Below are 115,343 nucleotides of genomic sequence, written 5' to 3' on the forward strand. Positions count from 1 at the left end.
CGGCGTTTTGATTCATCTCTCCGCTAAAAAACTGATAGCTGTTACCGCCATTGTTTTTAGCGAAATACATGGCTGTGTCGGCGTTTTTCAGCATTTCTTGGGGAGAAGTGCCGTCGTCAGGGAAGAATGCGATTCCAATACTGGCACCCAATACAAACTCTTGCTTATTAATGATAAAGGGGCGAGATAATGTGTCTAATAGGTTCTGTGCGTAATGCGTTACCGTGTGGATATCGGCATTGTCTTCCATTAACACACTAAATTCATCACCACCTAAACGATAGCAGGTCGCACTCTTACCCGTAATTCTTTGTAGGCGTTTTGCTATTTGTTTAATTAATATATCGCCCGTTTGGTGACCTAAAGAGTCGTTTATTTTCTTAAAGTTATCCATATCCAAGCAGAGTAGGGTATGTTGTGCCCCTTTCCGCACCAAGTTCTGGTGGCTAGCTTGGAAGAACGAACGATTCGGAAGCTCTGTGAGCGGGTCAGTATTAGCTAATTTCAATAATTCTTTTTCAGTACTTTTTCTTGACGTGATATCACTGAATACGCCTACAAAATGGCTTATTTTTCCGTCATCGTCATGGACGGCGTCTATGTTTAATTCCATTTCATAGCGCTCACCGTTCACTCGCACACTTTCTACTTCCCCTGACCAGTTACCTTTCGCTTTTAGCGTTTTCTTAATTTCTTCGGTAAACGCGTCTGGATATAGATGAAAATGCATATAGCTTGCTAAAGCTTGATCACGGGTTTCGCCGGTGTAACCGCAATATGCATTGTTTACACTTATGAATTTAAATTGGGTATTCGTTATGAATACACCTTCAGAGATGTTCTCAATTGAACGCTTAAATAGATTTAGCTGCTCTTCAGCTTCTTTTAAGTGATGAATATTCTTAAGCGTACCAGTCATTCGTACTGGCTGATCGTTATGGTCTCTTTCAACCACTTTTCCACGGTCAAGTATCCAAATCCACTGATTCTTAAATGTCTTGGCACGGTATGCGAGTTCGTAGAAGTCACTATTACCTTCAAGATGCTCTCTTAGAGCAGTTTTAACACGGCTTACGTCGTTGGGGTGTATATTTGCATCGTAAGCGCCTGTAGTGCGTATATCATCTTGAGGAAAGTCAAGGGTACCCCACGTATTTGCACGATAAACTTGGCCTCTGTATACGTCCCAGTCCCACAACTCATCACCTGAACTCCAGAGAGTCAGTTTAAGGCGTTCTTCCGACTCTTTGATAGCAAGCTGATTGGCTTTTCTTATCTGATATTGACGAACAATAAATGAAAAAGTTGCAAGTGCGATAATACAATAGAACACTAATGCTACTGTGTGCAACCAAGGAGGATTGTCGATATTTATTTTAAGGTGTCTACTGGACGACCAATTTTTACCTGGCTCTTTCGCTTGTACCTCAAATTCGTAATTTCCAAAAGACACATTATTAAATTTCGCGGTATTATCAGCGCCTAGATATACCCAATTATTTTCGTAACCCATTAAACGATATCTATAAGAAACAAGTTTTGGATACACAGGGTTTACTAACCCGAAAGATATGCTAAATCTTGACTCATCATATGAAAGTTTCTTTGCATTCGCATAGGTAATGTTTTCGCTCAGATATGAAAGATTGTTTGTATTTAAAGGATCATTATTACTTGCATCGCCAAAAACGCTAAATTCAGACAAAACAGGAATATTGGTTGAAACAATTGATAACTCAGAATTTGAATAAGACTTTGTAACCCTATTGAAGCCCTTTATTCCGCCAAAGTAGATAGAACCATCTGATGACGCTAAGATTGCACTCTCACCTAAAGAGTTATATTCCAGCTCAGAGTTAAGAATTGTGGATTCTTCTTTAAGAGAGGGGAGATGTATTTGATGTATGCCAGTTGTGTCAGAATACCAAATACTATTTTGTATACCTATAGTGGAAGTTATGTATCCATTTTTATCGTTTCTAGGTTGTTTTTTTTCAACCGACAGAGTCTTTTTATTTACTCTTATCACTCCGTCAGATCTTGATGTGAGCCAAAACGCATCTGGAGTTTGATAAACACCATAAACTATCGAGTTTATGCCACTTGCAGCGTCCAAACGCTTCACGATCGCCTCATTTTGCAAAGAGTATATCACTAGTGATTTATCATCTCTTAGCCACAACCGGCCCTTATCATCAGTGTAGACAGGCAACATCCGTTCGTTTATTTCTTCACCGTCTAACTTGGTGACAATATTTTTTCCATCTGGATGATTTAGAATTGAAAAGTCGATAGCGTAAGTACCGTCATTTTCTAGCCATATCCAGACAAACTGTTTATCCATATGAATATGGTCGACGAACTTACCATCGAAAAAGGTTTTAACTAATTCAAGGTTTCCGTTTATTAATCGATATATTTTAAGTCCGTCGGAAGTAGCAAGCCAGAAATAGTCATTGGTATCGATTTTGAGGTCCCAATAGCTAAGATTTTGTACTTGTTCACTGGGCGGTAGATAAAACTTTACTTCGCCTGACTCCTCATTATATTTACCGAGCCCCCGCTGTTGAGAAACGAGGAAAATATCCTCTTTTGAGTTTTCTCCAAAACCCCAGATAGTGGAATAATTGTCTTGGTGTTTTCTTTCAGAATTATAGACAGGTTGAAAGTGAACGTCCGCATACTCTGGATGATATCTAAATGCACCTTGTCTAAAAGTTCCCGACCATACAACCCCTGCTTTGTCTTGCAGTACTTTTATAACAATTGCAGAAGGGAGACCTGTAGCTTCATAAGTATCTGAATTAAGATGAAGAACTTTTAATTTTTTAGAGTCGCTAATGTCTGTGTCGACTATGTCTTTGAGGATAAAGAGGCCTGACACAGTACCTAACCAGAGATTCTTGTTAACAACCTCCAAGGACAATGTGTTTACCTTCTTATTTTGTTCCAGAATGCTTCCGTCAATATGTAGAAGCGTTCGGCCTGACGCTGAAAGTACCTTAACTCCGTCATCTGTCGCTAGCCAATAGTTTCCATTAATTACTTTAATATCATGAATGGCATTCGAGTCTAAAACAATGCCCCAAGGATTAACTTTCTTGAGGTCAAATACTTCTTCCGTGTCTAAGTCTAAGATCTTCCCACCGTATTCATTGGAGCCAACCCAAATCCGATTTGTTTCTGCGAAAATAACTTTTATTACGCTCTCATTCTCAAATAATTGAGCTACAACAGTAATTACGTCATCTTGTTTCGAATATTTATAAAGGAACTTTCGGTCAGCAAAAAGAATATTTCCTTCTCTATCTTCGCTGATGGAGGTAATGTGATCAGTTTTTATAACAGAATTGAACCTACCGTAAACTTTGAAGTTGTCAGTTTTAGGCTGGTACTTAGCCAAACCGGAATGTGTACCTACCCATAGAATTCCTTCTGAGTCTAGGAAAAGTGTTTGTATAAATCCTGCAGGTATTGAGTTTGGGTCTATGTCCGAAGGATGATACTTTTTAATAACATCATAACCAGAGTATCGGTTGAGGCCGTTTGACGTTGCAAGCCAAATGAACCCCATGTCGTCTTCCACAATGTCTAATACTGCGGTATCCGATAGACCATGCTGCTTATTTAGCTCTGTAAAATGAAGATCAGAAACCTCTATCGCCTTTGCAGAAGAAAAAAGAATTCCTGACAAAGCCAACAAAAGAAGAGAAATTGAATAAATTAGGGTTGAGCGCACCTACACACCTTTGGCATACGCCATTTATTATTTTTTTATTTCACTGGCGGCATCCCTAACAGCCAGAATAATAAATATGCCGAATTAACTAAGCCTCTACAAGGACTTTTTAGTAATAACAAGAATGATGGTTTACTTATTAACCAACCTTGTCTGCGAATACCACTGGGTATCGGCAGATTGATTAAAATCTTAACGACCGTGGCACGTGCCTACATGCAGCGTTAGTAGTAAGGAATTTCTTTTTTGAATTCAGAAATACTGTTAATCGTTCGTTTTTCTTGCGTGGGAATACTCTCAAATTTTCCACGAGAGAACAGCACCAATTCCCCGCAGCGCTCTCGTTTAGCGAGTTGATGCGCGAAGTCTTGAATCTCTTCGAAACTCAAGCCTTTGATCCTTTCAGCAAGCTTTGCATTTCTATTAAACTCTAAATCTTGCGTACCCAAACTTACCCATAAACGCTGTGACTTCATCGAAAGAGTAAGGTCTCTCTCTTCTAACTGCTTAATAAGGTTTTGTTGGATAGTCGGCCAATAAAAACGATAGAACTCTATTTCATTGAGTTGCTGGAATAAAAAGGCGGTCATTGCATCTAGCAACTGCTTTGGACTGCATTGCGGGCTTTGTATATAGAATGCCATTCCGGGGTGTTGATTATGTGGCACATAGCCTGTACCGACTATGTATCCCAATTGCTGTTCTGTTCTTAACGAATTGAAGAACGGTGCTGCCAGCATCTGTTCAAGAACCATACATAATGCGGTGTCGGTGAGGCTAGGAGAAGGTGCTTGTAAATAAAGTACGACCGCTGAGTCATCGTGATTACACAACACTTCATGATAAAGAGTTCCGCCTACAGGCAGCTTAGATACGGCACGAGAAAGGGGAGCTCCCCCTGCATTTTTGCAATGGCTATGAAGCGACGTCGAAAATGCCTTTGCTTCTTCGCTTGCCCAGTTGCCATGCATAAATGCCTCTACAAAATAATGCTCAAAGGCTGCACTGCGACAGCCTAGCATCTCGTTATAAGAGATGTTTTCTATCACGTCTAACAATTCAACTGGCGCTTGCGTGTTGCGTTGAATAAGAACACTTAAACGAGAGAATAAACGGTTAGTCGGCTTATTTAACAGTGAATTATGAAGGCTTTGAATTTGAAGTGCTTTGTGATGTTCAAAGGCTCTTTCGTCGGGAATAAAACCGAGAACGGCGTCAAGAAGTTGACTTGCTAATAATGTCTGCTGATTCGTAAAACCACGGGTGTGTAGGGTAAATCCAGCTTGATGCCCATAAATCCGATAGTGAAGTCCTGCTATTTCAGCTCGGTAGTATTTAGCTTGGAGATGATCGTTAAGTGCGCCGAGCCAAATTCGCTTGGCCGCAACAGAGGTCAAAGAGTCTGAAAACTGAGCTGCGTCGAAAGAGATATAAATATCGCCTTTAGGGCTATGGAATTGTTGGTCTTGAGCGAACCAAAATCGATAGCCACCATTATCTACCAACCTATTTGGAACATTAAACCCCGTTTCAGGGAGGATAAGCGTGTATTCGCTCGCCAAATAAGGGTTGGGTGGGGGAAGACACAATTCTGGAATTTTCTTTGCGCTTTCAAGTGAATGTATTAGCGCATCGTCGATGCCTTCAACGCTATATTCAGCCTCATAAAATGCGCAAACCTGAGTGGTTTTAACATCTTTTGATATAACCTTTAAACGAAGGTTCTTGGGCGTGAAAAAAGATAGTGCATGCTCAATTATGCTTCTGTCATAACTACCAATAGTAGAGCGAAGTCTATTTAATTCGTCAGGTTCGAATATAAATTGATGCTGTGCATACTCAGTTATGATCCCAAGCGGCTTCACATTTTCTTCGTACTCTAAAGCCAGCGCGTTTAGCTGCGACTTTTCGTGAAAGCGCCACTCTTCAGTCGATGCTTCTCTAATTAATTCGATGTAGCTAAATAGTGCCTCTAACACCTGCGCTTTGTGTTTAAGGCCTTCCTGGGTAAGCTGAAAGCTCACGTTAAAATCTTTAAATTTATCGCCTTCTATGCCAGAGCCCGCTATCAGGTTTAACGCCCAATCTTTTTCTTTTAAATAGGCAAGTAGGCTTCCTTCACCTTCGTCACCAATCAAATGGCTGATGTAGTTCAGCGGTTTGGTTTTGTAGTCGTTCTGTAAAGCGGGGAGGGCAAATGTCACTATCATACGTCTAGCAGATTGCAGCGGATGAATGTTGATTTGAATGCCAAGTTCATTTTCTGTGTAAAGCGAAGGCCAGTCGTCAGAGGCTAACTGTCCACTTGGCAATGTCCCAAAACACTGATTCACTAACGCCTCGAGTTGACGTATTGGCATAGGACTGGCTATGCACAAGCGCATATTAAGCGCACAGTAATACGATTGGTGCAGTGCCTTCAGGCGACGTTTAAGCTCTGTACATTTGTGTTGAGAAAAGGTATCGCAATTGCCTACAGAAAATTTTGCAAAAGGATGCTCTGGATTACATGTCTCTTTATGAATTTGATAAAGGCGGCGAAGGTCGTCTTTTTTCTTAAACTCAAATTCAGCATGAATGTTCTTTATTTCGTTGGTTAGCGCGTCTTCTTCAAATAAGGGTTGCCTAAGCATATCTGCAAATGCAGGCAATGTTTGCGCAATAGCGTCACCGCTGCAATTGAAATGGTAATTTGTGTACTCGGTACCTGTCCACGCATTGATTGTGCCGCCGTGTTGCTCAATGAATCCATTTATGGCATTGGGTTTGGGCAAATGACGGCTACCCATAAAAAGCATGTGTTCAAGAAGATGGGCTAACCCTTGGCAATCGTTTGGGTCATAAAAGTGTCCGGCTCTTACCGCCATTGAAACAAAAGATTCACTCGCTTCTGGCGTGTGACATAACATGGCATGCAACCCATTAGGTAAAGTAACGTGATGTGCGTTTTCTAAATTTATGGTGTTGTTCACATTGTCTCGTTTTTGGTCAAGAGCACCTTACTGCTGGAGCGTCTATAAAGAGAAACTTCACAAAACGTTAAATAATGTACGAAAATTCTCACTATTCGCGGTTTAGCGCTAGGCGTAGTATCAGCTCTCTGATATCGTTAGCATACTTTCATTAATACTATGCGCAATGTTATGTCAGGTCAAAGTAGCAACGACGACATTTATCTTTTCATTATGCGTCACGGTGAAGCAGAAGCGCCCAGACTCGATGATAAAAGCAGGCAACTTACACCATTAGGTAGAGAGCAAGCCAAAACAGCAGCTTTATGGTTAAAAGACCAGTATTGCCAGAAAGGCATTGTGGACTTAGCGCTTGTGAGCCCTTATCGTCGAGCCAAACAGACCCATGATATGGTATCGCTTGATATCATTGCGAACAAAGTTGAAAATAATGAAGATATTGTTCCGGAAGGCTCGCCAAGACTGGTGAGTGATTATATTGATGGACTTCTTCACGCCGCGGTCAATTCCAAAAAACCAATCAAAAAACTTCTTGTTGTTAGTCACATGCCGCTAGTTAGCTATCTCGTTGATGAACTGTGCCAGTCTTACACCACAAGTTTGTTTTCTACGGCCTCAATTGCTGTTATCAAGTATTCTTTAAAAGAGCACAAAGGCACGCTGGTAACGCATTATCAAGGGCTGTAAACGCCTTGCTCCTTCTTAGCGATTAATTTCGGAAATTGAACAATTAATCGTTAAGTATATTCCCACATGGTCGATAGACTCTTTGAGAGTGTCAAAGTTTATTCTATTGAAGGGTTGGGAAATGGACAGCAAATCTATTCCTGAGCTCCTTAAACGTTCATTGCAATCGCATATGGCGGAGGCTGATTTACGTGAAGATAAGGAGACGCAGGATATTATTGCCAAATTATCTGAATTGTCAGATAAGGTCGCTGCTGCGAAAGCTAGAGCGCTGGCAAATAGAGCACAGCGTCTAGCTGACGAATCAAAAGGTTAGCTGATAAGGCCGAAAGGCAGGTTAACTACCAAAACGTTTAGTGGTCGTTATTCGACTCTTTAGGTGCAACATAGTATTCCGGCATGATTCTGACGGTTTTTATCATGCTTTCTGAAATGTCTACAATTTCTAACGGATAACCCGCCAAACGCACGCTTACTTTGTTCTCAGGAATATCTTCAAGATACTCAAGTAATAAACCATTAAGGGTTTTAGGGCCTTCCGTAGGCAGGTTCCAATCCATTTCTCTGTTCAATTCTCGGACGTTGGCACTACCATCAACCAATACTGAACCATCCTGTTGTACATGTGCTTCCTTACTGTGGTCTGGAACCATACTGGTGGTAAAGTCACCGATAATCTCTTCAAGAATATCTTCAAGAGTGACTAGACCCATAATGTCGCCATACTCATCAACAACCAGAGCAATGCGCTCTTTTTCCGCTTGAAACTTATACATCAGCGTGTGCAGCGGGGTAGATTCAGGCGTGTAGTAAATCTCACGAACTGCGCGAAGCAAGCTTGATTTAGTAAACTGGTCTTTTGATAGTAGGCGCAGGGCGTCACGCACATGCACAAAGCCGACCGCATCGTCGACACTGTCTCGGTATAATAAAACACGGGTATGTTGAGCATGGGTTAAGGCTTTTTGAATTTTCTTCCAATCGTCGTTAATGTCGATAGCAAAAATTTCAGCACGTGGCACCATGATATCTTCGGCCGTTACGCTTTCTAAGTCCAAAATACTCACCAACATATCTTGGTGTCGCTTAGGGATCATGGCACCAGCTTCAAAAACCACGGTTCTTAACTCTTCTCTACTTAACGAGTCGTCACTTCCACTTGCAGGACTAATTCTTAGCAAAGCGAGAATGCCGTTTGTGATACCGTTAATTGCTGCCACAAAAGGGTACAGCAAGGTAAGCAGTGGAAGCAGAATAATGGAGCTCGGAAATGCCACTTTTTCTGGATACAGCGCAGCCAGTGTTTTCGGCGTTACTTCTGCAAAAATAAGTAGAACCAGCGTTAAGCCAAAGGTAGCAGCAAACAGCCCCCAATAGTCACCGAATAAACGAATACAAAGTATGGTTGCAAGCGAGGATGCTGCAATATTAACTAAGTTGTTTCCGATGAGAATAAGGCCGATAAGGCGATCAGGTCGTTCTAGAAGTTTAGCAACACGTATAGCTGAGCGGTTGCCTTCTCCTTGCAAATGCTTGAGTCGATAACGATTAATCGACATCATGCCAGTTTCTGAACTAGAGAAATACGCAGATAGTAATATGAGTACGCCGAGCGCGATAAACAGCGTACTCGTTGATATGTCGTCCAATTAATGGGTTCCTGTCTTAACTTAGGCTTCAAATGTATTGATTTGAGGTGCGAGTTTCAAGGGAAAATTGCTGATATGCCCCTAATTAACTAGATAACACCAAAAAGTGACAAGCGCCGCCGAGCCGCCTAAAAAGCCAGCCCTGCAGCGATCTCAGCAATAAATACAGGGAGTTTTAAAGAAGAAATTCGCGAACTAATTTGCTACCAAAATAGGCAAGGGACAGTAGCGTCACACCCAAGACTGTCATCACAATAACTTGTCGCCCGCGCCAACCTCGAAGTTTCTGGCCTATTAAAAGAATGAGAAAAACAACGAGAGCGGCCGCTGATAGCACCGTTTTATGCGCGTAAGTTTTGTTAAACATATCTTCTAAGAAAACAAACCCGCTAATTAGTGAGACGGTTAGTAAACAAGTTCCCGCAAGCAACAGCTTGAACAAAATGTTTTCTACAAGCATTAAAGGCGGTAGTGATGAATGTAGTAGCGCAGCACCTTTTTGCTTTAACCGGTAGGTAATGTAGGACATTTGCAGTGCGTATAAGAATGCAATGACCAAAGTGCAGTAAGCAAACAATGACAAACTAATATGGATAACTAAGCCCGGCTGCAGCTCTATGTGCATGATGTACGACACGGGAATAAACTGTGAGGCGAGTACCGTAAGACTTGCAAAGCCGAAAACAACAGGAAGTAAAATAAGATTAGGAATGGCGCGGGCAAATATAAGCATGGATACTGTGATTATCCACGACACTAATGAAAGTACGTTGGTTACACTCATGTCTTGCCCAGGCGCGACAATAATAACGTTGGTGAGAAAAGCGATATGTGCAATTGCCCCAACACTAGCGATGGATAGCCCTAATCGCTTATTCGGGCCGTCTTGGTGTACGAATTTGCCAATAAGTACTGCCGCAGCTAATGCGTAGAGTAAAGCAGCAGAAATGGCGAAAAGGGTGTTCATGATGCGTCCTGTAATAGGTAGGTGACGTCTTCACCGACTGAGTCGGTATTGATACTGCAACTTGCAAGTAAATTCAACCATCTCCTTGATTTTGTTTGTTTCACACCCACTTTTAGTGTGGGTATAGGATCATGGAAGGACAATTTTTACTCCATATCAACTTCGAAATTCGTACATCAAATTTCGACAACCCTTGACGCAAAAGTTTAAAAATTTAACCGCAATTGTGGGTACGTTACCGTTCGCTTTTACGTTACAATGCGGGCATTACGTCTGAAATAAAAAGAAGTTTCATACTATGTTTGAGAATTTATCAGAACGCTTAGGCCAGACATTACGAAATGTCAGTGGTAAAGGGCGTCTTACTGAAGACAATATTAAAGAAACGCTACGCGAAGTGCGTATGGCGCTACTTGAAGCCGACGTTGCGCTACCCGTAGTAAAAGCGTTTGTTGCACAGGTAAAAGAACGTGCAGTTGGTACCGAAGTAACCAAAAGCCTCAAGCCTGGCCAAGTATTTATTAAAATCGTTCAGTCTGAACTAGAGTCGGTGATGGGGGAGGCGAACGAAAAGCTTAACCTCGCAACTCAACCTCCGGCTGTTGTGCTTATGGCGGGCTTACAAGGTGCGGGTAAAACTACGTCTGTAGGTAAACTTGCGAAATACCTAACTGAGCGCGAGAAAAAGAAAGTGATGGTAGTGAGTGCCGACGTTTATCGTCCGGCCGCTATCAAGCAGCTTGAAACCCTTGCTGGTGAAGTGAATGTAGCTTTTCACCCGTCAACGATTTTACAAAAGCCCATTGATATCGTTAACGATGCCATTGTTGAAGCGAAGAAGAATTTCTTCGATGTACTACTAGTGGATACAGCAGGTCGTTTGCATGTCGACAACGACATGATGGACGAAATTAAAGAGCTTCACGCTGCTGTTAAGCCAATTGAAACTCTGTTCGTGGTTGATGCCATGACCGGTCAGGATGCTGCGAATACGGCAAAGGCGTTTAACGACGCGCTACCGCTAACCGGTGTAATACTGACCAAAGCAGATGGTGATGCACGAGGTGGTGCTGCACTGTCGGTTCGTCACATCACGGGTAAACCTATCAAGTTTATCGGTATGGGCGAAAAGGTTGATGCACTTGAGCCTTTCCACCCTGAGCGTATTGCGTCTCGTATCTTGGGCATGGGCGACGTACTTAGCCTTATCGAAGAGGTTGAGCGTAAAGTCGATAAGTCGAAAGCGGAAAAGCTGGCCAAGAAGGTACAGAAAGGAAAAGGCTTCGACCTGCAAGACTTTAAAGATCAGCTTGAGCAAATGAAGAACATGGGCGGCATGATGGGAATGCTTGATAAGCTTCCTGGCATGGGCGGTATGTCTGACAAAATTAAAGATCAGGCAAACGACAAGCAGTTCAACCAAATGGAAGCCATCATTAATTCAATGACCCCGGCTGAACGTGCACGTCCAGATATGATTAAAGGGTCGCGTAAGCGCCGTATTGCGGCAGGCTCAGGTACGCAAATTCAAGACGTAAACCGTTTGCTTAAACAGTTTACGCAAATGCAGAAAATGATGAAAAAGATGTCTGGCGGCGGCATGAAGAAGATGATGCGCCAGATGAAAGGCATGATGCCTCCGGGTGGCGGTTTTGGAGGCTCTGGTGGTCCAGGCGGCCCGGGTGGATTCGGCGGTCCTGGCGGGTTTGGCGGAGGCGGTGGCTTCCCACCACGTTAAAAGACTATCGCATTACTTAACAATGCTTAAAAACCTCAATCGCAGCAATGCATTGAGGTTTTTTTATTTTTTTTGCATCCAGTTTCACTCATCAATCGTTTGGCTTGTTGAACAGGACGTGAGCAGTACTTATCGCATCGCGCGTTTAAGTGACGTCTCTTCACGAATCAACAAGTACGGAGATGAAGATGGAATTCAATAAAACATCACAGCAAAAATTAAAACTGTCACTGTTGGCGACGGCAATGGTTCTCGCGCTAAGTGCCTGCGACGGTGACGACGGAACAGATGGTGTCGATGGGACTGATGGCGCGCCTGGCCAAGATGGTGCACCCGGTCAAGATGGAACCCCAGGCTTCGCGTCTGCGACATTCTTGGTCGCAAATAATGGCGATGACAACCGCAATACGGTTACTTCTATTGACCAAAACGCAAATGTTTTGTCTACGGTAACCACTGGAGCGAATGAGGGGATTGTATTCACGCAAAGCGGAAGCTTGGTACAAGCTGGCGACAGTGATTTACCGTTATTAAGAACGCTTTGTAATTTTGAAGCTCAAGCCGACTACATGATGAGTACAGGGCATGAGATAACGGGCGCAACTACGGGCCTTGTTAATCCGAAAGGTATTGCCTTTGCTGAAAATGCAGGTTTAGTTATGGTGGCTGACTTTAACGGTCAAAAGGTTAGCGTATTCGGTGGCCAAGCAGCAGGCAATGTTGCACCAATTGCAGAAATAATGACCTCAGCAAAACCATGGGATGTGGCCTATGACGAACAAAGCGATAGATTGTTTGTTGCACTGACCGATGGGACACTCGCGGTTTACGATAGTGTCGCTGGTTCTGATTTTGCGCCCACAGTTATGCGTTCAGTGGTGCCTTCAGATGCAGACGGAAATCAAATATCGATTAATCTGCACGGTATCGCTTACGAGCCTATGTCTAATCGTATGGTATTGTCAGACGTTGGCGATGCTGCAATTGCTGATGATGGTCAAATTTTTGTTTTAGAAAATGTCTCTACGGCTGACGGGGCTGTTGTACCAAGTAGAGTGATTGGCGGCGCATCGACCCAGCTTGGTAATCCAGTAGACATTGTTTTAACCGGTTCTGATCTTCGCGTGGCGGAAAAATCCAATGACGCCATTTTGGTGTTCTCAAACATATTCAACGGTGCTAGTGGCGACGTTGCACCAACACTATCAACGCCTTCAGTAAAACCAGAGTCGTTGGCCGAGTTAACTCAGCTGAACGAGATGAAAGACGCATCGGACGATGGCATAACTACCATGCCTATTATGGGCCTTTCGGTATCAAGTAACCCTGCAAGCGAAGGTGCAACCACGGGGCAAGTAGCGCAATACAGCGCTGTACTTTCCAGTGAGCTAAGCACTTTTGACGCTGGTATGAGCATTGAGAGTGCCGCTTTCACGGCTAGCGGTGATGGCGTCATTACCTTCGATGATGTTGAAACCTCAACGGGTGGTTTACTCGTGATTAATCGCCTCAAAACCATGAGAGACGGTATGATGTATAGCGATAGTTTCGACCACATGATTGCGGGTAGCGATACAGGCTTGATTGCACCTAAAGGGTTAGATATTGCCTCAGAAGCAGGTGTGGTATTTGTGGCAGATGTTAACGAAGCTACTCCTGCCGTTCGCGTATTCTCGCCTTGTGCGTCAGGCAATGTTGCGCCTCTATTAACACTTGAAGCGGCCAACGGGGCGCGCCCTTGGGATGTAGATTACGACCCATCAACTGATAGCGCGTATCTGGCGTTAACTAACGGTTCGGTTGCCGTGTTTGAAGAAGTGATGCGCAAAATGGAAAGCGGTGAAACCGTAATTACGGGTGAAGACAGGCTGATTGTCCCTGCAAGTGGTGGGACAGCATTTGCCGCGCCAACCAACATCCATGGCATAGACTATGATAGCCAAAGCGATAGTTTGGTCATTTCTGATGTAGGCAGCGCAGCGGATGCTACTGACGGTAAATTGTACGTGATTTCTGGCGCAGGCAGTGCTGATGGCATAACGGATGTATCCGTCAATATTGCAGGACCGAACTCAATGTTGGGTAATCCGGTAGACTTGATGCTCAGCAATGGTCATGTATATGTTGCTGAAAAATCAAATGGCATGATCCTGCGCTTTGACAATATTCTAAATGCAGCCTCGGGTGATATTACGCCCAGCTTTAGCATGATGTATCCCGCACCAGAGTCGGTAAATGTATTGTCAGTGAAGTAAAACAACTGATGAACAGCCTTGTAAAAACCGTTCATTTCATCGCTGTTCTATGAAAGCTCAATGCTTTCGCTAAAGCAGCACGTACCTAATCAGTACGTGCCGCTTTATATTTATTTGGCGTTATTGGGATATTCAAAAGCTTTGCCAACTAACTTTTAAACAATAGCATGCTTTATAACCAACAAATCACCGCGCATCTGTGCAAATTCGTGAATTCATAATACACTGACGGGCTACATCGTGCGCATGTGCTCGCTTTCTTTCAGGTATGCAACTTTTACCCTATCAAAGCAGGTACAGTTTTGTGCTGTGTGAGCGTTCACGCGGCAGAGTTATTGATACAGGAACACTATGGCAGGCTTAAAACGTATTATTCTTATCGACACGCATTTACCAGGCGTGGTCGAGCTAAAGCTTGATGGACACACCAATATTTGTGGTACCAATGCGTCGGGTAAAACCACGCTTCAACGACTTATTCCCGTTTTTTACGGCGAGTACCCAAGTCGCGTGGTACCGGCAACCCGTGACAGCTTTGAACGCTGGTATTTGCCTCGTTTATCTAGCTTTATTATTTATGAATACACGCGTGCTGAAGGTGACCTGTGCCAAGCAGTGTTAAGCTCAAACGGAACCGGCGTCAATTATCGTTTAATCGGCAAGCCATTTGAAATCAGTGATTATTTGATAGAGCAAAAGAACGGCAAACACGCTAGTGTAAGCAGCGCCGAGCTTGCACGCGCCATGAAGCGTAACAACATATTGGTTACGAGCTTACTTAATACGAAAGACTTCCGTGCAATCATTCAAAACGACCACGGGGTGCTTAACCAGAGTAACAATGCCCGTGAGCTATTAGGCTACGCCAAAATCTTTAGCCTTTGCGAACCGTCGAAACACATGCGCCACATTGAGAAGTTGGCTAAAGCGGTTCACTCTAAAGAAGGCAAGATGGAAACTATCAAGGCCATGATTGCCGCCATTTTAGAAGAGGATGGTGTTACGCCACCTACTTCAGGCTTAAGCCGCCACCGCGTCGATGACTGGATTAAAGAATGTCACTTAATTAAACAGTTCGATAAAATTCGCCCTGAATTTTCTAAACTCGAACAAGCTGACATGGCGCTAACCACAACAGAGCAAGTGCTTGCTAACCTTAAGCATAGTTTCGAGCTTGATAAGACCTACTTGGCTGCGCGCGTTGAAACAACAAAGAATGAACTGGATGAGAATAGCTTCCAGCGCAAACAAACTGACAGCGAGTGGGGTGATACCCGTGATCACCTAAACCAGGTAATTTCATCTGCTCGTGCTGATGTTGAGAAGTTCACCAGTGAACTTGATACGGTAGAGCGTGAATTCGATAAATGGCAAGACGAAAATATTGAGCAGCTTAAAGAAGACGTCGCAAATTTGTCGCAGTGGCAAAATGAAAAGGCCATGGCCGATAGTCGCTATGTACTGCTTACTGAAAAACACCAAGATATTGAGTCGGCCTACAACAAGCGCTTGGCTGAGCTAGGTGAAAAGCTGTCAATTACTCTAGAAGAAATGTCAGCCGCACGCCAAGAAGCCGCAGAGAATAAAGCTGAGCAGCAGCAGAGCGAGCGTGAAGCATTAAGTCGCATTCAGAGCGACTACAATAGCCAGCTAAGCGCGCTTCAGAACGATTACCAAAATAGTTTGAATGAGCTAAAAGTTGCTGAAGCTGAACTAAAAGCTTCACTAAGTAACGCAGGCTACAACGAGTTTGAACAATCTCAGCTAGATATTCTTGATGCGGCCATCAAAGAAGCATCTATCAATGAAGATGCAGCGCGTGGTGAGCTGCGACAAGCGCAGCAGGCGCACAGTAAATCAGTTGAGTTTCGCAAAGAATGTTCAAATGCCTTAGATAAAGCACGCAACGCCTTTCAACAAGAAGAAAAAGCGGTTAACAAGATTAATGCGCTTCTTTATCCTGGCGAAGGCTCGCTACTTGAGTTCTTGCGCGCCAATGTCGATGACTGGGAGTTATCCTTAGGTAAAGTTGTGCGCCCTGAGCTACTAGAGCGCACTGATTTAGCGCCTGCTATGGCAAAGGACGCACAAGGCGCCAGCCATACCTTTATGGGCGTTAAGTTAGCGCTTACTGAACTTGATACCCCAGACTATGCCTTTACCGAGCAAGCGCTTAAGCAGCAACTGCAAGAAGCTGAAATTCGTCAAGCCGCTGCCCTTGCTGCGCAAAACGAATGCGAACAGCGCTTAGCGAAAGCGAACGAAGATGTGCGCAACGCCGAGCTTGTGGTTACCCAAAAAGACAACGCCGTTAAAAGTGCCGAAGCCAGCCGTAAACGTGCACAGCAAGACCGCGATACGGTACTTAGCGAATATCAGCAGGCGCTTTCTGCACGTAAGCAAAAAGCCAAAACTAAGCTTGAAGCGAATCAGCAGTCGCAAAAGCAAGCGAAGGCGCAGTTTGAGCTTAGTCGTGACGAAATCAAAGATCAGCAGCGCGAAGCGGAAACCGAACACAAATTCCATTGGCAGCAGCTTATTGCTGACAGTGAAGCACGTATATCTCAGCTTGATAGCGACATGCGTAAGGCGAAAGACAATGCTGCCCAAGACCGCAAAAATATGCAGGATTGGCTAGAAAGCGAATTGAGCAATCGCGGTGTGGATGTTGATGAAATAGGTCAGCTTAAAAAGCAAATCAATAAGCTTAAAGAAGACATTACGCGCACTGAAACCCACCGTCATAAAGTAGCTGACTACGAGCGTTGGTACACTAACGTGTTTACCAAGCAAAAAGTGGTATGGCAGGAAGGCTTGTCTAAGTCGCGTAAGTTATTGGGCGAATCTGAGCGTAATTTAGCCAGCAAACAAGCAACCTATAAAGCTAACCGCGAACAGCTTCAAGAGCAGCACGGGCAGCTCGAAACTACGCTTAAAACTGCCAGTGAGCACTTGGAACAGGTTAAAACCTTAAGTAAATCTCTTGCCAAGCTTACGCTTCAGGCAGGTGATGAAACGGCTGAAATTAAGCACGACGATGTAAGTATTGGTCAGCGTATTTCAGAAGTGCAAAGCCAGCTTCAAGAGCGCGAAAACTTACTAAGCGATATTCGCGCCTATGTAGAAAGATTCGATCAGCTTATTGCCGCGCAAGCGGGCACAGGGCTATCTGATACGTGGGAGCGCGCCCGTGAAGAGTGTGCAACGCTGAACGCCCACGGCGTGAAGAGCTTTGATCATCGCCGTATGGTGTCGCATTTGGCACAGCTTCTAAACGTGATTGTTCCGCAGAAGCTACAGGGCTTGCGTGAGCAAGGGCGTATCTTTGGTGCCGATCTTTCGCAATACTACTTTGTACTTGCCGATATCGACAAACGCATTGTGTCGCAAAGCCGCCGTATTACCCAAGAGGTCGACGGCGACCTTTCTCTTGATGGTGTATCAGACTCGGCTGTTAAAATTCGCTCACGTATTAGTGAACTTGAATTCTGGCCCGAACTTGAGCAATTCAGAAAGCTCTATGAGCACTGGATGGAAGAGGGGGCTAACGAGTTACCCGAGGAAGAGTACGGTCAAAGTATGCGCCGGGTTCTTGATATTCTTGGCCGTGCAGCGCTTACGGGCGGCATTAGCAAGCTACTTGATATCGAGCTACACCTTCGTGAGGGTAAAAGTGACCTTGTCATTCGTACTGATCGCCAGCTTAACGAGTCATCAAGCCACGGTATGGCCTACCTTATTCTGTGTAAATTCTTACTCGCTTTCACCCGTCTGCTGCGCGGCGATGCCGACGCCACAGTGCATTGGCCGATCGATGAACTAGGTACACTTCACCAAAACAACGTGAAGAAAATCTTTGAAGCGTGTCAAAACAATAACATTAGTGTAGTCGGCGCATTCCCTAACCCAGAGTCAGAAGTATTGACGTTGTTTGAAAACCGCTACTTGATAGATAAGGTAACCCGCCAACTGCAGGTGGTTCAGCCAAAAGCAAGCTCTATAGGGGCGCGCATTAAACAGAAAAAAGAAGCAGAAAAGAACAGTGAAGTAGCAGGTGAGGAGACATCAGCATGATGACAGAACAAGGCCGTGTACTGAGTGCACTTTTACAAGGCGCGTTTATATGTCAGGTGACCGATGAAGAGGCATGGCGTTATCTTAAATCAAGAGACAACGCTGCGCAGTTAGAACCTCATTTAGCGTTATTAAATCGTACATTATCGACCACCGCTGAGGGTGACGTATTCTTTGCCAGCTTCCTCACCATTGGTGAGAACGAGCGCAAAGTGCTTACACAGCAGTTCCAAGATACAGCATCTAACCTAGTGCCTCTGGTAGAGTGGTTATTGCTAGTTCAGCAAGCTAATGAATCTGATATGCCCATTACCATGGGTAGCGCTATTCGATTAAACGAGCTGCAAACTACCATTGAAGATACGCCCGCCTATGCTGAGCAGTTAGAGAAAATATCGCGCTATCGCATGTTTGGTTCTACCAGTGTGAATTTGGATGGTCAGCTAAAGCAGGTGTTTAAACGCTTAACTGAAATGGGTTATCTGATTAAGCCAAACCCAGATAAACAGATTTATTTGGGCACTGGCAAAATTGAACACCTTTACGAAATGCTACGTTTCATTGATGAAACTGAAGCGCTGAGTTTATCTGAGCAGGCGGAGGCCGCTATTTCGCAAGGTAGCTTGATATGAGCCAGGTGTTAATTCAGGCAGGGACTAAACTATTAAACGCATTGGGTCGTCACAGCGACCTTATCATGCAGGCGTACATTAATGGTTCGGTAAAAGAGCGCGATCACAGCCCTAAGGTGTTGGAACAGCTTGTTCAACTAGGCGTATTATGGCGTCCGGAAGCGCAAAGCGAACTGCGTTTGAAAAGCGCTGTGAGAACCCTTTTAGAGGGGAGCTTACAAGACGAACGCAACCGAACTATCAACGCTAATATTGGTGCGTCGCTGGCAAGCCTTAAAACCCTAACCGAGCACTATAAAGAAGCCCTTCATTACAACAAGTACAATGAAGCGGCAGCCCACATGGGCGATTTGACCGAGCATGTCTATCAACTTTCAGAATCATTGAGTAATAGCGTACGTGTCATGTTTGGCCGTATTAACAATGAGTTTGGCTACGTGTCTTCGGTTGAAGCTAAAATTCGCGAAAATGAATTAGCGCAAGGACAGGTAACCGACTTACTTGCTCAGCTTGAGTGTTTCCGTTTTGATGAGTTAAGTGAACTGGCAGGATCTAACCGCGAACTTCGTCACTTGCTGGTGGTGTCGCTACAGCAGCGCTTTGCCAAGGCCGCACAGGAGTTGTCAGTAGTACAAGCACGCTTATTAGACTTGTTGGGTCGGTTCAGAGAGTTCCAAGGTCGAACACGCTTGCTTAAAGGCTTCTTGCTACACATGGAGCAGCAGCCTGATTTTGCGCCAGGCAACTACGCTAACCTGACTAACGTACCTGTGTTGTTTAACCAATCGGACGCGATTATTGCTAACGCTGCTCCAGACGTGAACAACGTTGAGCATGAAGCCGATTACCAAAATATAGTGGCGTCGTTAACCCACGTACACAAACGTCAGACTAAGCACGAAGACACGAAACCAGTCGACATTGATGTGACTGAGCAATCGACCTTGTCACTTGAAAAAGATCCATTGCAGCAAGCGGTAGAAGCGTATTTCTGTGAAGTCATCGATTCTGGCCAGCCTAAAACGGCGCTGGATTACTTTGAAGAACAGGCTTTAGACTTTGACCCTGAAGTGTGGATTTATCAGGTGATTGGGGGGTATCAAGCCCTAAACGATGAAGATAAGCAGTTTTTTGCATTAGAATCCCATGGTAATAACGATAAAGTCTATACGGGCAATTTCTACATAAACGATATCACCTTGGGCTTGCGTTAACGTCATTTCTTAATTTTACCCATCGCCTGTAAAAGTAAGTCTGGCCCACGTTTAATAAGGGTGTGCCAGGCTTTCATACAACGTCAACGGTTCAAATTTAAACGTAAGTTAACAATATTGATTAACTTCGTTCTTTTCTTTTTCACGCCAATTTTTGCGATGTGTGACACTTGGAACCTGTCAAAAAACACCTATAATGCAATAGGTGTTTACACTTATTTAACATTGTGAACTAAAAGCTTCATCGCGGCGTAACACTATCGTCAATTCAGCGGTCTACATTATTAGCCCTGTTAAACCTTTGAACCAAGTTAAAGGTTTATAGGTCCTATCGTAGTTCAACAACGACGCGTTATTGATGCTTTGGGTGTTAAATAGCTCGGTGTAGACACAAAAAAATTATCGCTACTGCTAGGACGCAGAGCATGTTGTGGTACTGCCGCGTACAGTACGAAGAGGAAGAGTGTTATGCAATTATCAGAAGAACAAAGTTTTAACCAAGCCCTTATCAAGCTTTCAGTATTACTTTATCAAGTCGACGGAATGGTCACACTGTCGGAACAAGACTACCTGAATGCAATGGTTGAGTCTTTAGACTGGCAAAGCCCAATCTGTCGCGAAGCATTTCTAAACGACACGATATACCAAACGCGAAAGGCCATTGACACCGGCGATGCCATGACGTTTTTACGCAGTTTGAAGCACGACCTATCGTTTGATGCCGAGAAAACGTTAGAGGTTGCAATGGCGATCACGGGCGTTGATGGCGAGCGAAGCGAGGAAGAAACCGAACTTCTATCATTACTTACCCATAAATTACTCGCCAAAGCTTTAGTTTCGGGTAAAGATACACTGCAATAATCGCTTTTTATTGCCACAGACCTAAACGTTAACAATGCCAAATTTTATCGTTAAAGCAGCACACGCATGTGCTGCTTCTCTCGCGCTGTTCTTATTGAGCGGCTGCCATTCGTCGCACAGTTCTCAGTTCAGCGCCAGTGCACAGGCCTTCCCGGTTGGTGTGCAGCCTTTCGATAATTACCTAAATGAAGTTGAACGTTACTTGCTTGAACATAGGGCATTTATTTCTGACGACAAAGCACAAGAAATGTCCATGAATATGCCATTTGAATGCGGCACACAATACCGCAATATTGGCGTCTTGTTAGTTCATGGATTGGGCGATTCACCTTACTTTTTTCGTGATGTTGCCAACGCCATGTGCAGTGAGGGCATTCACGTTAGAACCATCTTGTTGCCGGGACACGGCTCAAAACCCGGAGACATGCTAAATGTTAGCTATCAGCAATGGCAGACAGAAACTAATCATCACATACGACTATTTTCCGAAGAAGTAGACAACCTCTACATTGGTGGCTTTTCGACGGGCGCTAACTTGACCACAATAGCAAGTTTTTCGATGGCTGAAGAGCTTGATATAAAAGGGCTAATGCATTTTTCACCAGCCTTTAAATCACGCTTCTTTGTGTCCCGTTTAGCGCCTTATATTGACTCATTATTTCCCTGGCCTAATGTTGAAGAAGAAGATAACCCAAGCCGCTATAACTCCACTGCAATGCCAGGGTTCGCTGCCTATCAAGAAAGCGTAAATGTGCTTCAAGATTTATTCTCTAAATCGGAAAAAGAAAAGCGTGCGTTGAATTTACCTGTGCTTATGGTGGTGGCAGAAAAAGACAGTGTGGTTGACACAAAAAAAGTAGCTGAACAGTTTAGAGATAATTTTACTCATCCACACAAGTGTTTATTGTGGCAGGGTGAGGACGAACCCGATGTACCTGAAAATACACTCATCATGCAAACCATGAAAGTCCCGGAGCAGCGTATTAGCGCAGCCTCTCATATGAGTACACTTTTTTCAGATAAGAACCCGCTATATGGTACTGCGAGTGACTTTCGCATATGTGATAACGGTCAAGGTAGTGACGCTGAAGCGCGCTGCAAAGCCGGCGAAGAAGTGTGGTATGGGCCGTGGGGATTTGAGCCCGATAACGCTGATGAAGAGTTAGCAACTAATAAGAAAGACAAGGTGTATGCAAGGCTAACCTACAACCCTTACTTTGATAGGATGGTCGATCAACTACTCGCCTTTACAGGTAAAGCCAAAGTCAAAGCGTTCTGTAAAACCTACTAGGGCAGTAGGTTCTTAATCCATTTGAAAGCTCTAGCATCAGCCGTTTTTTAATAAAAAACGCCCAAGCCTTAACGCGGGTAGTAACACTTGTTGTTACAACACACGTAGCTTGGGCGTCTCTCTTAATTCTCAAAGCAAACCTAGCGCACAGTCGCCGTTTAGGTGCCGCTTAAATAGGCATAGCGCCTACTTAAGCGGGTAAATCCTAGGAATGCTGTGCGTTGGCTTCTTCCATTTCCTTCTCAAGCTTAGCGCTTTCGTCTGCACGTGGCTTGGTAAATCGGGCAAGTGCAAGATACAAAACCGGTGTCAGGTAAAGAGTAAATACTACGGCAATACCCAATCCACCAAATACGACCCAGCCAATAGCATTACGAGCTTCTGCGCCAGCGCCTGTGGACAGAATGAGCGGCAGGCCACCTAGGATTGTTGAAACCAGCGTCATCATAATAGGGCGTAATCGCACTCTACCAGCCTCAACGATAGCATCGTAAATATCATAACCCTTATCGCGAAGCTGGTCGGCAAATTCAATCAAAAGAATCGCGTTTTTGGCGAGAAGACCTATCAACATTACCAAGCCAATTTGCGAGTAAATATTAATGCTGGTGCCGGTTAAAAACAGGGCATAGACCGCGGCTGCAATACCAAAAGGAACGGTAAGCATAACCACAACCGCACTGTTCACACTTTCAAATTGTGCAGCCAATACAAGCAGTACAATGACAAAAGCCAACACATAGGTAAGCGCTACTTGCTTAGACGTTTCCTCATAAGTTTGTGCTTCGCCAAGAAACACAAGTCCGATACCGTTCGGTAATGATTCTGCTGCTAGATTGCGAATATTTTCCACTACATTACTAAGCGCTACGTCTTCGGGCAATTCCATTTCCAGCTTAATTGCGCGGCGCTGTGCCTGACGCTCTAATTCAGCGGCAACACCTTCTTCACTGATGAAAGCTACGCTAGAAAGAGGCACCAAGTTTCCGTCGGTACTTTTCACATATAAGCTAGTAAGCTCAGATGGATCTAATGTACTGCGATTATTAGTTTGCAGCATGATAGGGATAGATTGGTCGCCCACATTCAAATCTGCGATATCATCGCCGTTCACAGCGGCGCGCAGGGTACTTGCTATATCGGTAAGCGGCACGCCCAGTTCTTCAGCACGGCGTCTGTCAATATTTACTCTCATCTGAGGTTGGGTAGGGTCGTAGCTGATTCTCGGTCTACCTAGTTCAGGTAGTGCATCTTCAATCTGACGAGAGAATGCTTGTGAAGCTTCGAAAATGTTTTCATAAGTGTCGCCAGTTAAAGCTATTTCAAGCCCGCCGCTTTGACCGCGAAGGTTCAAACTATTGCCGCCAAAGGCACTACCTGGCGCACCAGGAATTTGCTGAAGCTTAGGGCGTATTTCATTTACTACTTCTTGCAGAGATTTGTCTCGGTCATCCCAATGCTTCAAAGGCGCTGTGATAAAGACGATGTTGGGATCCCACGAACCGACTACCGTGTAAATGGAATCTATGGTGCCGTTATCCACATAGGGAAGCAGCAGTTCTTCCATCTTTTCAGCTTGTCTGTCCATAAAGTTTAGGCCAGCACCGTCTGGACCTCGTGCAAAAATACGAATTGTGCCTCTGTCTTCGCTTGGCAGTAATTCATTATCGATATTTTGCGATAAAATATAAGCGCCACCGCCTGCTGCTAAGCTTAACACACCAACTACCCAGCCATATTTGAGCGCTTTTAATAATGACGCCTGATACAGGCGCAAACAAGCGTTGCCAAAACGGCCAAAGGTCCTGCTAAACAAACCGCTTTCTTTCGCTTCTTTCACCTTAAGTCGGGCGGTAAGTGCAGGAACCAAGGAAAGGGCGACGAAAGATGAGATTATAACAGCGCCAGCTAATACGCCTCCAAACTCCCTGAATAAAAGCCCTGCAGTAGAAGGAAGGAATGCGATGGGAATAAATACTGAGGCGAGTACAGCGGTTGTTGCTACCACTGCGAAGAATACTTCTCGTGTGCCCACCACGGCAGCCGCACGGGCACCTAGACCCATACTTCTACGACGCTGTATATTTTCAGAAACCACAATAGCGTCGTCTACTATCATACCCGTGGCCAATACAAGAGCGAGGAGGGTAAGAATATTAATGGAAAAGCCCATGCCCCAAATAATAGCCAGTGCACCCGCTAGCGAAACGGGTATCGAAAGGGCCGGGACGATGGTGGCGCGCCACGAACCGATAAATACTAACAATGTAACAACAACCAGCGCTACGGTAAGGCTGAGAGAAACGACCACTTCTTTAACCGAGTCGCGGATAAACTCTGCATCATCGGATGTTACTACGATATGCATATCAGTAAAACGCTTGTCGAGGTCTGCGACCATGGCCAGCACTTCATCTGAAATCTCAATAGTATTAGAGCTTGCTTGACGTATTACGCCAACGCCTATGACTGGCGTTCCATCCAAACGAACTACGCTGGTGGTGTCGGCAGGGCCGAAGTACACACTGGCAACATCATTAATTCGAATGTCACCGCTTACAACAATGTTACCCACATCTTCTGCCGATACCGAAGTTGCATCAGCTCGCACGATTAACGCTTGTTCGGCAGATTGAATACTGCCAGCGGGTACATCAAAAGGCGCAAGCGATAATGCATTAGCAATGTCACTCATCGATAGGCCAAAACTGGTTAATCGTAGAGGATCCACAGAAACGCGCAGCACACGCTCTCTTTCTCCATCTAACATAACGTCGGCAACGCCAGGAATGCTTAAAAACAACGGTGCTACATCGGTGTCAACGCGTTCGGTGAGCGTCTCCATGTCCAAGGTATCACTTGAAATAGCAAGGCTTACAACTGCCTGAGCGTCGCTGTCGGCCCGAATGATCGATACTTGTTCGACATCTTCCGGAAGCTGTCGTTGAATTCGACTGACCGATTCACGTACTTCGTTAGCCGCGTCTTCCAAGTTAACGCCGGGGCGAAACTCAACCCGAACACGGGCAGAGTTTTCTTCACTTTGCGCATAGATGTCTTTGACGCCACTTACACGCGCAACCGCACCTTCAAGGCGACCAGTTACTTCGGCATCTACCGTTTCAGGAGATGCGCCGGGGAATTCCGCTGTAACGGTTACCTGAGGTGTATCTACATCGGGCAGCTCGCGCACTTCAAGACCGCTCAATGCAGCAAACCCAGCGATAGCAATAAGTAGGTTTAGTACAACAATAAAAACCGGGCGTCGAATAGATAGCGATGGTAAGTCGCTAACTGACGAAGATAGGTTTGGATCACTCACCTTGAGGCCCTCCGGCCAGTTCGGTAGTAATCTCTTGTCCGGTACGTAAGCGTTGTACACCTTCAGAAATTAGTGTGTCACCTTCTTCAATATCGCCCGAAACAAGGATAGTTCCTCTAAGACGCTGATGAACACTCACGTCAACACGTTTAGCCTTACCGTCTTCGGCAAGCCATATGTAAGCGCCAGTAGCTCCCCACAAAAGTGCGGCTTCTGGAATGGCAGCAAAGCGATCGCCTTCAATGCTTAAATTAACCCGAAAGCTCATGCCAGGGCGAAATTGATCAGAAGAGTTGTCGAGTAATGCTCTAGCGCGAAGCGTTCTATCTGCCTCATTGATACGAGAATCAACCTGAGCTATCTCGGCTCTTACTAGTTTCTCTCTGTCACTCCATGGCTCAAGCGTTACGTTTGGCGCATTCAGTAAAACGGGCAATGCTGCTTCAGGCGCTCTGAAGTTAATAAAGAGTTTGCTTCTATTATCCAGTGTAGTGATAACCGTCTGCTCGTTAATGCGATCGCCTACTTCAACGTCAGTTATGCCCACAACACCGTCAAAAGGCGCAACGATGTGTCTGTCTTGTAAATCGGCTTGAGCTTCTTCCAATGCAACTTCTGCAAGGTCACGTTGAGTGCGTGCTAAGTCCAATTCACTGACCGGCACAGCGCCTTGCTTATAGCTTGATGCTAATCGTTCTACGGTGCGCTGAGCGTCTTCCAAAGTGAGTTTGGCGCGTTTTAATGCCGTTTGCTGACGTCTATCATCAAGACGAACAAGCACCTTTCCTTTTTCTACTGTTTGCCCAGGGACAAAGTTAATTTCTGTTACTTCATCAGCGACGGCAGGATACAACACAATTGAACGAACGGCTTCAGCACTACCTACTGCTTCCACTTTTCGCGTTTCGTTCATAAATTCAATGGGCTTGGTTACTACAAGCTTTGCTTGCCTGTCTCCCATAAACTGCGCATTTGCAGTTGGCACCATCATTAAAAAAAGAGCGCAAAGAACTGTCCATGTCTTCATTGCACCATAGAATGAATTTTTCATTTTAAACCCGTAGCGTTATTGGAACCTGTGCAGAAAAAGCTGCTGGCCCTTTATTTTTGTATTACCAAAACGTATGTTTTGTAGTCGATTGGTCGACCTCGTTGTTTGTACCGTATAGCACCACAGGCGGTTCAGCTAAGCAATTGCAGTTCGGCGTATTCCCTGTACAGGGTATCGCTTTTCATTAACGATGCATGGTCGCCGCTTCCTACGACCTGACCTTTATCCATAACTAATATGCGATCGGCGTGCTGCACCGTCGCAAGTCGGTGAGCAATCACAATGCTGGTTTTACCTACCATTAATCTATCTATCGCTTGTTGAACCATACGCTCACTCATCGCATCAAGCGCACTTGTTGCTTCATCGAGGAGTAAAATTGGGCGGTCGGCCAAAATAGCGCGAGCAATAGCAATACGTTGTTTTTGACCGCCAGAAAGTTTTACGCCTCGTTCGCCTAACTGTGTGTTATAGCGCTCATCTAGGTTATCGATAAATTCGTGGGCAAATGCCTGCTTCGACGCGTTTATCACTGCGTCGTCACTTGCATGTGGGCTGCCGTAGCGAATGTTTTCCAACACGGTATCAGCAAATACCACGGGCTCTTGGGTAACTATGGCAATATGTTGGCGCAGAACATCTACAGGCATTTTGTTGATTGGTGCTCCATTGAACAGTATTTGTCCTGCACTTGGGTCGTAGAAGCGCATTAATAATTGAAACAGCGTTGTTTTTCCTGCTCCACTTGCCCCCACTAAAGCAAGGCGTTCTCCCGCTTGAATGTTAATGTTCAAATTATTAAACAAAGGTTTGCTGTTAGGGTAAGCAAAGCTGACATTTTCCAGTTCTATTTTTGGTGCTGCTTTGGAAATTACCGGTTTAGCGCTTGCTCCTTTTAATGCTGAGTACGTTGAAGAAGCAGAGGCTTCAGCTGTGTCACCATTCAAAGATCGAATAGAAGGCTCAGTGGTAAATAGCTCGTACAAACGCTCACTTGCACCAACACCTCGCTGTACTTCACCAATGACTTCGCTGATTGTAGCCACACTGCCGCCAGCCATTACGGCATAGAAAAGGAAAGCGGAGAGTTCACCTACGGTCATAGTGCCGTCTAATACTTGTCTTGCCCCCACCCAAGCAATAAAGATGATGGCCGTCATACTGATACACATGATGCAGCCAATAAGTAGTGAGCGATAGTGAATACGCTTTTTAGCTACGTCCATGGCAAGCTCTACCTTTTTAGAGAAATGCATTCGTTCGGCATTTTCAGCGGTATAGGCCTGTACGGTCATAATTTCATGGAGACTTTCATCAATGCGAGCACCCAAGTCTGCCACTTTGTCTTGGCTTTCTTTGGCATAACGGCGCACTTGAGGCGCCAGTACTTTGATAGGAACCAGCACAGCGGGTACTGCAACAATTACACAGAAGGTAAGAAGGGGACTAGAAAACGTCATAAGTGCCAGTGCACCAACGAAAGTCACGACCGAGCGAAGGGTCATCGACAAACTCATTCCCACTACAGTCTGGATAATTGTAGTGTCGCTGGTAAATCGAGAAATGACCTCGCCAGTTCTAAGTTCCGCAAAAAATGAAGGGGGAAGAGACAGCAAGTGCGCATATACCTGGTTTCTGATATCAGCACTAACGCGCTCGCCAAGCCAAGTCATTAAGTAAAAGCGCGCATATGTTGCTAAACAGGCCACGATAGTAATGGCTAGCACTAATACTGTGGCTTTGTTTAACGTATCCGCTGCGTTTTCTATGAAGCCGCTGTCGATAGCGTACTTAATGCCTTGCCCAAGTAAAAGCCATGCAACTGCGGCCGTGAAAAGTGCTATAACTGCACCTACAACGCGCGCTTTGTAGCGAAGTAAATGTGAGCCAATCCACTGTAAGACTTGTTTGGTTGATACACTAGCGAGTGGTGTTGTCAAAATTACCTCTTCATGCGCATAACTAATTCATAGCGTTGATTTCGCTACGCTTATTAAAATTCATTATTTGGATTATACGGCAAAGCATGTACATTGGACGTAGGCAATGCGATTACAGCGGCAGTATTTACGCTGGGATGAAAGTTAACGTCGCAGAAGCAAAGCAAAATAGTTAAAACGGGAAAATAACGATGAGTGAAATACGTACTTTGTATTATGTTCATGATCCAATGTGCAGTTGGTGTTGGGCATTCGTTCCTACTTGGGAGCAAATACAGCGTGAGTTACCCAACGACATTGAGGTTGTCTACTTGCTTGGCGGGCTCGCACCGGATAGTGATTTACCTATGCCGGAACAAATGAAACTTACTATTGCAGGCTATTGGCAAACTATTCAAGATCGTGTGCCTGGAACACAATTCAACTATGATTTTTGGACAAAGTGTCAGCCTCGTCGTTCGACCTATCCTTCGTGTCGAGCAGTTCTTGCAGCAAAAGCGCAGGCTAGAGATAGCGATGAAGCAAAAGCATTAGAGAAGGCAATGATCAAAGCAATTCAAGAAGGGTATTACCTGAATGCAAGAAACCCTTCGGATTTTGATACCTTGATAGCATTTGCTAAAGAAATAGGGCTTGATGCCGAGCAATTCGAATTGGATCTCAATAGTGAAAGCACAGAAAAGAAGTTAAATAATGAAATCACTATGTCACGCAGCATCGGCGCCCAAGGCTTTCCCAGTTTAATACTCAAATCAAACAAATTTGCCGGGGTAGAAGAGACAAAATCACAAGAGCTTAAAAAGCCACAATGGCAAAACGTTCCCTACGACTATAACGACGCAAGTGTAACCCTGCTTCGTCTTTAAATTTCACGAGATTACCTTTCCCCAATACGAAGACAACAAAAACGCTGCCGTTAATTGTTTGTTTGTTGAGCCTTGCTAGTTGTGGTGCTCCTTTCGACGATGATTAAAGTGCTGCTATCGACAATGATTAAAGTAATGTCACCGAGCACGCGCTAATTATAAGTTAAGCAAGACTTTTACTTGCATTGAGTGGCGATATCCGTATAATTCGGCGGCCTTCTAATTGGCGTCTAATTTTTAGTCGTAGTTTGAAGGCTTAAGTTAACGGTAACGCTACAACGAGTTTGAGGCATTTATGGTTACTATTCGTTTACAGCGTGGTGGCGCGAAAAAGCGTCCATTTTATCAACTAGTGGTGGCTGATAGCCGTCGTGCAAGAAACGGTCGTTTCATTGAAAACATCGGTTTCTTCAACCCAACTGCACAAGGTCAAGCGGAACGTCTTCGCGTAGATCTAGAGCGTGTTGAATACTGGGTTGGCGTAGGCGCGAGCTTATCAGATCGCGTTTCTAGCTTGGTAAAAGAAGCGAAAAAATCTGCAGCGTAAGCTGTTATTAACTGGTGGTATAGATGAGTCTAGCGTCTGACAAAGTGATTGTTGGCAAAATTGGCGCACCGTACGGTGTTAAAGGTTGGGTCAAAATCAACAGCTATACAGAAACGCCAGAAGGTATTTTTGAGTACGCGCCATGGTTTCTTGGCGATGAAAAGGAATACCAAATTGACCAGTGGCGACCGCACGGTAAAAGCCTCGTTGCAAAAATTGTGGGCGTTGATAGTCGAGATGATGCCGAGCGCATCAAAAACTTGGATATCAACATAAATGCTTCACAGCTGCCTGATTTAGGCGACGAAGGGGTTTATTGGCGTGAGCTCACCGGCATGAAAGTAGTAACAACGCAAGGTTACGACTTGGGTGTGGTGAAAGAAGTGTTTAATACAGGTGCTAACGACGTGATTCACGTTAAAGCGAATGTAGGCGATGCTTTTGGTCAAAAAGAAAGACTATTACCTTTTGTGTTCGACGAAGTCGTACAAGAGGTGGATAAGGAAGCGAAGGTCATTAAAGTTGACTGGGACCCGGGGTTTTAAGTGACACCGGAAAAGTGGTTCGGCGTTGTTAGCCTGTTTCCAGATATGTTTGCCCCTTTTACCCAACAGGGTGTTATAGGTCGAGCAGTTAAGTCTGGAACGTTATCGGTTGACACCTTCAACCCCCGTGACTTTACACATGATCGCCATCGTACAGTAGACGATCGCCCCTACGGAGGCGGACCCGGTATGCTGATGATGGTAAAACCGCTAACCGACGCAATACAAGCTGCCAAGAAAGTTGGTGGCGAAAAAAGTAAGGTGATCTACTTATCACCACAAGGGAAACCCCTTGACCAAGCAGGCGTACAGCGCCTTGCTAACATTGACCGCACAATTTTAATTTGCGGCCGATATGAAGGCATCGACGAGCGAGTAATCGAAAGCCATGTAGATGAAGAAGTCTCTATTGGTGATTACGTGCTAAGCGGCGGTGAACTGCCTGCAATGGTCCTTATGGACGCGGTTGCTCGATTAGTTCCTGGCGTGTTGGGGCATAAAGCCTCAGCAGTTGAAGATTCTTTCACTGACGGTCTTTTGGATTGTCCGCACTATACGCGGCCCGAAATACTTGATGGTCAAAAGGTACCTGATGTGTTGTTAAGTGGGGACCATGAAAAAATTAGGCAGTGGCGATTGATGCAATCATTAGGTAGAACCTGGCAGCGTCGCCCTGAATTGTTAAATCACCTAGCTCTGACTGAGGAGCAGCAGCGTTTGCTTGAATTATTCCAAGCGCAACTGCAGCAAGATGACAGTTAACTAGGACGAGAGGATATGATGAGCAAAGTCAGTCAAGATATCATCAAAAAAATCGAAGAAGCACAGCTAAAGACTGATGTTCCTGCGTTTGGTCCAGGTGACACAGTAGTTGTTAAAGTTCGCGTTACCGAAGGTGACAAAGAGCGTCTTCAGGCTTATGAAGGTGTTGTTATCGCTAAACGTAACCGTGGTCTGCACTCGTCTTTTACCGTGCGTAAAATTTCTAGCGGCGAAGGCGTTGAGCGTGTGTTCCAAACACACAGCCCGGCAGTTTCTTCAATTGAAGTGAAACGTCGCGGTGCGGTTCGTCGTGCTAAGCTTTACTATCTACGTGAGCGTTCAGGTAAATCTGCACGTATCAAAGAGAAGCTTAACTAAGATTACTAATCCTTGCGTTATTGTTAACTTCGAAAAAGCCCGCTTTAAGCGGGCTTTTTTGTGCCTGAAATTCGATCCATTCAATCTGTTTTTTAATACAAACATTAAGGTTTCTTAATAGAGAGAAGGATGAGTACAGAATACTTTATCGTGTTAGGCGTTGTTGGCGTCGCATTTTTTGCTGTATCGGGAGCATTGCTGGGGCATGACAAAAGTATCAATGGGTTTGGCATCGTCGTTGTCGGCGTGATGACAGCCCTTGGCGGAGGTACTTTAAGAGACCTCCTATTAGGAAAACCTATTTTCTGGGTAGAAACCTCAGAGTATCTACTAGCAACCTACTCAGCTATATTCGCGACAGTCTTATTCATTCGCTATATGCCTTCTCCTTCCAATTTTTACTTTATACTTATCGACACCATAGGGCTTGCTATTTTTAATGTCATAGGCATCGAGAAAGCACTCATTAGTGGAACCGGAATGATTGTCGCCCTAACGATGGGTATGACAACCGGTATCTTCGGGGGCTTGATGCGCGATGTGGTTTGCAGAGAAGTACCTTACGTTATGCGTGGAGATGTTTACGCGAGTGCATGTTTTGCAGGTGGTCTCACTTACGCCGCCTTGTTTGCCCTAGACATCCCTTACATTTGGTGCATTTTAGGTTCTATCTCTGTAACAGTTTTAATGAGAATTGCATCGTTGCACTGGGGGGTTAAAGTCGATCTTTTTAGGAAGAGAACACCAAGGCCTAACTAACAGTGTAGAGCCCAACATCGATATGCCCATGAAAAGACTTATTAGCAAATATCGGTGAAGCGTCTTAAGTGACGCTTCACCAGAGCGCCTATTATTGTTATGCTATGAGTGAAAGCGATTCTATTAACGGTTTGTTCTCGTTATCGATAGTGTGGATGATATGTTTGTGTAGACGCTTTTTGTGTTCGCCAAAAATGCCACGCTTTTTATCAAAGGTCTTAGCGTAGTTCAGCGCACCTTCCATCAAGCTTTCTTGTGTATCGTACGCCTTTTCTACCACGTGATCTTGCTCTAATTCTTTACCAGATACACGCCTCCCGGAAAGCTTCATTTCATTAAACCTGTAATACGGCATCGCTTTTTTAACAAACTCAATCATACCGGGCAGAAAGGGGATTGATAAATCTACTTCAGGGAAACAGAAGAAGCCTTTGTCTGCGCGCATAAATCTGAAGTCACAAGCGCACGCCAAAATTGCTCCGTTTCCGAAGGCGTGTCCGTTGATTGCAGCAATAACGGGAAGAGGGAAAAGAAGCAGCGCTTTAAACACGTCATCCATACCGTACATAAATTGCTTTATTTCCTCAGTGCGAGCTGCTTTCATCGCTGGCATTAGCCAGTCTGTGTCTATACCTAGACTAAAGCATTTCTCATCATTTGATGTGATCACTAGTGCTTTACTGCTTTCATTACTTTTAATGGTATTTAACGCTGAAAGCATCTCCTTTGCGAAGAGAGGATTGTGGCGGTTTTCTCCATTTTGCATGGTTAGAATGGCGACGTCGCCAGTGTAGGTTAGGGCTAAATTTTGCATTGTGTTCTCATTATTATTCCGTTGTCGCAATGATACAAAATCCTGACAATAAATGAGAAATTTAGCTTATTTATGTTGGTCAATTACGCCATTAAATTCGTGGATCATTTGAAAACGTAAGGGCGGGATGTCACTACAAAGCGTTTGACTAATGAGGTAATTCGGAACAAGCCTCACTGTCGATTAAAAATTGTGCTATCCCTATGCACTATTGCCATTCAGTCATGCTCATTCGCTTCGAATCTACCCTAGATTAAAGTATTATTCGTTATTACTTGCGCTATTACGCTTGAGTTGCTAAAAAGTCAATGACGTTAAAGAAATATAGAAAAAGCTGGTTGTACAATAAAGTTTACATGCAGATTGCACACTCTTTTGGCGTTTAATTTTCCGTTTTTTATTTGTAGTTAAGAGAGTAAGAGAGCTCCCATGATCAAGGACACCGTAAATAATGTTCACGTAAGTACCGAAGATGTACTTATAACCCCTGAAGCGCTTAGTGCTGAATTGCCTGTGTCAGACAAAGCGTTAGCGGCTATCTCTGAGTCTAGAAAGATTGTTTCAGATATCATTCATCGTCGCGACCATAGATTGCTTGTAGTGTGTGGACCATGTTCTATACACGACGTTGAAGCCGCGAAAGAGTACGCACTTAAGCTTAAAGAGCTTCATGAATCATGCAAAGACACACTATTTATCGTTATGCGTGTGTACTTCGAAAAGCCGCGTACCACAACAGGTTGGAAAGGTTTAATTAACGACCCGCATATCGACGGTACATTTGATATTGAAACAGGTCTTCGTAAGGCAAGAGAGTTGTTAATTTGGCTTGCAGAATTAGAGCTGCCTGTTGCAACAGAAGCACTGGATCCAATTAGTCCACAATATCTTGCTGAGCTATTTAGCTGGGCTGCTATCGGTGCGCGTACCTCTGAATCGCAAACCCACCGTGAAATGGCCAGCGGCCTGTCTATGCCTGTAGGATTCAAAAATGGTACAGATGGAAGCCTAGATATTGCCATAAACGCCCTTAAATCGGCGGCATCGGGTCACCGCTTTATGGGAATCAATAAGCAAGGCCAGGTAAGTATTATCGGGACCAGCGGTAATCCAGATGGCCACATTATTTTGCGCGGTGGAAAGCAGCCTAACTACGACTCGGTTTGCGTATCAGAGTGCGAGATTGAGCTGCAGGATGCTGGTTTAACAGCGGGCTTAGTAGTAGATTGCAGCCATGCAAACTCTTCAAAAGATTATCGCCGCCAGCCATTGGTTGCACAGAACGTGGTCAATCAAATTCTAGAAGGCAATCAGTCTATCATTGGCGTTATGTTGGAAAGTCACTTGAAACCGGGTAATCAAAAAGCTGAAGGTAAAAAGCCAGAAGAACTTGAGTATGGTGTTTCAATCACAGACGGATGTATTGATTGGGAAACAACAGAGAACTTAATATCTCAAACCAGAGATAAGTTAATAACTGTGTTACCCTTACGCCAAAATAAGCGCACGGTGGCATAAATCCAAGCAACGCCTAAAGTGGCAAGAAAAATTTGCCAATAAGCCCCGTGCCATTTGATTCAAGGATAAGACAGAATGGCCGATTTATCGCAGCACTTAAAAAAGTTAGATACGCTGCGTGAAGGTATCGACGAGCTGGATACCCAGCTTGTCGAATTACTCGCAAAACGCAATCAAATTACAACCCAGGTCGGTCAAATTAAGGCTGAAGCTGGTATGCCCGTTTATGTACCAGAGCGTGAAAAAGCGTTGATCGCATCCCGCCGTGCTCAGGCAGAAGCACTTGGGGTGTCGCCCGATCTCACCGAAGACTTATTACGTCGAGTAATGCGAGAGTCTTATCACACGCAAAACAACAAATATCGCTGTGTGAAACCTGATGTCGACAACGTTGTTGTAATTGGTGGAGCAGGGGCACTTGGCCGTGTGTTTGTGAGCTTGTTCGAACGAAGTAATTACAACGTTTCAGTTGTTGAAAAAGACGACTGGGAAAGTGGTAGAGCAACATCGTTATTAAGCTGTGCTTCACTGGTTGTTGTTGCAGTGCCTATTAATCTAACCGAAGCCGTGATTAGCAAGCTTACTATGCTGCCAGAGGATTGCGTGCTTGCAGATATAACCAGTATTAAAGCTAAGCCACTTGAGGCGATGCTTGCCGCACACAATGGTCCGGTTGTTGGACTGCACCCCATGTTTGGTCCTGACGCGCCTGGCATGATTAAACAGGTAGTGGTAGTGTGCGACGGACGTGGCAGTGAGAAATACAGTTGGCTCATTGAGCAAATGCGAATTTGGGGTGCTACCATTCACGACTCCAGCGCACAAGAACATGACCAAGCCATGGCTTATATTCAGGTAATGCGTCACTTCAACACGTTTGTGTACGGGCAACACTTAAAAGGTGAAGATCCTAATCTGGAATCACTCACCATGTTTAGCTCACCTATTTATCGTTTAGAACTCGCAATGGTAGGCAGGTTATTCGCTCAGTCACCACAACTTTATGCCGATATTATTTTCAATAACCCTGATAACTTTGCACTTCTACGTCGCTTTTACGAACGTTTTGGGATTGCATTGTCATTACTTGAGAATGGCGACAAAAAAGGCTTTGTAGAACAGTTCATGAAGGTCGGCGCGTGGTTCGGAGATTATGCGAAGAAGTGTTTAGTCGACAGCAAACAGATGTTGTTAAAAGCGGATGATGGTCAGCTTTTAAGAGACAAGTAGTTTTGACCGACTGTTTATAGCGATAGCTAATTTAAGGTAGCCAACGTGACTCGCTCTCTTCGTTTGCCAATTACCAATACTTTCGCTGATGGCGGCTATTGTGTGAGAGCACATATAGGCGCGCATCAGCAGACCGTTCATCTTATTTTAGATACGGGAAGCTCAACCTTAGTGCTAGGCGACATTCATTATCATGTTGAACGTGATGGTGATGTGAGGTTCACCTACTACTCTCAATCAATTAAATATGCTGCAGGAAGTTGGCATGGCCCTGTTGTTAAGACCACGGTGCGCCTGGGCATTTTCGGTCACAGCATTTCGTTGCCGCAAACTTATGTAGCAATAGCGAAAGAATCGCAAGAGACAAAAGAATCTTGTTTTAAAAAAGCTGACGGAATTATGGGGTTAGCTTATCAACCGCTAAATCACGCCTATCGTTGCACTGACAAAATTACGTGTGAAATGAGCGAGCAAGCGATTTTTGAAAAAGCGTTGGCCGATCCTAACGAGTCAGCAATTATTAACCTAAAGACAGCTGATTACGTTGCGACCACACTCCCTAGCTACTTTTCTGAGCTAGAGCAGCGTCAAATTAACGCCGATAAATTCGCTTTTTGGCTACATCGCTCAAGCGTCTATAACGTAGATGGAAATTGTCTTCGCGCTGCGCTTGCACATAGAAAAAATCATGGCCTTTTTGTAATAGGTGAGCCTATTTTTCATCGAGACTTATATGCTCCTCCTATTATGTCTGTGAAGGTACTCCGCGATAAGTATTATAACGTCACGTTAAAAGCCGTAAAATGTGGAGAAAACGAAGGCATTAAAGCGCCGGCTTTGGATAAATCGGACGAAGCACGCTGGTGTTCAAATGCGATAGTAGATTCAGGAGCAACGGTGATTGGTTTGCCAGAATCTTTGTATAACGAAGTGATCGAGCAGATTTTTTGCTGTGTTGATAACGTGAAAACATTGCTTGAGCCCTTCGCTGCTTTCTCTTTAGAGGAGCAAGGAATAGACTTGGAAAAGCTAGATTTGGCACAATGGCCTGAACTAACGTTTGTTCTTGAAGGCGATGAGGGTGAAGATGTTTTACTCTCGCTACCACCTGAAGCCTACTGGCAGGAGCACGCCCCCACATTTAACCAAGCGTCCTTTAAAATATTCCCACTAAAACACTGGCCGAATCAAAGCATCCTCGGTCTTCCGCTGATCTCTCAATACTATACAATTTTTGACAGAGGACAGGGCACTAATGGTGTTGTATCGTTTGCACGAAAAGTGACATTGAGTGATACGGTTGACGCGCTTAAACATGTTTTTGATAAAAACAGCTAAAACCTAATAATAATAAAGGAACAGTTACATGCAACAAGGCAGCCTAGTATGTGTAGGAACCGGGATGATGGTTGGAGCGCATTTATCGCCTATTTGTCAAAGTCATATTGAGCAAGCCGACGTCGTTTTCGTATGTGTAGCTGAGCACTACATGGAGGCATGGATCACCTCTTTGAACAAAAACACAGTAAACCTACAAACTTTCTATGGTGAAGGCAAAGATCGCCACGATACCTATGCTCAAATGACTAGCGCAATGCTAGAGCGTGTGGAGAAAGGCGAAAAAGTAGTTGGCGCTTTTTATGGACACCCTGGGGTTTTTGCAAAGGTGCCACATGACGCTATCGCAATCGCTAAAAGTCGAGGGTTTGATGCTTACATGTTGCCGGGGATCTCAGCTGAATCGTGCCTATACGCCGATTTGGCCATAGACCCAGGCGCTCTAGGTTGCCAACACTACGAGGCAAACCAGTTTCTAGTATATAAACGAGAAGTAGATACGGCTGCGTATTTAGTTTTATGGCAGGTTGGGGTTGCAGGAGATTTCTCAAGTGCCGTTTTTACCTCCAGCTCTCTTCAACGAAAAAAGCTTACTGATAAACTGTTATCTATTTACCAAGCGAATGACAGCGCTATTTTATATGAAGCTGCAACCTTGCCCATCGATGAGTTCAGAGCTACGACGATTGCTATTGGTGAACTGCATAATCACGAAATTAACCAGCACTCTACACTTGTCATACCACCAGTTAGTAAACCAGTGATAGATGATGTCGATTACTCCAAAGGTACTAACTAGTGCAGTTCGCTACGCCTCGTTTTACCAGCGCTTTACTTTGCCAGCAGTGGAAAGAGGAAACAGCAAGCTTGTACCAAAATAGAAAAGTTATGCGATTAATCGGTGAGCCCCTTTCTGAGAAGGAAAGTGAAGTAGTCGCTAGTACTTTCATTGAAGCAAACAAAAGGCCTTGGCCAGCACAGAAGGTCTGGTCTATAACGTGTAATCAAACGCAGGCATTTTGTGGAATTCAGATGCTTTGTAAAAGCGTTTTACAAGACACTGCAGAGATTGGAATTATATTAGCGCCTTCAATGAACGGAAAAGGCGCGGCACGAGAAGCGATGGGCGCGCTAGTCGAATTTGGCTTGGAATATCTCAATTTACACCAAATTATTGCCCAATTTGAAAAGCGTCACCTCGCTACAAAGCGTTTAGTCACCCAATTGAACTTCAAACAGGCAGATGACAACTGTTTTCAGCCAAGTAAAACCAACTTGGTCACATATACCTTTAGTCGCTAAAATATTTGGTTACTTCATACCTAATAAACCAGTAAGTATTTCTGTTTTCAAAGGTAATTGATGCAAATAGTAACTGGTATAATATGTCTAAAATGCTATATATTTGATTAACAACTCATCAAATAGTTGCTAACCTATTAAACATTAATAACTATAAAGTAGAACAAACTAATGAAAGCGCTAAAAGAACTTCTCGCTATTGCACAAGATGCATCTAAGCAACGTGACACTGATGTAATTGCACAATTTAAAGCTGACCACGCAGACGAACTTTCTCAAGAGAAAGAAAAAATGTGGTGTTTGTTGATTCCTGAAGACGAAGGGCAAGACGTACCTGGTGAATCGCCAGACACTGATGAAAAGAATGAAGTTTCTCTTCATTAATTAGCTTGATATAAAGTGTTTAGATTAATTATAGGGGCCTTAATTAGCCCCTTTTTCATATTTTCACTTGCCGCCAACGAAGTGGATTTGAAGCTCTCAGAAGCAGACGCATTGCGAAGTCAGGATGTGACTGCATTTCGAGAGTCTCTATCGACTCTTTCTGAAAAATCCAGAACCTTCTCGCCTGCTCAGGTTCAATATTTTAATTATCTCACCGCATATGATATGTCTTACTCAGGGAAGTTAATTGAAGCTGTTCCGCTGTATGAAAGTGTATATCAAAGTGCGTCTGACAAGTCGCTGAAATTGCGCGCTAAGCGCTCAATTCTAAACAATTATGCATTGGTAAGAGATTTCCCTAATGCACTACAACAAATTCCAGATATTGTACCTCTGCTTGCATTTGCAGAGGATAAAGACAAGCATCCAGCTATTTTAACCATCGCGCTTTTTTACAACCAATTAGAAGAGTTTGAGCAAAGTCTGCAGTATAGCGAACGCGTATTAAGTCAGCAGCTCTCGTTGCGGGATGCGTGCTTAGCCCATAACTTGCGTAGTGAATCGTTGCATAATTTAGGACGTCTTGAACGCGATATGTTGATAAAAACAATTGAGGTTTGCGAAGAGAGTAAGGAGTCAATAGCACTTAATCTTGCAAAACTATGGCTTGCTCAATTAATGTTGAGAGAAGGGGGAAACGAATCGGCAGCGCTTGACTCTTTACTTGCTATTCAGGCAGAAGTTGAGAGTACCAACTACCCAAGGCTAATCTCTGAATTTCATACGACTCTTGCAGAGTCTTATACTGCTAACAAACTCTTTCACAACGCCTCAGAAAGTGCGTTAAAAGGTGCAGAGCTTGCGAAAGGAATGGGGTATTCAAAACCCATTAAAACAGCCTACTATATTTTGTATCAGTCTGCGAAGTCGCAAGGCGACAGTACGCGAGCGCTGGACGCATACATTCAATATGCTGAAGCAGATAAAGCTTATCTTGATGAATACAACGTTAAGCAAATGGCGATTCATCAGGCTAAGTTCGATAACCTCGAGAAGAATATCGAAATTCAGCTACTGGACAAAGAGAATAGCCTACTGAAAGCACAAGCAGCCCTTTCCCGAGAAGAAAAGCAAAATCACAGGCTGTTGATAACATTGCTTGCTTCCACCACGATACTTGTCCTTATGTGGGCAATAATAAATCGTAAGTTACATGCAGCACTTAGGGAAAAGGCGCAAACTGACTCGTTAACAAATGTGGCGAACCGTCACTATTTTACTGAGTTGGCATCGAAAGCGCTTGATCGAATGTCAGAGCAGCAGGACGTATTATCTTTTGTAATTTTCGACCTTGATCACTTTAAGTCAGTTAACGATAGCTACGGTCATCCAACAGGCGATTGGGTATTAAAGGCAGTAGTTAACGCGGTGAGGAAACACTGCAGAAAAGAAGATGTTTTCGGGCGCTTAGGTGGTGAGGAGTTCGGCCTACTATTACCAGGGTGTAATGAGAAAAAAGCAAAAGAAATAGCGGAAAGTATGCGCAATAGTATCCGTCAGATTGATACAGCTGAAAGCGGTTTTACCTTCGATATTTCAGCAAGCTTTGGTATCTCCAGCACTGCGTCATCAAAGTACCAATTCGAGGCGCTGTATGCCAATGCCGATGAAGCTTTGTATGGCAGTAAAAAGCATGGCCGCAACCGAGTTTCTGTCTTCCAGGTTAATGGTGAAAGTGACGTTGGTAATGTTGGGCAAGCCTTTCAGCCTGCCTAAATATTACAACGAAAGAAAGTAAACAATGGCGAGTGTGCTGGCTTAATCAGCCAGCGCACTCGCCGCGGCCACTTTGGTCGGGCTAATTTCTTCGCTTGGATAGCAGCCCAATACTTTGATGTAGCGGGTAATACCACGCAATGCATCAAGAGCATTTTGTACAGGGCCATCTTCTACGTTGCCTTCTACATCAATGTAGAACATCTCTTCCCATGGATTACCTGGAATAGGACGCGATTCAAGCTTCGTCATATTGATGCTGTTCTCTCGTAGCACCAACAAGGCCTCTACAAGTGCACCTGGCTTTTGGATGGTAGACATAACAAGTGTTGTTTTAGCAGGAACTTGAAGTGGAACCACTACTGGGTTGCGCGCAACAACGATAAAACGGCTATGGTTTTCTTTTTGGTTTGCTAAGTTACTCTTTATAGCCATTAGGCCGTACAAGTTACCACCCGCTTCGCTGCCTATTGCGGCTACGTCATCGCGTTTAAGCTCACTAACTGTCAACATGGCAGACGAGGTGCTGTCCATGGTTTTCACTTCTACGTTCCCTAGTTCTGCTAAGAAATGGCTACACTGAGTGAACACTTGAGGGTGAGCGTAAAGCGTTTTGATTTTATCGATACTGGTGTTGGTTCCCACTAACAATGTATGGCGGATAGGGTGGGTGAGTTCACCAATAATACTAAGTTGGGTATGCTGTAGTTGGTCATACACTTCATTGATACTGCCAGACGTCGTGTTCTCAATAGGCAATACCGCGTAATCGGCTTCTGTACTTTCAACTCTGTGAATAATTTCAGCAAAGCTCTGACAGCCAATTTCCAGCAATTCGCCTGGGCGACGAGAAAAGTACTTTTGCGTTGCTAGATAAGAGTAAGAGCCCTTGTCGCCCAAGAATGCCACTCGGTTTAAGGGCAATGTACTGCCAGGGTTAGCGCGTTCAGCAAGCATAGCCTGCTGGTTTAAAACAGAGTCTTCAATAATAACGTGGAAAATTTGTGTCACATAATGAGGGTCTAAGCCGATGTTTTGGCCTTCTTTTATTAGGCGCACCAATAGCTGTTCTTCTCGCTTTTGATCTCTCACAGGAATGTGATGCTTTATTTTCGTCTCAGCCACTTCGTTGGTTAGCTTTCTGCGTTCTGAGAGTAAAGTAAGTAATTCACTGTCTAAAGCGGTAATCCGCTCTCTAACAGTATCTAATGCATTGTCTGACATATCATTCCCGTGCGTATCGTATAAGAAAATTCTGCTAAAAAAAAACCTCCCAGTTGGGAGGTTTTCATGCATGTAGCCGCGCCTCCCTAGTTAAAGGATATAAACGCAAAAAAGAAAAGTGCTACGTGCATAGTATTCTGTTTCATAGGTTTGAATGTATGTTGAACGCCTATGTGTGTCAACACATTTTTACAAATTGAATAGTTGTTTTTAATGTGGAGGACTTGAAAAAATAATTAAAATGCGCTGTTGGCTTTATAAAAAGCCAAACGGTTAGGGCATGAAGCGTTGGCAGGTGCCGTAAATATACACCTGCCGGTGGGTAATTTGAGAACGCCGTTTAATATTTTTGCGCTTAGTTACCTAATAGTGCTGAAAGCATTTGTCTTACTTCGTTGGGCTCAAAAGGCTTATCGCATAGCGCGTTCACACCTGTTTGCTGAATATTAGCCATATGTGCACTGTCAGCCGACTCTGACGTTACCATGATAATCGGTATATGTGTGGTTTCTGGATTAAAGCGGATAAATTCCGATAGTTCCCTGCCATCCATTTCGGGCATATTGTAGTCGGTAACCACGAGGTCAAAAGGTTCATCTTTTATATAAGTTAGCGCCATTGCGCCATTCTCAGCTTCTTTTATGCGTTGAAGCCCCATGCCTTCTAATACGCGTCGAATATGATTACGCGCTAATTTACTGTCATCAACAAGTAGTACGCGAACATCATGTACGTCAAATAGTTCTAATTCTAGTTCATCGTGATTGATTAAATCTAAGCTTGCGTTTAACGCACGAGACAAATGAAGGGGTTCAAATGGTTTAGGAAGAATTGCCGCAACACCCGCCTGCTTAAACTCTTCTAGTTTGCTCAAACGATTTTCACTGGAAACCAACATGAAGGGGATTGTTTTAAATGCGTCGTCTTCTTTAATGAATTTAAGTAGTTCTAGTGCGGTTCCATCTTCGTAGTACATCGCGCTTACGATTAGGTCAGCACCGTGCGCTTTTACCGCTGAACGAGCTTCGGAAAGGGTACTGACGGGGTCAATTTCCTTTACGTGTTCTTTTAACAACAAAGTGGTGATGATCTTTCTTTGTGTGTCAGAAGGCTCAACTAAAATAATGTGTAGATCAGAAATTGACAGCTTTTCCATTTCAGACTCTTTTTGTTATATGTTTATGAAAAAGTGAGAGCTCGCTAGCTGGCTAGCGTTACATTAGCCCCCAGCAAGCTTAACTTTATACCCTTTATCGGTAAGTAGTGTGCGGAGCTTTTCCCTGTCATCAGTTTGTACTTCAATGACACCGTCTTTCACTGCGCCGCCGCAACCACATTTTTTCTTTAGCTCAGAGCCTAGCTTTTTCAGCTCATCAGACGCGAGGTCTAATCCCTTAATCAGAGACACCCCTTTTCCTTTGCGACCTTTAGTTTCCCTGTGAATACGAACAACGCCGTCAGAAGACACCGAACGCGCTTGCTCTTTTGGCTCAGGCTTTATTTTGCCGCTTTCAGTACTATAGACCAAAAGGGCGTCTTGCCAGTCTTGCATACATACCTCAATAAATTGCGTCTTTCCATCTAAATGGCGATAAAAAAAGCATTACCATACGAAAGTTTAAGATGACTTTCATGGCGATGTGTAAAAGTTCAACTAGTATAAGAATAGCAAAGTTAAAAGCATGTGATGAAGCATTTCTGCTTACATTTTTAAGGAGCGAATATGGAAATAACGTCGAGCTATCAAAATCAAGGGAAAGTACTAGTGGTAGATGTAGGCACTAAGTTTGACTTTAGTAAGGTAGAAGACTTCAGAAACGCCTATGGCGAACTGGGCGCCGATGTCTCTCACATCACCGTAGATTTATCGCGTACTGAATACATGGATAGCTCTGCCTTAGGTATGTTGTTAAACATGCAAAAGGCACTCGCTGAAAGAGAATTAACCTACAGTATTGAAAATGCCCGTCCTCAGGTTGCTAAAATCCTGAAAATATCTCGATTCGATAAAAAGTTCGACATTAAGTAAGAAAAGCAAGTCGCTAAATTAACATTTTATCGAAGAGACATACGTGAAGATCCTCATTGTTGACGACGAGGCTATCAACCGTACATTGCTTACTAACATGCTTTATAACGCAGGCTATAAAGAGTGTATCGAAGCGGTGGATGGTGTTGAAGCTATCAAAAAATTTACGCACGAAAAACCCGACTTGGTTTTGTTGGATGTTGTGATGCCTGGGCTCAGTGGTTTTGACGTTGCACCCAAAATACGCAAGCTTGCGAAAGGGCCGTATCTACCTATTCTTTTTATCACCGCTTTAGAAGATAAAGAAAGCTTAGTGAGGTGTCTGGAGGTTGGCGGGAACGACTTTGCCACAAAGCCCTTCGACCGACACATTCTAATTGCCAAAATTCGAGCCCACTTAAAAATACGTGCTTTGAGTGAACACATAGAACAGCAAAATAAAGCACTTCGATTATTCAATCAAAGAGTGGCGAGAGAGCACGCCATTGTGGAACATATTTTTAGCCACGCTATTGTCAATCGACCCGAGGTAATGGCGCATTTCGACTGCTTCCTAAAGCCAGCTGAAACCTTTAATGGCGACCTCTTTCTATGCGAATCAAGCCCTAGTGGTGGTATTTATTTTGTGGTGGGAGATTTTACAGGTCATGGTTTGGCGTCAGCAATTGTTGCGTTGCCTGTAACCCGAGCCTTTCAGGAACTCAGCCAGCAAGGGGTATCTATTTCTGAGATTATTTCAGAATTAAATCGAATTTTAATTAAGTTTCTACCAAGTGACATGTTTATGGCCGCAGTGGTGGGCGAAATTAACGCGGGGGGCAATAGAATCAACTTATGGCAGGGTGGAATGCCGGCTGTCATTGTTCCTGCGAAAACTGATTTAGCATTGCGCTGCATTCCCTCACGTCACATGGCATTAGGGATCCTAGACGAGCATGAACTCAACACCGATTGCGATACCATTCAACTAGGATGCAATGAACAGCTTGTAATTTGTAGCGACGGGCTAATTGAGAGTACTAATCAAGAGGGAGAAATGCTTCTTGAGGAGGGCTTGGTAAGAATAGTAAAAGAGCAAATGCAGACGCATGGGAAAATAGAATCCAATTCACTTTTTCTTAAGGCGAAAGAGCATTGCGCAGCCTCTTCATTTCACGATGATGTCACGCTAGTCGTGTTTACCTCTCAACCCATTAAAACGCCCGTATCACCAAAGATGGATTTTGGATTGCCATCGGTGCATGAAGTTGCGCTTAACGCACAACATTTGAAACAGCCTGACATTCTTCAACGCGTGCTACAGCTTGCGGGGCAATGTGAGGGCATTCAAGCGGTGCGTTCGATAATTTATACCGTGTTGTCGGAACTGTTTAATAATGCGTTAGAGCATGGGATCTTGAAACTCGACTCAAAACTCAAAGCTGATAGTACAGGGTTCCATCAATATTACGAAAACCGCGAGGCTTCACTAAAAGCGCTTAGTCACGGGCGAATTAATATTAGGATAGAGTCTTTACCCCTTAAAGGTAAGGTGCTGATAGCGGTTGAAGATAGTGGTGAAGGCTTTGAGTGGAATAAGGCAAGTACGGTAGGCCGGCGTCATTCCGTTCATGACGAAAGCTTTGGGCGTGGGCTCCCTTTGCTTCACGCGCTGTGCGAACGAGTGTGGTTCGAAAATGGCGGGAGTAAAGTGATTTGCTTACTTGATACTAAAATTTAGGCGCCTTTAGAAAATATCTTTACGAGCAAAATGTTCATATTCATGTTTCTCTGAAGGCTTTTAAACTCTCACTTTACAGCCCTAGTCGCTGAGTACAGTTTACATAGACTTGCTTGCTTAGTCATCGCTGTAAATCTGTCCATCTAATCCAGCAATTAATCGAATTTAGCTTTTACCGAGTAAAAGTTTTATCGATACTCAAATTTCATTAACCGCGGGCGTTTCTGCGGTGACACAAGAAGTAGGGCCCCATGCTGAAATCATTTCTTAAACTTTTCGAAGACACGCATAAGCGCACAGAGCCAACGTATACCGTTGAATTGGCGACTGCTGCATTACTTAGTGAAATTGTTAACGCTGATAATGAAGTAACGGATAGCGAGAGAAGTGAATACGAGAAACAGCTCAGAAAGCATGTAAACATAGATGAGGAAGCGATGTCGTTGCTGCTTGAAAGAGGGCAAGAGACGGCTGACGATTCAATTGACTTAGTGCGTTTTACTCAAGTACTAAATAAACACTGCAGCGCTGATGAGAAAAGAGATGTGATAAAGAGCCTCTGGGCTATTGCATACGCGGATGAATCTTTAGCGCCTCTTGAAGAGAGTACTATTCGTCAAATAGCTGATTTATTGTACGTTCCCCATAGCCAGTACATTAAAACTAAACTTGAAGTAGTTGAAAGAACATAGCGTTCATCATCACTCAGTTAGTCTTTTTTGTATTAGCTAAAAAAATGGATTCAAATTTAGCGACCTGTACCTTACTATTGTGAACAAATAATAATAAAAGCTTAGCGGTGACAGTGCTGTTTCAGAGCCTATGGCATCACTTGCTTACAACAGCTTGCAGTACTGAAGTAAGGGTAGTTGAGTGTTTAGAACGTTGAAAATCCCAATTGGGCTTGTCATTGCATTGACGATGTCGGTGCTGGCGCTCTCTGTGGTAATTGTTAATAAATTAGAACACAACGCGTCTGTGGTGGATGTGGTTAAAGGCAATACCGCGACGTTAAGTAACGCTTTGTCGCTGCAGTTATCGGTTGTCATGGAGCGAAGTCCCGGTGATAACGCATTATTTTCCTCTCTTTTTCAACCGATAAAAGAACACGATAATCTTATTTCCGCCACGCTATATGACAACGACTATCAAGTCATTTCCACCATTCAACCTGATTCCTTAAGCCAGCTTTCCAATCAATCTGTTCCTCTTGATCCTGCAGAAATTCCATTTGGTGTTACGCAATACGACAATGTTATCACTGCCCATCAAATTGTAGGTAGTAGCCTATACCCACTTGGACATGTTGTTCTTTATGTGGACATTGAAGACACCATAGCGGCAAGTTCAGCCCGCCAGCTCATTAAGCAAGTGCCTATCGTTATCGCGGTTTGGCTGCTTTGCACTGGCACTTGTGTCTTTATTTTATACCGTTTGATTTCTCCTATTGGGTCGCTGAGGCAGTTTACTCAAGAAGTATTTGAGTCAAAAGACTATGCGCTGCGCAGTTCACTTAATACATCTAATGAAATTGGACAGTTATCGAATAACATTAATAGTTTATTGGATACCATTGAAGTTGAGTTACTTATCAACTTTGAGCAAAAGCAAACATTGGTTGATCAACAAGAAACCATGTCTCGTCTGGCAAACTTCGATAGTTTAACCGGTCTTCCCAATCGACAGTTTGTTCTCGATAACTTAAGACTTGAGCTAGCCAGAGCCAAAAGAAATGATGAAGACTTACTGCTCCTGTTTTTTGATTTAGATGGGTTTAAGGGCATCAATGATTCTTTAGGACATGAAACCGGGGATCTCATTCTCATAGAGGTTGCTGACAGAGTTCAGTGTTTGCTGCGCGACGGCGATTTATTCGCGCGACTGGGAGGGGATGAGTTCTTAGTACTGCCCGATAGAGATGTGACTACTGACCAAGCGCAAAGCTTGGCAACGCGACTTATTACCGCATTTGATGAGCCTTTTGAACTGCGTGGCTTATCACTAACGGTAGGTTTAAGCGTTGGAATTGCTACGGCTTCCGATGCGGGCTACGACCTAAGCGAACTGATGAGCAATGCAGACCTTGCAATGTATCGCTCAAAAGCGCGAGGGCGGGGCAGCTACACACTGTTTACACCTGATATGGTTGAGTCGCATAAGCGTAAACTCCACTTAGCTAACGGTATTGAGCAAGGAATCAGCAACGATGAGTTTGTTGTTTATTACCAGGTTAAAGTTAACAACGAAGGGAATGTAATCGGCGTAGAAGCGCTTATTCGTTGGCAACATCCTGAATTTGGCTTGGTCATGCCGAACGAGTTTATCCCCATTGCTGAGCAGGGCGGTAAGATCACTGCAATTACCCGTTGGGTAATTAAGCGCGTTTGTATTGATATGCCAGATTTAAAACAATGGGCCACGTCTCCGTTTAGAGCCTCAATCAATTTATCTGGACATGATTTGCGAAGCTCGCAGCTGTTTGACTACATCTACAATACTTTCAAGCTCTATGACATCAACCCAGAAAACATTGAATTTGAAGTGACAGAAAGTGCGTATCTAGAAAACTTTACTCTTTCAAACAAGTTCTTCAGACGCATCGGAAATATGGGGTGCGCCATAGCTCTAGATGATTTTGGAACGGGTTACTCCTCGTTAAGTTACCTGACGCAAATCAATATCGACACGCTAAAAGTTGACCGACAGTTTGTAATGGAAATTCAAACTTCAGAACGAAGCCGTCTTGTGACTGGGGCAATTATTGATTTGGCGAAAAGACTGTCACTCTCGGTATGTGCTGAGGGCATAGAAAACCTTGAACAGTGGAATTATCTTAGAGAGCATGGATGTGACAATGTGCAAGGATTTATGTTTAGCAAGCCCATCCCCTTATCGGAGCTCACTTGCTCTCCCTCCCATTACAGCGATAGTAGTTTCTCTGTATAGCAAGGTATCGATAAAACCACTTTGACATACAGTGTTTCAAAGTGGTGTTTCTTTTTTGCAACATTTAACCTGTATGCTGAGTGGTTGATAGTACACTTATTTGCATATGCTTCTGTTTTTAATGTGCTTTTTCTTTTTGGTCTGAAAATCGCATAAGCAGTTTGAATGCAATTATGATAGTGGTTAATTGAAGACTAGTGGTAGTATCCATGAGCTTTAATAGCAGCATAACCTGATAACACAGGGCTGGTATCAAAGCGGATTGAGAAGGATTTTAAAAGCGTTTAGCGGAGGATTCATGATGAAACGTCTCGAAAAAGTTTTCTTAGCACTTTGTACTGTTGCTGCAGTACAAGCCATTTCAGTAGCGGACGCGTACGCAAGTCCAGCGCGTTCGTTGATGCAGGAATTAGACACAGATAAAGATGGTCTGATATCACTTAAAGAAGCGGTTCGACACACAGGTCTACTGCGTAACTTTGGGCTGATTGATGACAACGAAGATGGCAAACTTTCCGAAGCCGAATTGGCAAAAAGCAAGTTGACGCCAGGCAATGAAAAGCTCACAGCAAGTGAGTAGATAAAATAATATATTTAAGAGGGTAAGGTTCTGATAAACAAGGTTTCGTTTGGTGAACGCTTGGTACAACTTGGTTCACTAAGGCAGTTGACGCTAGGTAGTTTTGTACTGGCCCTTATCCCTCTTATAGCCTTACTTTGGCAAAGTCAAAGCGACTTAGCCAAAGTGGGTCAAATGACAACACTTGAAACACGGTTTGTTGTCGATGTTGTTAGCGACATGCAAAGACTCGATAACGCGGTCGTTGACGTAGAGCGCAGCATTCGCCAATTTGCTGTGTTGAGAAATGAAAGGGTGGCCTCTCTTTCTGATAACGCCATCGATCAATTTGCCGTGGCCGCTGACAATCTATGTCAGGCTCTCTCGGTACCAACTACCTGCACACGACTTTCAGAACAGCTAAATCAATTAGCCGAATATCGAGCGATTGAAGACCAGCTTTTACTTAATGCATACCTTGCGTCAGTGGGCGATAGCGTCGACCAGCTTCGCGACGATGTAGAAGCCGCTATTACTGAACGTGTCAAAGTCCAGCAAGATGATTTAAATGCCATGCAAGCAAAACAAGCTTGGTCTACAGCTATGCTTGTAAGCGTTTCGTTATTGCTAATACTGATGGGGAGTCAACTTATTGTGAACCCCGTTAACAACTTAAAAAAGATTATAAGGATCATGGCCCACAGCGATGGTCAGCTTCCACCCCTTTCAAGACAAGCGCCAAAAGAACTGATTGATGTAGAGAAAGATTTACATTGGCTTTATGATCGACTACAGCAGTTGGAGCATATTAGAACCGCCTTGCTGCGACACGCTGCTCACGAGCTCAAAACTCCGCTTGCCAGTATTAAAGAAGGCTGCAGCTTGTTGTCTGAAAACGTGGTGGGCGAGTTGAATAACAGTCAACGCGAAGTACTTTCGCTACTTACTGCTAGCACGCAAAGGCTCAACACGCTGGTGGAAAAGTTGCTCGACTACAACCTGCTGTTGCAACAAGCTCAGCCAAAAATGGTACAAAGTGACGTTAGTAAGTTAGTTTCTGCTTGTTTAGAAGATTACGCGCTCGCCATTCAGGATAGAGAAGTGGAAGTAAAGATAACTGCGTCCGAGGTGCGTATAGACGAGGAGCTGTTTAGAAGAATACTTGATAACTTGGTGTCCAATGCAGTCGCGCATGGCGCAGTGGGAAGACCGATAAATATTAGCCTTTATAACGAAAACGATAATCTTGTACTGGATGTTGCCAATCGCGGTAAGCGTATTGCTCCAGAGTCAGTACATACTTTATTTGAACCTTTTATCCGAGGAACCGAGCCGAGAAACGACAATGTCATTGGGACGGGTTTAGGGTTATCAATTGTTGCCGATTGCGCTCGACTGATGCATGGTGATGTGCGTGTTGTAGATGTAGACTATGCCGATGTTTGCTTTAGAGTGACCATTGGGCAACAGGAAAAATAAAATGAGAATAAGTGGTTTAATTGTCGCCTTACTGGTGCTGACAGGATGTCAGAGTTTAACCAGAAACAACGACAACGCAGGTGAGCCAGAAAAGGTGACGCCTGTAGCTAAAATAGAACGTGGCCTTTGTTTATTTGTTGAGCCTCCACAGGGGTTCGAGCACAATTGCGATGCAACCTATTGGCTTAACGCGTGGATTGACGCGGCCAACCAACCTTGGTTAGAGCGTAAGCAAGCATTAAAAGCGTTAGGTGATACAGCATCTGACACGCTTCACGCCTACGTTTTAACACTACCAACAGATACACCTTATCAAGACAGGTTGCGCGCGCAGCTTGCGTTAAATGATATTGCTGGAACATTTACACCCACTGCGCAAGAAGTGGTGACTGTTATTGCTGCGTCGCACAACAATCAGATTATGCAGCTTGAATCTGCCATGGTGGTGTTGGAGCAAGAAAATACTTCTCGTGGCGAGAAAGTAAAAGCACTTGAAATTGAAGCAGTTAACCTGCGCAAAAAACTAGAAGAATTGTTGCAGATTGAAGCAACACTGATGGATAAAAACAGGAGTACACAACAGTGAGCGAAAAGGCGAGTAGTAACCCTAACTTATTGTTGGTAGATGACGATAAGAGCTTATTGCGCTTATTAACCATTCGTCTGGAAGGCGAAGGTTATGAGGTGACCGCAGTGGAAGACGGTCAATCAGCGTTAAGAAAGCTCCAAAACGACAACTACGATGTAGTATTAAGTGACTTGCGTATGCCGGGCTTAGATGGTCTGAGTTTGTTTGAAGAAATTATGGGAATTAGAAAAGATATTCCTGTAATTCTGATGACGGCTCACGGCACCATTGCTGATGCGGTAGCAGCCACTCAGCGTGGTGTATTTGGGTTTTTGCCTAAACCTGTAGATCACGATGAATTACGCGCGCTGCTGCAAAAAGCACTTAGCCAGTCTCAAGCTGCTCAGCCTGGGGATTGGGCAAAGGACATCATTACCCGTTCTCCAGAAATGCTAAATGTACTAGACCAGGCGTTCCGTATAGCTCAGCGTGAAGTGTCTGTGCTTATTAGCGGCGCGAGCGGTACAGGTAAAGAGTTACTTGCTAATGCCATTCATAAAGCCAGTAACCGCAGCGACAAACCATTTGTGGCTATTAACTGTGGAGCATTACCTGAAAACTTGCTTGAGTCTGAGCTATTTGGTCATGCCAAAGGTGCGTTTACCGGTGCTGTAGCTGCTCACCCTGGTCTGTTTAGAGAAGCCGACGGCGGTACCTTGTTCTTGGATGAGATTGGCGATATGCCGATGACACTGCAGGTAAAACTGCTGCGTGCATTACAAGAGCGTCAAATTCGTCCAGTAGGTAGTAGCAAGCACGTAGATATCGATGTGCGTATCATTTCTGCAACGCACAAAGACTTGCACAAAGAAATGGAAGAAGGCACCTTCCGCGAAGATTTATATTACCGTCTAAACGTGGTGAACCTGAAACTTCCGTCGCTTAAATCGCGAAGTGAAGATATTCCACTTCTGGCTCGCTCGCTGCTGCAGCAAAGCGCACAGCGTCATGGCGTGAATGTAAGCCAATTTTCTGATGACGCGATGCAACAGCTGGTAACCTCATCTTGGCCAGGTAACGTACGTCAGCTTGTGAACGTGGTTGAGCAGTGTGTTGCGTTAACGCAAACGCCGGTTATTCCGCTTCACTTAGTAGAGCAAGCCTTGTCAGCCACAAAGCAAAGCTGGCCAACGCTTACAGAAGCGCGCGATGCCTTTGAACAGCAATACTTGCACAAGCTTCTAAAAATGACCGACGGCAACGTAACGCGCGCGGCAGAGCTTGCTGGTAGAAATAGAACTGATATGCACAAGCTTATGAAAAAGCACGAGCTAGACGCAGCTGATTTCAGATAGACATAGTCGAGCTTAGAGAGTTATTAAACGCATCACTTTTTAGTGATGCGTTTTTGTTTTGCGATACGAAAAGCGTAGGGCTGGAGTTATGCTGGAAGGTGCTCTGAAAAAATAATGGTTTCAACTGTGCGGGCGTGGTTTTTTAAGCTTTCTATCTCAACATCTAAAAAGTCACGTGGTTCATCAAACAGTAGGCATAACGTACCCAATTCATAGCCATCTTTGTTGCGCAAGATAGCACCTGCGTAAGCTCTTATGAAAGGGCTGCCAGTAACCAGCGGGTTATTAGCAAATAGCTTATCGGTTTTAGCGTCGGGAACAATTAAGTATTCTTCTTCGGCTATCGCGTAGGTGCAAAACGAGATATTACGCGGTGTTTCGGTAGCATCCATACACTGGCGAGACTTAAACCATTGACGATCTTCTGCAACAAGGCTTACTAAGCAGGTTTTAGCATTAAACTCTTCTTGTACAGCTTTGGTGAGCTCGTCAAGTTGTTCGCTTGGGGAAGTATCTAAAATATCTAACGATTCAAGCGCAGCAATACGCGCTTTCTCATATTCATGGTTCATTGGGGTTATTTCACGGTAAATAATGGTGTAGTACCAAAATAGATAAGAGCAGTAGTTTACCGCTGAATTAGAAAAACGCTATCTATTAAAAAATATTGATAGGCTCAATGTCAGTTGCTCGTCATCAAAACAGTGAATTCTGCTCTGGTTGAGTTTTAATAGACAGGTTATTTAGCGCGAGTGATGGAGTAGTGTTGTTATACAAATCGATAAACTGCTGCGCTAACCAGGGAGCATCTTTGTTGTCTGGGCGGTGACAAAAAAAGTACACGTCTTTTCCTTCACTTTGCCAAATCTTCACTTTTTTCACCCAAGGCAATAAACAGCGTCGGTTGTCATCATCTATATCGTTACCGACAAACCGGACAATGGGAGTATGGCCTGTAGCGATAACGTTAACGGGAACCCGCGGTTTTTTCTGCCTGACTTCTTCTAGCATAGCACGCTTATCAGCTCCGCCTGCATCTAAAGGCCCGCTAAATAAAGCTCGGGTGTCCATAATGATTCTATTCACACCGTGGCGGATCAAAAGTTGGTTAAGCGCCTTTTCCTCATCACCCTTAGCGAAAAATGCCAAGTGGCGCACTTCAACCGCTACGTTTATTTCTTGAGGTAACGCCGCTAAAAAAGTATCTAAAATGGATAGCTTTTCTGGCCCAAAAGAAGCGGGCAGTTGCAGCATCATTACTCCTAGCTTTTCTTTTAGCGGGCTTAATAAAGCAAGCTGTTGGGCAACCTCTTCTTCACAATGCTGTAATTGATGTACATGCGTAATGTTTTGGTGAAACTTGAAAGTAAATCTGAAGTGGTCGGGTGTTGAATCGCTCCATCTCGCTACAGCGTCTTGGTGGGGAAGAGAGTAAAATGTGGTATTCCCTTCAACCGTATTACACTCCTTGGCATACAGCGACAATCCATTATCAGACTTGGGATAATTAGCAAACCAGGTGCTTGGCCAATGGCTGTGTTGCCACATTGGTAATCCAATATAGAGATTTCCTTGTGATATGGCTGATTTGTTCATATTTGTCATTGGGCTTTATCAAGCATTTGTTTATACTATGCGGCCTTTAAATCATTACATTATGCATGTTGTGGGCGGGCCAGCTTATTGGCCAGCAAGTTTACGCGATTTTTGGCAAAGTCTTAAGCCCAAAAGTAAGCGGTTTTGAACGCCAATTCACTGCATGCGAAGCAAGAAAAAACATCAGGGGTCAAGGACCATGCGCACAGATTACTGTGGGAATATCGATTCATCATACATTGGACAAGAAGTTACCCTTTGCGGGTGGGTTAATAAGCGTCGCGATTTAGGCGGTGTAATTTTCATCGACTTACGCGACCGCGAAGGTATCGTACAAGTGGTGTTCGACCCAGATTTACCAGACGTGCTATCGGTAGCTAACACGTTGCGTAGCGAATTCTGTGTAAAGCTAACGGGTAAAGTGCGTGCGCGCCCTGAAGGTCAAGTAAATAAAGACATGCGCACAGGTGAGATTGAGATCCTGGGCACAGGCCTTGAAGTGATCAACAAGTCTGACGTGCTTCCACTGGACTGGAACCAAGAAAACTCAGAAGAACAGCGCCTTCGCTATCGTTATCTAGATCTTCGCCGTCCTGTAATGAGCCAGCGTTTACAATTCCGTGCAAAAGTAACCGGTGCTGTACGTCGCTTCCTAGAAGAAGAAGGTTTCCTTGATATTGAAACCCCTATTCTTACTAAGGCAACGCCAGAAGGTGCACGTGACTACCTAGTGCCAAGCCGCACGCACAAAGGTGAGTTCTTTGCACTTCCGCAATCGCCACAGCTTTTCAAACAGCTTCTGATGATGTCGGGCATGGACCGTTACTATCAAATTGTTAAGTGCTTCCGCGACGAAGACTTACGTGCCGACCGTCAGCCAGAATTTACCCAAATCGATATTGAGACCACGTTCTTAGATTCCGATGGCGTAATGTCTATCACCGAGCGTATGATCCGCGACTTGTTCAACAAAATGCTAAACGTTGACCTTGGCGACTTCCCGCGCATGACGTACGCCGATGCCATGACGCGCTTTGGTAGCGACAAGCCAGACCTACGTAACCCGTTAGAGTTAACAGACGTTGCCGACTTGCTTGCTAACGTTGACTTTAAAGTATTCAGCGGCCCGGCAAACGACCCTAAAGGTCGCGTAGCAGCTATTCGCGTACCTGGTGGGGCGTCGCTTTCGCGTAAGCAAATAGACGAATACACTAAATTTGTAGGTATTTACGGCGCGAAAGGTCTGGCTTGGATTAAAGTTAACGATGCTGGTGCAGGTCTTGAAGGTCTACAGTCGCCAATCCTTAAATTCCTATCGGAAGACATCACTAACGCCATGCTAGAGCGCACTGGCGCACAAAGTGGCGATATTCTATTGTTTGGTGCAGACAGCTACACTGTGGTTACCGAAGCGATGGGCGCACTTCGTCTTAAGCTTGGTGAAGACTTTGAGCTTCTTGAAGGCGAGTGGAAGCCACTTTGGGTTGTTGACTTCCCAATGTTCGAAGAATTTGACGGTCAGCTACATGCTATTCACCACCCGTTTACCGCACCACGTGGTTTAACGCCAGAAGAACTTAAAGCTAACCCAGCTGAAGCCTTATCTGACGCTTACGATATGGTATTGAACGGTGTTGAGTTAGGCGGTGGTTCTGTACGTATTCACAATGAAGACATGCAGTCTACGGTATTCAACATTCTTGGCATTGACGATGAAGAAGCGAAGAACAAGTTTGGCTTCTTGCTTGACGCGCTGCGCTTTGGTGCGCCGCCGCATGCAGGTCTTGCGTTTGGTCTAGACCGTCTGGTAATGCTTATGACTGGCGCGACGTCTATTCGTGATGTGATGGCATTCCCTAAAACGACCACAGCGGCATGTCCGTTAACATCGGCGCCTAGCCCTGCGAACCCACAGCAGCTTGAAGAGCTCGCTATTGCAACGGTGAAAAAGCAATCGTAATTTATGGCGTATAAGAAGCCTGAATCTGCACTGGTAGTGTTGTACGACCAACACTACCGAGTGCTGCTTTTGCAACGACAAGACGACCCCACCTTTTGGCAGTCGGTAACCGGCGCGTTAGAAGAGGGGGAGTTACCCTTAGAAACGGCATATCGTGAAGTGTGTGAAGAAATTGGCATCGATGCCAAAGCACACGGTTTTGTTGTTAACGACCACGATAAGCAAAACCAATATGAAATTCGTAGCCGCTGGCTACATCGTTATCCTCCTGGTACTGTGCACAACACAGAACACGTATTTTCCCTTCAAATAAACAGCGATTTACCCCTTGTCTTAACAGAGCACTTACAGTACGAATGGGTGTCGAAAGACGAAGCACTCGCGCGTTTATGGTCTCCCTCTAATAAAGAAGCGGTATCTTTGTTTGTACCGAGTGTGCCTTAATGGTTATACTGGGTATAGATCCAGGTTCTCGGATCACAGGCTACGGTTTAATTGCACGCAAGCAAGGTAAACTGGTGTATGTAGCAAGCGGATGCATTCGCGTTGGAACGGCAGATTTACCCTCTCGTCTTGCTAATATTTTTACCGGTGTTGGCGATATTATTCGTCAATATAAACCCGACCAGTTTGCTATTGAGCAGGTATTTATGGCGAAAAACCCTGATTCAGCGCTGAAGCTTGGTCAGGCCAGAGGTGCCGCGATTGTGGCAGCCACCCAAGCGCAACTTCCTGTTGCTGAATACAGCGCAAGGCAAATTAAGCAGTCGGTAGTTGGAAAAGGTGGCGCAGATAAAACGCAAGTTCAGCACATGGTAAAACACCTGCTGAATTTAAGCGGCACGCCACAGGCCGATGCTGCCGATGCATTAGCCGTTGCCTTGTGTCATGCACACACTGAACAGAGCCTGATAAACATGGCAGGGCAAGCCCGAAAAACCGTTCGTGGTCGTTTGCGCTAATACTGCTCGAAGCTCACGCTTTTACAGAGATAATTCATGATTGGACGAATTCGCGGTACGTTGGCTGAGAAACAGCCTCCAGAAATTCTTGTAGATGTAGCCGGTGTTGGCTACGAAATTCACATGCCTATGACCAGTTTCTACCAGCTTCCCGCGGTAGGTGAAGAAGTGGTGGTGTACACACACTTTGTGGTTCGTGAAGACGCCCAATTGCTGTTTGGTTTTGCTGATAAAATGGAAAGAGGGCTTTTCCGAGAATTGATCAAAGCCAATGGTGTAGGTCCAAAGTTAGGCCTTGCTATTTTATCTGGAATGTCGGCAAGCCAGTTCTTGGCAAGTGTACAAAATGAAGATGTTTCTGCACTCGTCAGCTTACCGGGTATAGGTAAGAAAACCGCAGAGCGTTTAGTGGTAGAGCTTAAAGACCGCCTAGCAAAATTTGGCAAGGCGCAGAGTATTGCTGTACCGCCCCCAAGTGGCGACTTGTTATCCACCAACACTATTGTTGCTGTAAACGACGCTCGGGAAGAAGCGCAAAGCGCGCTTATTGCACTGGGCTATAAACCTGCTCAAGCGAGCAAGCTAGTCGACAGCGTATATAAAGAGGGCATGGAAAGTGAGGCCCTTATTCGCGAATCATTAAAAGCGGCCATATAATGGCGCTCAACGAAGACAGCGGTTCTTAGTCTGCCTGTCTTCACGTCACCGTTTAAAGTAGAACTATCATGATTGAAGCCGACAGACTGATTACGCCTGAAGCCAGCACCGAAGACGAGGTCATCGACCGCGCCATTCGCCCTAAAATGCTGGAAGACTATACGGGGCAGCCTCACGTATGTGAGCAAATGGAAATTTTTATTCAAGCTGCGCGTAATCGCGACGATGCGCTAGACCATCTACTTATTTTCGGTCCGCCAGGACTGGGTAAAACCACGCTTGCGAACATTGTGGCAAATGAAATGGGCGTGAACATTAAAACCACGTCAGGCCCTGTACTTGAGAAAGCTGGCGACTTGGCTGCACTGCTTACCAACCTTGAACGCAATGATGTATTGTTCATAGACGAAATACATCGCTTAAGCCCAGTGGTAGAGGAAATTCTTTATCCTGCCATGGAAGACTATCAGCTTGATATTATGATAGGCGAGGGGCCTGCCGCCCGTTCAATTAAGCTAGACCTTCCTCCTTTTACGCTGGTAGGCGCTACCACCCGAGCAGGCTCGCTAACGTCGCCATTACGCGATCGTTTCGGTATTGTTCAACGATTAGAGTTTTACAACGTAAAAGACCTCACCAGTATTGTGGCAAGAAGCGCGAGCTATCTGAATTTAGACATGAACGATGAAGGTGCGCAAGAAGTGGCTCGTCGTTCGCGTGGAACACCGCGTATTGCTAATCGTTTGTTACGCCGTGTTCGAGACTACGCAGAAATTAAAGCAGACGGCACGGTGGGAGCCGATACGGCAGCGAAGGCACTGGATATGCTTGACGTTGATAAAGAAGGTTTCGATTACATGGATCGTAAATTGCTTACTGCTATTATCGAAAAGTTTGATGGTGGGCCAGTAGGCTTAGACAATTTGGCAGCAGCCATTGGTGAAGAAAAAGAAACCATAGAAGACGTGATTGAACCCTTCCTTATTCAGCAGGGCTTTTTACAGCGCACGCCTCGAGGCCGTATTGTGTCGCAGCGCGCTTATCTTCATTTTGGCTTCGCTCCGTCTGAATAATTTACCGTCCCTTTGTAAGAAGGTACAGATTCGTTTTAAAGGCCTAGCAGGATTGCTGGGCTTTTTTTGGCAACACAGAAAATACAGAAGCCGTTTCAAACGCTACAAGTAAATGCTCGTATGGGGGAAGCTGTAAGTTCAGAGCATCGAGATTGGATGGCGAATTACTGCATAGCGCAAGTTAAGCATGGGCCGCCAATATTTTGGTTTGTACCGATGCTAAATTACAGGCAAAAAAAAGCCCGCTCATTGAGCGGGCTAAAACAACAAGTGTTGAAGGAAATAAATCCAGGGAACTCATGTCTAACAGGAGAATAACTCTTGCATGACCGTGCTAAGCACCATCACGCTCTGTACGACTGATGCTGTGCATTATAGGGAGAGCAGAAAAAACTACAATTGAGTAAAATTGTTGTTTTGAATTAGAAAAACTAATGTGTTAACTGGGTGTTTAATATTGGTTTACTTTTGATTAAATGTTAGCTTTGGTGGGGCTTGTGGAGTGTTTTTGTTCTGCATTTTGTCGCGCTAATTAGTTATTTTAACTCCGCTTTGGATTATTAAATTTTTGGGTGAAGGAATAGTTATGCATTTACACCAGGTAAGAGTGTATTACGAAGATACCGACGCAGGCGGTATCGTCTATTATGCGAATTACCTAAAGTTTATGGAGCGAGCCCGTACAGAGTGGCTTCGCGAGCTAGGTTTTGAACAAGACACGCTGATGGAACAATCCATCGCTTTCGTCGTCAAACACGTTGAAATGCATAACTATGCGCCTGCACGGTTCAATCAACTGTTGAGTATTGAAACTCGCGTTGTAGAATTGAAAGGCGCTAGTATGACGTTTCAACAAATTATTAAAAATGAACAAGGCGTTACATTGGTATCGGGAGATATCAAGGTTGCCTGCGTCGATTTGGCCGTTATGAAGCCAAAAAGATTACCACGTACTTTGTTAGGGGAAATTTCGCGTGTCATCTGATCTCACTTTTATTGGCTTGTTTTTACAAGCGAGTTTTATTGTTCAACTAGTTATGCTTTTGTTGCTAAGCGTGTCGATAGCGTCGTGGACGTTTATCTTCCAACGCAGCAAAGCGTTGTCGGCGGCACGCAACGAAATGCGTCAGTTTGAAGATAAGTTCTGGTCAGGCGCTGACCTTAACCGTCTTTATCAAGAGCTTTCTGCCAGAACTAACCTAACAGGCATGGGCAGCATCTTTTGCTCAGGCTTTAAAGAGTTTGTTCGCCTGCGCAAGTCTAACACGGCTACCAACGGCATTGTTGACGGTACATACCGTGCCATGCGTGTTTCTATGTCTCGCCAAGTCGAAGAATTAGAAAGCCGTTTACCCTTTTTAGCCACGGCGGGCTCAATCAGTCCTTATATAGGTCTATTTGGTACTGTGTGGGGGATCATGAATGCCTTCATCGCGTTAGGTGAAGTGCAGCAAGCTACCCTTGCTATGGTAGCGCCGGGTATTGCAGAAGCACTAATTGCAACTGCTATCGGCCTGTTTGCTGCTATCCCTGCGGTTATTGCCTACAACCGTTTCAGCCATCAGGTTGAGAAGCTTGAAAATAGCTACGGCAACTTCATGGAAGAGTTCTCTGCAATCCTTCATCGCCAAGCCGTTGCTGCGCAAGCACAACAACAAGCCTAAGCGTTTACATTCCAAACGGAGGACTTGTTATGTATGTAAGAAAACGCCGCAGGCCGGTATCAGAGATAAACGTAGTGCCCTACATCGACGTGATGTTGGTGTTGCTTATTATCTTTATGGTAACGGCGCCGCTTATTTCTCAAGGGGTAAAGGTGGATTTGCCTAAAGCAAGTGCCAACCCGATAGAGCAAGAAGATACACCACCTATTATTGCGTCAGTGGATGTTAAAGGTCGCTACTTCCTTAATGTAGGCGAAGACCAGGAATCGCCAATTAGCGAAGAAGAGCTTGGCGCTATTGTAAAAGCACAATTGACCAAAGAGCCCAATACGCCCGTAGTGGTAAAAGGCGATGGACAAGTAGCGTATAACGAAGTGATACAGCTAATGGTGTTATTACAGCAGGCGGGTGTGCCTTCAGTAGGGTTAATGACGGATCCGGTTGAGTAATATAGATATGTCGAAACCTGAAGTGTCGAAAAGCACGTCAACCGCTAGCCACTCAAACAACGCGAGTAACGGTGTAAGTGGTGATAAAAAGAACGGCAAAAGTGCCAAGCAAGCCAACAGTATAAGCCCAGAACAAGTAGGCTTGTACAAGTCCATTGGTTTGCATCTTTTTATTGCTGCGCTGTTGCTAATTAGCGTCAGTTTCTCTCCTGACCCGTTGCCAAGTATGCCGTCGAATGCGCCTGTGATAGAAGCGACGTTTATTGATGCGCAAGCGATTGCGGATCAAAAAAGGGAGCAGGCACAAGCTGAAGCTCAAGCAAGAGCCAAAGAGCAAGAAAGGCAAAGAAAAGCAGAAGCCGCGGCAGAGAAAAAACGCCAGCAGCAGCTAGCAGCCAAGCGTGCGAAAGAGAAGCGTGAAGCAGAAGCGGCTGAAGCGAAACGTCAGAAAGACTTGGAGCGCTTAGCGGCGCAGAAGGAACAAGAGCGTAAGGAGCGCGAAGCAAAAGCGAAAGCTGAGGCTGAGCGAAAGAAAAAAGAAGCAGCTGAACGCGCTGAAATGGAAAGGATCATGCAAGAGCAGCTTGCAAAAGAACAAGCCGCTCAGCAAGAACGTAGGCGAAAACAGGTACTTACTGAAGTAGAGCGTTATACCGCGCTTATTCAGCAAACCATTAAGCGCAATTTGTATTCAGACGACAGCTATCAAGGTAAAACCTGTCGATTGAATATTCGGTTAGCAACGACAGGGTTTGTTACGAGTATTCGTGTACTCGGCGGCAATGATGCGCTGTGTAGAGCGGCTGAAAGCGCGGTTCGCAGGGCCGAAAAGTTACCGGTATCTGATGCGCCAGACGTTTACGAGCAGTTAAAAGACATTACTTTAAAAGTGGAATTATAGTGGTATGAAAAAACTAGGTTTATGGATAGCGCTTATTACGATGGCATTCAGTGCCAAAGTGTTTGCATCCTTAGAAATTGTGATAACCGAGGGCGTAGATAGTGCACGTCCAATCGGGGTTGTGCCATTTAAATGGAAAGGTCAGGGCAGTATGCCTGGCGATATTTCTAAAGTGGTGATGGCCGACTTAATGCGTAGTGGTAAGTTTAATCCGGTATCTGTCGACAAAATGCCACAGTACCCAGAGACAGCGGAACAAGTGTCTTTCACTGCATGGGCAACCTTAGGTGTGGACACGGTTTTAGTAGGAAGTATTGAGCCACAAGGAGGCGACCGTTACCTTGTATCCTATGAGTTGATTGATGTACTTAAAGGGCAAGTTGACAATGGGCAAGCTAAAGTACTCAAAGACGGCAATTTGGTATCGAGTAATGATCACGTACTAGCTGCCCGTCAGGCAGTGATCAACGGTCGAGATTTTCGCCAGTATGCGCATCGAATTAGCGACATTGTGTATGAAAAATTGACCGGTGTTCGCGGTGCGTTTTTAACGAAAATTGCTTACGTCATTGTTCGCGACCGAGACACGGTAGAAAAACCTTACCAATTAGTCATTGCAGACTACGATGGTGAGAACGAAACGCGCTTGTTGTCTTCGCCAGAGCCGCTTATGTCGCCAGTGTGGTCGCCTGATGGCGAGAAGCTTGCCTACGTTAGTTTTGAAAATCGTAGACCGCAAATATTCATTCAGAATATCTACACCAGCGAGCGTACGCGCATTACTGATTTCCCTGGAATAAATAGTAGCCCGGTGTTTTCACCAGATGGCAAGCAACTTGCAATGGTTTTATCGAAAGATGGAAACCCTGAACTCTATGTGATGGACTTAGCGACAAAAAATCTTCGCCGAGTAACTCGAAATAGAGCGATTGATACGGAGCCCGCGTGGCTACCAGACGGCAGTGGGTTAATATTTAGCTCGGAACGGGGTGGTAAACCCCAGATATATAGCGTAAATTTAAATTCTGGGAAAGTAAGGCGAGTTACCTTTGTAGGTGAACAGAACCTTGGCGGTACGATTTCCCCAGACGGCAAGCAAATGATTATGGTAAACCAAACTAATGGGAACTATCACATTGCGAAGCAGTCTTTGGATGGTGGATCACCTCAAGTACTGACACGGACGTACTTAGATGAATCACCAAGCGTAGCGCCGAATGGAAGCATGATTATATACAGCACCCTTCACGAGGGAACCCAAGTGTTGTCACTGGTTTCTTTAGATGGGCGTTTTAAAGCTAGGTTACCAGCAGCCAATGGGCAAGTTAAATCGCCAAGTTGGTCACCATTTTTGTTCTAACAATTTAACGACTAAACAATAAAATTTAAGGATTAGTAGGATGCAAATGAATAAAGTGATGAAGAGCTTCATTATCGCATTGCCAGTAGTGACAATGATGGCATGTTCTTCAGGCCCTAGCGAAGAAGAATTGGCAGCAGAGCGTAACCGCCTTGCACAAGAACAAGCGGCTGCAGAAGCGGAAGCACGTGAAGCAGAAGCACAGCGCGTTAAAGCAGAAGCTGCACAGCGTATGAAGCGTCAAGAAGAAATGGTTCAGCAAGAAATGGAAGCGCTGAAGAACGAACAAACCGTTTACTTTGACTTTGACCGCTCAAGCATCAAGCCAGAGTTCCAGCGTATTTTAGACAAGCACGCGGCGTTCTTGGTGAAAAACCCAAGCACTAAAGTGACTATTGAAGGTCACACTGACAGCCGTGGTACGCCTGAGTACAACATCGCGCTAGGCGAACGTCGTGCACAGTCTGTTGAAACTTACCTACTTAATGCTGGCGTAAGCAGCAGCCAAGTAACAGTAGTTTCATACGGCGAAGAAAAACCAGCAGTGATGGGGTCTACTGAGTATGCATTTGCTCAAAACCGTCGCGGAGTGGTTGTTTACCGCTAATGACTATTCTAACGAATAAGACATTAAAAATGGGCGTCACTTTATGTGCCGCCCTTGCTGTTTCTACCGCATTTGCGCAAGCGCCTGTGGTAGACGCCAATGGCGGCAGTGAATTAGAGCAGCGTATTGTTGTGCTAGAGCGTATTGTTAAGAGCCGAACCGAAATGCAACACAGGCTTCAAACGCAACTAGACAATATGCAAATGGAAGTCGACCAGCTGCGTGGTGCGGTTGAAGTTAATACCAATGAACTTCAAAAAGTACTTGAGCGTCAGCGTGAGCTTTACCTTGAAATAGATAAACGCGTGGAAGCACTTAAGCAAAGCGGCGCGCTACAAGGTAGTGCCATGCCTAGTGCAGGTGTTGATTCGGGCTCTGTGAGCTCTCCAACAGCATCTACTCCAACGCAAGCTCCGCAAGCAGGTGAAGATGAAGCCTACGAAAATGCGGTGAATTTGATCCTTAAGTCTCGTGAGTACGATAAAGCCATTCCTGCGTTTCAATCGTTCATTTCACGCTTTCCCAACAGTGGTTACGCACCAAATGCGCACTATTGGTTAGGGCAACTGTTGTTTAATAAGCAGCAGTGGAGCGAAGCAAGTGAGCAATTTAATATTGTAGCTAATCGCTTTACCGATTCTTCCAAGCGTCCTGATGCCTTATTAAAACTAGGTGTCATTGCTGAGCGAACGGGAGACAGTTCAACAGCGCGTCAGCTGTTCCAACAAGTTGTAAATGATTACCCTGATTCTTCGGCAAAACGCCTCGCTGAATCTCGGTTAAATAACTTGTAATGAACAAAGCCTCTTTTAAAGAGGCTTTTTTATGAGTTAGAGAAAAGTTTTTTTCAAAAAATTCCATTTAGAGTGCATAAAACTTCTGCGCCAAATTTCACTGTATTTCGTAGAAACCTGACTAAACTCAATTAGTACTGGTATAAATACTCAGCGATTTGTTTTCATTTTGACCGTTTAGTCGTAATTTGACAGAAAAATGAAAATAAAAGGACGTTATGGGTTGCGTCGAATAAAAATCTGAGTATTATATGCCGCCGTTGCCAAGACACAGGCAACAACAGGAAAGAAAGGGTCGTTAGCTCAGTTGGTAGAGCAGTTGACTTTTAATCAATTGGTCGCTGGTTCGAATCCAGCACGACCCACCACTTTCTCTCCTAGCATCAAATGATGGGTCGTTAGCTCAGTTGGTAGAGCAGTTGACTTTTAATCAATTGGTCGCTGGTTCGAATCCAGCACGACCCACCATCATTTGAATTGCGAAACTTATCTGTGTGTCACTTGATGGGTCGTTAGCTCAGTTGGTAGAGCAGTTGACTTTTAATCAATTGGTCGCTGGTTCGAATCCAGCACGACCCACCATCAAGTCTCAAACTCAAATATTCCTTTTTTAAATAATCTCCTCAGTACAAAACACCAATGCTTATTGCGTTTTAAAACGCTACTCGTCTCATTTGCACTTTGATCTGGTTTACCTAACCCCATGTAGTAGAACAGGTAAGCATAACTACGACTATTTAATTACCCTTATGTTGATTAGGTAGTGTGTAATTTTTATGACAGTTGGGTATAATCCGCACCCTTGTCGCAACAGAGATGTAGGTTAATGTCAGTAGCATTTCGAGTGGATCAGGTAGAGTACCCGTTCCCAGCAAAACCACAGCCATTGTCAGAAGCACGTAAAGCTGAATTAAAGGCTGAGATCAAAGCTTTACTTAAAGCCCGTAACGCTGTGCTTGTCGCACACTATTACACCGACCATGAAATTCAGGCACTCGCTGAAGAGACTGGTGGCTGCGTGGCAGACTCATTGGAAATGGCGCGCTTCGGAAGAGATGCACAAGAACAAACCTTAATTGTTGCTGGCGTTCGCTTCATGGGTGAAACGGCAAAAATTCTTAGCCCTGAAAAAACCGTACTAATGCCAACACTTGAAGCAACGTGTTCGCTTGATATTGGTTGCCCGGTAAAAGAGTTTAGCGAATTCTGTGATCAGCACCCTGACCACACTGTAGTGGTTTACGCAAATACATCAGCGGCAGTAAAAGCGCGCGCTGACTGGGTAGTAACGTCAAGCATCGCGCTTGAAATCGTTGAGCACTTAGACAGCCAGGGCAAGAAAATCATTTGGGGCCCTGACCGACACTTAGGCTCGTACATTGCCAAGCAAACGGGTGCCGACATGCTAATGTGGCAGGGCGAGTGTATCGTTCACGACGAGTTCTCTGCACAGAAACTAGCAGACATGAAAGCACTGTATCCAAACGCAGCAGTTCTGGTTCACCCTGAATCACCCGCAAGTGTGGTAGAGATGGCAGATGCAGTTGGCTCAACCAGTCAGCTAATAAAAGCCTCGCAAACCATGGATAACGACACCTTTATTGTTGCTACCGATAAAGGCATCTTTTACAAGATGCAACAACTTACTCCAGAGAAGACGTTTATAGAGGCTCCAACGGGCGGTAACGGCGCTACGTGTAAAAGCTGTGCTCACTGCCCTTGGATGGCAATGAACGGCTTAGAAGCGATTAAGGCGTCTTTAACGGGCGAAACTGATGGGCATGAAATCTTTGTTGATGATGAATTGCGTAAAGGTGCACTCATTCCACTTGATCGCATGCTTAACTTCTCAGCCGAGTTAAAAGCGAAAGGCGGGCTATAAGCGCACGTTTTATAAGCACTTGCTGAATATTTTCCAGCAAGTTCTTGATTAAGCGCGCGGCTTTACCTACTATACGCGCGCTCAAGGGTTTTCGTCGTTGAATTCTTCTTGATACAAAATTTGGAGAGATGGCTGAGTGGCTGAAGGCGCACGCCTGGAAAGTGTGTATACGTTTATAGCGTATCGAGGGTTCGAATCCCTCTCTCTCCGCCAAATACTGAGAACCGGCTTTAGGCCGGTTTTTTTGTGCCTACCGATCAGCGCTGGATGATGCGCGGACACTTTTCGCTTACGTAAAAAGAAACCCGCTATGAAGCGGGTTTCTTTTTAAACGCAATTGTTGCGACGCTGGTATGCTAAAGCTAATAGCTTTTCATCTGTGATGTCGCGCCGCAGCTAATTACTTCGCAACCTGCTGGTGAAGCTTGATTAGGTCAGGAAGCTTTTTCGCGTAAATCGCTTTCTTCGTACCTGGGTGAAGTAATTGGCTCACGAACGTTCGTAGGAAGCCAAGTACAAACGTTTGAACGCGATCAGCGTCCGCTTCACTTGGGTTAGCAATAAGCTTTTCTGTCTCCGCTTGTACTTTATGTACAATCGGGTCCATGGTGTCTTTTCCAGAAACTAGGTCATTACCAGTCACAACGCCTTTGCCAAGCAAGTCTCTAACTGCTGAGTACAAATCAGCAGAAACAGCGTTAGACTGTCCCCAATTCGCAATGTTGAATTCTTCAGCAATCTTATCTAGATCAGCAGTTGGGTCGTTCGACTTCAATAGGCCTTCGATAAGTTTATGGGCTTCAGTTTGTTTTACGGGTGTTGATAATTCTGACATGGTTACATTTAATGATTATGTGGGTGAGCGCGTTATAAATATTCTGCCAGACAATGTCAACCCGTTTGCCGCCAATAGAGGCAAGAACGGGAGAGGAGCTTACTAAGTCATGATGTAAACATGGCGAAAAAAGCACCGAAATAGCACCGAAATAACACAGAAATATTACTGAAAGAGTAGCAAAATAGAGAAAAGGCACCTGCTGCCAAGCACCCTTTATCAAATGAGTAAACGGGCTACGCGGAGATCCTATTCTCTTTATCTACTTTATCTATTTTGCCTGTTCGACGTGCTGGGAAAGGCAACTTAATTGGACGTTCACCATTTAATGCAGCATGTTCTGATTTCACACTATAACTAGCGCTGTCTTTACTATGCATGCCCTTGGGTGTATCAGTTACATCGAAAAACGGAGCAACAGGCTGTCTGTTTACCTCTAGCTGGTAAGCAATTGCTTTGTTTTCGGTTTCTAAAAAGGCACTTCCAGCTTGCTTACCGAGTTTATAATCATGACGAAGCTGTGCGTCTGTACTACCTAACAATTTACTTTGAAGCTTATCTGACGCAAAAATTTGAATAACCTCTACGCCTTCTGGCGGGTTTTCAATAAACGCCAGCTCTTTTTGATACGCTTGTTCGTGCTGCAGCAGATAGTCGATGGTCTTTGGGCACGTGCCCGTTGCGCACATTACCGCGCTTAACTTTTGTAGCCAAGGCGACTGTACTTGAAAGCCTCTATCTACGGTGCGAATAACTACGATTTTCGTCGCGCCGCGCTTGTACGCTTCGGTAACAGGCAACGGTGCAGCCAAACCACCGTCTAGAAAGAAATCGGTATTGGCTGCCTTTTTTGTCTCGACATCAATGTGCAGCGGTACGCCCTGTTTGTAAAGTAAGGGGAGGGCGCTCGAAGCCTTGATAAGATCGACCCAGTTGTGAGTACTTTTCATTGGATCGAGAAAATACGCCTGTCTGTCTCTGGAATTTGTGGCGGTAAATAAAATTTCTCTGTCCGCAACATTAGCCTTCGCAGTATCAAGATCAAGTAAACGGTTCGCTTCTTGGGTTTTGTCAAAATACCAATCTAAATCGACAATATGTTTGCCCATTAAACCTCTTCCCATTTGGAAAAAGCGTTTGTGTCGAGTTAAGCCGCGAATAAGACGCTTTGCATAGCCTTTTTGACGCGCCACAAAGCTCGTTAAGTTCTGTGAACCTGCTGATGTGCCGATAAGAATATCGAAAGGGTCGTGTCCGGCGTCTAACCATGTATCGAGTACGCCTGCCGTGAAAATTCCTCGCTGTCCACCACCTTCCGCAACCAAGGCAACTTTGCCATTGTTCGACATTTCAGCATTGCGTGCTTTTGAATAAGCGAGAGAAGGAGCAGATTGTTGACCCGACATGATGACCCTCTATTTACCATGACTATAAATTGACTACTTGGTCTAATTGTAGGGAGATCACGACACCGGAGAAAATTGAAATAATAAATCGGACTGATAGGAAATAACTGATACTGAAACACTTTTTGTTATTTCATTGTGATTTTTGTGTTTACATTTTGATCGTTTAATCGCAGTCTAACAAAGTGTTGAAAGCTAAACTTTCATTGGGAGTCAATAATGAAAATTGCCGTGTTAGGTGCGGGAAGCATTGGATGTTATGTAGCGGGCTGCCTGTTAGCCTCTGACCCCACATTGAGCGTCGCAAATGCGCTTACGCTCATTGGCCGTCAGCGTTTATATGATGATATTACTGCCAATGGTCTTAAAGTAACGGATTGGCAAGGGCGTGAGCAGCTAACAAAGCCTGAGCATATAGCTTTTTCGATTGAGAACGATAGTTTAGTTGATGCTGACGTCATTTTGCTTTGCGTTAAAAGCCAAGATACCGAGCAGGCTGCTGCGATAATCAATCAGCATGCAAAGCAATCAGCAGTCGTAGTCAGTCTTCAAAACGGAGTGGGTAATGCACACCTGCTTCGCCAGCACATAAAGCAATGCGTAATTGCAGGCATGGTGCCTTTCAATGTTTTTTATAAAGGCAACGGCCATTTTCACAGTGGTACTGAAGGTAATATTGCCCTTGAAGACCCCAATAACCAATGTAGTGACATCATAAAAGCGCTTAACAACGCGTCGTTGCCCGTTACGGTTTATAACGATATGGAAGCTGTACAGTATGGCAAACTTATTATGAACTTGAATAACGCGGTCAATGCACTGTCGGGTATACCGCTGAAATCACAGCTAGGGGATAGGCAATATAGGTTGGTTATGGCAAAGGTGTTGTCCGAGGCGTTAGCAGTATTAAAAGCGGAAGGAATTGCACCAGCAAGAACCGGTAAGGTCATTCCCAAACTGATGCCAAAAATTATGAAGCTACCTAATTTTTTATTCAATGTGGTGGCTTCATCTACGCTTAAAATAGATCCCGAAGCACGTTCATCAATGTATGAAGATTTGGCACTGGGGCGACGAACGGAGATTGATTATTTGAACGGCGAGATAGTCAGGCTCGGTGAAAAAAATCACATAGCGACGCCAGTGAATAAGCATATTGTTAACCTGATCAAACAACACGAAGTCGCTAAGAAAGGAAGTCCTCACTTACCAGCAAATGCTTTACTGTTAAAGTGACAGGTCTATCTAACGGTGTATTTCAACGTTAAATATTACAGTTTTGTGTCATTTTTATGTCAGAACACTTGATTCTTATACTAAAGTATATATCCTGCGCGCAAACTTCCGTTATATTTAGTGTGCTTTGCTTTTTCAAAATCGTTTTTCTTCTTGTCTTCTGTTGAGTACTTTATGGGCGTCGCTTTTCCATACGACGGTTGTAGCGTCTGAGGTTGATGTCGAGCGCGAATCTAGCGCAACGTTCTCTCAATACAATGGCAACGGCCTTTCATTTCAAAGCGACAACAATACCTTCTCACTACGCGTGCGCGGTAGATTTCAGTTTCGCTATGCCAATCCCGGTATAAGCCAGCCTACCGAGCGTGCTGACTTTGAGCATAACGCCGGTAATCAATTTGGCGTTAACAGAGCGCGGGTCAAATTAGACGGTCACATTGGTTTGCCTTGGATTAAATATGGTGTGGAATACGATGCTGTCGATCAGCGCACGCTGACCGCTACACTATCTTTTGAAAAGTATGACGCGCTTCGGTTTAAGGTTGGTCAGTGGAAAGTCGAGTACTCCAGAGAACGCAGTGTAAGCAGTGGCGGCCAGCAAATGATGGATCGTTCAATCATCAACAGAATATTTACGCTAGATAGGCAAATGGGGGCATCCCTGTACGGTAATTTTGATGGCCCAGGCGCGGCCAATTTCAATTACTGGGTAGGAGTATTCAATGGCTCGGGCCGTGGTGATTATAGCAATCACGATGGCGAGAATATGTATACAGGGCGATTACAGTGGAATTTCTTAGGTGAGTCTGTCGGGTTTAAAAACAGTGACATTAAACGAACAGCTACGCCCAAAGCCGCTCTAGCAATAGCAGGTGCGAAGTTCAAAAGCCAGTTTACGCGTTTTTCATCGTCTGGCGCTGGTAATTTAGCCAACTTTAGTGCGGGCGAGATCGAAGGTCAGTACGACATTCAGCAGTTTGTGATTGATGGTGCCTATTTTTATAAAGGGTTTAATGCTCAAGCGGAATATCATGAAAAAGATATTGTGGATTTAGCGGACAACAATAGAGAAACTACGCTGCGCGGCTATTATGTGCAGGCGGGTTATTTTTTGAGTGAATCAATCAGCTGGTGGCCAGAGCCCCTTGAAATGGCTGCACGCTTCGGGACCTATTCGCCCCGAGACAGTGAACAAGACGAACGCTTTTTTGAAAAGACAGTAGCATTCAACTATTTTTTTAATGGCCACGAAAACAAACTAACCGCAGAGGTAAGCAGGGTTTCACTGGATCAGTTCGATACTGAAGTAGGGGACGAGACCATCTACTCTCTGCAGTGGGACGTCAGCTTTTAACTACTCACGCCGGGCGAGCAAGAAACTCACCTAGTGTGTTAACAAGGCGAGCCTTGTCTACGGGCTTGCCCACATGGGCATCCATTCCTGCCGCGTGACAGTTGTCGATATCTTGCTGCATGGCGTTAGCCGTCAGGGCAATGATGGGGGTTTTCAACTTAAGCACATTTCTTATATGCCGTGTGGCGCTAAGCCCATCAACTTCAGGCATTTGAATATCCATTAGTACCAAATCATAAGTGCACGCTTTCAATGCATCAATGGCCTTTTGTCCGTTTGATACGTGTGTTAAATCTAAATGGAATTCATCAAGAAGCGCTTTTATTACTTCAACATTAATGTCGTTGTCTTCTGCAAGGAGGACACGAGCGCCTTCTAGCGTAACGTGTTGCTGAGTTGTCTCAGACAGCGGAACATCAATATCTGCTGCAACAGCAAACGTGACATCAAAAGAAAAAGTAGAGCCTCGTTCTAATTCGCTTTCAAGCGTTAGTGAAGAGCCCATTAGCTTAAGCAGATTATTACTGATGTTAAGCCCTAGGCCTGTGCCGCCATACTTTCTCGCTATGGAGCTTTCTGCTTGCGTAAAAGGCGTAAACAGCTTTACTTGGTTTTCTTTCGAAATACCAATCCCGTTGTCTTTTACCCAGCAGTGCAGGGCACAATGACTATCGTTCGACTCTGATACGGATAATCCAATTTCTATAATTCCTTTATCAGAAAACTTGATGGCATTGCTTATTAGGTTTGCCAATATTTGCTTAAATCTAAGTTCGTCAAACATCAAATCGTTATTAAGGCTTTTGTCGATATGAAGCTGGAGTACTAATCCTTTGCGTTCCGCTTGGTCTGAAAATATGTCGACTAATGTGCACAGGCTTTCATTGATGTCGTGAGGCCTGATAGCCAACGTTAGCTTGCCCGCTTCAATCTTCGAAAAGTCGAGTAGGTCGTTAATAAGTTGAAGCAGCATTTCAGATGCATTGACGATTTTCTTGGTAAGATCCTTTGCTTGCACGTCTGCTGCGCGGCTAGCTAACGATTGTCCAAAACCAATAATGGCATTTAAAGGCGTGCGAATCTCGTGACTAATATTAGAAATAAACTCAGACTTTAACCGATTGTTTAATTCTGCTTTTTCTTTCGCCGTTAAGTAAAGCGCATTAGCCTGTCTTGATTTACTCAATAAAATCAGAATGATAACAATTGTTACTAGTGTGAGTGTGATAAGTATGACGAGCAACGTGGAAAAAAGTGATTGGGTGCGCTGAGCCTCTGTCTTCAACAAAAGCGCTTCCTCGAATGCTTTATTCTCATTCTCAAGTTGATTTGCTCTGTCTTTCTCTTGAGTTATCTGATCAATTAAGTTGGCGCTTTTTATTAGCTCTAAGTCTTCATATTTCTTTGCGTTCAAATAGGCTTCATGGAAAACCTCAAATTGTTTGAATGCCAACGCGTGATCACCTTTCGCAGCAGTAATGTAGGCTTCTGTTTTGTCCAGCTGAGCGCGCCAAGTCGTTTGCTCAGCGTCGCGGTTTTCATCGTAGAGTTCACGTGCTTTATTGAGCGCGTTTGTCGCCTTATCCAGTTCTCCTAAACTAAGGTGAGCGTCCGCTTTTAAACGGTAAATTTCGCTATTGTAAAAAGAAGATGAGAGAGGATGAGCAAGAACGATATCAGACAGTGTCAGTGCTTTCTGAAGATTACCTGAACGATAATAGGTGGTGGCGATACCGTAAGTGGCAAGGAACTCAGAATAGTTGATATCAATTTGTGAATCGAATTCCATGGCGCGCTCAAAGTAGTCGATGGCCTTGCTATAGTCTCCTAGATTTCTATACAGAATACCAATGGCGTATAGGTTGTCACTGACCAAAATTCGCTGGTTTTCAACTTTGGCGCCATCAAGCGATTTCTCATAGTAAGACAGCGCAATGTCATAAGCGCTGACTGATTGATAGTAGTCTGCCACAATTGCATAGTACAACGGTCGAAGCTTGGTAAGCGTATGTTTGGTTAGTATATCGTTTACTGTGTTGATAAGCTCAGCGTTAGGCGCAAAAACCTGCCCCTCGCTGTAAGTTAATACCTGGTAAACAAGCGCGTATGCCTTTACGCTTGGTGGAATATCAGGCGTTGCAACAACGCGGTTAAAGTGCTCGTAGGCTTTGTCGTAGTCTGCTGAAATACCATACATTCTTGCTACACCAGTAGCGATTGTAAGCCCTTCACTCGAGTTGTCTTGCAACGCAATCAGCGAATTTAAGATTTTTTCGGAAGGGCGTTGGTGGATCGAGAGTTGGTACTGAACATAAAGCGCGCCCACTTTTCTTTTTTCATCTTGCGTTAATGTGTCAGATAACAACCAAGCTTCAAGCTTTTTTATTGCTGCCCCTATAGGCATAGGCACTAAGGTTTCAACGTCCACTTTAATTTCGCTGACCTTGTCTGAGATAGATGCATGAGCACTAACCGTTCCCATACTCCAAGTTAGGGCAAGCAATAAAGCCAAACTAATAAAATGCTGCAAACTAAGTGACCCGAATAAATGCTATTTGTCTTATGTTAAACGATTAAGCACGTTTAGAATTTAATCAATAAGTCTAAAGTTGGTGATAGTATGAGCTCATCATTTTTTAAAAAGAGGAGAGTGACATGCAAGAAAGCACCAAACTCAACTATGTCGAATTTGCATCTCTAGATATTCGCCGCTCAAAAGCGTTTTTTGAAAGTGCGTTTGGCTGGTCTTTTACCGATTATGGCAGTGAATACAGTGCGTTTAGCAATGCTGGCATGGACGGAGGGATTTTTTCTGCACAACGTGTGATGAAGGCAGAAAGTGGTGCGCCTTTATTGGTGCTGTATTCCAATAACATTTCTGAATCGCAAGAATGTGTAGAAAAAGCAGGTGGAGCAATTACTAAACCGTTGTTTGACTTCCCGGGGGGCTGTCGCTTTCATTTTGTCGAGCCTGGTGGCAATGAGCTTGCTGTTTGGTCTGAGTCGGCAAAATAGCGCTATCGTGTCTACGATGTCTAGTGATTCTGGCTTTTATAGTCTGATAAAAAACGCCTTGCGTGTAACGACACAGCAAGGCGCTCTAAATTCAGATTAATTAGCTATTGGCTTGTCGTTACTTTTGCTCAAGCACAATGCGCAGCATTCTGCGAAGCGGCTCTGCGGCACCCCACAATAGCTGATCGCCGACAGTAAATGCCGAGATATATTCAGGACCCATGTTAAGCTTGCGAATACGGCCTACGGGAATAGACAGTGTACCGGTCACTTTCGCTGGCGTAAGTTCTTGCATCGTCGCGTCGCGATCGTTAGGAATCACTTTTACCCAGTCGTTGTGGTTAGCCAAGATTGTTTCAATTTCGGCTAGAGGCAAGTCTTTCTTTAGCTTAAGTGTGATAGCCTGGCTATGACAGCGCATGGCGCCAACACGTACACAAATACCGTCTATCGGCACTTCACTGCCTTTAATGCCTAAAATCTTGTTGGCTTCCGCTTGGGCTTTCCACTCTTCGCGGCTTTGACCTGAAGGTAGTTGCGAATCGATGTACGGAATTAAGCTACCCGCAAGCGGAACACCGAACTGTTCACTAGGGTAGTCTGCGCTTCGAATAAACTCAGACACTTGCTGGTCAATTTCTAAAATCGCGGTAGCAGGATCTTCAACTTTAGCTTTCACATTACTGTGAATTGCACCCATTTGATTAATTAGCTCACGCATGTGCTGTGCACCTGAACCTGAAGCGGCTTGATAGGTCATTGGCGAAGCCCATTCAACCAAGTCTTTCTCAAACAGGCCACCGAGTGCCAGAAGCATAAGGGAAACCGTGCAGTTTCCACCTACGTAGGTACGAATGCCTTTTTCAATGCCACTATCAATTTCTTTACGGTTTACTGGATCTAGAATAATTACGGCATCGTCTTTCATACGAAGCGCTGACGCAGCATCAATCCAATAACCGTTCCAGCCAGTGGCTCTTAAATCGTTGTACACGGCTTTTGTGTAGTCGCCGCCCTGACAGGTAATAATGATATCCTGTTTAGATAGCGCTTCGATATCGTGCGCATCTTCTAGAACACCAGCATCCTTTCCAGCAAAATCTGGTGCTGCACTACCTTTTTGCGAGGTAGTGAAAAAGGTGGGCTCAATGTGCGCGAAATCTTGCTCTTCTTGCATGCGCTGCATTAATACTGAGCCAACCATACCGCGCCAGCCCACTAAACCTACTTTTTGTTGTGACATTAAATTGAGAACCCTTGTTACTAAAATGAAAAGTACTTCACCACCTATGCCTTTTGCTCAACGCTAACACATGTACTTATGAATTAACGTGTCTATCAATTGAACGTAGAATGATGTCGAACGCCGCTGCTTTATTGTGCTGGCGCAATACCTGTCGTTTTTATTTTTGTCTTTGCAGTCTAAGTGTTATTTATCCCGCTGGCTAGATGGTTTTTATAAATAATCTATCGCTGATATAAGCATTTTAGAAACGGCTAGTTCATGGCAAAAAATTTAAACAAAACACTTGAAGGAGCAATCAAAGCGCAGGGTAGAGAGTGAACCTGTATTAACCCCTCATTGTGTCTTTGCGCTGCTTACGGTCTAAAAATTGCCTTATAAATAGAATTAATCCCTCACAATGTGTGAGGAGATATACAATATTGAGATACGCTTTAAGGAAAACGTAGTTCTTAATATGAAAATAAAAGTGAGGAACGCATGCAGTACGATAGTCATAACAAATTTGCTACCACTACGGTATTTTTGCACTGGTTGGTTGGATTAACCATTATTGGCTTGCTTGCCACTGGGATTTACATGTCGGAAAACGGTGTATATGCACTATACCCCTGGCACAAAGCGATTGGTTTTCTTGTACTCTTTGTCGCACTAGCACGTGTGGTATGGCGCATGAAAAATGGTTGGCCTAGCGCTGCTGCTAACTATAAGCCAATAGAGCATAAATTAGCGTCAGTTGTGCACTGGGTGTTAATTATCGCCACGCTCTTAATGCCAATTTCAGGCTTGATGGCGTCGGTATTGGGTGGGCACGGGCTGTCAGTTTTTGGTCTGGAGGTTTTCGCGCCAAATTATAGTGTTGAAGATCCTGAGAAAACGCTACCGATAAATTACGAGCTTTCCAAAGCAGGTGGCGCTATACACTTCTATCTTGGTTATACCGTTATTGTCGCACTCTTGCTACACATTGCTGGCGCTCTTAAGCATCATTTCGTTGATAAAGATGGCACATTGAAGCGCATGCTAGGCAAAACCATTGGCGAGTAGTGCTTAATATCCTAGTTTTCGTGTATACCTTCGTCATGGTAAAAGTATTTTGACTGAAGTTTGCACCTAGGGAGAACAGGTAGATAACTTTCACGTAGAAGCCGAGCTATTTTTGCTCGGCTTTTTTCTTCAACATTTATTGGCTGCCATTACGTGATGCTGAGTCAGCAAAGAAGAGATAGTCATTGGGCGCTGAGACCTTGTTTTGTTTCGCTTTGTACATGGCAATGTCAGCCAGTTTTATTAACGTACTCATGTCATCGCTCATGGCAGGGAAAAAGGAAACGCCCACACTCATTGAAATAAAGGTTGGCTCTGGGTCGCCGTTAAAGTAGAAAGGTTGCTTCACCCCGTCATTCACTTTTTCTATGGCGCGTTTTACAGAAACTTCGTCTTCAGCTTGAAGTAATAATACAAACTCATCGCCGCCCCAACGTATCGCTACATCGTTTTTGCGAATTTTTTCCTGTAACTGTTCAGCCACAAAGATGAGTACTTCGTCGCCCGCATCATGACCGAAAATATCGTTCACCGCTTTGAAGCCGTTCAGGTCAATTAACGCGAGAGCGAAGTGGTGGTCTTTTCTCATTAACTTCGCAATCAGCTTTTCACCGCCATTGCGATTATAAATACCTGTGAGTGCATCGAAGTCTGCCTGTAAGGCCAGTTTCTGGAGTTCGTGTTTTCTACTAGAAATATCATTCAGCGTCAGCTGATAGTAGCGTTCGCCATCATCAGTGACTAAAGGGCTTGCGATTAGTTGAACCCATGTGGCGTCGTTAGTTTTCTCTGATTTTAGTTTATATTCACCTGTTGCAAACTCATTGCGTGCAAATGCTTCCGAAAGCGAAGTTTTCATTGCAGTAGGCGCTTCAAATAGCTCCTCAAGTAGCTCGCCATAACCTTGCTTTATCTCTAGGCCAATCTTTTCTACCAAGTCGTTGAAGGCCTTATTTCTAAGCTCGATAATTCCATTTTCCGCCATTAACACAGTGGCAGACTTTGCGTTTTCAAAAAGCATTCTGAAACGCTTTTCCAGAAATTCGATTTCTTCCCTAAGTTGACGCTCTTGAGTGAATTGCTCTTCGACTTTGTTTAACAGTTGATTGGTGTCCTGCACCAGCTCGCCTATTTCACTTCGGGAGTGATACTCCGGCATTTCAATTCTTTCTTTTGTGCCTGGAGTAATCTTATGCAGTGAACGACCCACGCGAAGCATAGGAGAGATTATGATGTAGTAGGTAATTATCAACGCAACAATGCCGACAACCACTGCTTCAACATACAATGAATAATTATTGTCAGTACTTATTTTTTTCGCCTGTTCAATAATGTGGGCAAAGTTGGGGTAAACATTGACCTCAGCCAAGGTGTCTTCAGGAATGAATGGGTGCCTCACCAAAAATACCCGAGGCTTGACGTCTTTGCTGATGGCATCGTTCACATTGAATTGATAATACATTGCATCGCTTTTAATAGACGCTGCGAGTATTTTTTCACTTTTAACCAAGCCGTTGATCGCCTCTTTTGCCAGATCTTCATCTTCTAAAAAAGCAGCGATAGACGCCGTTGCGGCAACGGTTTGGTAAAGTTCTTGAATATCGTTGTTCGCTTCACTAATTTCGTGCTCATACGTAGCGCGATAAAAAAATTCGGCGGTCGTAAGTACTACCAGCATAGCAGCAGCTACTAATATGAGTGAAAAACGAAACCCTAAGCCGTGGATGTTAATCAAAGCGGTACACTACCTTCATTTTGTCGGTGACGTATGACTCATATACATAGGCTAAGGCTGACTCATCGTCTTCTAGCCGTTGTTTAACATCTTCTATAGTTTGTTCTATCGCAGGTGGTTTAACACGTCCAGAAAACTTCAGTCTAGACCAATACGCATTAACGCGAGCAAGGGGAAGGCCCACCAGCGATTTATAAAATTGACCTTTTAGCTCGTCATTAAGCTCTATATCGATGGGCGTTGCCTGCCTACCGTTAGGGAAAGCCGAGTACTTGCCCATGAAGAGATCTATAATCCCTTTCTTATCTAAAACCTGCACATCATTGTTTAAGTTAGTAACAACAACGATTTTCTCTTGTGATTGCGCTACTGAGGAAAAGCTATACAAGGCAAGCACGACAGCCAGTAGGGGTGAGAAGTGTTTATAAAAAGTCATCTCCTCCCCCTAAAAGCTGAAACTTAACGCAACAAAGAGAGTGTGAACAACCCCATCTTCATCATCTACAACAAGACCATCTCTGGCGCGTAGGCCAGTTCCTCTAGCTTCAACATCAGTTCGCTCAAGCTGCACTTTAAAGGCTAGGTTTTCTTGCAAATCCCAACGCCATCCGAGAGAAAGTGTTTGTTGATGATGTGCCAAGCTACTCGCTACTTCTTCTACAAAAACGGCTAGTTGAGCAGTGCTCTCGTTTATTGGGAAGCCAGGTTGCTCTTGGCTAAGAAAGTATGTGTCTGTCTTTGCAAATGAGTATAAACCGTAGAATGTATGCGCACCATAAAGATAGCTGAGGTTGAGGAAGCCATTAAAAGAGGGTCTCAACGCAATTGAATTTGAATCGATATATGATAGCTCGCCAGAAAGCTCCCACGCATCAAAATAACGGTTGAAGTAAACGGACGTATAGTGAATGGTTGTATCTTTAAGGCTTACTTCTTTAGCAAAGTCTATGGCGCCGCTCCAAAATGGCTGTAGCTGCGCAACGGAAGCAGCGACAACTGCTAAATCTTCGTCGTCATTGTCCGCTTCGGTTTGGGTGTGTTTAAGAGCAAGGCTCCAGTCGAATGAGACAAATTCAACACCAATTGAACGTAAGTTATTAAACCTAATCGGGTTGTAATCGTCACTAGAAAAGTCACTCTCTCCGCTTCCCCAAAAGCCTTTAATCAATAAATTAAAGTTGTCGTAAGGCTTAGTGTAGCTAATGTCTCCTCCATCAAAGCTTCTTGCGGGAACAATACCGTAAACCTCGGTGGGGACTTTCACCCAAGGATAGGCTATCGACACGTCTCTGGTATCACTGAAGTGAAAAATATCGGCCGCAAGTCTTCCTGCTCTTACTTGCCACGATGGGGTTATATCGTATCTTAGAAAAGCCATCTGGGTTATCGAATCCAGGTTTTGCTCATCTTGCTCTCGATAAACGAATTGACCCACAAAGTCTAGGTTATCAGAAACGCTGTAATCAAGCTGTACGCCAACTAAACTCAAAGGCTTGAATGCAAGGCCGCCTTTTTTCGCCGATTCAGCTTGAGACCGGTCTGAACGAAACTGATACCTGTCAGAATCGGAAGTTGCTGTTGCAACGGTGCCAAAACCACTAACCTTTACGTTCTCTTTTTCAGCAAACGCACTATTAACAATGAGGAAGCTCATCACCATAGCGATAACTGAGAAGGGCTTTTTAATCATCAATGCGTATCCAAATTCAAGCTTGTCTTTGCTAACACCTAAAAATCATACTTTCGAGCTGCTGGTTACAGTAAGAATAGTAAAGAAACAGGAAAACGTATGAAAAGTCAGCTTTTTTTATTTTTTTAACCGAGCGCTTGATAAATGCGAGTGGTATCTTCGAGCGTTGTTTGACCAGCATATCATTTAGCTTGTCGTTACTGTAGGGGGGATTCCTAATATGACTTCTTGTTACCGCTGTTTTTTATTTTCAACAGAAATGTTTGTAAGCGGCTTTCACTGTCTACGGCTCCAATTTGCTTTATAATTCCTGACGTAAAGGAGAAAAAACGTGAATGAATATGCTCGGTATTTTAACGGCTACCCTTCAACTATTGTGGAGCAAGCCTTACAGCTCATTTCCAGCAATCGGCTACAGCGTTATTTACTAAAAAAATACCCAGAGGCCCATGATATAACCACCGACAAATTGCTGTATCAGTACGCGACGGAATTAAAAAAGCGATACTTAAAAAATGCGCCACCGTTTGGGCGCGCCGCGTTTAAAAAGCAAGGTGATATGATAACTAACGCGCTAGGTACGCATACTTACCGTATGCAGGGTAAAACGCGCAAACACGATTTGGCCATTAATAACGATTTACTCTATGCCCCAGAGGCCTTGTTAAAAGCCCTTGTAGTACATGAACTGGCGCACTTTAAAGAAAAAGACCACAACAAAGCCTTCTATAAACTTTGCTGCTACATGGAGCCAGATTATCATCAACTAGAGCTGGATTTACGCTTGTTCTGTGTGGCCGTTTCAATGGGAGAAAACCCATACACGTAACATGTGAACGCCTCATCAGGTATCGCTATGTTTAAACCCGTGTTGAGTACAATTGTCGTGTGCTTGCTATAACTAAATTAAAGCCCAAGCACTGGAATTAACGAGGAGTATTAATGAGCATTGCTAAAATTATGTCTACGCGGGTGGTTAGCGTGCACATGGATGACAGTTTACAGTCATTGCGCGAGCTCTTTGCTGCTACGGGGTTTCATCATTTGGTCGTCGTGCATGACAATAAGCTGCAGGGGATTATATCTGACAGAGACTTGATGAAATCGATTAGTCCTTTTGTAGATACCCTAAGCGAACGAAAGCTTGATCGCGCTACATTGGATAAAAAAGCGCACCAAATCATGACTCGTGAAGTCATTACACTTAACCCAAGTGACTCTGTTTATTCGGCTATTGAGCTTTTTAATACCCATAAAATTTCCTGCATTCCTATTATCGACACGAAAAGGCATCCAGTAGGAATGGTGTCGTGGCGCGATGTGATGAAGTTTATGCAAAGTAGGGTAGAGGCAAAGCGTTAGGTCGGTACTCGTATGTTATTAATAGTGAACACCGCTTGAAAGGGGAGTGGTCTCTCTACCTGCGTTTATAAATTGCGGTAAAGAGACCGTTAGTTTTAAAGCGTTAGCTTTTGCGGTAGCTGACTTTAAACAGCAAACTGTAGAGTACGGGCACAGCGATAAGTGTAAGTACCGTCGCAAAGGCCAGGCCACCCATAATGGTCACTGCCATATCGGCAAAGAAGGCGTCGAACAGCAGCGGCGCCATACCTAAAATGGTCGTTACCGCCGCCAGTGAAACAGGGCGTACACGGCTGATCGTAGCGTCAACAATCGCTTGGCGAATGGCTAAGCCTTCTTCTATCTGAAGGTCAATTTCTTCAATAAGTACAATAGCGTTCTTAATAAGCATGCCAAACAAGCTTAAGAAGCCGAGTAGCGACATAAAGCCAAACGGCATATCGGTACCTAATAGACCAGAGACTACACCAACAATAGCCATAGGTACTACAAGCCAGATAATCAGTGGCTGACGAGCATGACCGAATAGCAATACTGAGATAATAAACATGACTAGGAAGCCAGCAGGCAAGCCCGCGCCCAGCGCTTTTTGTGCATCGCTAGAGCTTTCAAATTCGCCGCCCCATTCTAATGAATATCCAGCTGGAAGTTCTATGTCTTCAATAAGTGGGCGGATTCTCGCTAACGCTTTGGCTGCAGTTTCATCGTCACCCGGCTCAGCTTCTACCGTAATGGTGCGAACGCGGTCGCGACGGTGAATACGCATTTCTTCGGTCATCAACTCCAAGCCCTGAGATACCTGCGTGAAAGGCACATACTGGCGCTGTTGCGTAGACCATACTTGTGATTCACGTATTGATTGAAGCTCGGTATCTTCAGCCTTACCCATCTTTGCAATAATGTTGTAAGCATAATCACCGTCTTGCACCGTACCTAGCTGAACGCCGCTACTTGCATACTGTATGGTCTGGCTAAAGTCACTATGCGAAACGCCAGCAATCCCTGCGTTGTAGTTGTCAAATTGCGTATTAATGGCAAAGCCTTTTTCACGCCAGTTATGTCGAACGTCTTTCACTTGTCCGTCAGCAAAAAGCAGTGCTTTGGCTTCATCCGCCAGTTCGCGAAGTATTTCAGTATCTGGGCCTGAAAAACGGGCCTCAAGTTTTGCACCAGAGCCAGGGCCAAACTGCATGCGCTCCATATAAAAGCTAGCGTCGAAGTCCAGGTCGGTAAGCTTACTCGCAAGCGCGCTTTGAATAGCCGGAATATTATCAAGTTCATTCGCACGAACCATGAAAAAGGCATAGTTTTCGTTAGCACTTTTAGGTGCATAAGTGAGGGTGAAACGATCGGCGCCTTGCCCTATAAAGGTGGTTACAGCCGTGACGTTTTCCATTCCCAAAATACGAGCTTCAGCTTCTTTTGCAATGACTTCGGTGGCACGTATATCTCTATCTTGCGGCCCCCAATAATGCACAAAGAACAGCGGCGCGTTTGACGGAGGGAAGAAGCCTTGTTTTACCATGCCAAAACTTCCATAAGCCACGATAGTAATAACAAACAGTGCACCAATGGTTACCCAACGAAGCTTAAGTGCGCCTAAAAGTGCACGCTTAAACCAGCGTTGCGATGCAGAGAGTTCGTTACCTGTGGTTTGCCCAATACCTTTGCGGTAAAAATACGCGCCAAGCACGGGCACCAAGGTTACCGCTAATACCCAACTTATCATGAGGGAAACCAACACTACGGCAAACAACGAATAAAGAAACTCGCCTGTAGCATCGTTTGAAAGGCCTATGCCTGAAAAAGCCGCAATACCGATAACGGTTGCGCCAAGTAAAGGCCACTGCGTTCGCTTAACAATAAAGCTGGCTGATTCTTTGGCTGTTGAGCCGGTGGCCATGCGCAGCATCATCCCCTCAGCAACTACGATAGCGTTATCTACCAGCATACCCATGGCGATAACCATGGCACCAAGTGATATCCTTTGAAGCTGAATATCCATAAGCCACATGATTAGAATAGTACCAAGTACGGTGACAAGAAGCACAGAGCCAACTACCACGCCTGAGCGCCATCCCATGAACAAACATAGCGTTAAGGTAACAACCGCCACCGACATAACGAGGTTATTTATAAAGCCAGTAACCGATTCGTCGACGACTGAGGCCTGATCGTAAATAGGCGTAAGCGTAATACCGACAGGCAGTTCTTGAAGCAGCTTTTCTACTTTTGCGTTAACACGCTCGCCCACATCAACAATGTTAACGTCGGTCAACGCTGATACTGAAAGCGTAAGTGCTTCTTCGCCGTTGTAGCGTACATGAACGGGCTGTATGTCGGCAGGCTCTAACTTTAGCGTGGCAATATCAGCAACCCGAAGGGAACGGTTTGTGCCAGGCACTACCACTGACAGATTAGATATTTCTTCTAGTCTGTCTGGCGCGCGCTCTACAATTAGGCGCACATTTTTTTCGTCAACTTTAATACGACCGCCGTTGAACGGGCGCAGGTTGTCTTCAAAAAGAGAGGCGAGATCAGGAAATGAAATGCCTAAGCCCGCGAGTTGATAAGGGTTGATATAGGCTACTATCTGTTCTTTTTGAACGCCAGTTACATTTACCTTGGCAACGCCTTCTGTAGTAAGCAGGTCACGTCGAATAATTCGGGCGAATTCTCGAAGCTCCCGGGTATCGAAATCAGGTGCACTTAACGCGTAATAAAGCCCGTAAACGTCACCGAAATCATCAAATACCACTGGGTTTTGTGCACCCGTTGGCAACGAGCTTGCGGTGTCGCGAAGTCGCTTTCTCAACTCATCCCATATCTGTGGTAAGAGGTTACTGTCGTAAGTACTCTTAACTTCAACGGTAATTTCGGAAAGGCCCGGCGATGAAACTGACGTCACTTCCTTTAACTGCGGCATTTGCTGAATGGCAATTTCCAAGCGTTCAGTGACTTCACGTTCTACCTTTTCAGCACTGGCTCCAAGATAGTTGGTGTATACCTTTACCTGTTTGATGGTAAACGCAGGGTCTTCTAAGCGACCAATTTTGCTCATAGCCAAAATGCCGCCTAAAAGCAGGATGACTACCATTAGCCAAATGTTGACGGGCTTATCAATTGAATAGCGTGCGATATCCATAAATTACTTCTCTCCTTGGTAAGGAAGTACTTTCATGTCTGCACGCATTTGTGTTGCTCCAGCAGCAACCACTTGCTGGCCAAGAGTGATTTCACCTTGGCTTTTACCTTCGATAATTGCTAGTTCATTTTCAATATGCTTAACATTTACAGCTCGCTTTGTTACTGCATTCGTTTCTTCGTTGTATACCCATACGGCAAAGCCAGAGTCCTTGTTACCCACAAGTGATCTTACAGGCACAACAAAGCCTTCTGGATAAAGGCTACCTTGTAGGCTGACTTTTACCACTGCGCGGGCGCCTGGCGTTAACGGTAGTTCTTCGCGAGGCTCCATGGCAAACACCACTTCATAAGTTTGCGACACAGGGTCGGGTTGAGTAGAGTGCTCTACATAGTTCACCGGGTACCACTGGCTGCGATTGGTGGCTAATGTGGCGCTGGCTTGTTTTATCCCACGGCCAATATTGGCAGTAAGTAAGCGCTCAGGAACATTTATGTTGAAGTATATTTTAGACACATCTTGCAGGCGAGCAATCGGCGTTCCTGCTGCAACAAAACTGTTATTTTCAACAAGTCGTTGAGATACTTTTGCATCAAAAGGAGCATATAGCTGTGTGTAGCTCAAATCTTGCTCTGCATTTTTTAAGTCGATAACCGCTAGTTCGTAAGATGTTTTTGCAGTATCCAGAGAGCTCTGTGCAACTAGCTTTTGAGCGAACATTTTCTCAATTCTATCAAGCTCTCGTTTGGCCTGATCAAGTCGTGTCGTAGACTCGTCCACGCGTCTTTCGAATGGTTTACGGTCAATAGTGGCCAGTAACTTGCCTTTATTGATATCACTGCCTGTCACCAAGTCAGTCTGGATAAGGCGGCCTGAAACTTCAAAGCTTAAATCGACGGTTTTCACTGCCGATACAACGGCAGGGAAGGTGAATTCGTCAAAATCTGGAATGTTGCTAACCGTAGCGAGTTTGACATAACGAGGTGCAACGTTTGCTTGTTGCTCGGCAGGCTCTTCGGAAGAACATGCACTTAAAGTGGAAACCGATAAAACGCTTAAAAATAAAATGTGAGAGAATCGCATCATGGACATAGGTGTATGTAATCCATAGTCAGGGTAATTAAAGTATAGATGTGTAAACTCAGGTAGTGATGGTATGCACAACGGCAGCAAAGATAGTCATTACCTAAAGTAAACTGGTGAGTGCATTTTAGTGCGGTCACATTGAAAAGTAAACTGTTCGGTGTAAAATGATCGGGTTAATGTAGCGGATAACTAATTTTGAGAATTTCCATATGGTAGGCAACACACGTACGCGTAGCGATATCAAACGCGAAGCCATTATTCAGGCGGCAACACAGGCATTCCAAGAGTTTGGCGTTAACGGCACAAGCATGGATAAGCTGGCTGAACTGGCAAATGTGTCAAAGCGCACTGTGTACAATCACTTTTCTACAAAAGAAGAGCTGGTGATGCATTTGGTTACGCAGCAGTGGCAAACGGCTATTTTAAATATTAATAAAAAGTACGATGCTACGATTCCGCTAGACGAGCAGCTAGAAGACCTTATTTTGCAAGACATTGAGTTTATGGTGAGTGAATCACACCTCGATTTAGCTCGGGTTGCGATTGGCCACTTCTTCTACGAGCCGGAAAAACTAAAAGATGAAGTTGCGCAATTAAAAGCCCAAGAGACGGCTATGCACCGCTGGTTAAAGGATGCCAAAGCCGACAATAAACTCGCGTTTGACGACTTGGATCGGGTTGTCGATGAAATTGATAGCTTAGTAAAAGGGCAGTGCTTTTGGCCTCAGCTGTTCAAAATTGAAGATTCCCTCAGCGATAACGATAAGAAGAGCTTAGCAAAAAACACAGTGGCTTTGATTTTAAGCCGCTATACCAAAGCCTAGTCATTTTAGGCTAAGGGCGACCTTTATCAATATTTGCATTAAACTAAAAGTTTAGTTGCAACAAGTTGCTCCCCTTGCTCTCTGGTAACACTTTTGCACTTCAAAAGTGTTGGGCAAAATGCCGAGCGAAGCCTATTCAGATATAAGGTAGATTAACGATTAAAAGACCGTCCTTTGTGCAAAAAAACGTTGTTCTTATGATTGTAGCTAGATAGTCTCTGAAAATCCTGGCTACCTAGCATTAATGGTTCATGTGGAATGACTGGGTTGTTATTAAATGGAAGTATATTGTGAGCATCGTAGAATAAAGGGCAAATAACAGCTATTTCCCAAGGTTTTCTACTCGCTTGTTTCTCCATAAAGCTAAATCGCAAGTTATAAGCATAAGGGGGTCTATCAGATGTTACTTTCCGTACTGCTAACCCCAGCATGCCCAAGCGCTGAAGTAAATATACTAATGACTCGCCTTGGATTATTTCCTTATCGTCTTTTCTTACTACAAATATTTCATTTTCTCTAAAATATGCGAGTAGCATTTCACGCATCCAAATGTTCGGCCTGGATTGGAATTTTTCCAGTAACTCTTCGAACCCATCATATAGTTTGGAAAAAGTGTCGCTAAAAACCTTCTCTGATTGTAAAGTGAAGTTTTCTATTATTGTTTGAAAATGGCGTGACCAATCTTGCTCATCATAATAACTTTTTATGGTCGATAGCTTTTTTTCATTTACTTCAATGTCTTTAAGTAAATCATCTATTATAGTTAAAAGATGTCTGGGAGTGTAAAACGTGTGTCTAAGAATATAGGAAAATGTGGGCTCTGTACCGCCCAACTTATTATAGACTCTCGGAGGGAAAAGGGATGCCCAAGTATTTGCTGATTCGATTGAATAAATATCACCATCATAGCGGGGCTGTTTTTTCTTGATGTTAAATTCAACCGCAATTCTCTTGTTAACTAACTCTACAAGAGATTGCCCTCCGACCCAAGATAAGCATTCGGTTTTGGTATCTACCCAGTCTTCGCCATATAACCTTGAGTGAAAGAAAACTTCACTTGGAATAGCGATTAGGTAGGACAAGTTTCTTTTGTTTTTAGCTGTAGCAATATTACTTCTAGCACCTAAAGCAATAATTGAGTCTACAAAAAGTCTATCAGATGGTGAAAAAGAGAAGCCAATTCCGTCGATATCATCAAGACATATAAGTAACTTCGTATCTTCGCTTTTCAAGTGCCCATAAAGAGCTTGCTTGAATTCTTTAAAAGTTACGCTACCCACTTTCTTGTTGAGTAGTCTAGCGAAGTTAGGAATGATACTCATTTTCTCTGAGTCACTAATCTCACAAACTATATCAATAGCGCGGCTAATTATAGAGCCTCGATTCATGTGATTAGCCACGAAAAAACTATACATTTTTTCTATATCAGAACCCGGCGGCAAGAACTTTCTTTCTATGTTTGGAAGGATTGCATCGGCAGCCTTTGTCAAAAACAAAAATTCAAGAGTAGATATTACTCCTTCCTCAATCAGTCGCTCGTCCTCAATGGCGTTGATGGATAGATCTGCTAATATTGTAGTCATGGCCTCCTTGAAAATATCGTCTTCTTCAGGCCTTATAATTACTACTTTTCTATCGTGATTTTGTTTTTCTAAGTAGTCAACAATTGTGGACTTACCGCTTCCTTTTCTGCCATAAATTAACCATATATCGTCAGTTTTTAATCCCTCGTAGATGTCGGGTTTTTGCCAAATATATTTGATTTCTCTTTCTTCTAATTCAGATATCTCTTTAGAAAACCTAATTCTCATCGTTCTTCCTTAAACTGACCTAATTCTAGTTATTACCTTAGTGATAATTGTATGATAGTGAATAGCTTGCTGTACAAATAATACACATCTATGGCTGAAATACACAAATCTTAGTTACTCTTTAACTAAGATCTGTTTTTTTAAGGCCCCTAATGCCTCTCCTCATTGCCGAGCATTTGAAGCTTTGCCAAAAATTTTTAGTGATCTCTTAAAGTGGGGTAAGCAGTCTGGTTGGATGAGAGTAAGCATGCTGTGAAGCACCATGCTCTAGAAATTATCAATTTGTTATTGTGCTATTATTATGGATTATCGAGTTTTGCGAAAACTTCTGTATTTGAACAATTTAACCAGGAGGCGATTAGTTTCATTAAAAACGTGAACGTCTGAAAAAGACCATAGCATATAGTGCAAGTGGGTTTGTTGTCATGTACCGCCAAAACAATTTTTTAGGATTCTCAGCTAGCCTGAAAAGCCATTCTAGACCGAGACTTTGCATCCATTTTGGAGCTCTACCATAAGCTCCTGTGACGTAATTGAAGCAACCACCACATGTTATGATTACCTTGGCATGTATCTCATGTCGATTTTCAATTACCCACTGCTGTTCTGTTGGTTTACCTAATCCAACCCATAAAACATCGGGATTATTGTCGTTTATATAGGAAATTATTCGTTTGCTATCCGCTGCCGTGAAATGACCTTTGTGTGTGCCACTAAGTAAAAAGTTAGCATATCGCTTCTGTAAAATGTCGCCGCAGTCTGCGGCAACGCGGTCGTCTCCCCCTAGTAGGAAGTGTTTCAATGGTTTATCGCTAAGAGTGGGAATGTCGGTAATCAAATCCGTTATCGCCATACGCTCTGATATTGTCGAAGGAGAAAAAAGCTTTGAACCAATTACAACACTTTGTCCATCAGCAACTATTGCGGATGCTTGGCTCAATAGGAATAAAAAATTTTTATCTAGAATGCTCATGCTAATACCATGACCATTCGCTTCGAATACGATAAAAGGTGAGCTAGGTTTATTTGTTCCCGTACATACTTCTTCAATAAATTTGACAAACTCTTGTCTTGATGAAGTAACAATAGGTAATCCTGCAACTATCGTAGTGTTTAGATCTCTGTCCATGCTTCTCTATTGTCATTAATGTAATTAAACAAGCTTACTTTCCAGTGGGGGATAGGTGAGGTAGTAAACATTTGAATTTTGTCATTCACTGCTGCTTCGTTATGAGAAACCTTCACTTTTCTATCAAATTTCTTCTCGGTAGGCAGTACAGTTATCGTTTCGTCATAAATCCGCATGATTTCTTTTACGTACTCGAATCTAGTTGCAGTTCCCGAGTTAACTGCGTTGAAAATACCTACTGCCTTTTCTCTGATGAGTTCAAAGGTCATTGCTACCAAGTCATCTACGTATGTTGGATTACCCTTTTGGAAGGGATCACTATACATTACCTTATCCTTTAGATTGTTAGCTTCTTGGATTCTTTTAGCTACAAAGTTTCTATTCGCGGATATACTCCCGCCGAAAAGCCAACCAGTCCTTAAAATAAGTGTGTTGTCATTGTTGGCTAGAGCTTCTTTTTCTCCCGACAATTTACTCATATGATGCACGTTCGTTGGCATCGTTAAGTCGTTTTCGTAGTAGGGACTATTGCCATGCTCGCCATATACACCTGTACTGCTAATGAAAATAAAAGGGATATTCAATAACCGACATGTATGGGCTAAACGAGTAGTATTTAAAACATTATCTCTTAGGCAAATATCAGGAAAGCTCTCACATTCGTCCATGTTAGTATTCGCTGCACAATGAATGAATACAGCATCAGTGTAGTTGCTTAACCTCGATTTTAGGTCACTTAAAGATGCGTTATAGTTGTATTCTTCTTGTTTCAAGGTAAAAACTTCATGTCCGTATTTATAAGCGTTTTGGCTGAACGAGCTGCCTAAAAGGCCGTTTGCCCCTGAAAGATAAACGTTCATTCTTGTTTCCCAAAATAGAAGTCTAATGGTCGGTTTTCCGATTCAGATGGGTTGTGGGCAATTGAAGCGATGTTAAGCACTAGGTTGGAGTTAATGCCGACACCCTCAAAACAAAACCAAATTCCCGGCCTTACCGTTAGCCTTATGTTATTTTTTGATGAAATCATTATTTTGAATATTTCACCACTCTGTGGATGAACAAAGTAAAATAAAACTTCACCGTAACAAGTAATGAGGTTAAGAGTCATCTTAAGATGTTTTTTCCACCCTTTGCGTTCGTTGAAGTTAATCTCTGTAAAATACGCTTCACCAAATGTTGTAAAAGCGGTATTTGAGGCTTTTACAATGTGCCTAATATTTCCTTTTTCATTTTCAATAATTTTTTCTGAGGAAATAAAAACCCATTCTTTAAGTTGATGATTAAGTTCTTGATAATCTAAATCTTTTATTTTTGCGCCCATGCTATTGCTCTCTTATTTGCATACTCTTGATAACGCATAATTTGCAGCAATGTAAAATCTCTCATGTTACTTTCTTTTTGATAATGCTCTACGTACCAATCGCTTACAAAGTCTATACATTCTTCATACTCTAAATTGGGTTGCCAGCTAAGGTGAAACATAGCTTTGTCGCAATTCAGTTTAAGTAACCCTGCTTCATGAAATGGAGTTCTTTCAACTATTGAAAAGGCATCGCTTTGGTCCTCAATACCCCATCGATTTGCGAGTTCGCTGATGAGTTCAAGCACAGTTTTGTTTTGTTCATTTTTAGGACCGAAATTAAAAGCTTGATGATTCAATTTAGATGGGCTTTGTGTGCATTCTGATAAAGCAACTGCTAATGCCAGGTAGCCGCTCAAAGGTTCTAACACATGTTGCCACGGTCGGGTGGCATCTGGGCATCGAATTGTAACTGGCACATTGTTTAGCCAACTTTTAATGCAATCAGGTACGATTCTGTCTTTTGCCCAATCCCCACCGCCTATAACGTTACCTGCCCGGGCGCTAGCTATTTTTATATTTGTCTTATTCTTCAAGAACGATTCAATGTAGGCGTGTAATATAATCTCTGCGGCCCCTTTAGAACCGCTGTAAATGTCTTTTCCACCAAGCCTATCTGTTTCTTTATATCCCCACTCCCACTCTACGTTCTCATAGCACTTGTCTGATGTAATGATAATAGCCGTGCAATTGCCTTGAAATTCAGTTAAGCATTGTAAAATACTTGCTGTTCCTAGGACGTTAGTTTTTATCGTGTCTATAGGATCTTCATATGATACGGAGACCAATGCTTGAGCAGCTAAGTGAAATATAAAATCGGGATTGAACGTTCTAACAACCTCATTTAAGCGTTCAGATTCACATATATCGAATAGGTGATGTTCAATGTCTTTCTCTAAGTTAAGTATTCCAAACATTGAAGGTGAGGTAGGGATGTCTTTAGAAATTCCACATATTTTCGCTCCGACTGAATGCAACCAAGCGGTTAACCAAGTGCCTTTAAATCCAGTGTGGCCGGTAATTAACACTCTTTTACCGCTAAATACTTCGATACTCATCTAGTCTCTCCAAGTCTTCCATGGTGCCTCTCCGGAATCCCAAAGTGCATTTAGCTTGATATTATCTCGCATTGTATCCATTGGGTGCCAAAAACCACTATGCTGAAATGCCATTAATTGATTAGATTGGGCTAGGGACTGAAGGGGATTTTTCTCCCATACACAATCGTCTCCATCGATAAGGTCAATAACGTTAGGGTGCAACACAAAAAATCCACCATTGATGAACGAGCCATCTCCGACGGGTTTTTCTTGAAATTGAGTAACGTTATTTGAGCAAGTCACATCAAGTGCACCGAAACGTCCCGGGGGTTGCACTGCTGTAACCGTTGCCAATTTACCATGCGCTTTATGAAAGTTTATTGTCTCTGTGATATTTAGGTCAGAAACCCCGTCACCATAAGTGAAACAAAAAGCTTCATCATTATTGATATATTTTTGAACTCGCTTTAGTCGACCTCCTGTCATTGAATTTTCACCTGTATCGACTAGAGTAACTTTCCAATCCTCTGCGCGCCCTCGATGTACTTCCATCGAGTTGCTAGCAATATCAAATGTTACATCAGACATATGCAAAAAATAGTTTGCAAAATATTCTTTGATAATATAACTCTTGTATCCGCAGCAGATTATGAATTCGTTTATTCCATGAGCTGAGTACATCTTTAGAATGTGCCATAGAATGGGCATCCCACCAATATCAATCATTGGCTTGGGCTTGATATCCGATTGTTCACTTATTCTTGTGCCGCGACCTCCTGCCAATATTATTGCTTTCATACGCTTCCTTCTTTCTGTCAATAAGGCCATTTCTATATATCTTTTTTAGAATCGCTAGACTAAAGCTAATCGTCAACAAAAACATTTAATGAACTTCTTTTACAACAGTGCGCCACAAAAATCGATTGCACCAAGTTAGCCCCTTTGCCCTTTAATAACCCTTTTGTGAATCACAAGTTTTGGGTAAAAGTGTCAATATATTTTGCAGTGTCATATTTAGAAACTTTTATAAACTTCAGGAAAAGGCAACGCGCAATCGTCATTGTGAACTCTTTGTAATATAAATGTTTGGTTTGAACGTTTTTTCTTCATATTGCTTTGCAAATTGACCTTTCTGGTTTTTTTTTGACTTTTACTTGCCGACAGTATTTTTTAACAAAGAGTTTTAGATTTTGAAAAAACAGCTTCAGTAAAAAAAACTTAAATTCGAAGCTTTAAGTGCTGCGTAATAGAACGGTAATAATTTTCTTCTATAAACTGGTCTTGTCAAATTCACTGCATCGTAAAATCATCGATAAAAATGAATGTAAATTAAATGTATCCGCGCTGTAACAGCTTCTGCGACTTCTAGCCATCTTGGTGTGAATAAAATTATTTATTCTTTAGTATAAGGCGCGTATTTTGCATAGATCTTCTTGGCTTTGTCTTTAATTTCACTTTTGTCTCGTTTTGCTATCAAGGATTCTCTAATGGGTAAGAAAGGCTTTGTTCGAAATAATGTGAATCAGTTTGCAGTTCTCTATAGGTTTTTTGATCTGTTAGCCATTCAACTATGTTTGCTTATTTCCGCCGAAGTGTACGGGGTTGTTGTATCACAGCAATACTACCTTATAAGCCTTATTGCATGCCTAGCGTATTTGTTCAGTGCTGAGATGTTGTGGCTTTACCGTTCATGGCGCGCGGGATCTATGAAAGAAATTTTATTTGTAGCCAGTATAAGCCATTTGCTGATGATGGCAGCGGTCGTAGGCTGGATGTTTATTTCAAAGTCATCAGAAGATTATTCCAGGCTAGCTATAGCCTTGTGGTTTGCGTCAAGTTGGCTAGTGTCTTGTACCTGGCGTGTAGCCCTTAGATACTTTCTATTTGCTGTACGTCGAAATGGCAGAAATACCAGGTACGTTGGCATTATAGGCGCAAATGAAACAGGCTTAGAGTTAACAAACGAAATTAGAAGAACGCCAGAAGCTGGCTATAACGTTGTTGGAGTGTATGACGATAGAGACACCGATAGAACTTTAGTACCTGAAGGTCTTCAGTCACTGGGAACAATCGATCAGGTTTATCACGATGTGCTAACCGGTAAAGTCGATACAATTTTCATAACGCTTCCTATGACAGCAAACAAACGCATTGAAAAGATTCTGCAGGTTCTTGGCGATACGCAAGCGCAAGTTCACCTTGTACCAAATTTCTTTGTGTACAATCTTCTTCATTCAAGAATCTGTAACGTAGGGGAACTGCAAACCGTAAGTGTATTCGACTCGCCAATGAAGGGCGCAATGAACTTTCTTAAACGTGTAGAAGACATCATTTTAGCAAGTATCATACTTACCATAATTGCACTGCCAATGCTTGTTATAGCGGCGGCTGTTAAACTAACTTCTAAAGGCCCTATTATATTTAAGCAAAACCGCTATGGTATGGACGGCAAGAAAATAAAAGTGTGGAAGTTTAGAAGCATGACGGTTACTGAGGACGGAGATAAAGTGACTCAGGCCAGCAAAAACGACGCTCGTATAACACCTGTAGGAGCATTTTTACGTAGAACATCGTTGGATGAGTTACCACAGTTTATAAACGTGCTGCAGGGCAGTATGTCGGTAGTAGGGCCAAGGCCACATGCCGTCGCACATAATGAAATGTATCGGAAGAAAGTAGAGTATTATATGCTACGCCACCGTATTAAACCTGGTATTACTGGATGGGCACAAATTAACGGCTGGCGCGGTGAAACGGATACCGTAGATAAAATGAAAATGCGCGTTCAGTACGACCTCGAATACATTAAAAATTGGTCGCTATGGCTTGATTTTAAGATCGTTTTAATGACGGTATTCAAGGGGTTTGTGGGTAAGAATGCATACTAGTTCTAACAGGAAATAGATTGAAAACAGCGGCGAATAATAAAGCAAGAGAAACTTGGGTTGACGCAGTGAAAGGATTCACAATCTCATTAGTTGTGTTTCATCACGTTTTCGTAGGTGTTAAAAACGCAATTGGGATTCCCGACTGGGTTGTCGATATTTATATGTTGACCACACCGATAAGAATGCCACTGTTTTTTTTGGTAGCTGGATTCTATGCTAAAAAATCGATATTTGGTGGAAGAAGAAAATTCATAGATAGTAAGGTAATTCATTTTTTATATTTCTATATTCTATGGAACACTATCAGCGTTCTATGCAGAGTAGCCTTGGGTAAATATACGAACAACCAAGTTGATATATATGAAGTATTTTACTTTTTATGGAGTCCATCTTTTACTTTATGGTTTATATATGCGCTGATGTTTGCATTTATCATTGCTAGAGTTTCTCGACATTTTAGTTTCTTCGCTCAATTTTTTTGCTCACTTTCGCTTTCGATATTTTCAATCGCCAAGGGTAACGAGTTCCTTCCCTATTTCATAGCGGCTTTACTTAAGTTTTATCCGTTTTTTTTGGTTGGTATATATGGCTCAGTACAGGTAAGGAACTGGGTTGAAAATTCATCAGCTTTAACACCGTTAATTTGTTCTTCATTGTACATAGCTATTTCAATTTTAATATTGAACCATGGGCAATGGTTGAAAGAAGCCTTGTACTATCCCCTTGCAGCTTTGGGCGCATGTGTAATACTAACGCTGGCATACAGGCTCAGCAATCGCCGATTGGGCGAAATTTTTACCATACTTGGCGGCTATAGCTTGTATATCTATTTAATTCACTTTTTACCAGCGGCTGGTAGCAGAAAAGTATCTAGCTTCTTAGGGTTTGGAAACGACCCCGCGTTTACGATTCTCTTAGGAACGATACTATCTATTCTTTTTTGCATATTTGCGTTCAGGATATCTAGTAATGTTAGTTTTCTAGGCTTTTTAGTGACTCGCCCTAAATCGTTCAAGCTAATATGAATTATCTAATTGATTAGAAAATTTTTCTAATTTATTGAGCTTTGATGATTTACTAGCCTTACATTTTGATAATTCGACTTATTGAACTTTTTGTATAAGGAACTACGCTTTCAAAGGGTTTACAATTTTTTCAGTCCGTACAAACAGCAATATTTTCTAAAACCTAGGGGCTTAACATGTGTCGGATATCTTTCCTTTTTACGTTTGTTGTGATTTACCTTCTGGCAGCAGGCTGCACAAGTGTTTCTAACCAATACCACGCAAATAATTCTGCTTTGGCGCGTCATGCTAAGCTGGTCTCTCGTTCGGATGCTTCATTACAGAGCATCGAAACCAAGCTTTTGACACTAAAAAATGAGGGCGTAATCAAAGAAGCTATATTTAGGGAAAATATTACCGAAACGTCGCGAATACTTTTTGGTTTTCAAAACGCTTCTGTCAAAGATACTATTTTATCGCTATCGAGTGAGCAGCCCGAGAGAACTTCAGAATATATCGAAATTGCATTAGCGTTGTTTCCACAGGCAAAAACAACAATATTAGAAGAGTTGCGACTTGAGTCGCAAATCGACGAGAATGCAATTTTTACAGCGGCGTTAAAAAGCGGTTTATCGCCAGATAGCATTTCGCAATTTACAGCATCAGGCCAAGAATACCTTTTGGTACCTTTGATCAATTCCACAAGTATTACACTTTTCAACAAGCAAGAAGATGATAGTGCACAGGTCCAATTTCGAAAAGTTGGCGAAGAGCAATGGAATAATGGGGGAGCGCTTTATTGGGAGCCAATTCGTAGTGCGCTGTCGGGTAGTATTGTGCATCTTAGTCCGAATACAGAGTATGAAATTCAAGTGACTGAAATTAACGAATCTTCTGGGACCGAAGTAAATAGGTATCGCTTTGCGACTAGGCAAAACACGCCGCCGGTAGACCCCGATAAAGTGTACAAGTTAAGTGATATTTACAATGGTGGGATGCTTGATCTAGGAACTTTAGGTATTGAGGGGACTCGAGATGGTTGGGCCAAAATAGTTGGTGATAGTAATACAAAAATCATAGCGGGTGATAATGATGATTATGCAATAAATGTTGGTAATACGCAGTATGTCATGTTCGAAAATATTACGGTTGAAGGAGGCCGGTTACACGGGATCTATGGTAATTATGCACATGATATTTGGATAAAGGGCTGTGACGTATCCCGATGGGGTAGGAGTGCGAACAATGTCAGGGAAGGGATTGGTTATGAAAACGAAGCATCAAAATATCCAATAAACTATGATGGCGGGATAGCGCTGAGGCGTACAGGAAGAGTTGTCGTCGAAAACTGCAAAATTCATTCCCCGAACGCAAAAGCAAATCATTGGGGGTATGGTCATCCTAAAGGTCCATCCGCAATGATAATTTTAGCAACGCATCCTACACAAGAATTTGCCGGGCAGTACATTATTAGAAACAACCATTTTGCTGGTACAAATGAAGTTCGTTTTAATGATGTCATTGAAAGCAGAGCAAATGGAAGGGTGTGGGGGGGCTTTGTTAGAGATTCAGCAATCCATGACAATTATCTCGCATATGCTAATGATGATATTATTGAATTAGATGGTGGTCAAAGTAACGTACTCTTTTATAATAATGAGGTAGAGCAGGGGTATTGCGGAGTAAGTGCAATACCCAATATGCTAGGCCCGAGTTATATTTTCAATAATTATATTCATAATCTTGGGGACGAAAGGCAGAAACACTGGGGCGCTATTAAGTTAGGAGGCTTATTTTCAAAGCCGGGTGGTATTGTGAACATTTTTGACAACCTTATCATTACAGGGGCAAATGGGATAGCACCTGCAGGCTTTGCAGGAGATAGTACTTATTGGGTACATGCGCAAAATAACATTATGGTTCACGACATCTTTAGAGAAATAATGGGCTATAGTATCCATGACCCTAATAACTACCCTTCTTCAAAATATATCAATAATTTTATGTTTAACACTAAAACTGGTTATCCGGTAAGTAATGCTATAATTACAGTGAACTTCGAATTTCCGGAATTATTGAATTATGAAGTTGTTGATGACATTGTATCGGGAGTAAGTCATTATCAACTACCAATATCATTACCAATGTCTATTCCAAATTTTACTCACCTAACTGAAAACCAAAAGGCTATAATAGGCATTGTTCCTTCAGCACTAAAAAAAGTTTATTAGACTGCCCGTGTCAGCAAATTTTACAGTTCCGCCAGCCAACTAAATGTAAACTTTGTATACTAACAAGGTGAAAGGTGCAACTAACTGTAAATTAAATGAATTTTTATTCTGGCTCATATTTTGCATTATCTTTATCAGGATTCTTATGGGGATTATTATGAAATTTCGCAGTATTGTTATTGCAGCAACTTCTATGTTGGGACTTTTAGTTTCTTCTTTTAATGCGCAAGCAGGTTTTATGTCTTGGAACGGTAATGCTATTGAAGCATTGGATTTAAATGGGGACTTTACTTCATTCGAGGAGTTTTACGATTACGATAATGCTTTTCAATGGTCCTCGAATACAGGGCTAGAAGAAGCCGATACAATCGTAATGTTTCTCGCAGAGTTAGGCGGCGAACTTGCAATTTTTTCAACTATTAGCAGTCCGCAAGGTGGCAGTAAAGGGCAGGTTGTCTTCGACTATACAGCGACTGCCGGTTCTATGTTGTTTTTAGACGACCCAGATGAGAGTGTTAATAGCGCAGGAATTAAGTTTAAGTATGGTTCTAATAAAAGCGATGGTTTCATTTACAGCGGATTAGGGGATTTTGACTGGTCGTTTGTTCCGTCATTTTTCAATGCTAGCAACGTCGATGGAATCAAGTTCGTAAGTTTCAGTGATGGAGAGTTTAGTTCTGCTAGCTACTCAAGTTTGTTTAGCCTAGATGAACCTCTTGTCGTAAGCAACTTACAATTAGGCAGCGGAAACGTTTCGAACGCGGTGAGTGCTCCAGGAACAATTCTATTAATGGTGTTAGGATTCACGTCGCTATTAATATCGCGCAAAAGACTTAAATTCTAATAAGAGTCTATATTCAAAAAATGCCCTGTTATAGGGCATTTTTTATGTTGAATCCCAAGCTTTTAAAGAAATTAGGATCAGGCTCTCCGTTAGGTAAATACGCTTCAAACCATCCGAATACTTTCAGTACATTCACACCTAACTCAAACTCTTCATTGGAGTAAAGTTGTTCCCAATAATCGTATGTGTTTTTGTGATCAGTACGATCTTTATTTTTTCCTACGACTCGACTCGATTTATTGTAAACAGCCTTATTAGTGGATTTAGCTACAAAATCAAAATTACTTCCGAGGTAAGCCCTTAGCTTAGCTAACTCTTTATCTGGAGATGTTTTTATATTTTCATAAAAAATTAGGTGAAGATTATTGGCAGAGAAATCTTCTAAAAGAATACAATTTCCTAATGCCCAATGTATAAATTGAATCTCAACAAAATTATTTCTTTGTTTAGCATGCTCTATAAGGCTAATAATATCTACATTCAATCTATTGAGGAGAGATGAGTTTTTTAAATATACATCTAAATCTGATGGCCAGAACCAATGCTTTTTCTGCAATTTTGAATAGACAACAGCAAATGGGTTTCTTATCAATAAAACGGGCTTAACAAATGGGAAGTTTTTATAAAGGATAGAAGCAGACAAATTGATAAAAATATCTTTAACTATGAGGCCTTTATAAAAAAGCTTTCTATTATCGAAATCTATTCTTCTATGAGCTAAGTGACCAGAAAATATGTCATTATATGCGTTTAATACAGCGTCATTATTTGTATCAGTTGAAGAATACAAGTAAGGGGGCAAATCGAAATTTTCAAGAACTAATGGATGGTATGGCTCAAATAATTCTCGTGCTTTCCGATCTGCATTGATTACAGATGCTATCCATGTAGTGCCGCTCCTACCGTCCCCTATCAGCCACAAGACATTTTTATACCTGCCCATTTTGTTGTTAAGATTGAAAACCTTTTCACGTAAGGGAAAGATAAGCGCTGTTTTTAAAAGCTCTTTGATTTCGGCCATAATTATGCCTATGCTATCTCAGTGTAGTCAAATGAGTAATTGAAAAGCTGAATTTCTTCCTCATAAAACTGCGCAATAAAGTCTATAACTTCATCAGTAAAGTCGTCTGATTTATTGGACTTTTTACCTTCTATTTTATGGGGTAACTCTTTTATTCCGTCTATGTTTAATTCCTGCATTACCGTTCTATAAGCACTGTCCAATGCTTCAAACTTTCCTATAAAATCCAGTTCAATCTTTCCATTATATTGTTTGAGCCAATAAGTCTGAGGCCGAAGATATCCATGCCCCGCATACTTTTTCATAAAATCTGTAAAACTGATAGCTGACGGGTATCCATAATTCTGTTGGTGAATTTTATCGCGCATAGCATTCCGATACCAAGAATGAGCTCTCAACCAAGGGTTTCTTACTATAGTAAATTTATAGTACCGCTTATATTCATCTGAGGATAAAGTGAAATTGTTGTTAGGGTTGGCATGTGTTCTAAAGCGCTCTCTCTGTCTACGTAAGTAGTCTTTGAGGTTTTCAACATTGCTTAAAACATCTACGAAACTGTATGGCTCTTGTATCATTCTGATACTTCGGTGGTCTTGCCCTTCTCTACCGTGGTGACCGTCAAAATGTCCTAAAACGTTTTCGAAGCTTGTACCGGCACATTTTGGGATATGTATGAAAATACATTGATGTTTATGACTTATCATTGAGAGCTCTCGTTTTGTTTTTTCTTTTCACCACTTAAATTATCATAAAGCCCTTAATTTAATAAACAAAAAATCATGTGGATGTAATCGGCTAACAAAGTTATCATTTAAGCATTGCTGATCTGACATTATTAAAGTTTTTAATGTTACCTATTTGTTAATTTGACTATTTTTACTACAAGGTCGAATTGAAAACTCAGGAACCAAAATGCCTTTATTGATAGAGCCAAGTGAAAGAAAGCTATTATTCATTCACATACCTAAAACCGCTGGTACAAGCCTTAAATCGAAGATAAAAAAGAATGTCAATATAGCCTTCAATTTTGAGTTTAAAAATGAACTGCCTTGTCCGCCACAACATTTTCATTACGAGTTATTACAGCGATTAGGCATAACGGAATTATCGAATGAATCATTTGCTATTGTTCGTCATCCCTTAGCTAGGTTTATTAGCGAATATTCTTATAGAAAAAGAGTGGATAAAAAGTTTAGGTACATTGATTTACTGACTTTTTCTCTATTTATCCAAAAGTCTTTTGAAAAAAATAAATATATTTTTTCTAACCACATTAGGCCTCAAACTGAGTTCTTAGGCCCGAAAACTAAAATTTTTAAAGTAGAAGATGGGTTGGAAGAAGTTTTCAAATATTACCCCCAGTTTTTCGAAGACAGGAAGCTTCAAGAAGAAGTGCAACGTTCCAATAGTTCCAATTCTGAACAGATTTATATTGATGATGTTACTATTGAAATTGTTAAAAATATTTACAAAGAAGATTTTTTTGAATTTGATTACGCAATTTGCGAAAACAAATTCAAAAAAAAGAAAGCAAGCTTTTTTGAAAAGTTGCGAGCGAAAACACTTAGTTCAATAATATTAGCTTTTTTTCACTTAAAAAAGTAGCGGGTAATTTTAGATAGACTATGAATAAAACTAGACTAATAAACATATTCTGGCTCTTTTTTGAGAAGTTTGGCTTAATATTACTATCTGCATGCTCGTTCTTTTCGTTTGCATATTTCCTCACCCCTTTGGAGCTTGGATTGGGGGCCATTGTAATCGTTCTTTGTGAAATGGTTGGCTCTTTCTACAATGCTGTATTTGAAAACCCATTAGTTAAAAGGAATTGCAACTCGAAATCGGAACTTAGTAGTGTTTTCTGGGTTGGCGGTGCAATTGCTCTAGTATCCACGTTATTTTTATCGCTTGTTTACTTTGTTCTAGACGAAAAGAGCAATATTTGGGCTATGCTTCTTTTTTCGTCAATATCAGTTACCGTGAGCGTACAGTCCAGACCTTTTATCGCCTCTTATCGGTGCAAAAGAGAGTTTAAAACTTTAGCGTTAAGAACCCTATGGGGCAAGGTGGTAGGAGCATTAACAGCGATAATTTCAGCTGCAATGGGCGCAGGTGAGTGGTCTTTAATTATTCAGTTAACGGTGATGAATCTTACAGCGTTTCTAATTTTAATGAAAACAGATACATCATTTCTTAAAGTTCCCCCTTCAGTAAACGATTTGAAATCGCTTGGACAGGAAGGAATGTCTATTGGCGTTAGACAATTACTAACCGGCTTGTTTGATAGAGGGCTTATATTGTTGTTGTCTATAACTACATCTTCCTCTACCGTCGGTTACTATTCTTTTGCTCGCCGTTTGGTTGATTTACCAAAACAGGCGATAAAGACGGCAGTTAATTCTTATTCGTTACCAGTTTTCGCGGCAAGAGTAAATCGGCCACAATCACTTTCTTTGTTGTTCCAAAATTTAACTACCGCGACATTTTTAATACTTTGCCCCAGCTTTGTTTATATCGGACTCTTCGGGGGACAAATAGTTGTTGATATTTTTGGAGAGAAATGGTCTGGCTCGGTACCTTTTTTCGTGCTGTTTTCTTTTATTGTAGCGTTGCAATCGTTAGAGCTGTTTGCTCAACCTTTGCAAGCCGCATTTGGTAAGTCAAATATTGGATTAAAAGCAGATATCTTCAGAATTACAGCAACGCTATCCGTAGCATATTATGCTATTCAGCATTTTGGTCTAATGGGAGTCGCGGGTATTATTTTTATAGACGTAATGGCAACAATAGTCATAAGGTACTATTCTGCGAAAAAGTTGATCTCTTTTTCTCACCGTAACCTAGCAATTGACCTTGTAAAAACACTGGGTACTACATCACTAGTTGCGAGCTTAGTACATTTATTATTTCTAAACTACGAATTGTCTTTCTTTCTCGTATTCTCAGTTGGCATTGTTGCAATTTCACTACATATCGCTATCTATTACGTCGTTTTTGGACGAATACATGAAAGATTTAAGCTTTTACTAAATGATAAACACTAAGTATACCTAAATTCCTAAAATCAAACTGTCTACTTTGTCAAGTAAACAGATGGAACTTTCACTGGTATCAAATTTTCTGGCAAAATGAGCATTAGATTCAAGTATTTTAGTATAATCGTCTAAAGTCAGCGTTTTAGGGTGTGGCTGGCCCGCTGACCAATCGATATATCGTTTACTGTCATTAGAGCAAATTAAAGAATCACTATTTTTGAAAATAGTTTGGAATAGAGATTCGTCAGGAATTTTTACTTTCCTGTAATGCTTAACTAACCCATATGGATCTTCGGCAACATGATCTAATATGAATTGAGCCGACTTCTTCGAGCCTGTGTACCAAAACTCACCACCCCAACACTTAATTTTCTTGTTGAAGGGGGTAAAGTACTGGGTTAACGCTGGGTGCTTGATTAGTGGTAACTGGCTTACTACCTTAAAACCCTTTTTGTTTGTTCTTTTGAAGAGCAAATTAATTGAACAATACCTTTTGTAATATTGATGATGCCAGGTTTTATATAAATGTTGGTAATCAATTAGGGCGTGTCGAATATGGACATCACAATTTGCTGTTTCTAAGTCTTTTAAGACCGTATGTGCTTGTTTAATGGGGTAGTCCGCACCGCTTAAAGTACTATAAAAGGAAGGCGTTTCTGACCTATATAAAAGCTTAAGAGCTTTTAGCTTTGCTTCTACTAAGCTATAGGTACCCCATGATGTTTTTACATGAGGATTAACAAATTCAACATTTGAAGTGCATCTGTTTACAGGAAATTCAGATTTTGAAAAGTCATGATGCCACGCTATTGGAGGAAAGTTATAGACTTTGTTTAGGGTGTTCATTAAACGAAGTGCTTGCTCTGGGTGACCGTGAGTTAAAAGAACGAAGCCGATATTAGACATAACCTTTCCTCTGATCTCAGGCATCACAAGTTGTTGTGATGAGATTTCTATTAAAGACACTCTACTTCTGGAATTTAAGGAAACTTCTAATGAAACTTCCGCCTCCCTTCAGTGAATATCTCAAGCAATAGCTGTACCAATTCGAAAGTGTTGAAAGGCTATTATATAGCGTTAAATTGTCAATGAATTTCCATTAGGGCAATAACCGCTATGATTTTTGATAAGCACTTAATTTTTTCGAAGACCAGCTTGATTGATTCTAGTGGCAGTAAAATATGCAATTAAGAAAAAGAACATGTCAAAACTGTTGTGATTAATAATTATAAATCCAACATAATTCACGATTATTTGATTGATAACTATTGCAAAAAGAATAGCTGTTATTGCAATATCTCCGTGTCCACTTAAAAAGTTTTTTCCTAGAGAGTATAAACTATGAATTAACATAATAATTACGAGGGTAAATCCAATTAAGCCTCCGTGAAGAAAAGCTTCATAGTAACCACTATGTGCATTTCCTATAAAGCCCCAGCGGTCAAGGAAGTCAGCTACTGCACTGCTAGCCCAAAAAGCTCCAAATCCATAGCCTTTCATAAACTCGGCTTCTATGTAAACATCCATTAATTCCCAAATAATTGTTCTATTAGTTAGATTTGGATCTCTTCCCATGAATTCTAGTAAATAATTATATAAATATAAAACTAATGTAGTGGAGGCAACTAAGATAAATATAATTATAAAAAGACGATTAAGATTCTTTCGTGGACTGTAAGTACTAAAGTATTTAAAAAGGAACATCAAACCGCCTCCTAATGTGACCATTACTAACCCAGTAGCGGATCTTGACATAAGGAGGCAAACGGCAATAACTAACAACGAAAAAGCACCTAATTTACTTCTGTAGAGTCTTAATCCGATACCTATTATCAATGCGTAAGCATTTATTCTGGCACCGGCGTTTTTGTCGAAGTAAATACCTGAAAAAGCACCAGCTCGAATTCCCTCGGAGATGAATGCTGAGCTCGGGTTTATTATTGCTTGAATTAAGCCAAGGACACCTGCAAATGCCACTGTTAAGACCAGAGCCGATAGCAGCGAGTGCGGTGTAAACATTTGAACTAAACAAAATGCAGTTACAATAATGATTATAAAAGCGATTAAGCGTCTAAATGAAACTGAAGGAGCGTAAGACCAATATATCGACAACGTGAACCAAAAAACAATCAAACTCCAAAACAACGTTTGGCGTCTAAATGAAGCAAGGCTACAAATTTTAAGCTTTAATAATAGCACTAAGCTCATCAATAATAGCAGAATACCTATTATTTGATTAGCGAGTGAGCCAGAAGCGTTTGCTGAAAATACATCGTCCCCCTTTTCTCCAAACATTCCACTAGTAAAGGACAAAAGTCCTAAATAATAAAAGAAAGATAAAAACAAGAATAATCGCTTAAAACTATCAGACTTTATTTTCATTTTGACTGGCTCTTAAGTATGAAGCCCTTATACACTGTAGCTGAAACCAGACTAGAAAATGTGTTTAAGGCATGCGCTCTTAGTTCCTTACTCTTAACAAGTTTATTAAGTGAAAATTCTGTCTCTTTGGCTAGTTGTTTAATATTTAAATACTCAATTAAAGGCGCAACCTGACCATCTTGCAAAATCTCGCGCGCTCCATGAGGGCAATCAAAAGCAACAACCTGTGTACCCACCGACATCGCCTCTACAATCGCATTGGGGCTACCTTCAAATCTTGAAGATAGTACATACAAGTCGGCAGCTTTCATTTCGGCTATTATATTGTCTGAATAGCCGGGCAAAGAGACGTTATCGGTTAAACCCAAGTCGCTCACTTGTTGTTCTAATTCTTCGCGTAACTCACCTTCGCCAAATATTATTAGACGACTAGGTATATTTCTTTGAACGTCGGAAAACGCATCTAGCAGCATATCAAAACCTTTCTGATAGCTTAGCCTTCCTACCGCTATAACCGTGGGCATGCTTTTATCGATTAACCACGGGTGCTTTGGAGGTTGCTGTGCGGCCAATTCGGTCTCTTTCGTTATTACAGGGTTTGGGGCCGTCACAACGTCTTTTGCACGAACCACAGTGGTATCTATTAAGTCTTGTGCTACACCTTTTGAGACAGCAATCACTGGGTTAGGCAACAGGCGATAAATATAGGGCGCTAGGAAATAGGTTGCCTTCATTACCTTGTCAGAGTTTACTTTTTTATCCAATGAAAAAGCATTTCTTTCGCTTACACTTAATTTTTTAAGCCAGCCTAATGAAGCACATGTTATAGCGGTAATAACATTTATGTGTGTTAACGCCGCTAAGATACCATCTGGCTGGCAGCGCTTTAACGCAAAACGAAGCGGGCCAAATGCATTTAGCGTTCTTTCACAACGCAATTCAATTAAGTTAACCTCTTCGCTAAGGTATGGCTTATTACTACCGCCCTCAGTGATCAGTATCATATCTACATGATCACCGTCTTCTATCATTTGGTTAGCTAATCTAACCATCATTTTTTCTGCACCACCGCCTCTAAGGTCATGAAGAACTATACATATTTTTGCCATGACTTATCCAAATTGTGCAATGTAAGCGTTTGCAACGTATTTATATGAAAAGTGTTTTACTTTGTCGCTAATTTGTTTCGATTTAAGCGAACTATAATTGCATAGTGCGTGAGCCAGAGCATCCGTGTCTAACGCTTTTACTAAAGCACCGGTTTCGTCAGACGTAATAAGTTCGCTAGGGCCTGTTGGGCAGTCAAAAGCAATTACTGGGGTATTTAAAGACATCGCCTCAACTAACACGGTGGGCATGCCTTCATGCCTTGAAGATAATACAAAGGCTTCGGCGCGCTTTATTATGCAATAAGGGTTGGTTGTAAAACCCGTAAAATGAACTACTTTGTTAATACCTAAACTAGCAGCTTGTTTCTTCAATGCGTCAAGGTCTTCACCTGCTCCTACTATTACCAGTTCCGGCAACGAGGCATCTTTCAAGCGTGCTTTAGAATAGGCTTCTAAAAGAAGATCAAAACCTTTTTGTTCTACCAGCCGCCCTACGCCACAAAAATACCGTTCGGGCAGGGGGCTTTGTGGGCTTTCATTGGATAACTTTTCGATGCTCGGTTGAAGTACAGCATTAGGAATAAAACTCACTTTATTCTTACCAAAAACAACAGCGTCTTTAATTTGCTGTTTAAGACTTTCTGATACGGCGATGATTTTTCCATTGGAAAGGCTGTACAAAGAATACAGCGCCTTAATAGCCCATGGAGCTAGTTTTTGGTCACTAACGTCAAATGCACAGTGCCTGGTATAGATAACTTTTAACTTTGGAAAACGCAATTTACATAAGAATGCTAAAATATTAGCCGTTTCTGTTGCAGCAATAATGACGTTAATTTCCTTTCGCTTTATTAAGCTGTAAAGGTAGCTCAGTTTCTGTTTAAAACCGTTATTGCTGTCTGCCGCGAATGCTGTAAAAGAATCTTGTAGTTGACTAAAACCTTCTTTGCTCTCGCCAGTTACATCGTGTACGTAAAAAATAGAGGTAACACCCTCATCACTCAATGCTTGAGATAGGTTCTTATGTACTCGCTCTACACCACCTCCAGTGGTAAAGAACTTATGGATAAACAGTACTTTGTATTTTTCCATGGCTACAGCTATGCCTGTTGTTTCATTCTGTGCTTCCAAGCACAATAAATAGAATGGGGATTGGTTGTGATATAGCGCCACAAAAACTTGCGAGGCTCGGTTAAAGCACGATGTAACCACTCAAACCCGATTCGCTGCATAAATTCAGGGGCTCGTTTATAGTCGCCGGTAATATAGTTGTAGCAACCGCCACAAGTAATAATAACTGCAACGTTAAGTTTATTCTTGTTTCTTACCACAAACTCCTGCTCTTTGGGTTTGCCTAAACCAACCCACAGTACGTCTACGTTTGCAGCGTTAATTGCTGCAATTACTTCTGCTTCGTTACTTTTGTCGAAATAGCCATGGTGGGTGCCAGCAATGTGAAAGTTTGAATAACGCTGTTGTAGAATACCTGCGCACTTTTCAACAATGCTTTGCTGGCCACCTAAAAGGTAATGTCTTATATTTTCTGATGAGAGTTGAGGAATATCGTGTATTGTATCTGTCGTCGCCGTGCGTTCTGGAATTGGTTTGTCAGTAAACCACTTTGAAAACGCTACAACACTTTGTCCATCGGCATGAATAATGTCGGCGCTTTCCAGTAACCGCATAAATACAGGATCGCTATTAGCAATTGAAATGCCTTGGCCATTTGAGTCAAATATTGTTAACGGTGATGGCTTTTCGTCGCCAAGTGTATCGCTTTTAATACGCTCTACGATTAAATCAACTAACTGTTTTCTGCTTAGGCAAGCCGTTTTTAGTCCGCCCACGTTCGTAAAAACAACTTCTTCCATTTTCATTGCTTTCGGCACCTGCTGTACTTATTTTCCGTTTTTGGGATGTTATTCGCTAAGAATGACAATTTTGTGATTTTATCAGATTACTCTGGTTTTATACATTTATCGTGCCATGCAAAAGACACTTGCTTTAACAAACAATGCCTTGCACGGGAGGTAGGTCTTATTATATTTCTTCCTCCAACAATAAATGTATAAGCCTAGTGATGCAATGATGTATCTTTTGGAAAAGGCTGTTAAATTATAAGTTAAGAAGTTTCCTGCTCTTTCAGTGTGTTTTTATTTATAATGGCTAGGCAAATTCATCTAATGGCTGGTAAGTGAATAAGTTTCGGCGAAGTATTAATGTTTGGGTACGGATTATAGTTGTCTCTGTGCTAGCCATAGTTTGCTCTAGAATTTTAGCAGACGGTGAGCTTGTGTTTTCCGAGTTGCTGTATCAGCGAATTGATGAGGTTTACGGCAGCAAAGCGAAAGAACGAGTTGCAAGCTGGCAAAGAGTATTAAACAGCGCAAAACAGCTGGATGAAGATGAAAAGCTTTATGAAATAAATCGCTTTTTTAACGAACTCCCCTTCGTTGACGATAGTCAGCATTGGAACAAATCTGATTACTGGGCAACACCGGTTGAATTTTTAGCTTCTAACGGTGGCGATTGTGAAGATTTCACCATTGCTAAATATTTTAGCTTAAGGGCACTAGGAGTACCCGAAGAAAAAATGCGGTTTATGTATGTAAATGCGCTTAGGTTAAATCAAGCGCACATGGTTTTGGCTTACTTTCCTAAACCCAATGCTGTGCCTATTGTATTAGACAACATTAACCCGCGTATATTACCAGCCTCCCAACGGCGCGATCTTGTACCCATTTACAGCTTCAACGGTGATGGTCTTTGGCTTGCTAAAGCTCAAGGACGAGGAAAACAAATAAAAAATAGCCCAAACCATAGTTTATGGGAAGACCTGACCACTCGAATGGAAACGGGCTTTTAAAATTTAGGATTGAGAATGTCTTTAAGTCGACAATTTGGTTTAGGTTTTTTATCAGTACTAGTATTGGTGTTTTTAGGTACAGTTTGGATAAATGTAAATAGCACGCGCTCGTATATAAGCGATCAATTGTCATCTCATGCTCAAGACACGGCGACATCTTTAGGTTTGTCTATCTCACCGTACGTTGGTATGGAGGGCGGGCTGCCGGTAGTTGATACCATGGTTAATGCTATTTTCGACCGTGGTTATTATGAGAGTATCGAACTCCAAGATTTAGATGGCAATTCATTGCTTAAAAAGGTTAATCCTCCGAAGCCTGAGGTGGTTCCCGAATGGTTTATGCAACTATTTCCTATTTCTCCACCAATAACTAAAACAGAGATTAATTCGGGCTGGGTAATGGCTGGCGAATTAACAGTTAAGAGCCATCCTGGTCTTGGCTATGCACAGTTATGGAGCAATGCGAAACGCACTTTTGTACTAACACTGGTGCTTTTCGTAATAGGAACTTTGTTGCTCGCCATTTTACTTAAACTTATCACAAACCCATTAAAGGTTGTGATAAGAGCTGCCGAACGTATAGCTAATCGCGACTTTAATCCTATTGAGTATGAGCCGAAAACGAAAGAACTAGGCTTACTGGTTAAGGCATTTAACAAAATGGCGGGTGTTCTTTCAAAGCAATACAATGAGTTGACGGCCCAGGCGCAAGCCTATTACAAGAAGGCCTATCTTGACCCGCTGACTCAATTAGGAAATAAACAAGCCTTAGATAATAAGTTGGCGCGCATTTTCACTAAAACAGAAGACGAGCCAGCAGCGGGCTTTTTAGTTCTTGTTAGGCTCTCAAGTTTAGCGCATGTTAACGAGTTGGAAGGGGCAGCTATTGCTGACGAGTACATTAAAAATGTGAGCAAAATTTTGCTCACTGCTACGCAGCGGAAAGGTGAGTTGTTTAGATCTCGTGGTGCCGACTTCGCAATTTTGTTGGAAGATATGAGTGATGAAGATTGTCTGAGTGTACTCGAAGGCTTATCGGAGCAATTTAAGGCAAATAACTCAGACATGTTTAAAAACGGATATGCCCACATGGGAGTAGCACATTTTGGCGCTGATACTCAAAAGGCCCTGTTGCTGGAACAAGCTGATTCTGCATTAACCTCTGCTTCTACTTTTCCCAATGGGTGGCAGTTAGCGAGTAATATTACAGTTCAACAAAGCCACCAAAGCTGGCGTGAGCAACTTAAACGTATCATTAACGAAGACGCGATTGATATTCTTCTTCAACCTGTAAAGAATTTTGACAATGATACTCTTGTGTCCGAATGTTTAGCCCGATTTATAAATAGTACTGGTGAGAATTACCTGCCAATGGCTCAGTTAATACCAGAATCTGAAAAGCTATTAGTATCAGGAGAGCTCGATAAGGCAATACTAAGAAAAATTGTTTCTCTGTTAAGTAAATCACCAGAGAGTAGCGAGTATAAGAGTATTTCTATAAATATATCAACGGCTTCACTTAGTAGTCTGGACAATGTAGATGAGCTTGTTGATATCTTGAAACAGGTAAGAGGCAAATCTAAAAATGTGATAGTAGAGATTCACGAGCACTCACTTCACCGATGCTTTAAAAATTGTGTATTTTTTGCAAATAAACTGCGAGAGATAGATTGTAAAATAACGATAGAGCGCTTTGGTAGTTCGATATCAGCCTTTGCTCACATAAGACAGATTCGACCAGATTATATAAAATTAGATGGAAGTTTCACTCGTCATATCAATTCAGTGGAAGAAAATCAGTTCTTTGTCAGTAGCTTAGTGAGTATTGCTCATGGTCTCAATATTGAAGTGATAGCTGAGTTAGTGGAAGATAAAGATGAGGCGCGATGCTTGCATGGTTTATTCGTGGATTATGTTCAAGGGTACTATTTCGGAAAGCCTGAAGTGTGGTCTTGAAGCGAGGGGTTTAGGCACAGTTAGCCTTTAAGACACTATATTTTAACCTGTTAACAGCGTAAACTAATTGTATTAGTATTATGTCATAAATTTTGGAGTTGCCATGCGCAGAATTATTTGGGTTTGTTCTCTTGTTTGTTCTTCATTGATGTTCGCAAGCATGGCTCAATCTCAGGAAACCGGACAGCAAGATTTAAGAGCATCGGCAGTATTAATTGATGCCGCGAGCGCACCGGGATACAAAGTTATTCAAGAAATCGAAAAGTTAATGGACGGGGGCGTCGAGGGAAGCGAAGCCACAAAGACTTCATTAGCTGCACTTGCTGCAAGTGAAAGTGAGACGCTAACTACTTCGCAAAAAGAGATGCTTTCGACTTACACGGAAGCCAGTTATGCTTTTTTTAATGCTTTGATTGGCGGTTCTGAAATATTCGAAGCTACTTTCGCTTCAATCGAAGAACTACCAGCGAATGCTGGTGATGTTGTTACAGTTGCGGTTACCTTCTTTCCAGAGCAAGCCAGTGAAATTTTAGCTGCAGCTGTTTTAACAGGTGAGATTACGCAGGAAGATGCCATTGCATTAGCCTTGCTTGCCGGAGCTAACCCTGCAGACGTAAGTACTGAAACTGCGGCAGGCGGAGACATTACAGCCGTTCCTGCTCCACTAGGCGCTGGTGTTGGCGCTGGTGGCGCTGGTGGTGGTGATACTACGGCCTCTACTAACTAATAGTAAAACACCCCGCGCACGCGGGGTTTGTTTTTTATCGAGTTCATCTGGCATTATTACTCAATTTTATTAGTATTTCTCCTCTATACTCGCACTATTGGAACTTAACTTGAGTACACATCATCACTTCGTCGCAGCGGAGCGAATAATCTTCTATAGTTTCTTAGTTTTTCTGTTTTGGCTTCCATTGCCACTTGGGTCCAATCGCCCTTGGGCGTGGTCTTTAATGGAAATTTATAGTTTCTTTATGCTCGTTAGTTTGATTTGGATTCATAAAGAAACCGTTTTAGAGCGGTTAAAGCCTTTTAGAATACCAATAATACTGTTTAGTATTTTCGTAGTATGGGTATGGGTGCAGCAACTAGCACTTCCCGTATCAGTAATAGAATTAGTGTCACCCAATAGTTATGCACTATTTAAGTCTGCAGAAGTTGGTTATGGCATGACCATATCAGTGGACTCAACACAAACTAAAACCAGTTTACTGAAGTCTGCCAGTTACCTATGCGTTTTTATTAGCTGTTTGTTATTAATAACAACGCCCAGTAGAGCGAAACAAGTCATGCTGTGTTTTTTACTGGCTGGAGTTTGGCAGGCTACCTATGGCAGCTTTGAAGCATTGTCAGGTTTATCTAGAAGCTTGGTATTTGACTTGCCAGTGAAGAACATCGCTACTGGGACATTTGTCTATCGCAATCATTACGCAAATTTTTTAGTGCTTTGCTTGTCGATGAGTGTGGGTTATCTAGTTAGTACTTTGGAAACGCGAAGCCTGCCAACGAACAGAGCCAGGCTTCGCAGTATTTTGACTACACTTTTAAATGGTAAAGCATTAGTGAGGGTATGCCTTGCTATTATGGTTATAGCTTTGGTTATGTCTCGTTCTCGTATGGGAAATAGCTCTTTTTTCATTGCTATGACGATCACTGGTTTGCTTGGACTGTATTTGATTAAAAACAAGACCAGAGGCCTAACGTTTTTAATTATCAGTATGTTTGTTATCGATATTTTTATATTAAGCGCCTGGTTTGGTTTGGATAAAGTTCAAGAAAGGTTAGTGGCTACCAGTTTAGAGCAGGAAAGCCGTGACGAAGTAGTGAGAGATGCATTGCCATTACTCGGTGACTTTGCTGTAACGGGCTCAGGTATGGGCAGTTTTTACGGCATATTTCCCAGTTACCAAAGCGAGAATATTCGGCTTTTTTACGACCATGCCCACAACGACTATTTGCAATTTGCGATAGAGGCAGGGATACCTGCTTCTGCACTGTTATTTGCCCTTGTCACTATGTGCCTATATTTTGCAATACGAGCCATGCGGGTGCGCGCAGATTCGATAATGAGGGGCGTCGCTTTTGGGTGCACTATGGCTATTTTGAGCGCAGCAATTCATATGACCGTGGATTTTCCACTTCAGGCGCCAGCAAATGCGACTTACTTTACGACGATATTAGCACTGTCATTGCTTTGCACTAAGGTAAAAAAAGAAAGTCGAAGACGAAGGTCTAAACGTCACACTGCCGAGGGACATCTATGGCTTTAAAATTCAAAGGGCGAATAGAGGACGATCCAGTAATAAGGAACTTGCTAAATGCAATGCCCGATGACGTAAAAAAATCTTTTACAGAAAAGCAACTGACTTACTTAAAAACAGCAGTTGCTTCACGGCAATGGGGTAGTCACCCAGTAGATTTACGAGGAACGGTGAAAGGCTTAAAACACCGTTACTATTATGTATTCTTGGCGGGAAAGAACAAGCGAGAGCTTAGTAGAAGAGAAGAAAGAATGTCACAGTTGGTGCAGGCAGGAATTTTATCGTTATTTTTAACGCTGTCTGTGCTGATAGGGCTTTTGGTTTTATATGTACTTAAATCAGCGCTAGGCATCAACTTATTTGAAGGTTTCTCTCTGGGGTTGTGGGATTGGATCAACACTTAGCTAGTCTAAGCACATATCCATTGTTTTCTTTAGTAAGCCATCTACAGATTATGCGTCTCTGTTCATATTTCTCAATGAGAGATAGTGCTTTATCTCGTGATTGAGGTGAAAGTATTGCATTGTAGATTCGATGTTTTATCGTTTGCTTATATTGAGTGTATAAAGGGTGTCGTGCTTGATATGCAGCAAGCCCTAATTCTGTAAACAGCAAATGCACCTCTGGCTGGCTTTTTCCGAACTTATCAGCTTGTGATAAATAAAACTTAAAGTTTTCGTCGAACTCACCATTTCTCCACTTTAAAACAGCCATATTGGCCCACGTAACTGGCCAACTTGGTCGATTTTGTATAGATAGCTTGTAAAGCTGCATGGCCTTTTTAGTAACGTTAACGGGGTCTGATTCTAGCTTTTGGTACAATCCCCACTGGTAAATATCGGCCAATACGTCTAGGTACAGTGGGTTGTTATTAGAAAGCTCAACTGCTTTTTGTGCAGTTTCTTTTGCAAGAATATAGTCACCTTGACTATTGATCTTCTCACTTTCTCTCCACTGCGTTAACAGGTTGTTTGCTTTGTAGTAGTGCAACGCTGCACGCAATTGGTTGAATGACGCGTTAATGAATGAAAATAAGACTAGAGTTACCATAGCAATAACTAAGTATTTAGTTACTTTAGCTTTTTGGTTCATTGAAACCATTTGCTAGCGATTCTCCAAGGTGTGGTAACAAACAAGGTTTTAGATAGCTGCTCACCAAAGCTCTGCGATACCACGTTATAGGCTTTATCCATTTCCACTGGGCGGCGTTTTAAACTGTGAGCGTCAGATGCTATGATATCTACCAAGTTGTCCTCAAGCATTTTAAACCCCGTCTGCATTGCTGCATCTGAAAAGGTTCCTGTTAGTACACCTGCAGTTAATTGGAAAAGAACCCCTTTACCTTTTAGCCATAATGCTTTGTTGTAATCTGCAATGATGTCTCTGTTACGTTCAGGGTGAGCAATCATAGGTTGAACGTTGTTGCGTAGAAACCAACCGATAAGGCGATCAGTCCCGGCTGGGATATGGCTGTGCGGAAGTTCTAAAAGAACAACGTCTTTGCCGTTCCATTCGCCTATATAAGGAAGGGCTTTATTTGCAAACATTGGTAGAAGTTCTGGTGATATACGACATTCCGCAGCGTAGTGAGATTTAAGCGGAATGTTATGCTCAATAAGTGCGGCGGAGAAGTCTGCGTGCACCTTTGCGATGGTGCTCAAGTCGTTGTCGAAATAACCACTATGTATATGTGGTGTACACACAATATGGGTTACACCCTTGTCTACAGCATCTTCAGCTAGAGCGATTGAAGCCGCCATATCGGCGGCTCCATCATCAATACCTGGAAGTAAATGACAGTGTAAATCGATCAAGTTTTAGATTGCTCCTCAGCGGTATCGGATTGATAACCGTAACGGTCGTAAAATCCAACATAGTCATAAGATTTAGACGCTTTTTTCATATCGACTTGATTTAACACTACGCCATCCACTCTTTTTCCAGCTTGCATGAAACGGGTTAAACCGCTATTGATAAGTTTATCACTTGTGCTGTCTGCTTTAACAACATAAAGCAGTGTATCACAACAGTT

99 protein-coding genes and 4 tRNA genes (2 of these 103 running past the window's edge) are annotated in these 115,343 nt (G+C 43.0%); 65 read left to right on the forward strand and 38 right to left on the reverse strand.

The window, feature by feature from the left end; translation table 11 throughout:
- Nucleotides 1-3,739, reverse strand: the 5' portion of a protein-coding gene (locus BZA03_RS01375) for an EAL domain-containing protein (protein ID WP_110287763.1). 806 nt of this gene lie to the left of the window's left edge; the window shows 3,739 of its 4,545 coding nt (coding positions 1-3,739); it begins with the start codon at nt 3,737-3,739; its stop codon lies off the left edge, out of view.
- 224 nt (nt 3,740-3,963) lie between these two features.
- Nucleotides 3,964-6,711, reverse strand: a complete 2,748-nt coding sequence (locus BZA03_RS01380; protein ID WP_110287764.1) for an insulinase family protein — start codon at nt 6,709-6,711, stop codon at nt 3,964-3,966.
- Nucleotides 6,712-6,882: 171 nt separating this feature from the next.
- On the opposite strand from BZA03_RS01380, the gene sixA reads away from it, so the two are divergent.
- Together sixA and BZA03_RS01390 are read left to right on the forward strand one after the other, a co-directional pair.
- The gene (gene sixA / locus BZA03_RS01385) at nt 6,883-7,398 is read left to right on the forward strand and encodes a phosphohistidine phosphatase SixA (protein ID WP_014976012.1); all 516 of its coding nucleotides are present in this window, start codon (nt 6,883-6,885) and stop codon (nt 7,396-7,398) included.
- Between the two features lie 121 nt (nt 7,399-7,519).
- Entirely contained in the window at nt 7,520-7,714 is a 195-nt protein-coding gene (locus BZA03_RS01390; protein WP_014978722.1) for a hypothetical protein, read from the forward strand.
- 37 nt (nt 7,715-7,751) lie between these two features.
- Here BZA03_RS01390 and BZA03_RS01395 read toward each other — a convergent pair whose 3' ends face one another.
- Nucleotides 7,752-9,047 carry an HlyC/CorC family transporter gene (locus BZA03_RS01395; protein ID WP_014948817.1) on the reverse strand — a complete coding sequence of 432 codons (1,296 nt, stop codon included), beginning with the start codon at nt 9,045-9,047 and terminating at the stop codon, nt 7,752-7,754.
- Nucleotides 9,048-9,222: 175 nt separating this feature from the next.
- Nucleotides 9,223-10,014, reverse strand: coding sequence for an inner membrane protein YpjD (locus tag BZA03_RS01400; RefSeq protein ID WP_014948818.1), 792 nt, complete (start codon nt 10,012-10,014; stop codon nt 9,223-9,225).
- 298 nt (nt 10,015-10,312) lie between these two features.
- Here BZA03_RS01400 and ffh point away from each other — a divergent pair, with 298 nt between their 5' ends.
- From ffh to BZA03_RS01435, 7 genes are all read left to right on the forward strand, one after another.
- Nucleotides 10,313-11,752, forward strand: coding sequence for a signal recognition particle protein (gene ffh / locus BZA03_RS01405; RefSeq protein WP_110287765.1), 1,440 nt, complete (start codon nt 10,313-10,315; stop codon nt 11,750-11,752).
- 188 nt (nt 11,753-11,940) lie between these two features.
- Nucleotides 11,941-14,007, forward strand: coding sequence for a YncE family protein (locus tag BZA03_RS01410; protein WP_110287766.1), 2,067 nt, complete (start codon nt 11,941-11,943; stop codon nt 14,005-14,007).
- 351 nt (nt 14,008-14,358) lie between these two features.
- The gene (locus tag BZA03_RS01415; RefSeq protein ID WP_110287767.1) at nt 14,359-18,081 is read left to right on the forward strand and encodes an ATP-binding protein; all 3,723 of its coding nucleotides are present in this window, start codon (nt 14,359-14,361) and stop codon (nt 18,079-18,081) included.
- Nucleotides 18,078-18,713 carry a hypothetical protein gene (locus tag BZA03_RS01420; RefSeq protein WP_014976014.1) on the forward strand — a complete coding sequence of 212 codons (636 nt, stop codon included), beginning with the start codon at nt 18,078-18,080 and terminating at the stop codon, nt 18,711-18,713. The genes BZA03_RS01415 and BZA03_RS01420 overlap by 4 nt, the downstream gene beginning before the upstream one ends.
- Nucleotides 18,710-19,927 carry a phosphoenolpyruvate carboxylase gene (locus tag BZA03_RS01425; protein WP_110287768.1) on the forward strand — a complete coding sequence of 406 codons (1,218 nt, stop codon included), beginning with the start codon at nt 18,710-18,712 and terminating at the stop codon, nt 19,925-19,927. Before BZA03_RS01420 ends, BZA03_RS01425 begins: the two co-directional genes overlap by 4 nt.
- A 468-nt stretch (nt 19,928-20,395) precedes the next feature.
- The gene (locus tag BZA03_RS01430; RefSeq protein ID WP_039227263.1) at nt 20,396-20,788 is read left to right on the forward strand and encodes a TerB family tellurite resistance protein; all 393 of its coding nucleotides are present in this window, start codon (nt 20,396-20,398) and stop codon (nt 20,786-20,788) included.
- Nucleotides 20,789-20,822: 34 nt separating this feature from the next.
- Nucleotides 20,823-22,079 (forward strand): carboxylesterase, encoded by a 1,257-nt coding sequence (locus tag BZA03_RS01435; protein ID WP_110287769.1) that lies wholly within the window; start codon nt 20,823-20,825, stop codon nt 22,077-22,079.
- A gap of 205 nt (nt 22,080-22,284) precedes the next feature.
- Here BZA03_RS01435 and BZA03_RS01440 read toward each other — a convergent pair whose 3' ends face one another.
- The 3 genes from BZA03_RS01440 to BZA03_RS01450 all read right to left on the reverse strand — a co-directional run bounded on the left by BZA03_RS01440 (nt 22,285) and on the right by BZA03_RS01450 (nt 28,392).
- Nucleotides 22,285-25,401, reverse strand: a complete 3,117-nt coding sequence (locus tag BZA03_RS01440; protein ID WP_110287770.1) for an efflux RND transporter permease subunit — start codon at nt 25,399-25,401, stop codon at nt 22,285-22,287.
- Complete coding sequence (locus tag BZA03_RS01445; protein ID WP_110287771.1) at nt 25,394-26,452, reverse strand: efflux RND transporter periplasmic adaptor subunit; 1,059 nt, start codon at nt 26,450-26,452, stop codon at nt 25,394-25,396. The genes BZA03_RS01440 and BZA03_RS01445 overlap by 8 nt, the downstream gene beginning before the upstream one ends.
- Nucleotides 26,453-26,583: 131 nt before the next feature.
- Nucleotides 26,584-28,392 carry an ABC transporter transmembrane domain-containing protein gene (locus BZA03_RS01450; RefSeq protein ID WP_110287772.1) on the reverse strand — a complete coding sequence of 603 codons (1,809 nt, stop codon included), beginning with the start codon at nt 28,390-28,392 and terminating at the stop codon, nt 26,584-26,586.
- 191 nt (nt 28,393-28,583) lie between these two features.
- Here BZA03_RS01450 and BZA03_RS01455 point away from each other — a divergent pair, with 191 nt between their 5' ends.
- The 6 genes from BZA03_RS01455 to BZA03_RS01480 all read left to right on the forward strand — a co-directional run bounded on the left by BZA03_RS01455 (nt 28,584) and on the right by BZA03_RS01480 (nt 32,249).
- Nucleotides 28,584-29,258 (forward strand): DsbA family protein, encoded by a 675-nt coding sequence (locus tag BZA03_RS01455; protein ID WP_110287773.1) that lies wholly within the window; start codon nt 28,584-28,586, stop codon nt 29,256-29,258.
- Nucleotides 29,259-29,553: 295 nt separating this feature from the next.
- Nucleotides 29,554-29,805 (forward strand): 30S ribosomal protein S16, encoded by a 252-nt coding sequence (gene rpsP / locus BZA03_RS01460; protein WP_014948832.1) that lies wholly within the window; start codon nt 29,554-29,556, stop codon nt 29,803-29,805.
- Nucleotides 29,806-29,828: 23 nt separating this feature from the next.
- Nucleotides 29,829-30,350, forward strand: a complete 522-nt coding sequence (rimM, locus tag BZA03_RS01465) for a ribosome maturation factor RimM (RefSeq protein ID WP_039233395.1) — start codon at nt 29,829-29,831, stop codon at nt 30,348-30,350.
- Nucleotides 30,351-31,112: a tRNA (guanosine(37)-N1)-methyltransferase TrmD gene (trmD, locus tag BZA03_RS01470; protein ID WP_014948834.1), complete on the forward strand. Its 762-nt coding sequence runs from the start codon at nt 30,351-30,353 to the stop codon at nt 31,110-31,112.
- An 18-nt stretch (nt 31,113-31,130) separates the two neighbouring features.
- Nucleotides 31,131-31,490: a 50S ribosomal protein L19 gene (rplS, locus tag BZA03_RS01475; protein WP_024015986.1), complete on the forward strand. Its 360-nt coding sequence runs from the start codon at nt 31,131-31,133 to the stop codon at nt 31,488-31,490.
- Nucleotides 31,491-31,619: 129 nt separating this feature from the next.
- Nucleotides 31,620-32,249: a trimeric intracellular cation channel family protein gene (locus BZA03_RS01480; RefSeq protein WP_014948836.1), complete on the forward strand. Its 630-nt coding sequence runs from the start codon at nt 31,620-31,622 to the stop codon at nt 32,247-32,249.
- 97 nt (nt 32,250-32,346) lie between these two features.
- Here BZA03_RS01480 and BZA03_RS01485 read toward each other — a convergent pair whose 3' ends face one another.
- Complete coding sequence (locus BZA03_RS01485; protein ID WP_110287774.1) at nt 32,347-33,063, reverse strand: enoyl-CoA hydratase/isomerase family protein; 717 nt, start codon at nt 33,061-33,063, stop codon at nt 32,347-32,349.
- Nucleotides 33,064-33,492: 429 nt separating this feature from the next.
- Here BZA03_RS01485 and BZA03_RS01490 point away from each other — a divergent pair, with 429 nt between their 5' ends.
- The 7 genes from BZA03_RS01490 to BZA03_RS01520 all read left to right on the forward strand — a co-directional run bounded on the left by BZA03_RS01490 (nt 33,493) and on the right by BZA03_RS01520 (nt 40,611).
- Nucleotides 33,493-34,581 carry a 3-deoxy-7-phosphoheptulonate synthase gene (locus BZA03_RS01490; protein WP_014948838.1) on the forward strand — a complete coding sequence of 363 codons (1,089 nt, stop codon included), beginning with the start codon at nt 33,493-33,495 and terminating at the stop codon, nt 34,579-34,581.
- 75 nt (nt 34,582-34,656) lie between these two features.
- The gene (gene tyrA / locus BZA03_RS01495) at nt 34,657-35,811 is read left to right on the forward strand and encodes a bifunctional chorismate mutase/prephenate dehydrogenase (protein WP_014976023.1); all 1,155 of its coding nucleotides are present in this window, start codon (nt 34,657-34,659) and stop codon (nt 35,809-35,811) included.
- A gap of 45 nt (nt 35,812-35,856) precedes the next feature.
- Nucleotides 35,857-37,149 carry a pepsin-like aspartic protease gene (locus BZA03_RS01500; RefSeq protein WP_110287775.1) on the forward strand — a complete coding sequence of 431 codons (1,293 nt, stop codon included), beginning with the start codon at nt 35,857-35,859 and terminating at the stop codon, nt 37,147-37,149.
- Between the two features lie 28 nt (nt 37,150-37,177).
- Entirely contained in the window at nt 37,178-37,948 is a 771-nt protein-coding gene (locus BZA03_RS01505) for an SAM-dependent methyltransferase (RefSeq protein WP_110287776.1), read from the forward strand.
- Complete coding sequence (locus BZA03_RS01510) at nt 37,948-38,451, forward strand: GNAT family N-acetyltransferase (protein WP_110287777.1); 504 nt, start codon at nt 37,948-37,950, stop codon at nt 38,449-38,451. Before BZA03_RS01505 ends, BZA03_RS01510 begins: the two co-directional genes overlap by 1 nt.
- Nucleotides 38,452-38,622: 171 nt before the next feature.
- A complete protein-coding gene (locus BZA03_RS01515; RefSeq protein WP_039227278.1) occupies nt 38,623-38,835 on the forward strand; it encodes a hypothetical protein in 213 nt (70 codons plus the stop codon).
- Nucleotides 38,836-38,916: 81 nt separating this feature from the next.
- Complete coding sequence (locus tag BZA03_RS01520) at nt 38,917-40,611, forward strand: GGDEF domain-containing protein (protein WP_258364580.1); 1,695 nt, start codon at nt 38,917-38,919, stop codon at nt 40,609-40,611.
- Nucleotides 40,612-40,653: 42 nt separating this feature from the next.
- On the opposite strand, the gene pheA is transcribed toward BZA03_RS01520, so the two are convergent.
- The 3 genes from pheA to yciH form a co-directional block, all read right to left on the reverse strand.
- Nucleotides 40,654-41,907 carry a prephenate dehydratase gene (gene pheA, locus BZA03_RS01525; protein WP_181417275.1) on the reverse strand — a complete coding sequence of 418 codons (1,254 nt, stop codon included), beginning with the start codon at nt 41,905-41,907 and terminating at the stop codon, nt 40,654-40,656.
- 283 nt (nt 41,908-42,190) lie between these two features.
- A complete protein-coding gene (locus BZA03_RS01530) occupies nt 42,191-42,991 on the reverse strand; it encodes a response regulator (RefSeq protein WP_014948846.1) in 801 nt (266 codons plus the stop codon).
- A 63-nt stretch (nt 42,992-43,054) separates the two neighbouring features.
- Complete coding sequence (yciH, locus tag BZA03_RS01535) at nt 43,055-43,387, reverse strand: stress response translation initiation inhibitor YciH (protein ID WP_014948847.1); 333 nt, start codon at nt 43,385-43,387, stop codon at nt 43,055-43,057.
- A gap of 171 nt (nt 43,388-43,558) precedes the next feature.
- Here yciH and BZA03_RS01540 point away from each other — a divergent pair, with 171 nt between their 5' ends.
- The 8 genes from BZA03_RS01540 (at nt 43,559) to BZA03_RS01575 (ending at nt 52,491) form a co-directional block, all read left to right on the forward strand.
- Nucleotides 43,559-43,864 (forward strand): STAS domain-containing protein, encoded by a 306-nt coding sequence (locus BZA03_RS01540; RefSeq protein ID WP_069943977.1) that lies wholly within the window; start codon nt 43,559-43,561, stop codon nt 43,862-43,864.
- A 43-nt stretch (nt 43,865-43,907) separates the two neighbouring features.
- Nucleotides 43,908-45,584 (forward strand): fused response regulator/phosphatase, encoded by a 1,677-nt coding sequence (locus tag BZA03_RS01545; RefSeq protein WP_110287780.1) that lies wholly within the window; start codon nt 43,908-43,910, stop codon nt 45,582-45,584.
- Between the two features lie 251 nt (nt 45,585-45,835).
- A complete protein-coding gene (locus BZA03_RS01550) occupies nt 45,836-46,276 on the forward strand; it encodes a TerB family tellurite resistance protein (RefSeq protein ID WP_014948851.1) in 441 nt (146 codons plus the stop codon).
- Between the two features lie 181 nt (nt 46,277-46,457).
- Nucleotides 46,458-48,530 carry a bifunctional diguanylate cyclase/phosphodiesterase gene (locus BZA03_RS01555; RefSeq protein ID WP_110287781.1) on the forward strand — a complete coding sequence of 691 codons (2,073 nt, stop codon included), beginning with the start codon at nt 46,458-46,460 and terminating at the stop codon, nt 48,528-48,530.
- A 298-nt stretch (nt 48,531-48,828) separates the two neighbouring features.
- Nucleotides 48,829-49,110, forward strand: a complete 282-nt coding sequence (locus BZA03_RS01560; protein WP_258364563.1) for a calcium-binding protein — start codon at nt 48,829-48,831, stop codon at nt 49,108-49,110.
- Nucleotides 49,111-49,170: 60 nt separating this feature from the next.
- On the forward strand, nt 49,171-50,568 hold the full coding sequence (locus tag BZA03_RS01565; RefSeq protein ID WP_110287782.1) for a sensor histidine kinase KdpD: 1,398 nt from the start codon (nt 49,171-49,173) through the stop codon (nt 50,566-50,568).
- Between the two features lies 1 nt (nt 50,569).
- Nucleotides 50,570-51,154, forward strand: a complete 585-nt coding sequence (locus BZA03_RS01570; RefSeq protein ID WP_014948856.1) for a hypothetical protein — start codon at nt 50,570-50,572, stop codon at nt 51,152-51,154.
- Nucleotides 51,151-52,491, forward strand: a complete 1,341-nt coding sequence (locus tag BZA03_RS01575; RefSeq protein ID WP_014948857.1) for a sigma 54-interacting transcriptional regulator — start codon at nt 51,151-51,153, stop codon at nt 52,489-52,491. Before BZA03_RS01570 ends, BZA03_RS01575 begins: the two co-directional genes overlap by 4 nt.
- Nucleotides 52,492-52,577: 86 nt before the next feature.
- Here BZA03_RS01575 and BZA03_RS01580 read toward each other — a convergent pair whose 3' ends face one another.
- Nucleotides 52,578-53,063, reverse strand: a complete 486-nt coding sequence (locus BZA03_RS01580) for a GAF domain-containing protein (RefSeq protein ID WP_110287783.1) — start codon at nt 53,061-53,063, stop codon at nt 52,578-52,580.
- Between the two features lie 124 nt (nt 53,064-53,187).
- Nucleotides 53,188-54,087 (reverse strand): DUF72 domain-containing protein, encoded by a 900-nt coding sequence (locus BZA03_RS01585; protein WP_258364564.1) that lies wholly within the window; start codon nt 54,085-54,087, stop codon nt 53,188-53,190.
- Nucleotides 54,088-54,286: 199 nt separating this feature from the next.
- Between BZA03_RS01585 and aspS the strand changes: the two genes are divergently transcribed.
- The 17 genes from aspS (at nt 54,287) to BZA03_RS01670 (ending at nt 66,609) form a co-directional block, all read left to right on the forward strand.
- Nucleotides 54,287-56,047: an aspartate--tRNA ligase gene (aspS, locus tag BZA03_RS01590; protein WP_110287785.1), complete on the forward strand. Its 1,761-nt coding sequence runs from the start codon at nt 54,287-54,289 to the stop codon at nt 56,045-56,047.
- 3 nt (nt 56,048-56,050) lie between these two features.
- Nucleotides 56,051-56,491, forward strand: coding sequence for a dihydroneopterin triphosphate diphosphatase (gene nudB, locus BZA03_RS01595; RefSeq protein WP_014948861.1), 441 nt, complete (start codon nt 56,051-56,053; stop codon nt 56,489-56,491).
- Complete coding sequence (gene ruvC / locus BZA03_RS01600; RefSeq protein WP_014948862.1) at nt 56,491-57,009, forward strand: crossover junction endodeoxyribonuclease RuvC; 519 nt, start codon at nt 56,491-56,493, stop codon at nt 57,007-57,009. The genes nudB and ruvC overlap by 1 nt, the downstream gene beginning before the upstream one ends.
- Nucleotides 57,010-57,045: 36 nt before the next feature.
- Complete coding sequence (gene ruvA, locus BZA03_RS01605; protein ID WP_014948863.1) at nt 57,046-57,666, forward strand: Holliday junction branch migration protein RuvA; 621 nt, start codon at nt 57,046-57,048, stop codon at nt 57,664-57,666.
- A 68-nt stretch (nt 57,667-57,734) separates the two neighbouring features.
- Nucleotides 57,735-58,739 carry a Holliday junction branch migration DNA helicase RuvB gene (gene ruvB / locus BZA03_RS01610; RefSeq protein ID WP_014976035.1) on the forward strand — a complete coding sequence of 335 codons (1,005 nt, stop codon included), beginning with the start codon at nt 57,735-57,737 and terminating at the stop codon, nt 58,737-58,739.
- 586 nt (nt 58,740-59,325) lie between these two features.
- Complete coding sequence (gene ybgC / locus BZA03_RS01615; RefSeq protein WP_014948865.1) at nt 59,326-59,724, forward strand: tol-pal system-associated acyl-CoA thioesterase; 399 nt, start codon at nt 59,326-59,328, stop codon at nt 59,722-59,724.
- Nucleotides 59,714-60,403 carry a protein TolQ gene (tolQ, locus tag BZA03_RS01620; RefSeq protein ID WP_014948866.1) on the forward strand — a complete coding sequence of 230 codons (690 nt, stop codon included), beginning with the start codon at nt 59,714-59,716 and terminating at the stop codon, nt 60,401-60,403. The genes ybgC and tolQ overlap by 11 nt, the downstream gene beginning before the upstream one ends.
- A 29-nt stretch (nt 60,404-60,432) precedes the next feature.
- On the forward strand, nt 60,433-60,852 hold the full coding sequence (tolR, locus tag BZA03_RS01625) for a protein TolR (protein WP_014948867.1): 420 nt from the start codon (nt 60,433-60,435) through the stop codon (nt 60,850-60,852).
- Between the two features lie 7 nt (nt 60,853-60,859).
- Nucleotides 60,860-61,753, forward strand: coding sequence for a cell envelope integrity protein TolA (gene tolA / locus BZA03_RS01630; protein WP_110288072.1), 894 nt, complete (start codon nt 60,860-60,862; stop codon nt 61,751-61,753).
- Nucleotides 61,754-61,757: 4 nt separating this feature from the next.
- Complete coding sequence (tolB, locus tag BZA03_RS01635; RefSeq protein ID WP_014948869.1) at nt 61,758-63,113, forward strand: Tol-Pal system beta propeller repeat protein TolB; 1,356 nt, start codon at nt 61,758-61,760, stop codon at nt 63,111-63,113.
- A 40-nt stretch (nt 63,114-63,153) separates the two neighbouring features.
- Nucleotides 63,154-63,720, forward strand: coding sequence for a peptidoglycan-associated lipoprotein Pal (pal, locus tag BZA03_RS01640; protein WP_014948870.1), 567 nt, complete (start codon nt 63,154-63,156; stop codon nt 63,718-63,720).
- Nucleotides 63,720-64,514, forward strand: a complete 795-nt coding sequence (gene ybgF, locus BZA03_RS01645; protein ID WP_014948871.1) for a tol-pal system protein YbgF — start codon at nt 63,720-63,722, stop codon at nt 64,512-64,514. Before pal ends, ybgF begins: the two co-directional genes overlap by 1 nt.
- A 292-nt stretch (nt 64,515-64,806) precedes the next feature.
- Nucleotides 64,807-64,882: transfer RNA gene (locus BZA03_RS01650), tRNA-Lys, on the forward strand.
- 24 nt (nt 64,883-64,906) lie between these two features.
- Nucleotides 64,907-64,982 (forward strand) — tRNA-Lys (locus BZA03_RS01655).
- A 38-nt stretch (nt 64,983-65,020) separates the two neighbouring features.
- A tRNA-Lys gene (locus tag BZA03_RS01660) sits at nt 65,021-65,096 on the forward strand.
- A gap of 244 nt (nt 65,097-65,340) precedes the next feature.
- Entirely contained in the window at nt 65,341-66,396 is a 1,056-nt protein-coding gene (nadA, locus tag BZA03_RS01665) for a quinolinate synthase NadA (RefSeq protein ID WP_039227298.1), read from the forward strand.
- 122 nt (nt 66,397-66,518) lie between these two features.
- A tRNA-Ser gene (locus tag BZA03_RS01670) sits at nt 66,519-66,609 on the forward strand.
- 187 nt (nt 66,610-66,796) lie between these two features.
- Here the strand turns inward: BZA03_RS01670 and BZA03_RS01675 are convergent.
- Nucleotides 66,797-67,231 (reverse strand): hypothetical protein, encoded by a 435-nt coding sequence (locus BZA03_RS01675; RefSeq protein WP_110287786.1) that lies wholly within the window; start codon nt 67,229-67,231, stop codon nt 66,797-66,799.
- A gap of 236 nt (nt 67,232-67,467) precedes the next feature.
- On the reverse strand, nt 67,468-68,637 hold the full coding sequence (locus BZA03_RS01680; RefSeq protein WP_075176231.1) for a patatin family protein: 1,170 nt from the start codon (nt 68,635-68,637) through the stop codon (nt 67,468-67,470).
- A 219-nt stretch (nt 68,638-68,856) separates the two neighbouring features.
- Here BZA03_RS01680 and BZA03_RS01685 point away from each other — a divergent pair, with 219 nt between their 5' ends.
- Nucleotides 68,857-69,873, forward strand: a complete 1,017-nt coding sequence (locus BZA03_RS01685) for a 2-dehydropantoate 2-reductase (RefSeq protein WP_110287787.1) — start codon at nt 68,857-68,859, stop codon at nt 69,871-69,873.
- Between the two features lie 163 nt (nt 69,874-70,036).
- Entirely contained in the window at nt 70,037-71,227 is a 1,191-nt protein-coding gene (locus tag BZA03_RS01690; protein ID WP_258364565.1) for an OprO/OprP family phosphate-selective porin, read from the forward strand.
- Nucleotides 71,228-71,231: 4 nt separating this feature from the next.
- Here the strand turns inward: BZA03_RS01690 and BZA03_RS01695 are convergent, their stop codons facing one another.
- The gene (locus BZA03_RS01695) at nt 71,232-73,757 is read right to left on the reverse strand and encodes an ATP-binding protein (protein WP_258364566.1); all 2,526 of its coding nucleotides are present in this window, start codon (nt 73,755-73,757) and stop codon (nt 71,232-71,234) included.
- Between the two features lie 125 nt (nt 73,758-73,882).
- Here BZA03_RS01695 and BZA03_RS01700 point away from each other — a divergent pair, with 125 nt between their 5' ends.
- Entirely contained in the window at nt 73,883-74,242 is a 360-nt protein-coding gene (locus BZA03_RS01700) for a VOC family protein (RefSeq protein ID WP_069943988.1), read from the forward strand.
- Between the two features lie 118 nt (nt 74,243-74,360).
- Here BZA03_RS01700 and asd read toward each other — a convergent pair whose 3' ends face one another.
- Nucleotides 74,361-75,485, reverse strand: a complete 1,125-nt coding sequence (gene asd, locus BZA03_RS01705) for an aspartate-semialdehyde dehydrogenase (RefSeq protein ID WP_014948878.1) — start codon at nt 75,483-75,485, stop codon at nt 74,361-74,363.
- Between the two features lie 480 nt (nt 75,486-75,965).
- Here asd and BZA03_RS01710 point away from each other — a divergent pair, with 480 nt between their 5' ends.
- Nucleotides 75,966-76,532: a cytochrome b gene (locus BZA03_RS01710; RefSeq protein WP_014948879.1), complete on the forward strand. Its 567-nt coding sequence runs from the start codon at nt 75,966-75,968 to the stop codon at nt 76,530-76,532.
- A 136-nt stretch (nt 76,533-76,668) separates the two neighbouring features.
- On the opposite strand, the gene BZA03_RS01715 is transcribed toward BZA03_RS01710, so the two are convergent.
- From BZA03_RS01715 to BZA03_RS01725, 3 genes are read right to left on the reverse strand one after another with little or no spacing between them, the layout of a single operon-like run.
- Complete coding sequence (locus tag BZA03_RS01715) at nt 76,669-78,267, reverse strand: sensor domain-containing diguanylate cyclase (RefSeq protein WP_110287790.1); 1,599 nt, start codon at nt 78,265-78,267, stop codon at nt 76,669-76,671.
- A complete protein-coding gene (locus BZA03_RS01720; protein WP_014948881.1) occupies nt 78,260-78,703 on the reverse strand; it encodes a hypothetical protein in 444 nt (147 codons plus the stop codon). Before BZA03_RS01720 ends, BZA03_RS01715 begins: the two co-directional genes overlap by 8 nt.
- 9 nt (nt 78,704-78,712) lie before the next feature.
- On the reverse strand, nt 78,713-79,957 hold the full coding sequence (locus tag BZA03_RS01725; RefSeq protein ID WP_014948882.1) for a hypothetical protein: 1,245 nt from the start codon (nt 79,955-79,957) through the stop codon (nt 78,713-78,715).
- 331 nt (nt 79,958-80,288) lie between these two features.
- Here BZA03_RS01725 and BZA03_RS01730 point away from each other — a divergent pair, with 331 nt between their 5' ends.
- The gene (locus tag BZA03_RS01730) at nt 80,289-80,786 is read left to right on the forward strand and encodes a M48 family metallopeptidase (protein ID WP_014976045.1); all 498 of its coding nucleotides are present in this window, start codon (nt 80,289-80,291) and stop codon (nt 80,784-80,786) included.
- 113 nt (nt 80,787-80,899) lie between these two features.
- Nucleotides 80,900-81,319 (forward strand): CBS domain-containing protein, encoded by a 420-nt coding sequence (locus tag BZA03_RS01735; protein ID WP_014948884.1) that lies wholly within the window; start codon nt 80,900-80,902, stop codon nt 81,317-81,319.
- 103 nt (nt 81,320-81,422) lie between these two features.
- Here the strand turns inward: BZA03_RS01735 and BZA03_RS01740 are convergent, their stop codons facing one another.
- Nucleotides 81,423-84,464 carry an efflux RND transporter permease subunit gene (locus BZA03_RS01740; RefSeq protein ID WP_110287791.1) on the reverse strand — a complete coding sequence of 1,014 codons (3,042 nt, stop codon included), beginning with the start codon at nt 84,462-84,464 and terminating at the stop codon, nt 81,423-81,425.
- Between the two features lie 3 nt (nt 84,465-84,467).
- On the reverse strand, nt 84,468-85,550 hold the full coding sequence (locus tag BZA03_RS01745) for an efflux RND transporter periplasmic adaptor subunit (RefSeq protein ID WP_061485276.1): 1,083 nt from the start codon (nt 85,548-85,550) through the stop codon (nt 84,468-84,470).
- 209 nt (nt 85,551-85,759) lie between these two features.
- Between BZA03_RS01745 and BZA03_RS01750 the strand changes: the two genes are divergently transcribed.
- The gene (locus tag BZA03_RS01750; RefSeq protein ID WP_110287792.1) at nt 85,760-86,374 is read left to right on the forward strand and encodes a TetR/AcrR family transcriptional regulator; all 615 of its coding nucleotides are present in this window, start codon (nt 85,760-85,762) and stop codon (nt 86,372-86,374) included.
- A gap of 152 nt (nt 86,375-86,526) precedes the next feature.
- On the opposite strand, the gene BZA03_RS01755 is transcribed toward BZA03_RS01750, so the two are convergent.
- From BZA03_RS01755 to rfbF, 6 genes are all read right to left on the reverse strand, one after another.
- Nucleotides 86,527-88,185, reverse strand: coding sequence for a P-loop ATPase, Sll1717 family (locus tag BZA03_RS01755; RefSeq protein ID WP_110287793.1), 1,659 nt, complete (start codon nt 88,183-88,185; stop codon nt 86,527-86,529).
- A gap of 367 nt (nt 88,186-88,552) precedes the next feature.
- On the reverse strand, nt 88,553-89,314 hold the full coding sequence (locus BZA03_RS01760; protein ID WP_110287794.1) for a WecB/TagA/CpsF family glycosyltransferase: 762 nt from the start codon (nt 89,312-89,314) through the stop codon (nt 88,553-88,555).
- Nucleotides 89,299-90,174: a sugar nucleotide-binding protein gene (locus BZA03_RS01765; protein WP_110287795.1), complete on the reverse strand. Its 876-nt coding sequence runs from the start codon at nt 90,172-90,174 to the stop codon at nt 89,299-89,301. Before BZA03_RS01765 ends, BZA03_RS01760 begins: the two co-directional genes overlap by 16 nt.
- A complete protein-coding gene (locus BZA03_RS01770; RefSeq protein ID WP_220018904.1) occupies nt 90,171-90,635 on the reverse strand; it encodes a dTDP-4-dehydrorhamnose 3,5-epimerase in 465 nt (154 codons plus the stop codon). Before BZA03_RS01770 ends, BZA03_RS01765 begins: the two co-directional genes overlap by 4 nt.
- Nucleotides 90,620-91,732, reverse strand: coding sequence for a CDP-glucose 4,6-dehydratase (gene rfbG, locus BZA03_RS01775; protein WP_110287796.1), 1,113 nt, complete (start codon nt 91,730-91,732; stop codon nt 90,620-90,622). Before rfbG ends, BZA03_RS01770 begins: the two co-directional genes overlap by 16 nt.
- Nucleotides 91,733-92,512, reverse strand: a complete 780-nt coding sequence (gene rfbF, locus BZA03_RS01780; RefSeq protein WP_110287797.1) for a glucose-1-phosphate cytidylyltransferase — start codon at nt 92,510-92,512, stop codon at nt 91,733-91,735.
- A 689-nt stretch (nt 92,513-93,201) separates the two neighbouring features.
- On the opposite strand from rfbF, the gene BZA03_RS01785 reads away from it, so the two are divergent.
- The 4 genes from BZA03_RS01785 to BZA03_RS01800 all read left to right on the forward strand — a co-directional run bounded on the left by BZA03_RS01785 (nt 93,202) and on the right by BZA03_RS01800 (nt 98,681).
- Nucleotides 93,202-94,602 carry an undecaprenyl-phosphate glucose phosphotransferase gene (locus BZA03_RS01785; protein WP_110287798.1) on the forward strand — a complete coding sequence of 467 codons (1,401 nt, stop codon included), beginning with the start codon at nt 93,202-93,204 and terminating at the stop codon, nt 94,600-94,602.
- Nucleotides 94,603-94,619: 17 nt separating this feature from the next.
- The gene (locus BZA03_RS01790; protein WP_181417276.1) at nt 94,620-95,627 is read left to right on the forward strand and encodes an acyltransferase family protein; all 1,008 of its coding nucleotides are present in this window, start codon (nt 94,620-94,622) and stop codon (nt 95,625-95,627) included.
- A 176-nt stretch (nt 95,628-95,803) separates the two neighbouring features.
- Nucleotides 95,804-97,837 (forward strand): right-handed parallel beta-helix repeat-containing protein, encoded by a 2,034-nt coding sequence (locus BZA03_RS01795; protein ID WP_110287800.1) that lies wholly within the window; start codon nt 95,804-95,806, stop codon nt 97,835-97,837.
- 157 nt (nt 97,838-97,994) lie between these two features.
- Complete coding sequence (locus tag BZA03_RS01800; RefSeq protein WP_110287801.1) at nt 97,995-98,681, forward strand: hypothetical protein; 687 nt, start codon at nt 97,995-97,997, stop codon at nt 98,679-98,681.
- 28 nt (nt 98,682-98,709) lie between these two features.
- Here BZA03_RS01800 and BZA03_RS01805 read toward each other — a convergent pair whose 3' ends face one another.
- Together BZA03_RS01805 and BZA03_RS01810 are read right to left on the reverse strand one after the other, a co-directional pair.
- Entirely contained in the window at nt 98,710-99,702 is a 993-nt protein-coding gene (locus tag BZA03_RS01805) for a sulfotransferase domain-containing protein (RefSeq protein WP_110287802.1), read from the reverse strand.
- Between the two features lie 8 nt (nt 99,703-99,710).
- Nucleotides 99,711-100,406 (reverse strand): sulfotransferase family 2 domain-containing protein, encoded by a 696-nt coding sequence (locus tag BZA03_RS01810; RefSeq protein WP_110287803.1) that lies wholly within the window; start codon nt 100,404-100,406, stop codon nt 99,711-99,713.
- 208 nt (nt 100,407-100,614) lie between these two features.
- Between BZA03_RS01810 and BZA03_RS01815 the strand changes: the two genes are divergently transcribed.
- A complete protein-coding gene (locus tag BZA03_RS01815) occupies nt 100,615-101,307 on the forward strand; it encodes a sulfotransferase family 2 domain-containing protein (RefSeq protein WP_110287804.1) in 693 nt (230 codons plus the stop codon).
- Nucleotides 101,308-101,327: 20 nt separating this feature from the next.
- Nucleotides 101,328-102,746 (forward strand): oligosaccharide flippase family protein, encoded by a 1,419-nt coding sequence (locus BZA03_RS01820; RefSeq protein WP_110287805.1) that lies wholly within the window; start codon nt 101,328-101,330, stop codon nt 102,744-102,746.
- A gap of 6 nt (nt 102,747-102,752) precedes the next feature.
- Here BZA03_RS01820 and BZA03_RS01825 read toward each other — a convergent pair whose 3' ends face one another.
- The 5 genes from BZA03_RS01825 to BZA03_RS01845 form a co-directional block, all read right to left on the reverse strand.
- Nucleotides 102,753-103,643: a beta-1,6-N-acetylglucosaminyltransferase gene (locus tag BZA03_RS01825; RefSeq protein WP_181417277.1), complete on the reverse strand. Its 891-nt coding sequence runs from the start codon at nt 103,641-103,643 to the stop codon at nt 102,753-102,755.
- 228 nt (nt 103,644-103,871) lie between these two features.
- The gene (locus BZA03_RS01830; RefSeq protein ID WP_110287807.1) at nt 103,872-105,119 is read right to left on the reverse strand and encodes an O-antigen ligase; all 1,248 of its coding nucleotides are present in this window, start codon (nt 105,117-105,119) and stop codon (nt 103,872-103,874) included.
- On the reverse strand, nt 105,116-106,228 hold the full coding sequence (locus BZA03_RS01835) for a glycosyltransferase (RefSeq protein WP_110287808.1): 1,113 nt from the start codon (nt 106,226-106,228) through the stop codon (nt 105,116-105,118). Before BZA03_RS01835 ends, BZA03_RS01830 begins: the two co-directional genes overlap by 4 nt.
- Before the next feature lie 3 nt (nt 106,229-106,231).
- A complete protein-coding gene (locus BZA03_RS01840) occupies nt 106,232-107,320 on the reverse strand; it encodes a glycosyltransferase (protein WP_110287809.1) in 1,089 nt (362 codons plus the stop codon).
- Between the two features lie 8 nt (nt 107,321-107,328).
- Nucleotides 107,329-108,105 carry a WecB/TagA/CpsF family glycosyltransferase gene (locus BZA03_RS01845; protein ID WP_110287810.1) on the reverse strand — a complete coding sequence of 259 codons (777 nt, stop codon included), beginning with the start codon at nt 108,103-108,105 and terminating at the stop codon, nt 107,329-107,331.
- A 416-nt stretch (nt 108,106-108,521) separates the two neighbouring features.
- On the opposite strand from BZA03_RS01845, the gene BZA03_RS01850 reads away from it, so the two are divergent.
- The 5 genes from BZA03_RS01850 (at nt 108,522) to BZA03_RS01870 (ending at nt 113,715) form a co-directional block, all read left to right on the forward strand.
- The gene (locus BZA03_RS01850) at nt 108,522-109,094 is read left to right on the forward strand and encodes a transglutaminase-like cysteine peptidase (RefSeq protein ID WP_240692150.1); all 573 of its coding nucleotides are present in this window, start codon (nt 108,522-108,524) and stop codon (nt 109,092-109,094) included.
- A 15-nt stretch (nt 109,095-109,109) separates the two neighbouring features.
- The gene (locus BZA03_RS01855; RefSeq protein WP_110287811.1) at nt 109,110-111,050 is read left to right on the forward strand and encodes an EAL domain-containing protein; all 1,941 of its coding nucleotides are present in this window, start codon (nt 109,110-109,112) and stop codon (nt 111,048-111,050) included.
- Nucleotides 111,051-111,153: 103 nt separating this feature from the next.
- A complete protein-coding gene (locus tag BZA03_RS01860; protein WP_110287812.1) occupies nt 111,154-111,777 on the forward strand; it encodes a hypothetical protein in 624 nt (207 codons plus the stop codon).
- Nucleotides 111,778-112,003: 226 nt separating this feature from the next.
- The gene (locus BZA03_RS01865; RefSeq protein ID WP_110287813.1) at nt 112,004-113,320 is read left to right on the forward strand and encodes an O-antigen ligase; all 1,317 of its coding nucleotides are present in this window, start codon (nt 112,004-112,006) and stop codon (nt 113,318-113,320) included.
- Nucleotides 113,311-113,715 (forward strand): 3-phosphoshikimate 1-carboxyvinyltransferase, encoded by a 405-nt coding sequence (locus tag BZA03_RS01870; protein ID WP_110287814.1) that lies wholly within the window; start codon nt 113,311-113,313, stop codon nt 113,713-113,715. Before BZA03_RS01865 ends, BZA03_RS01870 begins: the two co-directional genes overlap by 10 nt.
- Here the strand turns inward: BZA03_RS01870 and BZA03_RS01875 are convergent.
- The 3 genes in view from BZA03_RS01875 to BZA03_RS01885 are tightly spaced (each overlapping or abutting the next) and all read right to left on the reverse strand, a layout consistent with a single transcriptional unit that may run on beyond the window.
- Nucleotides 113,705-114,412 (reverse strand): VpsP family polysaccharide biosynthesis protein, encoded by a 708-nt coding sequence (locus BZA03_RS01875; protein ID WP_110287815.1) that lies wholly within the window; start codon nt 114,410-114,412, stop codon nt 113,705-113,707. The genes BZA03_RS01870 and BZA03_RS01875 overlap by 11 nt on opposite strands.
- On the reverse strand, nt 114,400-115,125 hold the full coding sequence (locus BZA03_RS01880) for a tyrosine-protein phosphatase (RefSeq protein ID WP_110287816.1): 726 nt from the start codon (nt 115,123-115,125) through the stop codon (nt 114,400-114,402). Before BZA03_RS01880 ends, BZA03_RS01875 begins: the two co-directional genes overlap by 13 nt.
- A protein-coding gene (locus BZA03_RS01885) for a polysaccharide biosynthesis tyrosine autokinase (protein ID WP_110287817.1) crosses the window boundary here: on the reverse strand, nt 115,122-115,343 show its end. It continues 2,019 nt past the right edge of the window; only the last 222 of its 2,241 coding nucleotides appear in the window; its start codon lies off the right edge, out of view; its stop codon occupies nt 115,122-115,124. Before BZA03_RS01885 ends, BZA03_RS01880 begins: the two co-directional genes overlap by 4 nt.

This window comes from Alteromonas sp. I10, assembly GCF_003201515.1.
Lineage (GTDB): Bacteria > Pseudomonadota > Gammaproteobacteria > Enterobacterales > Alteromonadaceae > Alteromonas > Alteromonas macleodii.

Excerpts from the sequence above, each read along its gene's own strand:
- sixA (WP_014976012.1), top strand. The coding sequence starts at position 6,883 with ATGTCAGGTCAAAGTAGCAACGACGACATTTATCTTTTCATTATGCGT.
- BZA03_RS01390 (WP_014978722.1), top strand. The coding sequence starts at position 7,520 with ATGGACAGCAAATCTATTCCTGAGCTCCTTAAACGTTCATTGCAATCG.
- BZA03_RS01400 (WP_014948818.1), bottom strand. The coding sequence starts at position 10,014 with ATGAACACCCTTTTCGCCATTTCTGCTGCTTTACTCTACGCATTAGCT.
- ffh (WP_110287765.1), top strand. The coding sequence starts at position 10,313 with ATGTTTGAGAATTTATCAGAACGCTTAGGCCAGACATTACGAAATGTC.
- BZA03_RS01410 (WP_110287766.1), top strand. The coding sequence starts at position 11,941 with ATGGAATTCAATAAAACATCACAGCAAAAATTAAAACTGTCACTGTTG.
- BZA03_RS01415 (WP_110287767.1), top strand. The coding sequence starts at position 14,359 with ATGGCAGGCTTAAAACGTATTATTCTTATCGACACGCATTTACCAGGC.
- BZA03_RS01420 (WP_014976014.1), top strand. The coding sequence starts at position 18,078 with ATGATGACAGAACAAGGCCGTGTACTGAGTGCACTTTTACAAGGCGCG.
- BZA03_RS01425 (WP_110287768.1), top strand. The coding sequence starts at position 18,710 with ATGAGCCAGGTGTTAATTCAGGCAGGGACTAAACTATTAAACGCATTG.
- BZA03_RS01430 (WP_039227263.1), top strand. The coding sequence starts at position 20,396 with ATGCAATTATCAGAAGAACAAAGTTTTAACCAAGCCCTTATCAAGCTT.
- BZA03_RS01435 (WP_110287769.1), top strand. The coding sequence starts at position 20,823 with ATGCCAAATTTTATCGTTAAAGCAGCACACGCATGTGCTGCTTCTCTC.
- BZA03_RS01445 (WP_110287771.1), bottom strand. The coding sequence starts at position 26,452 with ATGAAAAATTCATTCTATGGTGCAATGAAGACATGGACAGTTCTTTGC.
- BZA03_RS01455 (WP_110287773.1), top strand. The coding sequence starts at position 28,584 with ATGAGTGAAATACGTACTTTGTATTATGTTCATGATCCAATGTGCAGT.
- rpsP (WP_014948832.1), top strand. The coding sequence starts at position 29,554 with ATGGTTACTATTCGTTTACAGCGTGGTGGCGCGAAAAAGCGTCCATTT.
- rimM (WP_039233395.1), top strand. The coding sequence starts at position 29,829 with ATGAGTCTAGCGTCTGACAAAGTGATTGTTGGCAAAATTGGCGCACCG.
- rplS (WP_024015986.1), top strand. The coding sequence starts at position 31,131 with ATGAGCAAAGTCAGTCAAGATATCATCAAAAAAATCGAAGAAGCACAG.
- BZA03_RS01480 (WP_014948836.1), top strand. The coding sequence starts at position 31,620 with ATGAGTACAGAATACTTTATCGTGTTAGGCGTTGTTGGCGTCGCATTT.
- BZA03_RS01485 (WP_110287774.1), bottom strand. The coding sequence starts at position 33,063 with ATGCAAAATTTAGCCCTAACCTACACTGGCGACGTCGCCATTCTAACC.
- BZA03_RS01490 (WP_014948838.1), top strand. The coding sequence starts at position 33,493 with ATGATCAAGGACACCGTAAATAATGTTCACGTAAGTACCGAAGATGTA.
- tyrA (WP_014976023.1), top strand. The coding sequence starts at position 34,657 with ATGGCCGATTTATCGCAGCACTTAAAAAAGTTAGATACGCTGCGTGAA.
- BZA03_RS01505 (WP_110287776.1), top strand. The coding sequence starts at position 37,178 with ATGCAACAAGGCAGCCTAGTATGTGTAGGAACCGGGATGATGGTTGGA.
- BZA03_RS01515 (WP_039227278.1), top strand. The coding sequence starts at position 38,623 with ATGAAAGCGCTAAAAGAACTTCTCGCTATTGCACAAGATGCATCTAAG.
- pheA (WP_181417275.1), bottom strand. The coding sequence starts at position 41,907 with ATGCATGAAAACCTCCCAACTGGGAGGTTTTTTTTTAGCAGAATTTTC.
- BZA03_RS01530 (WP_014948846.1), bottom strand. The coding sequence starts at position 42,991 with ATGGAAAAGCTGTCAATTTCTGATCTACACATTATTTTAGTTGAGCCT.
- yciH (WP_014948847.1), bottom strand. The coding sequence starts at position 43,387 with ATGCAAGACTGGCAAGACGCCCTTTTGGTCTATAGTACTGAAAGCGGC.
- BZA03_RS01540 (WP_069943977.1), top strand. The coding sequence starts at position 43,559 with ATGGAAATAACGTCGAGCTATCAAAATCAAGGGAAAGTACTAGTGGTA.
- BZA03_RS01550 (WP_014948851.1), top strand. The coding sequence starts at position 45,836 with ATGCTGAAATCATTTCTTAAACTTTTCGAAGACACGCATAAGCGCACA.
- BZA03_RS01560 (WP_258364563.1), top strand. The coding sequence starts at position 48,829 with ATGATGAAACGTCTCGAAAAAGTTTTCTTAGCACTTTGTACTGTTGCT.
- BZA03_RS01570 (WP_014948856.1), top strand. The coding sequence starts at position 50,570 with ATGAGAATAAGTGGTTTAATTGTCGCCTTACTGGTGCTGACAGGATGT.
- BZA03_RS01580 (WP_110287783.1), bottom strand. The coding sequence starts at position 53,063 with ATGAACCATGAATATGAGAAAGCGCGTATTGCTGCGCTTGAATCGTTA.
- BZA03_RS01585 (WP_258364564.1), bottom strand. The coding sequence starts at position 54,087 with ATGAACAAATCAGCCATATCACAAGGAAATCTCTATATTGGATTACCA.
- aspS (WP_110287785.1), top strand. The coding sequence starts at position 54,287 with ATGCGCACAGATTACTGTGGGAATATCGATTCATCATACATTGGACAA.
- nudB (WP_014948861.1), top strand. The coding sequence starts at position 56,051 with ATGGCGTATAAGAAGCCTGAATCTGCACTGGTAGTGTTGTACGACCAA.
- ruvC (WP_014948862.1), top strand. The coding sequence starts at position 56,491 with ATGGTTATACTGGGTATAGATCCAGGTTCTCGGATCACAGGCTACGGT.
- ruvA (WP_014948863.1), top strand. The coding sequence starts at position 57,046 with ATGATTGGACGAATTCGCGGTACGTTGGCTGAGAAACAGCCTCCAGAA.
- ruvB (WP_014976035.1), top strand. The coding sequence starts at position 57,735 with ATGATTGAAGCCGACAGACTGATTACGCCTGAAGCCAGCACCGAAGAC.
- ybgC (WP_014948865.1), top strand. The coding sequence starts at position 59,326 with ATGCATTTACACCAGGTAAGAGTGTATTACGAAGATACCGACGCAGGC.
- tolR (WP_014948867.1), top strand. The coding sequence starts at position 60,433 with ATGTATGTAAGAAAACGCCGCAGGCCGGTATCAGAGATAAACGTAGTG.
- tolA (WP_110288072.1), top strand. The coding sequence starts at position 60,860 with ATGTCGAAACCTGAAGTGTCGAAAAGCACGTCAACCGCTAGCCACTCA.
- tolB (WP_014948869.1), top strand. The coding sequence starts at position 61,758 with ATGAAAAAACTAGGTTTATGGATAGCGCTTATTACGATGGCATTCAGT.
- pal (WP_014948870.1), top strand. The coding sequence starts at position 63,154 with ATGCAAATGAATAAAGTGATGAAGAGCTTCATTATCGCATTGCCAGTA.
- ybgF (WP_014948871.1), top strand. The coding sequence starts at position 63,720 with ATGACTATTCTAACGAATAAGACATTAAAAATGGGCGTCACTTTATGT.
- nadA (WP_039227298.1), top strand. The coding sequence starts at position 65,341 with ATGTCAGTAGCATTTCGAGTGGATCAGGTAGAGTACCCGTTCCCAGCA.
- BZA03_RS01675 (WP_110287786.1), bottom strand. The coding sequence starts at position 67,231 with ATGTCAGAATTATCAACACCCGTAAAACAAACTGAAGCCCATAAACTT.
- BZA03_RS01680 (WP_075176231.1), bottom strand. The coding sequence starts at position 68,637 with ATGTCGGGTCAACAATCTGCTCCTTCTCTCGCTTATTCAAAAGCACGC.
- BZA03_RS01685 (WP_110287787.1), top strand. The coding sequence starts at position 68,857 with ATGAAAATTGCCGTGTTAGGTGCGGGAAGCATTGGATGTTATGTAGCG.
- BZA03_RS01700 (WP_069943988.1), top strand. The coding sequence starts at position 73,883 with ATGCAAGAAAGCACCAAACTCAACTATGTCGAATTTGCATCTCTAGAT.
- asd (WP_014948878.1), bottom strand. The coding sequence starts at position 75,485 with ATGTCACAACAAAAAGTAGGTTTAGTGGGCTGGCGCGGTATGGTTGGC.
- BZA03_RS01710 (WP_014948879.1), top strand. The coding sequence starts at position 75,966 with ATGCAGTACGATAGTCATAACAAATTTGCTACCACTACGGTATTTTTG.
- BZA03_RS01720 (WP_014948881.1), bottom strand. The coding sequence starts at position 78,703 with ATGACTTTTTATAAACACTTCTCACCCCTACTGGCTGTCGTGCTTGCC.
- BZA03_RS01725 (WP_014948882.1), bottom strand. The coding sequence starts at position 79,957 with ATGATTAAAAAGCCCTTCTCAGTTATCGCTATGGTGATGAGCTTCCTC.
- BZA03_RS01735 (WP_014948884.1), top strand. The coding sequence starts at position 80,900 with ATGAGCATTGCTAAAATTATGTCTACGCGGGTGGTTAGCGTGCACATG.
- BZA03_RS01740 (WP_110287791.1), bottom strand. The coding sequence starts at position 84,464 with ATGGATATCGCACGCTATTCAATTGATAAGCCCGTCAACATTTGGCTA.
- BZA03_RS01745 (WP_061485276.1), bottom strand. The coding sequence starts at position 85,550 with ATGATGCGATTCTCTCACATTTTATTTTTAAGCGTTTTATCGGTTTCC.
- BZA03_RS01750 (WP_110287792.1), top strand. The coding sequence starts at position 85,760 with ATGGTAGGCAACACACGTACGCGTAGCGATATCAAACGCGAAGCCATT.
- BZA03_RS01755 (WP_110287793.1), bottom strand. The coding sequence starts at position 88,185 with ATGAGAATTAGGTTTTCTAAAGAGATATCTGAATTAGAAGAAAGAGAA.
- BZA03_RS01760 (WP_110287794.1), bottom strand. The coding sequence starts at position 89,314 with ATGGACAGAGATCTAAACACTACGATAGTTGCAGGATTACCTATTGTT.
- BZA03_RS01765 (WP_110287795.1), bottom strand. The coding sequence starts at position 90,174 with ATGAACGTTTATCTTTCAGGGGCAAACGGCCTTTTAGGCAGCTCGTTC.
- BZA03_RS01770 (WP_220018904.1), bottom strand. The coding sequence starts at position 90,635 with ATGGGCGCAAAAATAAAAGATTTAGATTATCAAGAACTTAATCATCAA.
- rfbG (WP_110287796.1), bottom strand. The coding sequence starts at position 91,732 with ATGAGTATCGAAGTATTTAGCGGTAAAAGAGTGTTAATTACCGGCCAC.
- rfbF (WP_110287797.1), bottom strand. The coding sequence starts at position 92,512 with ATGAAAGCAATAATATTGGCAGGAGGTCGCGGCACAAGAATAAGTGAA.
- BZA03_RS01785 (WP_110287798.1), top strand. The coding sequence starts at position 93,202 with ATGGGTAAGAAAGGCTTTGTTCGAAATAATGTGAATCAGTTTGCAGTT.
- BZA03_RS01795 (WP_110287800.1), top strand. The coding sequence starts at position 95,804 with ATGTGTCGGATATCTTTCCTTTTTACGTTTGTTGTGATTTACCTTCTG.
- BZA03_RS01800 (WP_110287801.1), top strand. The coding sequence starts at position 97,995 with ATGAAATTTCGCAGTATTGTTATTGCAGCAACTTCTATGTTGGGACTT.
- BZA03_RS01805 (WP_110287802.1), bottom strand. The coding sequence starts at position 99,702 with ATGGCCGAAATCAAAGAGCTTTTAAAAACAGCGCTTATCTTTCCCTTA.
- BZA03_RS01810 (WP_110287803.1), bottom strand. The coding sequence starts at position 100,406 with ATGATAAGTCATAAACATCAATGTATTTTCATACATATCCCAAAATGT.
- BZA03_RS01815 (WP_110287804.1), top strand. The coding sequence starts at position 100,615 with ATGCCTTTATTGATAGAGCCAAGTGAAAGAAAGCTATTATTCATTCAC.
- BZA03_RS01820 (WP_110287805.1), top strand. The coding sequence starts at position 101,328 with ATGAATAAAACTAGACTAATAAACATATTCTGGCTCTTTTTTGAGAAG.
- BZA03_RS01825 (WP_181417277.1), bottom strand. The coding sequence starts at position 103,643 with ATGTCTAATATCGGCTTCGTTCTTTTAACTCACGGTCACCCAGAGCAA.
- BZA03_RS01830 (WP_110287807.1), bottom strand. The coding sequence starts at position 105,119 with ATGAAAATAAAGTCTGATAGTTTTAAGCGATTATTCTTGTTTTTATCT.
- BZA03_RS01835 (WP_110287808.1), bottom strand. The coding sequence starts at position 106,228 with ATGGCAAAAATATGTATAGTTCTTCATGACCTTAGAGGCGGTGGTGCA.
- BZA03_RS01840 (WP_110287809.1), bottom strand. The coding sequence starts at position 107,320 with ATGGAAAAATACAAAGTACTGTTTATCCATAAGTTCTTTACCACTGGA.
- BZA03_RS01845 (WP_110287810.1), bottom strand. The coding sequence starts at position 108,105 with ATGAAAATGGAAGAAGTTGTTTTTACGAACGTGGGCGGACTAAAAACG.
- BZA03_RS01855 (WP_110287811.1), top strand. The coding sequence starts at position 109,110 with ATGTCTTTAAGTCGACAATTTGGTTTAGGTTTTTTATCAGTACTAGTA.
- BZA03_RS01860 (WP_110287812.1), top strand. The coding sequence starts at position 111,154 with ATGCGCAGAATTATTTGGGTTTGTTCTCTTGTTTGTTCTTCATTGATG.
- BZA03_RS01865 (WP_110287813.1), top strand. The coding sequence starts at position 112,004 with ATGGAAATTTATAGTTTCTTTATGCTCGTTAGTTTGATTTGGATTCAT.
- BZA03_RS01870 (WP_110287814.1), top strand. The coding sequence starts at position 113,311 with ATGGCTTTAAAATTCAAAGGGCGAATAGAGGACGATCCAGTAATAAGG.
- BZA03_RS01875 (WP_110287815.1), bottom strand. The coding sequence starts at position 114,412 with ATGGTTTCAATGAACCAAAAAGCTAAAGTAACTAAATACTTAGTTATT.